Genomic DNA, 115,343 nt, shown 5'->3' with positions numbered 1-115,343 from the left:
TTGGGCGAGCGGATACCACCGCTCTTCCAGTAGCCGCGGCCAGTGAGCGCACGCGCTGCTCGCCTCGCGCGGCATAATTGCAGGTTCAGACCTGCCGCGTTGTCATTTCGCACGATTCCCACGACGTGCGGCGTAGAAGCATCCCACCGAAAAAGATCCCATGACCGAGCCATTTTCCGAATTCCACTGGCGCTGGAAACCATTCGACGACCTTAGCGCACTCGACGTCTACACCATGCTCGCCGCGCGCAGCGAAGTGTTCGTGGTGGAGCAGCAGTGTGTGTACGGGGACGTCGATGGACAGGATGCCGATGCCTGGCATCTGCTCGTGTATCGGCGTTCGGCGGATGGTCGGCCTGCGCTCGCCGGTTATTTGCGAGTCCTGCTGCCGAACCTGGCCGACGGCACGAAAGAAACAGAAGACACTGATATCCGCATCGGCCGCGTGCTGACCACAGCGGGCTTTCGCGGCATCGGATTAGGTCAGGCGATGCTCGAACGTACGCTGGGTTTCATCCGCGAACAATGGCCCGGCCAGCCGATACGCCTCCACGCACAAGCGCGATTACAGCGCTTTTATGCGGGATTTGGCTTCGAGCCAATCTCCGATGTCCACGTGGAAGACGACATTCCGCACATCTGGATGCGCCGCATATAGAAGGACCGTGTGGCTAAACCGTCACCAGTTCCGCTTGCGCACGCTGCTGGACCAGCCGTTGCCGAGTCGACAACCGGAGCCAGTGGCGCATCGCGATCAACGCGCCGATCACGCTCATCATCGAACCGGGAATCCACAGCAGCAAACCGCCGATCTGCTGATCGCGCATCGGGCTGATCCACGTGAATGCGCGCCCGCAGATGGAGTAGATGGGATAAAGCTCGTGCGGCGTGAAGAAAATGTATGCGCCGAGCATGATCTGCGGCGGAATGGCGGCTATCACGATCAGGATGCGGCGCCCGGGCGCGAGCCGCGCGGGGGGAGCCGGGCGCGAATCGAGCACGAGCCACCAGAACAGCAGGCCGTCGATCACCATGCTCCAGTTCATGACTCGGTATAGGCGCCAGTCGAGCATCGCCTTGAAGTGGATCGGCGAAAGCAGCCAGAAGTAGATCAGCCCGACAAACAGCACCACCGCAACGACCGGATTAAAAATCACCTTGAACAGGATGCGCGCCGGGGCCGTATTGAGCGCAGGCCTGAGCCAGCGCTGCCGCCAGGTGAACGGAATGCCGGCCCGCAGCGCCGCGCCAGGATACGAGAGCGCGATGAAAAACGGCCCGAGATGATGCAGCACCAGATGTTGCAGCCGATGCATGAAGAATTCATGCTCGAAGAAGTAGTCGAGCCGCGTATGCAGCGCGACGTAGAGCGCAGTCAGGCCGAACCAGAACGACACGTGCCGCGCGAGCGACACGTGTGCTTTTTTCGCGCCGCGAGCGAACAACACGGCCGCGATCAGCACGGCGATCACGACAGTGGGCGAAGGCTCCCACGGATCGAGCCAGTAAAGTATCGAGGACATGTTGACCGTAGCGCCCAAGCTTGGTAGTGAATTCAGGAAGCGGTCGAGTCGATCACGCGGCGCAAATCGTGCGTGATCGTGTCGATGGAATCGCTCTCGGTGGCGAGCAGGCGCGCGTGGCCGTGGGTATCGAAGATATAGACGGCCGAACTATGCGTGACGTCGTACGCGCCGGATGGATCGCGTTTCTCCATCTGGTAAGCCACCCGATACCGCTTGGCAATGCTTTCGATCGCCCCGTCCGTGCCGGTCAGTCCAACCGCGTGCTGGGCGTCGAACGCGCGCACGTAGTCATGCAGCGCAGCCGCGGTATCGCGGGCGGGATCGACGGTGATAAACACAATGCGCGTGTTCTTGGCATCGGGGCCAAGTTGCTGCATGACCTGCATCAGCCGTGCCATGGTCTCCGGACACACGTCCGGGCAGTGGGTGTAGCCGAAGTACACCAGCGTTGTCTGGCCCAGGAACGACTGACCGGTGACGGGTTTGCCGGTATCGTCGGTGAGCTTGAAGTCCAGGTCGGGCAGATGGCCGCTGACATCGGTCAGCTTCCAGGGTGTTGTATCAGGACGCGAGCACGCAGCGAGGCCGGCGCTCAGGATCAGGGCGGCGAATAGCGGGGCGAGTACGGCGGCGAACCAGCCCTTGGGTGGAAAACTGAACCAGGAAGACATTTTGCAACTCGGATGAGGGTAGGGTGCATCAAGGCAGCAACGCGGACGGATCATCAAAAAACTGTCCGTGAAGCCATCCGGGTGCCGACTCTATCTCAGAATAGAAGCTTACGCCGGGCGTGCAGCCGCGCCGGCGCGTGGCCGAGGCGTTATGCCGCAGGGCCGCCAGATAAGGATGAAAGTTAGTCGAAGCAGGGTTGAAAGCTTCTTGATATGTGGCTTAGGGCGTTGGCTTGCCGCATGAGCGTCTAACGCCGCTTTCCCAGACGGGGTTACAAAGCGCGGTAACATGCGCACACTTTTCCGGTCCTTCTCCGGCTGAAAGGCAGATATAGATGCAAAACCTCCCAGACCAATTTCCGCTTGCCACGACCGCTTTTTTCTTCGATTTCGACGGCACGCTCGTTGAACTCGCGCCCACGCCGGACGGCGTGAGCGTGCAGCCGGTCGTACCCGCCATCCTCAGTGCATTGCGTCGCGCGACCAACGGCGCGGTGGCGATCGTATCGGGACGAGGGATTGACAGCATCGACTCGTTTCTTTCAATGCCCGATCTGCCCGTCGCGGGCTTGCACGGCGCCGAGCGGCGCGATTCGAATGCGGATGTCCATCGTGTCGGTTTCAACGACGAGCGCCTGCTGCGCATGGAACACGTGCTTGAAGGCGTGGTGACGGCCAACCCCGGCATGCTGCTGGAGATCAAGGGCGCCGCGCTCGCGCTGCATTACCGCAATGCGCCCGAGCGCGGCGTGGCGGCGCGCGAGGCGACCGAGAAGCTGGTTGCCCAGTACGCCGATGCGTACGTGCTGCAGCCCGGCAAGATGGTCTATGAAATCAAGCCGAAGGACGTCGATAAAGGCCGCGCGGTGGTGGCTTTCCTGAATGAGCCGCCGTTCGCGGGGCGCCGGCCGGTGTTTATCGGCGACGACCTGACGGACGAAAAAGGCTTCGCCGTAGTGAATGAGCGCAACGGGCTGTCGATCAAGGTCGGCGCGGGCGACACGCTTGCGCATTCGCGCGTGGAATCGGTCGGCGCGCTGCTCGACTGGCTGCAGCGCATTGCCGGAATTGAAGATATTGAAGGTTCTAAAGGGACGCGTTCGTGAGCAGGCTGATCATTGTTTCGAACCGGGTCGCGCCGATCTCCGAGGGCGGTCCGGCGGCGGGCGGTCTGGCGGTCGGTGTGTACGACGCGCTCAAGGAAACCGGCGGCATGTGGTTCGGCTGGAGTGGCGACGTGGTCGCGGAGCCACCGGAGGGCATCACGCTGGAGGAGCGCGGGCGGGTGACGTTCGCGACCATCGGCCTGGCGCAACGTGACTATGACCAGTATTACCGCGGCTTTTCGAACGCTACGTTGTGGCCGGCGTTTCACTATCGGCCGGATCTGATCCAGTTCGACCGCGATGAATTCGATGGCTATTGCCGCGTCAACCGCTGGCTCGCGAAGCAACTCGCGCCGCTGCTGAAAGCCGACGACGTCATCTGGGTCCACGACTATCACCTGATCCCGTTCGCGCAGGCGTTGCGCGATGAGGGCGTGACGAACCGCATCGGTTTTTTCCTGCACATTCCGTTTCCGGCGACGCAGGTTCTGCTGAGCGTGCCGCGCCATCGCGTGCTGGTCGAGGCGCTGTGTTCCTTCGACCTGCTCGGTTTCCAGACAGCGCCTGATTTGCGCGCGTTTTGCGATTACATCGAGACGGAGGCGAACGGCTCGGTTGTACGCATCGCTGGCGAGCCTAATGCGGTAAGCGCGTTTGGCAAGACCCTGCGGGCGGCGGCGTATCCGATCGGCGTTTATCCCGATGAAATTGCCTCGCTTGCCAAAGACGGCGAAAGCGGCCGCGAAGTGCAGACCGTCAAGACGACGCTGCGTGACCGCAAGCTGATCATGAGCGTCGACCGGCTCGATTATTCGAAGGGCTTGGTCGAGCGTTTTCGTGCGTTCGAAAAGCTGCTGGAACATCAGCCGGAGCAGCGTAACAACGTGTCGTTCGTGCAGATCGCGCCGCCTACACGCGCCGATATGGACACGTATCGCGACATCCGGTTGCAGCTTGAAGCGGAGTCGGGACGCATCAACGGGCGCTACGCGGAACTCGACTGGACGCCGATCCGCTATATCCATCGGCAATATGAGCGGTCTGTGCTTGCTGCGTTGTTTCGCGCGTCGCATGTGGGGTTCGTCACGCCGTTGCGCGACGGTATGAACCTCGTCGCCAAGGAATACGTGGCGGCGCAGGATCCCGACGATCCCGGCGTGCTGGTCCTGTCGCAATTCGCGGGCGCGGCGCAGGAATTGAACGGCGCGCTGATCGTGAATCCGCTCGATATCGCCGGCATGGCGGACGCACTGGCCACGGCTCTCGCGATGCCATTGAAAGAGCGGCAGGCCCGGTACACGGACATGTTCGCCCAGCTTCGCGAGAACAACGTCTCCGTCTGGCGAGACAACTTCATGCGCGATCTGCAGGCGTAAAAAAGCCGCTTCGGTCTGATGAATCCGAAGCGGCTTTTTTATCGCTGGTCTTGTGGCGGAAGCAGGCTCAGGTCGATTCAGCCTTTGCTGCAAGTTGTTGCGAGGGCATGGTCGCCGGCGGCAACTTGCCATGCTGCTTGGACAGCAGTTCCCGATACAACCCCGGCCGATTGCGCAACTGATCCGGCGAACCGTCGTCGATTACCTTGCCGGCGCTCATCACGATAATCCGGTCGAAGCCTTGCAGCGTCGACAACCGGTGCGCAATCGCAATCACGGTACGGCCGACCATCAGCCGGTCGAGCGCCTGCTGGATCGCTTCTTCCGACGAACTATCGAGCGCTGACGTGGCTTCGTCGAGTAGCAGGATTGGCGCGTTTTTGAGGATCGCGCGCGCGATGGCAATGCGCTGACGCTGTCCGCCCGACAACTTAACGCCGCGGTCGCCGACGATTGTGTCGAACCCTTCCGGCATTGCGTCGATGAAGTCCGAGCAGCGCGCCTCGCGGGCGGCGGCGAGCACTTCTTCGCGCGATGCGTCCGGGCGGCCATACGCAATGTTCTCGTACACGGTCCGGTGGAACAGCGAAATGTCCTGGGGAACGAGCGCAATCGACATCCGCAGGCTGTCCTGCGTGATCAGCGAGATATCCTGCCCGTCGACCTTGATGGCGCCGCCCTGCGGTTCGTAGAAGCGTTGTAACAGCGCGAGCACCGTGGATTTCCCGGCGCCCGACTTGCCGATCAGCCCGACGCGCTGACCCGGCTCGATGTGCAGGTTGAATTTATCGAGAATCGGCCGGCGGCGCGGATAAGCGAACGTGACATCCTCGAAGTCCACCCGCCCGCCTTGCGGTACGAGTTCCGTTGCGTCGGACCGATCGGGCATGCCGTGCGGTTCCAGCAGCGTCTGCACAGCTTCCGCCAGCCGCGCGACGTGCTGCGTCACATCCACGAGGGCAACAGCCAGATCGCGAGTTCCGTGGAGAATCGTGAAACCGAGTGAACTGACCAGCACGATATCGCCGGATGTTGCCCGTCCCTTCGACCACAGCCACAACGCCCAGCCGAGCAACCCAGCCGAAAGGATCGCGGTCACGACCGCATGGAACAGCCGCAGCTTCTCGAGATACAGCAAGCTTTGCTGGCGCGCGACCATTTCGGCCTTGACCGTCGAGCCGAAGCGCTTTTGCTCGCGAAACGTCATACCGAATGCACGCACGAGCGCCATGTTGCCGATCACGTCGACCAGCTCGCCGTCAACCGACGCAGCTTTCGTGGCAAACGTGTGATGCCGTGCGGAGCCGCGTCCGGCGAGCCGGTACAGCACCAGCGCGAGAATGGCCGACGCGAGCATCAGGCAGCCGGCCATCAGCGGATTCACCGCGACGATCATCACGATCGCGCCGACCACCGCAATGCACGGCGGCAACACGTTCCACGCCATGGTGTTCTCGGCGGTGTAGATCGCATTCGATGTCGCCGTGATCCGGCTCGCGAGCATACCGGGCTGCTTCTCCGAGAAGTACGTGGGCGAATGGCCGCTGAGGTAGGAGAACAGGTCGCGCCGCAGGTCGCCCGTCACCACGACGAACGCGTGCGCGCCGACCCAGCCGCCGACTCGCCACAGCATGTTGTCGGCGGCGATCAGGCCGACCAGGATCATGAAGGCGGACCAGAGCGGACCGGGATGGCCGCGGCCCTGGCCAAGCACGTCGATCAGATGCTTGATCGCATACTGCGAGGCGAGCGCGCAGCCGACCGCGGCCAGCACGCTGGAAAGCACGATGGCGTGCGCGACAGGATGCCGGCGGATGTAACGGAACAGGAACGCCAGCGGGCGATTTGCATAGCTCGCTAGCTTCGCGTTGTGCACGTTACGCTGAGAGACGGTGAGTTGGTCCAATGGTCGTTTTCGGTCGAGTAGAGCGGTTGAGCGCGATGCTTCGCCGTTGCCGCAAACGCGGCGTGTCTGGCCAGCGAGGCAATGGCGTGCCAATGGCGTGCAGCACCGATTGCTGAATTGTAGCGAGTGTAGCGAGCCAAATCGTCTCGCATAATGCTTTCCGTGGTGCATATTCATCAGCCAGAGCTGATTTTCAGCAAAAGTGCGTCGTCTGAACCGGGCAATCAATGCCCGCTGGGGACGTGTCTCGCACCTCCGACGGTCCGCCCGGTGCTGTGTTCGCGGTACCTCGACGTGAACTGGCGTCAACTGGCCGCCCTGCCCTTGGCTGGGTGAAAGCACGTCGCGGTCCCGCTACCTGCGTGGCGGCGCTAATGGGCAAATCCTGCACTGGCCGATACATCATGCCGTGGCCGGATTTGGAGGATGTCGCAGCGCGCGGGGCTTCTGGAGCGTGGCTGCGAGCGGTTCGGTCCATGTCGATCAGCGTAGAACAGCCTTGATAAACAAGGGCTTGCAAAGTGTATCGACGGTGTAACAACCTAAATAAGTTGAAATGTAAGATTGGAAACCTTGCAAAAACCGCGATACTTCGCTCCGGGTTTCCCCTTAGGCGTTTTGACAGGTTATTGTAGGTTCCGGTCAACGGCTCCGCAGGTTATGCGTTTATGGCTGTGTGCGTTGCATTTCGAGATGGAATCGATCTTGCTGTTTCCGATCACGCTCAGAACAGACGCCCTACACGCATAGCAGCAGCAACACCCAAGCAAACAGCGAAGCATCGCGATTTTTTCTCGTGCTATCGGCCATTACGCTGGAGACACCAGCACCGTGCCGAATCCGGGTAGGGCGATTCGCTTGATTTAACGACCGATGCCAAGCGCATCAATTTTGCCTGACATTATTAGGAGTTTCCGACATGCGAATCGCTCAAATCGCGCCTCTTCACGAAGCCGTCCCCCCCAAGTTCTACGGCGGCACGGAGCGCGTGGTGTCCTATCTGACCGAAGCGCTGGTTGAGGCCGGTCATGACGTCACTTTGTTCGCGAGCGGTGATTCGCAAACGTCGGCGAAGCTCGAAGCCTTCTGGCCGCAGGCCTTGCGCCTCGACCCGACCATCCGCGACACGATGGCGCCCCACATGCTGTTGCTGGAAGAAGTCCGCCGCCGCGCTGATGAATTCGACGTGCTGCATTTTCACATCGACTACTACCCGTTCTCGCTGTTCTCGCGCCAGCCGGTGCCGTTCCTGACGACCATGCACGGACGTCTCGACCTGCCGGAATTGCAGCCGATCTTCAGCACGTTCAACGAAGCGCCGGTCGTGTCGATCTCCGACAACCAGCGTCAGCCGTTGCCGCAAGCCAACTGGCTCGCGACCGTTTATCACGGCCTGCCGGAAAACCTGCTTACGCCGATCCCGAACGTCGAACCGGGCTACCTCGCGTTCCTCGGCCGTATTTCGCCGGAAAAGCGTGTCGATAGGGCAATCCGTATCGCCGGTGCAGCGGGCATGAAGATCAAGATCGCGGCAAAAATCGATAACGCCGATCGCGCATATTATGAAGAGCAGATCAAGCCGCTGTTCGCGTTGCCGCATGTTGAATACATCGGTGAAATCAGTGAATCGCAGAAGACCGAATTTCTTGGCAACGCGCACGCGCTGCTGTTCCCGATCGACTGGCCGGAGCCGTTTGGCCTGGTGATGATCGAAGCCATGGCTTGCGGTACGCCGGTGATCGCGTTCAATCGCGGTTCGGTGCCGGAAGTGATCGAAAACGGCGTGTCGGGTTTTGTCGTGGAAGACGAACTGAGCGCGATCGCCGCAGTGAAGCGCCTCGACACGCTGCCGCGCGCCAAGGTGCGTCAGGCGTTCGAAACGCGCTTTTCGTCGAAGGTCATGGCCGCGCGCTATGTTCATACGTATGAAGAACTGCTGCGTACCAAGCGCCGTACCATTCTGCGTGAAGTCAACGCGGGCTGATTTTTACGGTCGATAGTGATCTTGCGGACGCTGCATGATCGCTGGTTGGCCGAGTGAGCGAAAACCACGCCTCGTGCGCCGTCAGGCGCGCGAGGCGTTGTTGTTTTGACACACTGCGGGGGCAAGCTTCACGGGTTATCGTCGGGTTGAGCATGCCGGGCCGATGCCGTTTTCGACATTCTCCCTATAATGTGCGGGCTTCGTGAAATGCAGTGCAGCATCGGCGTGAACGTGTGGATGGGTGTGGAAGTCTCTTGAAAATCGCATCGCGCGACGGGAGGAACTTACCGCGCTTACCGGGCTAATAAGGACAGTCGTGAACAGGAGCGAAGTTTTGGCGAGAACGAAGCAGAGTAGCGCGAGCCCGGCACCCGGTGCTGGCACCGTGTTCGCGCTGCGGGCGATCGGACTCGTGCTGGCCGCGCGCTGGTTGCTCTCGATGTCGCAGATGGGCTACCTCTCTTCAATGCGCGCGATGACGTCGTCGCCGTGGGCCTGCGTCACGCTTGTGCTCTTGTTCCTGCTGCTTTTTCTTCCCGGTGCCCGGGCCCGTGCGGAACGGCCGTTGCATCCGTTGCCGCAGTGGTTGCGGCAAGCCTTGCGACTGCTTGCGCTGCTGAGTTTCCTGTTTGCGGTGTGGTCGGTCGGGTTCTTTACGTGGACCGCCGGTTGGAAAAACGCCGTGCACGCACTGGGCGAAACCAATGGTTGGCTGCTCGTTGCGCCTGCGCTTTATGGCGTGGTGCTGTGGATTTGCCGGCCGCGTGCGCTGTGGCGCACGAATATTGCCGCGCGCCGGTTTGCTATCGGCCGTTATGCCATTTCCATCGATACCACCACACGCACGGCCGTCGTCTGGGCCGAAAGCCGCAAACTCGGTCAGTACGATGCGCGGGAGTTATCGGTGAAATGGCCTGAGGGGATGGGTGAAGCTACCGTTTCCGATGGTTCTTCGGCTGCGGTTGAAGGCGCCGTTGCCGCCGCTGTCGTGCCGAAGAAGCGCGGTTTGTTCGGCCGGGATGCGCGCGCCAAAATGGAACTGCTGTGGGATTCACCCGCCGCCGCCGGACATAATCGCAAAACTGTCTTCCGCGCCGCGCTGGCAAGCGAGGGCGACCGTAAGACCGCGCGCGCGCTCGACGCGTCGTTGCATCAGAGTTTGAATGTCGGCACTTGAACCCGGACTGGCATTAAGGGCGTCGGGTTCGAGTTGGGTCAAGCAGTCATGCCTGCTTCGGGCAACAACCGGTTGGGATTGTCGAACTTTGCTTGCATAACTGCGATCGCCGCAATAGCAGGGCGTCGCTTGCGGATTGGGCGGAGCAGGCCGCACACGTAGGTACGCGCAATAAAAGCCTTCAGGTAGTTGCCTGAGGGCTTTTTTATGCGTTTCGATCCCACGTTCGGCGGATTCTGCCGCCTGTATCTTCCGTTCGTGTCCCTGTCCTATTTAATTTGTATTCCTGATTATATTCGGCTCCCGCACGGCTAATGGGTATTTACCCTTCGTTGACACGGCCGGCAGCCTCCGTTTATTCTGGTTTTCAGGCAGAGACACTGTCTCTCATAGAGAGACACAAACAAAAGACACGACATGCTAAAGACACTGGATAGCGCGTTGGCGCTGCTGACTCGATTCACGCTCGAAGAACCGACATGGGGCGTGCGCGAACTGGCGAAAGAAACCAACGTTCATCACTCAATCGTTCATCGCGTGCTTGCGACCTTCGCGGCTAATGGTTTTCTGACTCAGGACAGCGCCGGGCGTTATTCGCTTGGCCTGCGGCTTTTTGAGCTTGGGCAGATCGCGCACCGGACGTTCGCGCCATCGGAGATCGTGCAACCCGCGCTGGACGCCCTTGCGCATGACAGCGGCGAAACCGTCTTTTTGTCGTTGCTCGACGGCATGCAAGGCGTGTGTACCGACATAGCCCAGAGCCAGCAGCAATTGCGCTTTTCGATCGAAGTGGGGCAGCGCTTCCGGCTCATCGCCGGCGCCCATGCAAAGGCCATCCTTGCATTCCAGCCAGACGAATTCCGCGCGGGAGTCTACGAGGAAGCCCATCTCGCCGACGGTTCGGCGATCGATGCCCGCCTCGATCAAATCCGCGCCGACGGCTGGAGCCACACCCGCGAGGAAGCGGCCGCCACGGTCGCCGGTCTGGCTGTTCCGCTGTGGTCGCGTGATCGCCGTCGCGTGATCGGATCGTTATCGATTGCAGGGCCGGTCCAGCGACTGGATGGCGAAGCGGTGCCGCGGCTCATCGACGCATTGAAGAAAACCCGCGAAACGATCGAACCCGTTGTCGGCCTCCTCCGCTGAACGCCACGAGCGCCGTCCACTCACAAAAACTAGCCGCGCCTCGCAAAGCCGGCAGAGACCCGACCTCATGAAAGTATCGATCGACGCGCCTGACGCCCAGGCAGTACTTCTGGCTCAGGAAGCCACCCCTCGTCCGCGTGTCTCCTTTTTCGAGCCCGTACTCCTGCTGGTATCCATTTGCCTGTCGGTGCTCGGCGCGATCATTGGCATGCAATTGATCGTGACGCTCGGCATCTCCGCCAATACGTCGATCATCGGTGCGCTGATGGCGATCGTGTTCTCGCGGATTCCGTTGGCCGTGACGCGGCGTTTTCGCGTTCTCGAGCGCCAGAATCTCATGCAGACGGCGATTTCATCGGCAACATTCGGGGCGGCCAACTCGCTCATGATCCCGCTCGGCGTGCCCTTCGCGATGGGCATGCCCGAGCTCGTCACGCCGATGTTGATTGGCGCCATCGCCGCGATGCTGGTCGACGGCGCGATGCTCTACAACCTCTTCGGCAGCCGGATATTCCCGGCTACCGGCTCGTGGCCGGCGGGTGTCGCCACGGCGGAAGCCATTTGGGCAGGCGATCGCGGGGGCCGTAAAGCGGCATTTCTCGGGTTGGGCGTGGCGGCGGGCATTGCCGGCGCGTTGATGGGCGTGCCCATGTCGGCGTTCGGCGCGGCCTTTCTCGGCAACCTGGCGGCGTTGACCATGTTTGGCATCGGCTTGCTGGTCCGCGGTTATTCGATTCCGGTATTGCACGTCGATATTGCCGCCGCCTACATCCCGCATGGGTTGATGATCGGCGCCGGAATCGTCGCGCTGTTCCAGGTTGCGCGCGAGATCCATCGCTCACGGGCCAGCGTCGCCACCGATCCCCGCAATCTCGAGATGACAAGCGCTCGGGCCAGGCGGGTGTTATCGGGCGGCTTCGTCGCCTACATGCTCGTCGCGCTGCTGATCTCGGTGCTGGCCGGCCATATCACCGAACTGTCGCCGGCCATGCTGATCGGTTTTGTCCTCTATGCCGCGTTCGCGGCCTACGCCCACGAGTTGATCGTCGGCATCGCGGCCATGCACTCAGGCTGGTTCCCGGCGTTTGCTGTTGCGCTTATCACCTTGACGATCGGTATCGTGATCGGGTTCCCGCCGTCCGCGCTGGCGGTGCTCGCTGGTTTCTCGGCCGCCACCGGGCCCGCGTTCGCGGACATGGGTTACGACCTGAAGACCGGTTATCTGCTGCGAGGCGAGGGCCGCGACATGGAGGCCGAACTGGCCGGCCGTCGACAGCAACTGTTCGCGGGGATGGCCGGTTTCGTGGTCGCGGCGATCGTCGTCATTATTTTCCACGATCACTTCTTCTCGCGCGGCATGTTGCCGCCGGTGGACCGCGTTTATGCCGCATCGATCAAGGCGGGGTCATCGATGGAAATTACCCGCAACCTCGCGATCTGGGCCATTCCCGGCGCGCTGCTTCAATGGTTCGGCGGGTCGAAACGCCAGCTCGGCATCCTGCTTTCAACCGGCATGCTGATCGCGTCGCCACTCGCTGGGTGGGCCGTGCTTGCGGGACTGGCTATCCGCTTTGTCGTGACAAAGTTGCGCGGGGATCGCCACACCGCCGAAATGAGCGCCTTCGCGGGCGGCGTGATCGCCGGCGACGCGCTGTTCAGCTTCACCCACTCGATCACGCGTCTGCATAAGTGACTGACTTTTGCCGCCTACCCAATTGCCCGCTTACCCGCTTACCCGATTAGAGACGTAACCATGGATATGCAAGCCATCCGCGCAGCTACCCCGCTGACCGCGACAACTGTCTATATGGACACGGCCGCCGCGTCGATTCCGCCTGATGTCGTATTGGAGGAAGCGCGGCGCTATCTTCTCGATACCGGCCATATCGGCATCTATTTGCCGTCGTTCCGCAAGGAGACGTACGCGCGTGTTGAAGGCGTGCGTGCACAGCTCGCCGCCTTCCTCGGCGCCCACACGCACGAGATTGCGTTTACGAAGAACGGCACGGAAGCGATCTCGCTGGTTGCGCGCGGTATCGACTGGAAGGCCGGCGATGAAATCCTCGTCGCCGATACGGAAATGCTCAGCAATTTGTTGCCGTGGCGCAGGCTTGAGCAGACCCATAAGGTCGTCGTGAAAATGATCGCGGCGGACGCAGCCGGTGTTCTTTCTCCCGACGCATTCGCCGCCGCCATCACCGCGCGTACGAGACTCGCGACGTTTTCGCACGTACCCAATTCAACCGGTGCAGTTCAGCCCGCCGCGCAGATCTGCAAGGTGGCGCGCGAGCGCGGGGTCTTGTCCCTGGTTAATGCGGCGCAGAGTGTCGGCATGTTGCGGGTGGACGTGGCGGAACTCGACTGCGATTTTCTGGCCGGGTGTGGCCGCAAGGCGCTGCGGGCGACCGAAGGGTCGGGCTTCCTGTATGTGCGCGAAACGCATATCGATTCACTCGAACCCGTGCTTGCCGGCTGGTGGAACGGGGTGTTCGATCGCGCTACCGGTGCACTGTCGTTCGTTCCTGGCGCGCGCCGCTTCGAAGCAGGTTGCCCTATTGTTCCGGCCATTCTTGCGCTCGGCGCGGCGATTAGTTATGCAGAAGAAATCGGAATCGATGCGATTGCCGAACGGGTAGGTGAGCTAACCCGGTACGCGGTCGAGCAATTTTCTTCGCTGCCCGGGTTCGAGTTGTATGGGCCACGAGACATCACGCAGCGCATCGGTATCGTGCCGTTCAATCTGCGCGGCGTTGATCCCGCCATGCTTGTCTCGGTGCTTGAGGCGCAACAGTGCATTATCGAGGCGGGCAGTTTCATGGCGGATGCCATTCTCGCGCGATACGGCGTGAGCACGATGGCGCGCGTGTCCCTGCATTATTTCAATACTCACGAAGAGATCGATCGCGTCGCGCGCATCATTCGCACGACGGTGGTCTGACTCCAGCCTTATCCGACTACAAAGAGGGTTATGCCATGACACAACGCATTCTTTTGATGAGCAGTTCGCGCAAGGATCAGCTCGGCTATCTGGAACACGCAGGCGAGCAAATTCACGCGCTGTTGAAACACGAGTCACGCAGGGTGTTGTTCGTGCCATTCGCTGCCGTCACGTTCAGCTTCGATAGCTACGAAGATCTGGTCAAACCGGTGTTCGATCGCCTTGGGTATCCGCTCGAATCGATTCATCGAAGCGACAATCCGCTTGCGGCCATCGAGCAGGCGGACGTCATAGCCATTGGCGGCGGCAATACGTTCGCGCTGCTCAAGCGAATGTACGACGCCGGCATTGTTGAAGCAATTCGCGCGAAAGTTTTGGCCGGTACGCCCTATGTGGGATGGAGCGCGGGCAGCAATGTAGCGTGCCCGACGATCCGTACCACTAACGACATGCCTGTTGTCCAGCCGCCGACCCTGCGCGCACTCGGACTCGTTCCGTTCCAGGTCAATCCGCACTTTATCAGCGGTAAACCCGCCGGCCATAACGGCGAAAGCCGGGAAGAGCGGCTTGCGGAGTTTCTCGCAATCAATGCGCCGGAACAGGTCTTCGCGTTGCCCGAAGGCTCCGCGTTGTATTCGGACGGTACGCACGGCACCGTCCTTGGCGAGCGTCACGCATTGCATTTTCTCGGCGATGGCCGGGTTGAAACCTTGCGTGAAAACGAGACCTTCGCGTTGTCCCGCATCACAGGTCCGGCCGATATAAACAATTGGCCCGAATTCATCCGCTAATCCGCTAAGTTCCGTCCGCCACCTCATCACGCCTGCGCGCTCGCGCGCAGGCGTTGGCGGCGCTCGTCCCACGTTTCCTGAGACCCGCTGAATCATGACGTCTTATCGCTGGCTGCCAGCATTGGCACTTACTCTCCCATGCGCCGCGTGGGCACAATCCAGCGTCACGCTGTACGGCATTATCGATGCCGCGCTGACCTATCAGACGCACGCGAATTCCGCGGGGAACAGTGTTGTCGGTCTTCAACAAGGCAATGAAGGTTTCATGTCCGGCAGCCGTTTCGGCCTGCGAAGCAGCGAGGATCTGGGCAGCGGGGCCAAAGCGGGCTTCACGCTTGAAAACGGCTTTCTGGCCAACAGCGGCCGTCTCGACCAGCAAGGCCAGTTGTTCGGCCGCCAGGCGTTTGTGACGATAGGCAACCAGTACGGTGACCTGGCGTTGGGGCGTCAATATACGACGGCGAACACGATGTTGTATTACGTCGATCCGCTCGGCGTTGGCGCCGCGCCGTCGAACTCCTGGATGGTGTTTCTCACCGGCCAGCGATACGACAAGTCGGTCAGCTACACCGGCAACTTCGGGCCCGTCATGGCGATTGCGCAATACGCGCTTGGCGGCACGCCCGGCAGCACTCAGTCGATGTCGTCCACCTCGCTCGGCCTGAAATATTCGAGCGGCCCGATTACGTTGATCGGCGATGCGCAAACCACTCACGACAGCGCCAGCCGCGCGGCCCGTATTTATATCGCGGGCGTGAAGGCGTCCGTGGGTCCGGCCAAGCTGTTCGCGAACTACATCTACAGTCGTCGCGATGCCGGTTTCGATTCCTCGAAGAGCGGCACCGATACCGCCTCGATCACCAGCATGACGACGGCTGCCACGCCGTTGAATTCCGCTGCGATCGGCTCGGTTTTCTCCTCGACTCGCCGCGACGATTTCTTTACCGTCGGCGCCAGTTACCTCGCGACGCCCGCATTTACGCTCACCGCCAGCGCGATGCTCGACCGCACGCGTGCGGACGGGTTCAACGGCACTCGCGCGACCACCTATGGCGTAGCCGATTACGCCTTCAGCAAACGCACCGATGTGTACGTCGCCCTCGCGTACGACTGGGTACATGGCGACTGGTCAGGTCTCTTTGGCAATAGCACGACCAGTTATACGGGTGGGAGCGACAAGCCGCTGAACGGCCGCAACAACCAGACCACGGCAATGCTTGGACTGCGGCACGTGTTTTGATTTTTCATTTCTCTTTTCATGTTCGCTTGGCACTGCAGAGCGAAACTTTATTGTTGTTGTTTTTTGCATCAGGGAGCATTCCAGCATGTCATTGCAGACCACGCTTGTTGCGTATGAAGCGCTCGATAGCGCAACCGTCAATGGGCCGAGCATCGTCAAGATGTTTGCGCCATTTTCCGAGTTTAATGTCACCGTTACGGTGACGACCGTCAATGATGAACCGCCGGAAGACATCACTAAAACCGTGGATTTCGTGTCGATCCTGATTCCGGGGACGGATGGCAAATCCATCGGCGGGACTTCCAGGACGTTGGGCGTGATCGGCCGTAACGGCGCTATTGGCGCCAGGCCGGTGCGGATCGGCATGGTGTCGGACGCGGATGGTCCGATCGGTGCGATCGCGACAGCGCTCAAGCTCGCGCAAATGAAACGCGCGGGCGACGACCTTCCCGGCGACGTGATTATCACCACGCATATTGCGACCGATGTATCGATGAGCTTCAACGATGGCGTCGCCTTCATGGGCATGCCGGTGTCGTCGGAGACAATGAATACCTACGAGGTGTCGAGCGCGATGGACGCGATCCTTTCAATCGATGCGTCCAAGGGAAACAGCATCATCAAGCAGCGCGGCTTCGCGCTCACACCGACGGCCATGCAGGGCTACATCCTGCGGATGTCGCCGGATCTGGTCAAGGTCATGGAATCCACGACGGGCAGGGCGGCTGTCACGCTGCCGATCAGCCAGCAGGACATCACGCCTTACGACAACGGGCTTTATCACTTCAACAGCATCATGCAACCGCATATTGCGACTGAAGCGCCGGTTGTCGGGGTTGCGGTGACCGCGCAGTCGGTGGTGGGCGGTAGCGACTCAAGCGCCAATCATGAAACCGATATTGCGGAGGTCGTGCGCTTTTGTGTTGAAGTGGCCAAGCGGTTCACGGTTGCGTCGACGGATAACCCGTGCGAGTTCTACAACGCGGCGGAGTGGTCAACGATTCGTGGGATGTACCCGGATTTGTCGGTGTTTCAGACATCGGGGAACCCGATCGCGCGTTGATTGAAAGGGTCTCGACGTGCCTCGACACATTCGAGGCGCGGCAAAGTTTTCCGCCGTCCACGAAAGAAAATGCCCTCAAGCAATTGCCCAAGGGAATTTTCAACAAGATGGTTCGTCCTGAAATGAGTGGGCGCTCCCTGAGGGCGATTGCACTAAAAGGTTAAATTGTTGTGCGCCATGACCGCCCGAGAGTTGCGCGAGATAGCGATCGTCAGAGCATACTTTCAGACATCGATTCTTCGGTCATACTTTGTATGTTGTATGGCGTTTCAGCAGGTCGATAACGATGCGCCGGAGGAAAAGCGTTCTGTGCGGCGTTGGCTACGCGTATGATCACCGCGTGCACAAGCACATACCTGCCGCTCCGTGCGTCGATCATCGCGGTCAGTTGTTTTTCGCGCCGTTTGACGAGTAGCAGTGCCAAGCTTCATGTGCGAGTAGCCGCAAATACGTTCGTGCGGGAGCACTTCGGATTTTCTTAGCATAATCCAGCGGCCGCCACACCTGCGGCTCATAGCTGTCCACCGTTTGTGGTTGCATCTTTCGTTCGAGCGAGTTGCAGAAGGGATCGATGATCCGTGCCACGCACCACGAAGCTAATCCAAGCATTACGATGCGCGATACTTCATACACATGCGCTAAACTTGCTGCCTCGATAAGATTCGCTCCGTGACAAGAAATAAAATGAAGATTTGCTTTGCTGTCTCGTCCATCGAATTTGATGTGGGGACACCATTGGTTCAACCTTTAGGGGGAACCGAATCATGCGTTTGCTACTTGGCGCAGGCGCTTGCAATGCGTGGACACTCTGTCCATCTGCTTAGCCACAACAAGAATCCAGGCGTGCGTGCAGGGTGTGTTTGCTTGAATATATTGGATCATCTAAGCAGCGCATTTTTCGCGGCGCAACAGTTCGATGCGGTCATCCTGGTCAACTTACTCGAGCACGTCCCGATCCTTCGCACGAGTATCCTGCCGCCCGAGACCGCGATGTTGTTGTGGTGCCATCATGACTCGGATCAGGCGACTGTGTCTGCTCTAGCCGACGCTGCTGTACGACAGCAGCTTAACGCGACGGTCTTCGTCTCAAACTATCAACGCCAACGCGCCCAGCAAACCTTCGGCATGGTCGGTCGTGAGTCGACGGTAATTCACAATGGCTTGACGCCGGCATTCTCAAATCTGTTCGAGTCGCCCGCGTCGTTACTCGCTGCGAAACGCGACAACGATATAGCCGTTTACACCAGTACGCCATTCAGAGGACTCGATATCCTATTTGAAATCATGTCGAATGCGCCTCCGGGTGTTCGCCTGAGGTCTTTCGCCGGAATGTCGGTCTATCAGGCAAGCGATGCGCCGTACGCGCCGTTGTTCGCGCGCGGCGCACAACTTGATAACGTCGACCTTGTTGGTCCGGTTTCCCAGCCGCGTCTTGCGCAGGAAATGAAAAACTCTTCTCTTTTCATCTATCCAAACTCTTTCGCCGAGACCTTTTGCATTGCGGCTATTGAAGGTCTTGCTTGCGGACTGGATTTGATCGTAACGGATCGGGGCGCGCTTCCTGAAGTTTGCGGTGACTTTGCAACTTATGTTCCGGCGGAAGTGATGGACAAGGATTTGCCTTTGGCAATTCAGTTGTTCCGCGAAGCGCTGGCCGTGCAGACCGCAAGAAAGCGCGCGGATGTCGATCAATGGGCCGAAGCGAAGTTCAAGCAGGCGATGTCCGTGAGCGCACAGTACTCATGGGAAGGGCGAGCGATCGAATGGGAAACGCTGCTGCGCGGCTTCTCTGGCCAGCATCGTCCGCGACTTGCGTAACGTCGCAAACGGCTGATTCCGAGGAGCGACCGCCGCAATCCTTTTCCGTCCAGGCTCAACGCGCTACGTTTTCTAACGGTCTTGTGCCTGCGTCGCGGGACGGTCGATCTGGGTAGCGGACGCGCGTCAAAGTTTGGCAGGAATTGGATAGCATCCCCGCGAAGTTGATCACACAAAGAAAAAGGCCCTCAAGCAAATGCCTGAGGGCCTTTTTCAACGCGACGCAAACTCAACCGCGAAATCCTGGTGGGTGGTACAGGGATTGAACCTGTGACCCCTGCCGTGTGAAGGCAGTGCTCTACCGCTGAGCTAACCACCCGAAGAGCTTTGGATTATGTCAGAGCTTGCTCGTCTCGTAAAGCGAATCTTTGAGCACTTCAATGATCGTTGCCGGAATCAGGAACCCGCCGCTACTTCAACCGCAATCACCGTCTCGATCCGCCACACGCTCGTCCCCTTGACCGCTTTGTCGAGATCATCGAGGACAGCGAGATGCGCGCTCAGTTCTTCCTCCGATGCCACCAGCACCGGCAACTGCAGATCATCGAGCGCAATACGTGGCGCGTGGCCTTCGCCCGTTGACGGCATCTCGCCGAGCATATCGATCACCAGGCTTTCCTGGCCGCGCGTCATCGCCAGATAAACTTCTGCCAGCAATTCCGAGTCGAGCAACGCGCCATGCAACGTCCGATGCGCGTTGCTGATGCCAAACCGGTCGCACAACGCATCAAGTGAATTGCGCTTGCCGGGGAACATCTGCTTCGCCTGCACCAGCGTATCGATCACGCCGCCGCACACTTCCTTCACGCCAGGCATGCCGACCAGGCCGAACTCCACGTCCATGAAACCGACGTCGAACGGCGCGTTGTGAATGATCAGCTCAGCACCCGCCACGAAGTCGCGCAACTCGGCGGCGATATCGGCGAACTTGGGTTTATCGCTGAGAAATTCCGTCGTCAGGCCGTGCACCGCGAGCGCGCCCGGATCGCTGTCGCGTCCTGGATTCACGTAGAAGTGGAGGTTATTGCCGGTGAGCCGTCGATTCACAAGCTCGACGCAGCCGATTTCAATAATACGGTCGCCCGTGCGGGCGTTGAGGCCGGTGGTTTCGGTATCGAGTACGAGTTGGCGCATAGAGATAAGAATTAACCTTCGGCGAGTGAAGTGACGCCGCGATTCGCGAGCGCGTCGGCGCGTTCGTTTTCCGGATGACCTGAATGGCCTTTCACCCAGCGCCATTCAATCTGGTGTTGAACCACCAGCGCATCCAGCCGCTTCCAGAGATCCGCGTTCTTGACGGGCGTTTTCGCCGCAGTCATCCAGTTCTTCTTTTTCCAGCCGTGGATCCATTCGCTGATGCCCTTCTGGACATATTGCGAGTCAGTATGAATGACCACGCGACACGGCCGCTTGAGCGCTTCGAGCGCCGAAATGACGCCCATCAGTTCCATGCGGTTGTTGGTCGTCGGCGTTTCGCCGCCGAACAGTTCCTTTTCCTGATCGCCGAAACGCAGCAGCGCACCCCAGCCGCCAGGGCCAGGATTGCCTTTGCAGGCGCCGTCGGTATAAATGTCGATTACTTTGTCTGTGGTGTCTAAGGTCATCAATGCTCGTTGCGTGTATGCGGCGTGGCGACCGGCGCGAGGCCCGGTGCGAGGGCAGGTTTTTTCAGCTTGCGCGGCCCGATCAGGCGCATGCCGCGCACGCGCTTGATGGCCGTGATCATGTAGGCGGCGCCGAAAATGGGCCACCAGCGGTCGCCGGCGGCTTCCATGAACTGATAGCGCGCCAGCCACTGTTCGGTCAGGAGAGGCGGACGATAGCAGCCGAAGCGTCCGCGTTCAAGGTCGAATCCGAGCAGCTTGATCCAGTCCTTGATCCGCGTGAACGCGATCATTTCGTGTGCGGACGGGACAAACGGCTTGCCGGCAACCTTGCCGAGCGATTGCCGCGCACCCCACAGGCTCAGGGAATTAAAGCCCAGGATGATCAACTGCCCTTCAGGCATCAGCACACGCTCGGCTTCTCTGAGCAACCGATGCGGGTCGCTCGTGAATTCCAGCGTATGGGGCATGACCAGCAGATCGACGCTCTGCGCTTCGAATGGCAAATCGAGCAGGTCGCACCACACGGCGCTGCGTCCTTCCGGCGCGTGCAGGCCGCGGCTCGCCGACGGCAGCGACGTCACGCCCGGTCGCGCGTCGGCCGAAACCGGCGGGGGCAACGTGAAAGGCGCGCTGGCGGCGCTGGCGGTATCGAGTACGAGGCCTCGATACGGCATGCGATTCTCGCGCAACGCGTCGAGCCCGGGTAGGCCGAGTTGCAGCGCGTGATAGCCGAAAATATCCGACACCACGCGGTCGAGCTGTGCCTGCTCCCACTCAAGCACATAGCGGCCGGGCGCGGATAGTGTCCAGGCGGGCCAGTCTATAATTGTTCGCTCTGACATGTTCGGGTGAGTCGCCTTATGAAAACGCTTGAGTACGTGCCGGTTCCGGCGTTCGAAGACAACTACATCTGGCTGGTGTCGGATGGTCACAATGCCGTCGTGGTCGATCCTGGCGACGCCGCGCCCGTCGAAGCCTATTTGACGAAACGCGGTTGGCGGCTAACCGCTATTTTACTCACGCACCACCATCACGACCACGTCGGCGGCGTCGCAAAACTGCTCGTTAGCCAATCGACCGGAAATTCGGCCGATGGAGAAATCCCGGTGATCGGCCCGGCTGGCGAGGCTATCGAGCATCTGACGCGGCGCGTGAAGCAGGGCGATCACGTCAGTATCGCGAGTCCGGCGCTGGAATGCTCGGTTATCGACGTACCCGGACATACTGCCGGACACATCGCGTACTTCCAGCCGGGCGACCCGCAAGGCACGCCGCATCTCTTTTGCGGCGACACCTTGTTCGCAAGCGGTTGCGGCCGTCTGTTCGAAGGCACGCCGCAACAAATGCTGAATTCACTCGACGCGCTCGCCGCGCTCCCCGACGCCACGCTGGTTCACTGCGCCCACGAATATACGCTCTCGAATATCCGTTTCGCCCGCGCGGCCGAGCCGGGCAACGCGGCGCTCGTGCAATGGCAGAAGGAAGCGCAGAGCCTGCGCGAGCGCAACCAGCCGACCATTCCGACCACACTCCTGCACGAACGAAACGTGAATCCGTTCCTGCGTGCCGGAGAAAAAAGCATACAAGCGACGCTTGCCGCCCAGTTCGAGCGCCCGGTGCGGGACCGGCTCGACGCCTTCACATTGATGCGCGGCTGGAAAGACAAATTTCGCTAACCCGTGCCGGCCTGCGGTTATCTTCATCTGAAACGTTGAAAACCATTGCAGGCCCCGGATTTTGCAGTGTTTTTTGCATTTATATTGACGTGATGAGTGCGGTTCCGTACTATCGGGTCCAAATTTCCAAGCACATTTTTTGGAATCCGAGACGTTCATGCGATTGATTTTAAGCGCGCTACTCGTCCTGACATTGGCTGCTTGTGCCAGCCAGGGACCGACAGCGACCAACTCCCTTTCTTCACTTCCTTCCGCCCAGAATCAGCAAGCCGTAGCAGACACCATCCGCAAGACTGCCGCCGCCAAGGAAACGATCAACGTTGACAAGACGTCGCTCGATTCACTTAGCGGACCCGACGGCGATTTGTGGGGCCGTATCCGCCGTGGTTTCCAGATTCCCGATTTGCAAAGCGACCTGGTCGACATGCAGGTCAACTGGTACGCGCAACGACCGGATTACGTCGAACGCATGACGGGCCGCTCGCAAAAATACCTGTATCACATCGTCGAGGAACTCGAGCAGCGGCACATGCCGACCGAACTCGCGTTGCTGCCGTTTATCGAATCGGCTTATAACCCGCAGGCGTTATCGGTCGCGAAGGCTGCGGGCATGTGGCAGTTCGTGCCCGGCACAGGCCGCGATTACAACCTGAAGCAGAACATGTTTCAGGATGAGCGGCGCGACGTGCTGGCGTCGACCAGCGCGGCGCTCGACTATCTTTCTCGCCTCCACGACATGTTCGGCGACTGGGATCTGGCGCTCGCCGCGTACAACTGGGGCGAGGGCAATGTGCAGAAGGCCATCGCTAAAAACGAGGCGATGGGCTTGCCGACGGACTATCAAAGCCTGCGGATGCCGAACGAGACACGCAACTACGTGCCGAAGCTGCAGGCGGTGAAGAACATTGTCACTAATCCGCAAATGTATGGGCTGACGCTTCCGGACATTCCAAATCACCCCTATTTCGTGACGGTTACCACGTCGCGCGACATGGACGTGACGATGGCCGCCAAGTTAGCCGGCATGACCGTGGAGGAGTTTCGCTCGCTGAATCCATCGTTTGCGAAACCGGTGATTCTTGGCGCAACGAGTCCGCAGATTTTGCTGCCCTTCGATAACGCCAGCGCCTTCCAGAAGAACCTGAAGTCGTATTCGGGGCAGTTGTCGTCGTGGACGACTTATACGGTGAGTGAACGGGCAACACCCGCGGTCATCGCGCAGAAAATTGGCGTGGACGCGGACACGCTGATGTCGGTGAACCGCATTCCGGCGGGCATGCGGCTGAAGGCGGGCTCGACCATCGTGGTGCCGCGCAGCGATGACGACGACGAAGACATCAGCGCCGACGTCGCCGAAAGCGCCATGCTGGCCGTTGAACCGGACGTTCCCGATACCCGCAAGATGCTGATCCGCGTTCGCCGCGCACAATCCATGTCGACTTTTGCGGATCGCTACAACGTGTCGATCTCGCAGGTTAAAAGCTGGAACCGTACTCGCCGCGATTCCGTCATGCCCGGCCAGTTGATCGTGCTGCACGTGCCGGTTGGGCGTGCTGTCCCGGCTGAACCCGGTCCGGTGCGCGTGGAAACGGTGGCTGCGTCAAGCCGGAACAGGGGCGGTGTGACACGGATCGGCACGCACGTGCCGGAATCGAAGAGCACGGCGCGTGGCGGCAAAACCAGCGGTCCCGTCAGGGCGACGCGCGTGACTGAACAATTCGGCGCACCGTCCAAAGCAGTCAAATCGGCGGCGGTAAGGCCTGCGGCAGTATCCAAAACCACGAAATCAACCAAGTCGACAGATAAAAAGAAGAAACAATAAACCTGTCTGCGCGGTCAAGAATCCACGCCGTCACCAAGGTGACGGCGTTTTCAATTGAGCGTGCGCGTTAAACTGCCGCTTCATATAAAAACCCCTGCTCTGTGCACATGACGTCTTCCGCTGGGCTTCGCGTCTTTTTTCTGTTTTCCGCCGGATATTTCGTCTCGTACGTGTTCCGCGGGGTGAATCTCGGCTTCGCGCCCTACATCACGCACGACCTGGGTTTGTCGGGGGCGGATCTTGGCTTGCTCACGTCGCTGTATTTTCTTGGTTTTGCAGCGGCGCAAATTCCCGTGGGCATGTTGCTCGATCGCTTCGGCCCGCGCCGCGTCACCGCGGGCATGCTGTTGTTCGCGGCACTTGGCATCGGCGTGTTCGGTGCGGCGCACGGCATCGGCGCCATGATGCTGGGGCGGCTGCTGATTGGTGTGGGCGTGTCCGTCTGCATGAGCGCAGCGTTCAAGGCGCTCGCGCAAATCCTGCCCGTGGCACAACTTCCGATGGTCAACGGCCTTGTGATGGCGGTGGGCGGCCTCGGCGGCGTGGTGGTCGGTTCGCCGCTCGCCCTCCTGCTCGGCGTGACCGACTGGCGCAACGTCTGCTACGGTCTGGTGGTCATGACCCTCGCGGTCGCGGCAGCAATCTTCCTGTTCGCGCCGGAACATCGCGACGGCGTGCATCGCAAAGCCGACATGCTCACGCAGTTCAAGGGCACGTGGCACATTCTTGGCAGCGGCGCGTTCTGGAAGATCGCGTCGTTTTCGGTCGTCACGCAAGGTGTTTTCTACGCCATGCAGTCGCTATGGATAAGGCCTTATCTCCTCGATGTCATGGGCCTGAGCGCTCAATACGCAGCAGTGCTGGTATCGGTGCTTGGCATTGCGATGATGATCGGCTGCGTGGGTTTCGGCGTGGCGGCGCGCAGTTTGCAAAAGCGCGGAGTCACCGTGTACGCCTTCTGCGGCTTCGGCATGGCGTTGTTCGTGCTCGTCCAGGTGTTGATGCTCGTGCGTGCACCCATTGCGCCGGCCTTGCTGATCGCGTGTTATGGCGTGTTCGGCGGAACCGGCATCCTGAGTTACGCGGTGATGGCCGAGTATTTCCCGACGCACATGATCGGCCGCGCGCACAGCACGCTTACGCTTGTCCTGTTTATCCTGATCTTCGGCTTGCAGGTGGGCATAGGCGCGATGCTGTCGCGCTGGCCGGCTCAAAGCGGCCATTACCCAGCCGCGGCACATTTGAGCGTGTGGGGCGTGCTGATCGCTCTGCAGATCGCCAGCGCCATCTGGTATGTCCTGCCGAGCAGCGTTCTCGAAAAGCGCGGCGGCGTGCCGTCATGATCGCCGCATGCCCGCTGGATAAGGCCCCCAGCGCCTGACCTGGAACGCGTCTTGCATATGATGCGTCTCAAATTTGGAGGGAAGGGCGTTTTCGGGCTATAATTCGAAGGTTTGAGCAAATCAACCTACACCCTAGCGCCTACCTCCCACTCACCGTTCATCCGCCGCGCCTTGCAACACGCGCGCATCCCGCCAAACGCCTGATTCGCGCCTCCCGTCATTGGAGCCCGATCAGGGAAACCGGTGGGTCTTGCGCCCGACGCAATCGAACGCGATGCGGGTCTGCGCGCGCCACTTCACGGCCGCGCGCGACCCCACGGTCGGATGACAGGTCGGCAAACAGGGTGTTCCAAAGGAGCTTCCCGTGTTGCCGTCATTCTCTCCCGCAATCCTCGCACTCGCCGACGGCACGGTTTTTCGTGGTCATTCGATCGGCGCGTCCGGTCACACGATCGGCGAAGTGGTGTTCAACACCGCGATCACCGGTTATCAGGAAATCCTGACGGACCCGAGCTACGCCCAGCAAATCGTCACCCTGACGTATCCGCACATCGGCAATGTCGGTGTGAACGCTGAAGACGTCGAATCCACCAAAGTCCATGCCGCCGGCCTGATCATTCGAGATCTGCCGGTGCTCGCCTCGAATTTCCGCTCCGAACAATCCCTCGCCGACTATCTGAAAGCGGAAAACGTCGTCGCTATTTCGAACATCGATACTCGCAAACTCACGCGTATCCTGCGTGACAAGGGCGCGCAGAACGGCTGCATTCTCGCTGGAGACGACGAAGCCAAGGCTCTGGAACTCGCGCGTTCGTTCCCGGGTTTGTCGGGGATGGATCTCGCGAAGGTCGTTTCTACCAAAGAAAAGTACGAATGGACGCAGTCCGAATGGCGTCTGGAAAGCGGCTACGGCGAGCAGAAGGCGCCGCAGTACCGCGTGGTCGCGTTCGATTACGGCGTGAAGTACAACATCCTGCGCATGCTGGCCGAGCGCGGTTGCCACGTCACCGTGCTGCCGGCTGAGTCCACCGCCGCCGACGCCCTCGCGCTGAACCCCGACGGTATCTTCCTCTCGAACGGCCCTGGCGACCCGGAACCGTGCGACTACGCAATCCGCGCGACGCGCGAATTCATCGAACGCGGCATTCCTACGTTTGGTATTTGCCTCGGTCACCAGATCATGGGCCTGGCCGTAGGAGCCAAGACCATGAAGATGAAAACGGGCCATCACGGCGCGAATCATCCGGTGAAGGATCTTGAGAACGGCCGCGTGGTGATCACGTCGCAGAATCACGGTTTCGCCGTCGATGCCGCCACGCTGCCGGCCAACGCAAAGGTCACGCATACGTCGCTGTTCGACGGCACGCTGCAAGGCTTCGCGCTTACCGATAAACCCGCGTTCTGCTTCCAGGGTCATCCGGAAGCGTCGCCGGGACCGAACGATATTGCGTACTTGTTCGATCGCTTTGTCGGGCTGATGGCAGCGCAAAAAGTCGCAGCGTAAATAGACACGCAGTAAATAGACACGCAAAGACAGAACACAGCACCACAATCATTGAGAGCAGTTATGCCGAAGCGGACAGACATCAAGAGCATCCTCATCATCGGCGCGGGACCGATCATCATCGGTCAGGCGTGCGAGTTCGATTATTCGGGCGCGCAGGCGTGCAAGGCGCTGCGCGAGGAAGGCTACAAGGTCATTCTCGTCAACAGCAATCCCGCGACGATCATGACCGACCCGAACACGGCCGACGTCACGTACATCGAGCCGATCACGTGGGAAGTCGTTGAGCGGATCATCGATAAAGAACGCCCCGATGCGATCCTCCCGACCATGGGCGGACAAACCGCGCTGAATTGCGCGCTGGATTTGTTCCATCACGGCGTGCTGGAAAAGTACAAGGTCGAGTTGATCGGCGCGTCGCCGGAAGCTATCGATAAAGCCGAGGACCGCCAGAAGTTCAAGGAAGCGATGACGAAGATTGGCCTCGGGTCGGCCAAGTCGGGCATCGCGCATTCCATGGAAGAAGCGCTGCAAGTGCAGGCGGAAATTGCCGCGCTGACGGGCAGCGGCGGTTATCCGACCGTGATTCGTCCGTCGTTCACGCTGGGCGGATCGGGCGGCGGGATTGCGTACAACAAGGAAGAATTCGAAGAAATTTGCCGTCGCGGACTGGATTTATCGCCAACGCGTGAGTTGCTGATCGAAGAGTCGCTGCTGGGCTGGAAAGAGTTCGAGATGGAAGTGGTCCGCGATACCAAGGACAACTGCATTATCGTGTGCTCGATCGAAAACCTGGACCCGATGGGCGTGCATACCGGCGACTCCATCACGGTCGCGCCGGCCCAGACGCTGACCGACAAGGAATACCAGATCCTGCGTAACGCATCGCTCGCCGTGCTGCGCGAGATTGGCGTGGATACGGGCGGCTCGAACGTGCAGTTCGCGATCAACCCGAAAGACGGTCGCATGGTCGTCATCGAGATGAATCCGCGTGTGTCGCGGTCGTCGGCGCTGGCATCGAAGGCGACGGGTTTCCCGATTGCCAAGGTCGCGGCGAAGCTGGCCGTGGGCTACACGCTCGATGAGCTGAAGAACGAGATCACGGGCGGTCAGACGCCGGCGTCGTTCGAACCGACCATCGACTATGTGGTCACGAAGATTCCGCGTTTTGCGTTCGAAAAGTTCCGCGAAGCCGATGCGCGCCTGACAACGCAGATGAAGTCGGTTGGCGAAGTGATGGCGATTGGCCGCACGTTCCAGGAATCGTTCCAGAAGGCGCTGCGCGGACTGGAAGTAGGAGTGGATGGACTCGATGAAAAGACCACCAGCCGTGACGAAGTGATTCGCGAAATTGGCGAGCCGGGTCCGGACCGAATCTGGTTCCTGGGCGACGCGTTCCGTCTTGGCCTGAGCGCCGAAGAAATCTTTGAAGAAACGGCTATCGACCCGTGGTTCCTCGCGCAGATCGAACAGATCGTCTCGAAGGAAAAGGCGCTGAGCGGCCGCACGATCGAGAGCCTGACCAAAGACGAAATGCTGTACCTGAAACAGAGCGGTTTCTCGGATCGTCGCCTCGCCAAGTTGCTCGGCTCGGATCAAACGGCTGTGCGCAAACATCGGCACGCATTGAAGGTGCGTCCGGTCTACAAGCGCGTGGACACGTGCGCGGCCGAATTCGCGACGAAAACCGCCTACATGTACTCGACCTACGAGGAAGAGTGCGAAGCGAATCCGACCGATAAAAAGAAGATCATGGTGCTGGGCGGTGGCCCGAACCGGATCGGGCAGGGCATCGAGTTCGACTATTGCTGCGTGCACGCAGCGTTGGCGATGCGCGAAGACGGCTATGAAACCATCATGGTCAACTGCAATCCCGAGACCGTTTCCACCGACTACGACACGTCCGACCGTCTGTACTTCGAATCGCTGACGCTGGAAGACGTGCTTGAAATTGTCGATCTGGAAAAGCCGGTTGGCGTGATCGTGCAGTACGGCGGTCAGACGCCGTTGAAGCTTGCGCTGGACCTGGAAGCGAACGGCGTGCCTATCATCGGAACGTCGCCGGACATGATCGATGCCGCTGAAGACCGCGAGCGTTTCCAGAAGCTGCTGCAAGACCTGAACCTGCGTCAACCGCCGAATCGCACGGCACGTGCCGAAGACGAAGCGCTGCGCCTGGCCGAAGAAATCGGGTATCCGCTGGTCGTGCGTCCGTCGTACGTGCTCGGCGGCCGCGCAATGGAAATCGTCCACGAGCCGCGCGACCTCGAACGCTACATGCGCGAAGCCGTGAAGGTGTCGCACGATTCGCCGGTGCTGCTCGACCGCTTCCTGAACGATGCAATCGAATGCGACGTGGACTGCATTTCAGACGGCGAAGCGGTGTTTATCGGCGGCGTGATGGAGCACATCGAACAGGCGGGCGTCCATTCCGGCGACTCCGCGTGTTCATTGCCGCCGTACTCGCTGTCGCAGGAAACCATCGACGAACTCAAGCGCCAGACCGGCGCGATGGCGCGCGCGCTGAACGTGATCGGCCTGATGAACGTGCAGTTCGCGATCCAGCAAGCGGTGCAGGAAGACGGCTCGAAGCAGGACGTGATCTATGTGCTCGAAGTGAATCCGCGTGCTTCGCGGACGGTGCCGTATGTATCGAAGGCGACCGGTTTGCCTTTGGCGAAGATTGCTGCCCGCGCGATGGTCGGTCAGAAGCTCGTCGATCAGGGCGTCACGAAGGAAGTGATTCCGCCGTATTTCAGCGTCAAGGAAGCGGTGTTTCCGTTCGTGAAATTCCCGGCTGTCGATCCCGTGCTTGGACCGGAAATGCGCTCGACGGGCGAAGTCATGGGCGTAGGCCGCACGTTCGGCGAAGCGCTGTTCAAGTCGCAACTTGCGGCCGGCTCGCGCTTGCCGGAAAGCGGCACAGTTCTCCTGACCGTGATGGACGCGGACAAGCAGAAGGCCGTGGAGGTCGCGACCATGCTGCATGAGCTTGGCTACCCGATCGTGGCGACCAAGGGCACGGCATCGGCCATCCAGGCTGCGGGCGTGCCGGTGAAGGTGGTCAACAAGGTGAAGGACGGCCGGCCGCACATCGTGGACATGATCAAGAACGGCGAAATTGCGCTGGTCTTCACCACCGTCGACGAAACCCGTGCCGCCATTGCGGATTCCCGCTCGATCCGGATGAGCGCACAAGCCAACAAGGTCACGTATTACACGACCATGTCGGGCGCCCGCGCGGCCGTCGAAGGACTGCGATATCTGAAGGACCTGGAAGTCTATGATTTACAAGGACTCCATGCTCGCCTAAACTAAGGCTTCTGATTCGAGTCTCAGCAGTATCAGCAGTCTCCAAGTGAAGTCTAAGTTTCAAGGGCCGCGGTTAAGCGGCGTCTCCCTTTTTTACCGGGAGATGCACTTAACCGCGGTAATTTTTTTACGTCTGCATTTTTGCGTAATGAGTTGTTTATGAGCACAGTTCCTTTGACTAAACGCGGCGCAGCGTTGCTGCGCGACGAATTGCAACGCCTCAAATCCGTGGAGCGTCCGGCTGTCGTGAATTCGATCGCCGAAGCCCGCGCGCAGGGCGATCTGTCGGAAAACTCCGAATACGACGCGGCCAAGGAGAAGCAGGGCTTTATCGAAGGCCGTATCGCGGAGATCGAGTCCAAGCTGGCCGGGGCGCAAGTCATTGACCCGACTACCGTGGAAGCCGACGGCCGCGTGATCTTCGGTGCGACGGTCGAGCTGGAAGAGACGGCCACGGGCCATACGGTGACGTACCAGATCGTCGGCGACGACGAAGCGGATATCGACCATGGGCTGGTCTCCATCAGCTCGCCCATCGCGCGTGCGCTGATCGGCAAGACGGAGGGCGACGTGGCGTCGGTGCAGGCGCCGAGCGGCGCGCGCGAGTACGAAATCATCGCGGTCAAGTACGTCTGATGGCTCATCGATTCTTTCGGATCATCGCCATGATCTGGGTCGGCAGCGCGCTGACGCTCGGGTTCGTGGCGGCACCGGTGTTGTTCAGCATGCTTGACCGGACATCGGCGGGATCGGTTGCGGCGCAACTGTTTCGCATCGAGGGATTCCTCGGCGTGATCTGCGCGCTGCTGCTGCTGGTTTTGACTAACCGCCTCGTTCGAACGGGTTTCGCCGAATACAAGCGGACCCGCTGGGTCATCGCGGGCATGCTGCTGTGCGTGCTGATCGGTTATTTCGCGCTGCAGCCGTTCATGAATGCGCTGCGGGTAGCGGCTCAGGAAGGCGGCATGGAACTCGCGCAATCGCCGTATGCAAGCCGCTTTGGCATGCTGCACGGGGTGTCGAGCGCGTTCTACCTTTTGGAGAGCGTACTGGGACTGGTGCTGTTCTGGCGTCTGCCGCCCGGAAAGTTTCCGGCGCAAACGGTCGTTCCGAAGGGAAAGACAGCCAGCGTCGCGGCACGTCGCGCGCGCGGTTAAAAAAGCCGGCCATGCCCGAGGGTATCGGGTGTGGCCGGCTTTCTGCTTTCCCGATCAGCGCGGAAAGGCTTATTTCGACGATTGATGGTGACGCTTGGCGCTGGGCAGACGCTTCTTTGCGCGTTTGACGTTGCCGCCAGCTGTCACACGTTCGTTGCCGCGAACCAACAGCTTTTGCTTCTTTGGCTTGCGGACGACGGGTGCGTCACGCGTGATCTTGACGACCTTGACCACGCGCGGTGCACGTCCCTTCGAGGAGCTTTCGGCAGCGGCTTCGCCGGCGCTCGGAGGCGCTATGCGATTGGCGCCGCGGACACCGGCAGCGCGCGAAGGCTTGGCGGCAGCTTCGTCGCTTTCCGGCCGCCACACGACAAGCAACTTGCCGATTTGCTGGATTGGCGCGGCGTTCAGCCTGTCGCAGATTTCAGCGTAGGCTGCGACGCGGGCATCGCGGTCATCGCCGAACACGCGGATCTTGATGAGCTGGTGTGCCGCAAGGTGCACCTCGATCTCGGCCAGCACGGCCTCGGTCAGCCCTTCGCCGCCAACAAGTACAACGGGCTTGAGCGCGTGAGCCAGGGAGCGCAGGTCGGCGCGTTGGGCGGGAGAAAGTTTGAGAGCTGGCATGAGAAGTAACGGACTCGACTAAAATGAGAGGCGCCGTAGCGTAAAAGCGGCTAAACGGTCGCAATTTGCAAAACAAAGACGGGCAGGGCGGGACGCCTTGCTCAAGAAAATGACGGACGGCGCGAGGCGGTGCGGCGAGCAACGGACTTGATTTTAACGAAACTTTAATCGCCGGAGCTCGGACGCCGCCCCTTGCCAGATAAGCCCGAAGCACATTATCAGCCGCGGGCCTCCGGCAAGCGTCGCTAACAAACACAGGGCGCAACGGCGCCGGAATCGGCTAGCCACATCGACGAAGGCTGCTTCGTAAGTTGGCCAATAAGTTGCCCAGCAAATGAGCAGCAGCCCGAATTAGACGCGTATTATCCGCTAAAAGCACAGCTTCACGCAGCAAGAGTTCATTCTTAATGGCAAAAAACCGCTTCAATTACTCGTGGCTGCACGACCACATCAACGACCCGTACGTGAAACTCGCGCAGCGCGAGGGGTATCGGGCGCGCGCGGCATACAAGCTGAAGGAGATCGACGAGCAGGATAAGTTGATCAAACCGGGCCAGATCATTGTCGACCTCGGCTCGACCCCGGGGAGTTGGAGCCAGTACGCGCGCAACCAATTGGCAAAAGGGTCCAAGCGCGGTGAAACGCGCGAAGGCGGGATCGATGGCAAGATCATCGCGCTCGACCTGCTGCCCATGGAGCCGATTGCCGACGTGATTTTCATTCAAGGTGATTTCCGCGAAGACTCGGTACTGGACCAATTGAAGGAAATCGTCGGAGACCATCAGGTTGATCTTGTAATTTCCGACATGGCCCCCAACCTCTCAGGGGTTGCCAGCGCGGATGCAGCGCGAATGGAACATCTGTGCGATCTGGCGCTGGACTTCTCGCAGAACCATCTGAAGCCGGAAGGCGCCTTATTGGTCAAATGTTTTCATGGCAGCGGCTATAGTCAGATAGTGGAGAAGTTCAAGCATCAATTCAAAATCGTCGCGCCGCGCAAGCCGAAGGCGTCGCGCGATAAATCGTCCGAAACGTTTATTTTGGGCAGGCAACTCAAGCGTCGGGATTGAGAGTTGCGGGTGGAAACGCCGCCGGGGACCGGGTGTCCCGTAGGCGTTTTGCCGGATATGTCCAAACATCGGGTCCCGGCCGCTATCTTTGCGCTAGTTAAAGGCTATAGCAGGGGTTTGCGGTCTGGATTAGAATGCTTTGGTGGTGCCGCAAGGCGAATGTAGGCGCCCGTCTATGAGTGAAGGAGTGGTGCTTTGAACAACAATATGTTCTCTAAGGCAGCGGTGTGGCTGGTTATCGCACTGGTGCTGTTCACGGTGTTCAAGCAGTTCGACAAGCCCCGCGTCCAGGAAGGCGTTTCGTATTCGCAATTCATGGACGACGCGAAGACCGGTAAGGTCAAGACCGTTACCGTTCAGGGCCGTAATCTCACCGTTACTCCCGCAGACGGTCAGAAATATCAAATCGTGTCGCCTGGCGATATCTGGATGGTCGGCGACTTGATGAAGTACGGCGTTCAGGTCAGCGGCAAGGCCGACGACGAACCGAACGCGCTCGTTTCCGCGCTGTATTACCTCGGACCGACGATCCTGATCATCGGTTTCTGGTTCTTCATGATGCGGCAGATGCAGGGCGGCGGGAAAGGCGGAGCGTTTTCGTTCGGCAAGTCGCGAGCGCGGCTGATCGACGAGAACAACAACGCGATCAATTTTACCGATGTCGCAGGCTGTGACGAAGCGAAGGAGGAGGTCTCCGAGCTGGTCGACTTCCTGCGTGATCCGCAGAAATTCCAGAAGCTGGGTGGACGTATTCCTCGCGGCGTGTTGCTGGTCGGGCCTCCGGGTACGGGTAAGACGTTGCTGGCGCGCGCCATTGCCGGCGAAGCGAAAGTACCGTTCTTCAGCATCTCGGGTTCGGACTTCGTTGAAATGTTCGTGGGTGTGGGTGCGGCTCGGGTGCGCGACATGTTCGAGCAGGCCAAGAAGCACGCGCCGTGTATCGTGTTTATCGACGAAATCGATGCTGTGGGCCGTCATCGCGGCGCCGGCATGGGCGGCGGTAACGACGAACGCGAACAGACGCTGAATCAGATGCTCGTGGAAATGGACGGTTTCGAAGCGAATTCCGGCGTGATCGTGATCGCCGCGACCAACCGCTCCGACGTACTGGACAAAGCGCTGCTGCGTCCGGGCCGTTTTGACCGTCAGGTGTATGTTGGCCTGCCGGATATCCGCGGTCGCGAACACATCATGAAGGTCCATCTGCGCAAGGTGCCTATTTCGAACGACGTCGACGCTTCGGTGATCGCACGTGGTACGCCGGGTTTCTCGGGCGCTGATCTGGCGAACCTCGTGAACGAAGCAGCGCTGTTCGCGGCCCGTCGCGGCAAGCGGATCGTCGAAATGGCGGACTTCGAAGACGCGAAAGACAAGATCTTCATGGGTCCGGAACGTAAGTCAGCCGTGATGCGTGAAGAAGAGCGTCGCAATACGGCTTATCACGAGTCAGGTCACGCGGTAGTGGCCAAGTTGCTGCCTCATGCAGATCCGGTTCACAAGGTCTCCATCATGCCGCGTGGCTGGGCGCTGGGCATCACGTGGCAGTTGCCGGAGCATGATCGCGTGAATCTGTATCGCGACAAGATGCTTGAGGAAATCGCCATCCTGTTCGGCGGCCGTGCAGCGGAGGAAGTGTTCCTGAACTCCATGTCAACGGGTGCTTCGAACGACTTCGAGCGTGCGACAAAGATGGCACGTGACATGGTGACGCGTTACGGTATGTCGGATGTGCTCGGCACGATGGTGTATGTCGATACCGAGCAGGACGGCATGTTTGGCAAGATGGCGTCAAAAACGGTATCTGAAGCCACGCAGCAAAAGGTCGATGCTGAAATTCGCCGGATTCTCGACGATCAATATGGCCTCGCCCGCAAGCTGCTGGAAGACAACCGCGACAAGGTCGAAGCCATGACGAAGGCGTTGCTGGAGTGGGAAACCATCGACGCAGAGCAGATCAGCGACATCATGGGCGGTCGTCCGCCGCGTCCGCCGAAGAATCTGCCGCCGCCGTCAAGCGACCCGTCGTCGGGTGGTGGAAACGCTGGCGCGGAAGTCAAACCGGGTAACGCCACGGCTCCTGCTTCAGCCTGACGCGATCCTGAGGCAATACAGAAGGGGCTGGTGTGTTTTCACACCAGCCCTTTTCCGTTGCGGCTCGTTTTTTGAGACCGCACGGACAGATTCATCGGTTGGGCTGGCGATCGCTTGAGTTCCGCCGCTTAAGCTCCGCGGTATGCACTTCCTTCGAATGGCGGACCAACGGGTTCTTCAAATCGACAAACGCAGCATCATTCATCATCGTCTGGCTGGACCACTATGCTGTCTTCACCTCCCCCAAACAGGCTTCACACAGTTGCTCAACCGCTTCAATGCGGCCGGTTCACGCTGACCTTCGAGCGCCCGCTGATCATGGGCATTCTCAATGTCACCCCGGATTCATTTTCCGATGGCGGTCGTTTCGTCGCGCGTGAAGCGGCGCTCGCGCAGGCTGAAGCAATGATTCGCGACGGCGCAGACATGATCGATATTGGCGGTGAGTCGACCCGCCCCGGCGCGCCGCCCGTGCCGCTCGACGAAGAGCTTGAGCGCGTGATCCCGGTAATCGAAGCATTGAGGGCGGCGGGCGTGCCGCTTTCCATCGATACTTACAAACCTGCGGTCATGCGCGCTGCGCTGAACGCCGGCGCGGATATGGTCAACGACATCTGGGGTTTTCGCCGCGAAGGCGCGCTCGATGCGGTCAGGGACAGCGCGTGCGGCCTCTGCGTGATGCACATGCTCGGCGAGCCCCAAACCATGCAACTGCATGAGCCTGTGTATCTCAACGTGGTGGAGGCGGTGCGCGAATTCTTCGAGGAGCGCGTGCGAACGCTGACTGGCGCCGGCCTTGCGGTAGAACGTATCTGCCTCGATCCCGGATTTGGCTTCGGTAAATCCGTGACGGGTCATAATTATGACTTGTTGGCGCGTTTAGCCGACACACGTCCTTCGACGCTGCGCGTGCCCTTGCTGGCTGGAATGTCCCGCAAGTCGATGCTCGGCGCGGTGACCGGCCGGACGCGACCGGCCGACCGGGTGCCGGCGAGCGTAGCGGCGGCAGTGTGCGCGGTGGAGCGCGGTGCATCGATAGTGCGCGTGCATGACGTCGCGGCGACTTCCGACGCATTGAAGGTATGGCAAGCGGTGCGTAATGCTGGCAACTCTGCACCCAATGAACATGTCTGACGGTTTAGACTTTGCAAACGCATTACGGTTATTGAACACATATAGAGCGCTTTAATACTGCGCGCAGGGATACAAGCAACAATGGCACGTCGATATTTTGGAACAGATGGTATTCGCGGCAAGGTTGGTGAGGCTCCAATCACGCCTGATTTCGTGTTGCGGCTGGGTTATGCAGCAGGGAAAGTACTGGCGGGAGCGGACCGTTGGGCGCAGCGCGGCGGCCGCCCGACGGTACTGATCGGCAAGGACACCCGGGTATCGGGATACATGCTGGAAGCGGCGCTGGAGTCGGGTTTTTCGGCGGCGGGCGTTGACGTCATGCTGGCAGGCCCGATCCCGACGCCGGGTGTCGCCTACCTGACGCGTGCGCTGCGCCTGGCTGCGGGCGTGGTGATCAGCGCATCGCATAACCCGTACTACGACAACGGCATCAAGTTTTTCTCCGCCGATGGCAACAAGCTTCCCGATGAGGTCGAGTTGCAAATCGAGGCGCAACTGGACGAACCGATGTCCTGCGCGCCGTCAGAATTGCTGGGCAAGGCCCGCCGGCTGGACGATGCGCGCGGCCGCTACATCGAATTCTGCAAAAGTACGTTTCCCGCCAGTTTCGATCTGCACGGCCTGAAGCTGGTGGTGGACTGCGCGCATGGCGCTGCGTATGACGTGGCGCCCCAGGTGTTCCACGAGCTGGGCGCGGAAGTGGTGAGCATCGGGGTATCGCCGAATGGCTTCAATATCAACGACGGCGTGGGCGCCACGGCTCCCGACGCGCTGGTCAAGGCGGTAAAAGAGCATCAGGCACACATCGGGATTGCGCTCGACGGCGATGCTGATCGTCTCCAGGTCGTCGATGCCTCCGGCCGGCTCTACAACGGTGACGAGCTGCTTTACGTGCTTGTGAAAGACCGCATTGCGACAGATGGAAAGATCGATGGCGCCGTCGGCACATTGATGACGAACATGGCGGTGGAAGTGGCGTTGAAGCAGGCGGGCGTGCAGTTCGTGCGCGCGGCCGTGGGTGACCGATATGTCCTCGAGAAGCTTCGTGAGAACAACTGGATGCTGGGCGCGGAAGGCTCCGGCCATATTCTGTCGCTCGACCGCCATTCGACGGGCGATGGCATTGTCTCCGCGCTGCTCGTGCTGGCGGCGATAAAGCGCAGCGGCAAGGCGCTTGCCGACCTGCTCGAGGGCGTCACGCTGTTTCCGCAGAAGCTGATCAATGTGCGAATGAGCCCGAACGCTGACTGGAAGAGCAGCGACGCTATCAGGCAATCGATTGCGCAGGCTGAGCGTGCGCTGGAGTCGCATGGCCGGGTGCTGATTCGCGCGTCGGGAACGGAGCCGGTGCTGCGCGTGATGGTGGAGGCGGCATCGGAGGCGGACGCAGTCGCGCACGCCGAAAGTATTGCGAAGGTCGTGAAGGAAGCGACGGCCTGAACGTAGCGAAGGGCCCGATACAAAAAAAGAAACGCCACGGTTAGCACCGTGGCGTTTTTTTTTGCAGTTTGCCCAGTTTCGCACGCTCACCTATTCCCCGATGGCCTCAATAAAGCGTTTCGTTTTCTGTAACGTTTTGTAGGACTGCGCCTATCAGAATCCTCGCCTCATCCTAATAAAGTAGGTTCTGACGCGAGCGATGAGCAACCCCCTCATTTCGAATCATCCATTCATCGTTCGCCGCCGCCCGATAACTCTCTGAAAGTCTCCGCGCCTGGGGACTGTGTATCGATGGCGAACCAATCGTATTGAACCGCTGATTCGGGCGATGCCTCGAATCGATCGCTAGTGTGAAGACACAGCCTTAACTTAGGAATACATATTAATCATGAATAAGTCATTCAAGTCAGTATTGAACCGCTCTACAGGTACCTATGTGGCCGCTAGCGAAAACGTGAAGTCCAGCGGCAAGTCGGCTAAGAACAAGCTTGCCATGAAGGTGGCATCGGCTTCGCTGGCGTTGGGCGCTTCGATCGCAATGTTGTCGTCGGGTGATGTGTTGGCGGATGACAGCACGCCGACAAATACTTATCAGGTGGGAACGCCAGATCCGGCGCTTAGCGGCTCGGATGAAAGTGGTGTTGTACAGGCGAACGACGTGCAGGATTCGTCGGGCCCGGTGCAAGGCGCGCAGCAAATGCCGGTGGGAGGCCAGATGTTAGGAGCGCAGCAAATGCCGGTGGGAGGCCAGATGTTAGGGGCGCAGCAACAATTGCTCGGCGCTTCTCCAACTATCGATCCCACTCCATACGTGACTATGGCTTCGCTTGACCATGTCCTTTGGAGCAGGTCTGGTACGTATGGCGATGCAGCACCGGCTTTTGCTGCCGGCTTTGCCACCACCGACAGCATTGCTATCGGCGGAGGGACTCTGGTGACCGGTACCGGAAACACCATCGTTGGGGTGCAGGCATCAAGCAACGGCACGAATCAAAATTTAACAAATGCCACGGCGATAGGGTTCCGGGCTACGGCGGGTAATGCCAGTGCAGCGCTTGGCTACCAAAGTTTCGCTGATTATAATGCTGTGGCCCTTGGGATGAACGCAACCGCGTCCGGTCTGATGTCGGTCTCGGTTGGCGGCAATGCGGGGGCGACTGGCTCGGGCTTCAAGTCTGTTGCGATCGGCAACAGCGCGAATGCTACGGCAGCGTCTGCTGTGGCGCTGGGCGCTGCTTCGCTGGCTGACCGCGACAACACAGTCTCCGTTGGCGCTTCCGGCTCTGAGCGGCAGATCGTCAACGTAGCGGCCGGTACACAAGCTACCGACGTCGTGAACTTTGCCCAGCTGCAGGCGACGGGACTGAAGGTCGACACAAACGGTAACGCGACGAACTCTTTCGTGGCCTACGACGACACTACAGCGAGCACCGTCACCCTTGGTGGAACAACCGGCACGAAGATCACGAACGTGGCAGCGGGCGATGTTTCATCGGCGACCAGCACGGACGCGGTGAACGGTTCGCAACTGTATGCGACGAATCAGAACGTAGCGGCAAACACGACGGCTATCGCCGCGAACACGGCTGACATTGCGACAAACGCAGCGGCTATCTCGACGAATACGACCGACATCAGCACGCTGAACACGCAAGCCGCCAATGCCGTGAAATACGCTAGCGCAGCGCACAACTCGATCACTCTCGATGGCACAGCCGGCACGAAGATCACGAATGTGGCAGCGGGAACTCTCAGTGCGACCAGCACCGACGCGGTCAACGGCGCGCAGTTGTTTCATGTGACCGATGGAACGTCAGTCATCAACTCCGCTTATGTTAAGGTTGGCGGCGCGAATAACGGTACCGATAATGCCGTCCTCAGCGGTTCAGGCGTGGCTATCGGCGCGAGCGCGAAAGCCGATACGGACACGGTCGCCGTCGGTGGCAATGCGGTAGCGACGTCCAACGGAATGTATGGATCGATGGCGATCGGTACGTCCGCCAATGGAGGTGCGGGCGGAACAGCCATCGGATATCACACTCTCTCGACGGGCATATCATCTGTTGCGTTAGGCAAAGGGGCGACCGCAGGGGGGGGGTATTCAACAGCTTTGGGCGCCGGGGCCACGGCAAGCGGATACAACTCGGTGGCGATCGGGCAGGCTTCGGTTGCCACAGGGAATAACACCGTAGCAGTGGGCTCTGCCGCTGCCCCTCGAAAGATTGTGAATCTCATGGCCGGATCGTCAACGACCGATGCCGTGAACTACGGCCAACTTCAAGCAGCAGGCTTGAAGGTCGACACGGCCGGAATCGCCACAAACGCATTCGTCGCTTATGACAACACGGCGCTAGGCTCGATCACCCTCGGGGGCACCACTGGCACGACGATCACGAACGTAGCGGCAGGCAATGTTACATCGGCGACCAGCACGGACGCGGTGAACGGCTCGCAACTGTATGCGACGAATCAGAGCGTAGTTGCGAATACAACGGCTATTGCTGCCAATGCCGCTGACATCGCGACAAACACAGCGGCCATCGCAACAAACGTAGGCGACATCGCGCAAAACACGAGCGATATCAGCACGATCAATACGCAAGTCGGCACGCTGAATACACAGATCGCCGATGCCGTGAAATACGACGGCGCAGCGCATGATTCGATCACCCTCGACGGCACAGCCGGCACGAAGATCACGAACGTGGCGGAGGGCGATGTTTCATCGGCAACCAGCACGGACGCGGTGAATGGCTCGCAACTGTATGCGACAAACCAGAACGTAGCGGCAAACACGACGGCTATCGCTGCCAACACGGCTGACATTGCGACAAACGCGACGGCTATCGCTGCCAACACAACTGACATTGCGACAAACGCGACGGCTATCGCTGCCAACACAACTGACATTGCGACAAACGCGACGGCTATCGCTGCCAACACAAGCGACATCGCGACGAACACGAGCGATATCAGCACGATCAATACCCAAGTCGGCACGCTGAACACACAGATCGCCGATGCTGTGAAATACGATAGCGCAGCGCATGACTCGATTACCCTCGATGGCACAACCGGCACGAAGATCACGAACGTGGCAGCCGGCGATGTTTCATCGGCGACCAGTACGGACGCGGTGAACGGTTCGCAACTGTATGCGACGAATCAGAACGTAGCGGCAAACACGACGGCTATCGCTGCCAACACAAGCGACATCGCACAAAACACGAGCGATATCAGCACGATCAATACGCAAGTCGGCACGCTGAACACACAGATCGCCGATGCCGTGAAATACGATAGCGCAGCGCATGATTCGATCACTCTGGACGGTACAACCGGCACGAAGATCACGAACGTAGCAGCCGGCGATGTTTCATCGGCGACCAGCACGGACGCTGTGAACGGTTCGCAACTGTATGCGACAAACCAGAACGTGGCTCAGAATACGACGGCTATCGTCGCCAACACGGCTGACATTGCGACGAACACAAGCGACATCGCACAAAACACGAGCGATATCAGCACGATGAATACGCAAGTCGGCACGCTGAACACACAGATCGCCGATGCTGTGAAATACGACGGCGCAGCGCATGATTCGATCACTCTGGACGGTACAACCGGCACGAAGATCACGAACGTGGCAGCCGGCGATGTGTCATCGGCGAGCAGCACGGACGCGGTGAACGGTTCGCAACTGTATGCGACGAATCAGAACGTAGTGGCAAACACGACGGCGATCGCCGCGAACACGGCTGACATTGCGACGAACGCAACGGCTACCGCGACGAACACAAGCGACATCGCGACGAACGCAACGGCGATCGCTGCCAACACAAGCGACATCGCGCAAAACACGAGCGATATCAGCACGATCAATACGCAAGTCGGCACGCTGAACACACAGATCGCCGATGCTGTGAAATACGACGGCGCAGCGCACGACTCGATCACTCTGGACGGTACAACCGGCACGAAGATCACGAACGTAGCGGCGGGCGATGTTTCATCGGCAACCAGCACGGACGCGGTGAACGGCTCGCAACTGTATGCGACAAACCAGAACGTAGTGGCAAACACGACGGCGATCGCTGCCAACACGGTTGACATCGCGACGAACGCGACGGCTATCGCTGCCAACACAAGCGACATCGCGCAAAACACGAGCGATATCAGCACGATCAATACGCAAGTCGGCACGCTGAACACACAGATCGCCGATGCCGTGAAATACGACAGCGCAGCGCACGATTCGATTACCCTCGACGGCACAGCCGGCACGAAGATCACGAACGTAGCGGCGGGCGATGTGTCATCGGCAACCAGCACGGACGCGGTGAACGGCTCCCAACTGTATGCGACGAATCAGAACGTAGTGGCAAACACGACGGCGATCGCCGCCAACACGGCTGACATCGCGACGAACGCAACGGCTACCGCGACGAACACAAGCGACATCGCGACAAACACGACGGCTATCGCTGCTAACACAAGTGACATCGCGCAAAACACGAGCGATATCAGCACGATCAATACGCAAGTCGGCACGCTGAACACACAGATCGCCGATACCGTGAAATACGATAGCGCAGCGCATGATTCGATTACCCTCGACGGCACAGCCGGCACGAAGATCACGAACGTAGCGGCGGGCGATGTGTCATCGGCAACCAGCACGGACGCGGTGAACGGTTCGCAACTGTATGCGACAAACCAGAACGTAGTGGCAAACACGACGGCGATCGCTGCCAACACGGCTGACATCGCGACGAACGAGACGGCTATCGCTGCCAACACAAGCGACATCGCGCAAAACACGAGCGATATCGGCACGATCAATACGCAAGTCGGCACGCTGAACACACAGATCGCCGATGCTGTGAAATACGACAGCGCAGCGCACGACTCGATCACTCTGGACGGCACAGCCGGCACGAAGATCACGAACGTAGCGGCGGGCGATGTGTCATCGGCAACCAGCACGGACGCGGTGAACGGTTCGCAACTGTATGCGACGAATCAGAACGTAGTGGCAAACACGACGGCGATCGCCGCCAACACGGCTGACATCGCAACGAACACAACCGACATCGCGCAAAACACGAGCGATATCAGCACGCTGAATACGCAAGTCGCCGATGCTGTGAAATACGACAGCGCAGCACACGACTCGATCACCTTGGACGGCCCAGCCGGCACGAAGATCACAAACGTAGCCGCAGGCGATATTTCATCGGCCACGAGCATGGACGCCGTGAACGGCTCGCAGCTCTACGCGACGAACCAAAACGTGGCGCAAAACGCGACGGCTATCGCAGCCAATACCAGCGATATCAGCACGCTGAACACGCAAATGGCCGACACCGTCAAATATGACGATGCCGGACATGGCTCGATGACGCTGGGCGGCTCGGCAGGCACGGTAATCAAGAACGTGGCCGCGGGACAAATGACGGCAGACAGCACCGAGGCCGTGAACGGTTCGCAATTGTTCTCCGTGCAGCAAAGTGTCAGCGATCAAGGCGCCGCTCTGGCGGACTCGGTTCGCTACGATTCGAGCAGCCACGACACGATCACTCTCGGCAACCCGGGCACGCCCGTGGCGCTGACGAATGTCAAGGCAGGCGATGTATCGGCGAGCAGCCTTGACGCCGTGAACGGTTCGCAGTTGTACACGGTCACGCAGAACGTCACGCAAAACACGACGGATATTGCGAGCCTGAATGTATCGATGAACAACTTGAACGACGGAACGGCCGGACTGGTGCGCCAGGACGCCACGACGCTGGCGCTTAGCGTCGGCGCCAATACGGGCGGTGGCGTCATCAGCTTCGCAGGTCTGAACGGCGCACGCGTGCTTACCGGCGTAGCAAACGGCGCGGTCAGCAGCGCCAGTTCGGAAGCGATCAACGGCTCGCAGCTGTTCAATGCATCGACGAGCGTTGCTACGGCGTTGGGCGGCGGAGCAAGTGTGGACGCGAACGGCGGCGTGACGGCGCCTTCATACTCGGTGGGCGGCAAACAGGTAAGCGATGTCGGTTCAGCCGTCAGCAACCTTGATGGCCGGGTCACGCAAAACAGCGCGGACATAGCTGGAATCAAGGGCGATCTCGCTGATGTATCGAAGACCGCTGCGAACGCCGTGGCCTACGATTCCGCCGATCACAGCAAGGTCACGCTGGGCGGCACGGATTCAAGCGCGACCGTGCAGTTGACCAACGTGGCTGCGGGCGATCTTTCGGACTCGAGCACGGATGCCGTCAATGGCAGCCAACTCGGCGCGACCAACGCCCGAGTCTCTGCCACGGAATCCGCCATCGCCAACCTTGAGGCATCGGGCGGCGGATCAACGGCGACGGGCCAAGACGCAGCGGCGATGGGCACGAATGCCGATGCTTCCGGCGACAATTCCACTGCAGCAGGTGCGAATGCCACAGCGTCGGGCAGTGACTCGACCGCAATGGGTTCTAACTCCACGGCTTCCGGCGACAATTCCACTGCAGCAGGCGCGAATGCCGCAGCGTCGGGCAACGACTCGACCGCAACGGGTTCTAACTCCACGGCTTCCGGCGACAATTCGACAGCTGCAGGCGCTCATTCGATGGCCTCGGGCGATTCGTCGGTGGCCTTTGGTGGCAATGCTGCCGCAACGGCTGATAATGCCGTGGCTATCGGCGGGAACTCGCAAGCCTCGGGAAGCAATTCCATGGCAATGGGCGCCAACAGCATCGCTTCGGGCGACAACTCCGTGGCGATTGGCGCGAACTCGGTCGCCAACGAAGCCAACACGGTGTCGATGGGATCGGCAGGTAACGAACGCCGCGTGACTAATGTGGCCCCGGGTGTCAATGGAACCGACGCGACTAACGTGAACCAGTTGAATGCATTGCGCAACGACGTAAGCAGCAGCTTGTCGTCGATCGAACGATCGGCAATGAGTGGCGTAGCGGCGGCCATGGCCATGCCGAACCTGATGCCTAGCGCGCCAGGCAAGACGGTCGTGGGTGCGGGCGTGGCGAATTACAAGGGCTACAGCGCCTTTGCAGCAGGCGCGACGTATCGTTCGGAGAACAGCAAGTGGTTGATGAACGCGGCGGTTTCCGTCACGCCGAATGGTGACACGGGCGTGCGCGCGCAGGCAGGTTACGAGTTCTAAACTGCTTGAAGTTACATTGAGGTAAAAAGGGCGATCCGGATTTCCGGATCGCCCTTTTTTCATGGTGCGCCCGGCATTCATAGCTAAGAATGCGCTTCCTTAATACGCAGCCGCCGAATTTCCGCCATGCTCCGAACTTTCGTCACCGTAAGCCCGTTGTCACGTTTCCTTCATCAATCGTCATCGGACTGTCACATTGACGCCCTATCCTTCGCGGTGTCGAGCCACTTGCTCACAACCCTGGAGATCACATGAAATTGATGCACACCGCGCTCGCAGGCATCGTCGGCGCAATGTTCGCGATGTCGGCACAAGCAGCCGACATCACCGGCGCGGGCAGTACCTTCGCTGCACCGATTTACACGAAATGGGCTGATACGTACCAGAAGTCGGGCGGCGGCAAGGTCAACTACCAAGGCATCGGTTCCTCGGGCGGTATCAAGCAAATCATCGCAAAGACGGTGGATTTCGCTGGCTCGGACGCACCGCTGAAAGATGACGAACTGGCAAAGCAGGGGCTTTTCCAGTTTCCGACGGTAGTGGGCGGCGTAGTACCGACCATCAACGTGCCGGGCATCAAAGCAGGCGAGATGACGCTGTCGGGTGAAGTTCTCGGCGACATCTACCTCGGCAAGATCAAGAAATGGAACGACCCGGCTATCGTCGCGCTGAATCCGAAGCTGAAGCTGCCGGATGACGACATTGCTGTCGTGCGCCGCGCCGACGGTTCGGGCACGAGCTTCATCTGGACGAACTATCTGTCCAAGGTGAACGCCGAGTGGAAAGCCAAGGTGGGTGAAGGTTCGACGGTCAACTGGCCGACCGGCACGGGCGGCAAGGGCAACGACGGCGTCGCCGCGTTCGTTCAGCGTCTGCCGGGTGCTATCGGTTACGTGGAATGGGCGTACGCTAAGCAAAACAAGATGACGTACGTTGGCCTGAAGAATTCGTCGGGCGCAGTGGTCGAGCCGAAAACGGAAACGTTCAAGGCAGCGGCAGCGGGCGCGGACTGGTCGAAGTCGTTCTACCAGATCCTGACGGACGAGCCGGGCAAGGACGCATGGCCGATCGTGGGCGCAACCTTCGTGCTGCTGCACACGACGCAGGACAAGGAAGCGCAAGGCGCGGAAACGCTGAAGTTCTTCGGCTGGGCGTTCAAGAACGGCACGCAAGCAGCAAACGATCTCGACTACATCTCGTTGCCTGATTCGGTTGTCGCCGAAATCGAAACGCAGTGGAAATCGAAGGTCAAGGACGCGTCGGGCAAGGCAGTCGCGCAGTAAGCCGCATTTTTGAGCGTTAAGCAACAAGCATCCGGCTTCTTGGTCCGTATTGCCGCGCGGCATCCGCCGCGCGGCCCTTCCGAAGGTTCCCATGTCGGACATCAACCTCGCATCGACTCCGCCGGCCAGCCGCGCTCAACGCGCTCCGAGCCGACTCGGTGATATCGTTTTCGGTGGGCTGACGCGGCTTTCCGCCGTCGTCACGCTGCTGCTGCTGGGCGGCATTATCGTCTCGCTGGTCGTAGCCTCGCTGCCTACACTTGAAAAATTTGGTCTCAGTTTCCTCTGGCGCGCCGAGTGGGATCCGCAGACCGATAGTTTTGGCGCGCTCGTGCCTATCTACGGCACCATCGCCACCTCCATCATCGCGTTGATCATCGCTGTGCCTGTGAGCTTCGGCATTGCGCTGTTCCTGACCGAGCTTGCGCCCGCATGGCTGCGCCGGCCGCTCGGCGTGGCAATTGAACTGCTCGCCGCGATCCCGTCGATTGTCTATGGCATGTGGGGCCTGCTCGTTTTCGCCCCCATTTTTGCGACGTATTTCGAAAAACCGCTGGGCAAACTGCTCGGCGATGTCTGGCTTATCGGCCGCTTCTTTCAGGGGCCACCCATTGGCATCGGCATCCTGTGTGCCGGCGTCATTCTCGCGATCATGATCATTCCGTACATCGCGGCCGTGATGCGCGATGTGTTCGAAGTCACGCCGGTCCTGCTGAAGGAATCGGCATATGGCATCGGCTGCACGACGTGGGAAGTGATGTGGAAAATCGTGCTGCCTTTCACGCGGACCGGTGTGATCGGCGGCGTGATGCTTGGCCTCGGCCGCGCGCTCGGCGAGACGATGGCAGTGACGTTCGTGATCGGCAACACCAATCTGCTCGATAACGTCTCGTTGTTTTCGCCAGGCAACAGCATTACCTCGGCACTCGCCAACGAGTTTGCCGAAGCGAGTCCCGGCTTGCATACATCGGCGTTGATGGAGCTCGGGTTGATCCTCTTCCTGATCACGTTCATTGTGTTGTCGCTGTCCAAACTCATGCTGCTTCGGCTTGAAAAAGGGGAGGGCGCCAAGTGAGCCAGTCCACCATTCAATTCCCCGGCTCCGGCAATCCGGAACGGGAAGAAGCGACGCGCAACAAGTTGCAGCGCCGCCGCCGCGGCAAGAATGTCGTCGCGCTGGTGTTGTCGCTCGCGGCCATGGCGTTCGGCCTCTTCTGGCTCATCTGGATTCTCTATACGACGCTGAAGCTGGGTATTGGCGGTTTATCGATCGAGTTGTTCACACAGAATACGCCGCCGCCTAATACCGATGGCGGTGGGTTGCTGAACGCCATTGTCGGCAGCTTGATGCTGGTGGTTCTCGCGACTTGCGTCGGCACGCCGCTCGGTATTCTCGCGGGCGTTTATCTCGCCGAATACGGCGACAAGCGCTGGCTGGCGAGCCTGACGCGGTTTATCAACGACATCCTCTTGTCGGCGCCGTCTATTGTGATCGGCTTGTTCGTCTATGCGCTGGTGGTTGCGCAAATGGGCCGCTTCAGCGGCTGGGCCGGCGTGATCGCGCTGGCGTTGCTGCAGATCCCGATCGTGATCCGTACGACCGAGAACATGCTGAGGCTCGTGCCGAACGCGTTGCGTGAAGCCGCCTTCGCACTCGGCACGCCGAAGTGGAAGATGATTGTCTCGATCACGCTGAAGGCGTCGGTCAGCGGCATCGTGACGGGCGTCCTGCTGGCTGTTGCACGCATCACCGGCGAAACCGCGCCGCTGCTCTTCACGGCGCTGTCCAACCAGTTCTTCTCGTGGGACATGAATCAACCGGTGGCCAACCTGCCCGTCACGATCTACAAGTTCGCGATGAGCCCGTTCCCCCAATGGCAAGCGCTCGCGTGGGCCGGCGTGTTCCTGATCACGCTCGGCGTGCTCGGTCTGAACATCCTGGCACGCACGATCTTCTCGAAAAAATAAGGCGGAATCATTCCATGAACACAGTCGCAAGCGATGTGAGCGCCCGGAGCGCTAATCCCGCCGCCAGCGGTGACCATTCCAGCACGGTTGAGCGCGGTGCCGCGCCCGGCGGCTTCAAGCCGGCCCATCAGGCGCCGCCGGTCGGATCGATGAAACCGAAGATCGAGGTGAACAACCTCAACTTCTTCTACAACAAGTTTCATGCGCTGAAGAACATTAACCTGCGGATTCCTGAACATAAGGTGACGGCGTTCATCGGTCCGTCGGGGTGCGGCAAGTCCACGTTGCTGCGCACGTTCAACAAGATGTACGCGCTGTATCCGGAGCAGCGCGCGGAAGGCGAGATCCTGATGGACGGCAACAACCTGCTCGATACCAGCCGCGATATCTCGCTGCTGCGTGCACGCGTGGGCATGGTGTTCCAGAAGCCAACGCCGTTTCCGATGTCGATCTACGACAACATTGCGTTCGGCGTAAAGATGTTCGAGCAACTGTCGCGCTCGGAGATGGACGACCGCGTGGAATGGGCGCTGACGAAAGCGGCGCTCTGGAACGAAGTGAAGGACAAGCTGCCGCAAAGCGGCTATGGCCTGTCGGGCGGACAACAGCAGCGCCTGTGCATTGCACGCGGCATTGCCATTCGCCCGGAAGTGCTGTTACTCGACGAACCGTGCTCCGCGCTCGACCCGATTTCGACGGGCCGCATTGAAGAATTGATTGCCGAACTGAAGGATGATTACACGGTGGTGATTGTCACGCACAACATGCAGCAGGCGGCGCGTTGTTCGGACTACACTGCTTATATGTATCTGGGCGAATTGATTGAATTCGGAGATACGGAAAAGATCTTCATCAAACCGTCCCGAAAGGAAACGGAAGACTACATCACCGGCCGGTTTGGTTGAATCGCGCGGCGGAGTTTGCCGCCAGGTCACACGGGCTAAAAAAGGACTTCAGGAGCAAATATGTCCGATAAACATTTGTCGAGCCAGTTCGACGCCGATCTGAATGCGGTGTCATCGAAGGTGCTGGAAATGGGTGGTCTGGTCGAGTCCCAGATCATCAAGGCCATGCAGGCGCTCAATACGTTCGACATGAATATTGTCGAAGAGGTAGTGCTCGCCGAGACGCGCCTGAACACCATGGAAGTCGAGATCGACGAGGAGTGCAGCAACATCATCGCGCGCCGTCAGCCGGCTGCGCGTGACTTGCGTTTGTTGATGGCAATTTCGAAAACGATTACGAATCTCGAGCGTGCGGGCGACGAAGCCGAAAAGATCGCCAAGCGCGTGAGACGCATCAATGAAGATGGCATGGGGCGTAACGTCAACATCGCGGAAATCAAGTTGTCCGGCGAAATGGCGGTCTCCATCCTGCGCCGTGCGCTAGATGCATTCGCGCGCCTGGATACGGTCGCCGCCGCTCAAATCGTTCGCGACGACAAAGCCATCGACGAAGAATTCCGTGCGTTCGTGCGCAAGCTGGTGACGTACATGATGGAAGATCCGCGCATGATTTCGGCGGGTCTCGACTATCTGTTCATTGCTAAAGCGGTCGAACGAATTGGCGATCATGCAAAGAACATTGCGGAGTTCATTATTTACATTGTGAAGGGAACGGATGTCCGCCATGTGTCGCGCGATCAACTCGAACGCGAAGCACTGAGCTGATTCTTTTGTGATTCAGATGTCAGTTGTTCAACTTACGCGAAGAAGGTTACAGAGGTGCCGATGCCCAGCAGCATTCTCGTTATAGAAGACGAACCCGCGATTTCCGAATTGATTTCGGTGAATCTGCAACACGCGGGCCACTGCCCCATTCGTGCTTATAACGCGGAACAGGCGCAAAACCTGATCAGCGACGTCTTGCCGGACTTAGTACTTCTCGACTGGATGCTGCCGGGTAAATCCGGCATCGCCTTTGCGCGGGAATTACGCGGCAACGAACGCACGAAACATATTCCGATCATCATGCTCACTGCCCGTGGCGATGAGCAGGACAAGGTGCTCGGACTTGAAATTGGTGCCGACGATTATGTGACGAAGCCGTTTTCGCCGAAAGAATTGATGGCGCGGATCAAGGCGGTATTGCGCCGGCGTGCGCCGCAATTGACGGAAGATGTGGTCGCGATCAACGGCCTGCGTCTCGATCCGGCTACGCATAGGGTGGCCGCGCATTCGAACGGTCAGGGCAGCGACGATATCAAGCTCGATCTTGGGCCGACCGAGTTCCGCTTGCTGCACTTCTTCATGACGCATCCTGAGCGCGTGCATAGCCGCACGCAATTGCTGGATCAGGTATGGGGCGACCATGTATTCGTGGAAGAGCGGACAGTGGACGTGCATATCAAGCGTCTGCGGGCAGCCTTAAAGCCGGCTGGTTGCGATGCTATGATTGAAACGGTTCGCGGCAGTGGTTACAGGCTGGCCAAGAGTGCTTGATGGAGTAAATGAGAAGAGTGCTTGAGAAGAGTGAATGAAGCCCGCGGCCAATTGTGGTCGCGTGGCAATAATCTCGATCCCGCTAATTCATGAATATCATCTGGACGCGTTCCCTCGTGTCCCTCGCGTTGCTCGCGGTATTGAGCGGGATTGTTGGCGTGCTGTTCGGAGTGCGCGCCGCGCTCTGTTTTGCGCTCGTCATGCTGGTTCTGCAAACCCTCTTCACCACCTTTCATACGCAGCGCTTGTGGCGTTTGCTCGACGCGCCCGTGTACGGCGAAGTGCCGAGCGCGCCTGGCGTGTGGGGCGAGATTTATTATCGGCTGCATAAGCTTGCGAAGCGCTGGCACGCGCAGGTGCGTCAGGTCGAGCAGCAGCATTCACGGTTTATCCAGGGCATTCAGGCGTCGCCGAATGGCGTGGCCATGCTCGACGACAGCGACCAGATAGAGTGGTGCAACGCCATCGCGGAAACGCATTTCGGGCTCGACGCCAAACGCGATCTGCGCCAGCACATTACTCATCTCGTGCGTCAACCCGACTTCGTTCGTTATCTCGCTTCGCAGCATTATGAGTCGGTGCTGGTGATGCGCGGGATGGGGCTGAACCGGCAGCATGTGTTGTCGGTGCAAATATTTCCCTATGGTGAAAACCGGAAGCTGATTCTGACTCAGGACATAACGGAACTGGAAAGAACGGATTCCATGCGCCGGGATTTTGTCGCGAATGTTTCGCACGAGTTGAAGACGCCGCTGACCGTGCTGTCCGGCTTTCTTGAAACCATGCGCGAGTTGCCCCTGGATGAATCCGACCGGGCGCGTTATCTGGAGATGATGGAGCAACAGTCGTCACGCATGCAGAACATCGTGCGCGATCTGCTTGTGCTCGCGAATCTGGAAGGTGATGTCAAACCACCCAGCGACGACGTTCTCGATATGCGCGCGGTTCTGCGTCATCTTGAAGAAGATGCCGATAATCTTTCGAATGGCCGACATCGAATTACATTTAATGTTGATGAAGCGTTGACGGTGTCCGGTTCGGAAACGGAGATTGTCAGTGCGCTCGCGAATCTCGTGACGAATGCGATTCGCTATACGCCGGATGGCGGAACCATTGATGTCTCGTGGCAGCGCGTTCGCGATCGGGCGGTGTTTTCAGTACGCGATAGCGGGCTCGGTATTCCGGCCGAACATATTCCGCGTCTGACCGAGCGGTTTTATCGTGTCGATAGAAGCCGCTCGCGCGATACCGGCGGCACGGGCCTTGGACTTGCGATCGTGAAGCATGTATTGCAACGCCATCTGGCCGACCTCGAAGTCAAGAGCGAGGAAGGGCGGGGAAGCACCTTCTCGGTCAAGTTTTCGGCCGCCCGCACGGCGATGAGAAAGTCGATCGCGGCTTGAATGAGCTTGCAGGGGTTTGCAACGGCTTGACGTGCCTGGAAGGCAGCGCACACCCAAGCCGCGGCAACATCAAGACATCAAAGCATCAAGGGCAGAACTTCGCGAGCAGGCCGAGTTGCGCATTACGCATCGACTTGCCCGGGCGGCGGCGCTTGTAATGGCCGTCACTTTGCATGAGCCATGCCGACTGGTTATCGCCGAGAAAGACTGAGAGTCCTTCTGCAATCACGCGCCGTTTCAGGCGCCGGTCATTCACGGGAAATGCCACTTCCACGCGCCGGAAGAAGTTGCGGTCCATCCAGTCCGCGCTCGACAAATACACCTTCTCTTCTCCGCCCGCATAAAAATAAAAGATGCGGTGATGCTCGAGAAAACGTCCGACGATGGAGCGCACCGTGATGTTCTCGGACAGGTCTTCCACGCCGGGTTTCAACGCGCAGACACCGCGCACGATCAGGTCGATTTTCACGCCTGCCTGAGACGCCTCATACAACGCGATGATCACGGTCGGTTCGAGCAGCGCATTCATCTTCGCGACAATCCGCGCTTTCTTTCCCGCGCGCGCGTTGTCGGCTTCAGCACGAATGGCTTCCATCAGATTCGGATGCAACGTAAAAGGCGCTTGCCAGAGCTGATGCAAGCGCAATTCGCCGCCGATACCGGTGAGTTGCTGGAACACGTGATGCACGTCTTCGCAGACTTCCTGATCCGAAGTCATCACGCCGAAATCGGTATAAAGACGCGCAGTACGCGGGTGATAGTTCCCCGTGCCGAGATGCACATAACGCCTGAGCATCATCTTGCCGTTGTGCGACACGCGCCGCACGATCAGCATCATTTTCGCGTGGCATTTGTGGCCGACCACGCCGTACACCACATGCGCGCCCACGGCTTCGAGCTGCGACGCCCAGTTGATATTCGTCTCTTCGTCGAAGCGCGCGAGCAGTTCCACCACTACGGTGACTTCCTTGCCGTTGCGCGCGGCTTGCATCAGCGCGTCCATCAGTGGCGAGTCCGTACCGGTCCGATAGATTGTTTGCTTGATCGCCACCACCTGCGGATCCTTGGCCGCCTGCAGCAGCAACTCGAGCACGGGCTGAAAACTCTCGTACGGATGGTGCAGGAGGATATCGGCCTGATCGATGGCATCGAACATGTTCGATGCGGCCGCAATAGCCTTCGGCACGGCCGGAATATGCGGCACGAACTTCAGGTCCGGCCGGTCGACCATCTCGGGCAACTGCATCAGGCGCACGAGATTGACCGGCCCGTTCACGCGATAACAATCACGGTCGTTCAGTTCGCTCTCGTCAAGCAGGCGCCGGATCATGTGCGGCGGCGTCTCCGCCGACACTTCCAGACGTACCGCATTGCCCAGATGCCGCGCGGGCAGTTCGCCCTGCAGCGCCACGCGCAGGTTGGTGATTTCGTCTTCATCGACGAACAATTCGCTGTTGCGCGTGATACGGAACTGGTTGCAACTGCGCACGACCAGATGCGGAAACAGCGCGTCGACAAAACGCTGCAGCAGCGAGCTCAGCAGCACAAAGCCGTGCGGATACCCCGACAGCGCCTCGGGCATGCGCACGAGCCGCGGCAGTGCGCGGGGCGCCTGCACGATGCCCATCATCGCCTGGCGACCGAACGCGTCGCGGCCCTCCAGTTCGACCACGAAGTTCAGGCTCTTGTTCAGCACGCGCGGAAACGGATGCGCGGGGTCCAGTCCGATTGGCGTCAGCACCGGCAGCAACTCGTTCTGGAAATAATCGCGCGCCCAGTCGGTCTGCGCTTCGGTCCACGATTCCACGCCGTGAAAGTAGATCCCTTCGCTTTCCAGCGCGGGAAACACGGTGTCCTGGAGCATGACGTATTGCTGATGGACCAGGCGATGCGCGCGTTCGACCACAAGGTCGTACACATGCTGCAGCGACATGCCGTCGGGCGAGAGCGAGCCCGGGTTGTCGCGCATCTGTTCCTGCATGCCGGCCATGCGGACTTCGAAAAACTCGTCGAGGTTGCTGCTGGTAATACAGATGAAGCGGAGCCGTTCGAGCAGCGGGACGCCGGTGTCGGCGGCCTGCGACAATACTCGTTCGTTAAAACCCAGAATGCCCAGTTCGCGATTAAGAAGGGGATAGCGTAAGGACATCGATAGTATTGGCAGTCAAAAAATCAGAATGTGCAAGGATCGCTCGGAATGGGCCACAGTATGATGACGTTTTTGTGAAAACATGGTGTCATAAATCTAACGCACGTCTCGGATATGGTTGATCCTGGCGAGATTCGCCCAATTTCGGCTAACAATTGAAATCGATTCATTGACGCAGTTTGCTGCATTGGATTATTTGCGAGACCAGCACAGTCGTCCGCTTGGACTTAAAATTGGCGCGCTGCTGCGGCTCGGCGTGTTCAAATGCTGCCCGCACCGCGTCGAGTTGCAAAGAGATCGCGGGCACAACCCTACGGAACCTGGAAAATCGATGGTCAACCCCCCTCATCTTTTGGCAGCCGTAGATCTCGGATCGAACAGCTTCAGGCTGATCGTCGGTCGCGTCGAGGAGACGCCTTCCGGCAGCCCGATCTATCAGGTAGACGCGCTGCGTGAACCCGTGCGGCTCGCGGCGGGATTGTCGCGGGACAAGTTCCTCGACCGGGCCTCGCAACTGCGCGGCTGGGACGCGCTGAAGCGGTTCGGCGAACGGCTGCGGGACTTTCATCCCGACCACGTGCGCGCGGTCGCGACCAACACGCTGCGCGTGGCTAAAAACGCTGACGAATTCCTGGCCGAAGCACAGAACGCACTTGGCTTTCCCATTGAAGTGATTGCCGGACGGGAAGAAGCGCGTCTTATTTATGCGGGTGCTGCGCATTCGGTGCCGGCGAGCGCGGGCAAGCGGCTGGTGGTGGATATCGGCGGGGGATCGACGGAATTTATTATCGGCTCGCACTATACGCCCATTCATATGGAGAGCCTGTATATAGGCTGCGTGAGTCACAGCCGGCAGTTTTTCGCAGCCGGCAATGTCGATGAATATTCAATGCGGCAAGCCGAACTCGCCGCCAAGCGAGAAATCGAGATTATCTCGAGCGAATACAAACAGACGGGCTGGGATCAGGCAATTGGGTCGTCGGGTACGGCGCGGGCGCTGGCCGAGTTGATCGAAGCAAACGGTTTCAACGATCCCGGCATTACCCACGGCATTTCACGCGGCGGGCTGGAGCGGCTGAAGAAGGCGCTGATCAAGGCTGAGAATGTGAACCGGCTGAAGTTGATCGCGTTGAAATCTGACCGGATTCCCGTGCTGGCGGGCGGCTTGTCGATCATGCTCGGCGTGTTCGAGGAACTAGGGATTGAATACGTCGATACCACCGATGGCGCGCTGCGTCTCGGCGTGCTCTATGACCTCCTGGGGCGCACGCAGCACCAGGACATGCGTACGGTGACGGTGGAAGGCTTCAAGCGGCGCTATGCGGTGGATGGCGAGCAATCGGACCGTATTGCCGAACTGGCAATCGGTTTCTACGAGCAGATCGAAGCCATCGATATCGATGCCGACCGGCGGATCGAAAATCAGATGTTCCTGGGATGGGCGGCGGCATTGCACGAGATCGGGCTTTCTATCTCGCATAGTGCTTATCACAAGCATTCTGCGTATATCGCGAGTCATGCGGATATGCCGGGGTTCTCGCGGACTGATCAGGCCCGGTTAGCCGGCCTGGTGCTTGGGCATGTGGGCAAGTTGGGGAAGCTTTCGCAGGCTCGGGATGTCGACTGGACCTTGCTGTTTTGTCTGCGGCTTGCGGCGCTGCTTTGCCGGCGGCGGGCGGATGTCGGGTTTCCGGCCATCCAGGTTTCGCTGGCCAACGGCGGCTTCGATGTGCGTTTGCCCAACGACTGGGTCTCGCTCAATCCGCTTACCGACTACAGCCTTGTTCAGGAAGCGGCTGAGTGGGAGAAGATCGGCAAGCCGTATCGGGTGGTTTATACGGGCGTTTGAGGGGTCCGGCGGAGGAGGGCGACGGCTTCTCCTGGGCCACGTTGATCCCTCGACTATTTCGCGGTGAAAAAGTAGTACGGACTTCGAACCTATTCTTGCGCTTGAACGGAATACCCGTCACGCACAGTTATTGCGGCATCGTAGTACGTACCGCCAGCGGTGTTGGTCTGATCGTTATCGCTGGCGCGCTTCGTCTCTTCTGCTTTTCTTGTCGCTCGTTGGCGTTGTCAGTCGGCCATGAAGTGACGCGCGTAGCGGTCCCCTATCTCCGATATGCGCAACAAGGTCAAAAAGTCCGCCGTATTGAAATCGGGGTCCCACGCCGGCGCGCCGCAGATTTTCGCGCCCAGACGCAAATAGCCCTTCAGCAAAGGCGGCGGCGCTACCTTGGCGCCCGTCCGCAGTTCCTGCACCGGCAACGGTGTATGCGCAAACGCCCGGTATTCCGGCGACGTCAGCGCTTCCTTCTCCAACGCCTCGTACAGGTCGGCGGCGTAGTGGCCACCGTCCGCCATTGCGACGCTCGCGCAACCCAGCATGGTCTCGTAGCCGTTCTGCTTCATGTACGCGGCCAGGCCGCCCCACAACGACATGATCACTCCACCGCTGCGGTAATCCGCATGAACGCACGAGCGGCCGAGTTCCACCAGCTTCGGGCGTAGATGCGCGAGACGGGACACATCGAATTCGCTCTCGGCATAGAGACGTCCAGCGCGCGCCGCCTGATGCGGGGGCAGCACGCGATACGTTCCCACCACCTTCAGCGTGTTCAGGTCGCGGACCAGCAAGTGGTCGCAAAAGGCATCGAACGCGTCTACGTCCAGGCCCGCCGGACCCTTCAGTTGTGCCCCCATCTCATCGGCGAACACGCGATACCGCAGGCGCTGCGCTTCGCGCAATTCAGCTTCGGAATGCGCCCACGATACCCGCAGCCGATGTTGCCCCGCCACGGTCTCCGCCGCACTCGGCAAACGCCGGCGGAGTTCAGCAACGTTCGAGCCACCAGACCCGCTCAGTCCATTCGATGTGCTCAATAAAGCGAGCGTCGTCGATTTCTGCATTGGCAACCCCCAAGTGGATTTGGCTGACGTATTACCGTTTAGCCGCCAATGTAAGTATTCCGAATGACGCTCGCATGGCGTGACTATGACGATTCAATGAAGCGTCACCGCGAAGCCACGGTTTTGCCGCCTTGGGAGGCTGTTTGGGCTGCTGCTACAGTCTTTTGCTACAGTAAATCAGGACTTGTTACCGCACGCAGCACGACTTGGTCGTCGCCTGCGCGGGAGCGTTGCTGGAACCACCAGATACCGCCTTTCTTCAGCGTCCATTCGGCTTCGTGGCCGGTCATCAGCGAAGCCGCGACGCGCCCGAGCGTTGGTTGATGTCCGACTACGACGACAGTCTCCGCGACGCCGCGCGGCCATTGCGCGGCATCCAGCACAGCCTGGGCGCTGGCCCCCGGCGCGAGTTCCTTCACGACGCGATACCGGTCGCCAAACGCTTCCATTGTCTGGATCGTGCGCGTGGCCGGACTGACGAGAAACACCGCATCGTCGTCTAACCGGCTCTTCAGCCACTTCGCCGCGCCCTGTGCCTGTTTTACACCACGCGGCGTCAGCTGGCGCACGAGATCGCTCGCAGCCTGGTCTTCTGCTTCGGCGTGGCGCCAGAGAATGAGGTTCATCGGATGTCTCCTGTGGGTTTTTCAATTTGGACCGGCGAAGGCCGCGCAAGTGCTATGGCTTCGGACTCAACGCGGCGTCCAATAGTTTCGATTGCGCGGGTGTCGGTAAAACGCTATCATCTCGTCCTTGTCGGAGCGTAGCGCAGCCTGGTAGCGCATCTGATTTGGGATCAGAGGGTCGAAGGTTCGAATCCTTTCGCTCCGACCACGTTTTAAATGAAGGGGTCACGAGTTTAACTCGTGACCCCTTCGCCATTTCTGGCGCCGTGACCACAGCGCCCACGTTTCCGTTCTCTCGCCAATCTCCGATATCGTTTAATCTTCTGCGTTCACTCTTCGTATTCGTATCTAAAACCTCCTGAACTTCATTTCCGGGCCGTCCATGCCGCGTTTCGCTGCTTTGTTTATCTGCTCCCTGCTCCTGTCGGCCTGTGGCGACGCCACCGTGCCTCACCACACGCCGCCGCAAGATCCGCCCGACTACAAGGGCGTGCCCACCGACACCACGCCGCCGGTCATGATCATCGCGCCGGCCAAGCCCGAGCAGCCGCAATAAAGCCGTGACGCCGCACGCCCGGAACTTGGCCCTTATGTCGCAGCGTATAATCCGCCTATGAACACGCCCGCCAACGACGCCCACTCTCACGCCCACTCGTCCGCCGACGCGCTCCAGGCGGCGGTCACGATGGCCGACGATTATTGTCGCGAGCGTGGTCAGAAACTCACGCCCATTCGCCGCACCGTGCTCGAGTTGCTGCTGGCTTCAGGCCGGGCGACCAAAGCCTATACGTTGCTCGACGAAATGCGGGCGATGCATCCGAACGCGTCACCTCCCACGGTGTATCGGGCGCTGGATTTCCTGCTGTCGGCGGGGCTGATTCATCGGATTGAGTCCATCAATGCGTTCACCGTCTGCCACGATCTCACGCATTGCCAGCACGGCGTGCTGATCGTGTGTCAGCAATGTGGCCGCGTGACCGAGTTGCAGCAGCAACAACAGTTGCGCCAGACCCTGATGTCGCAGGTCGAGGCGAGCGGGTATCGGCTGGCCGGCGACGACATCGAGTTAAAGGGTATTTGTCCGGCATGTCAGGCCGCTGAAGACCCCAGCGCGCATCAGCACGATCACGCGTCGCATTGATCTCCCCGCGCAACGCATAAAGTGCAGCGCCCGCAAAAAAGGCCGTTTCCGACGTCAGTCGGCAACGGCCTTTTGTATTCCATGGATGGCTTCGAACGCCGCTATGTGAGCCCCGAGCCTCAGGGCAGGACGCTGACGCCCAAACCGACAGCCTGAATGAAGCGAAGCCCCGATGCGGGCACACCGGGGCTTCTGACCCGCGAGGACTGTTCGCGCAGAGAATCGCGGGCTGACCGTATTCTAAAGTGCATCAATCGGGTTGATTGTGATCACTTGTATCAACGCGTAACCCAATGTGCACGGGCTTTCCGGAGGTTTAAGTCTGTCTGGTCAACGAAGGCCGCGACACGTAATTCCTACGATCGACACGCAGCTTCGACGGCGGATTATGCGAATTTCTTGCCGCAAAGGTATGATCGCATTTCCTGAAATCGATTCCCGACCATGACCTCGTTGTGGATTTTCCTCGCCATTTGTCCGATCGCGCTGGGTTCGCTGCTCGTGTTCGCCTCGCATATCGACCCGTTGTCCGGTCGGTGGCGCGGCGCGCAACTGCTGGGTCCGCGAGCAAACCTGGCGTTGGGCGAAAACGTTGCGCGCCTCGGCCGCTCGATCAAGAAACAGGCGAGCGCTATTGCTTGCAGCGAATCACCATCGACCGGTTCTTGACGTTCGCGCCGAAAATCCCGGCCACCGTTCCGCCGGACGTCGCCCCGTTGTCAACGTCCTTCGACACCACGTCGTAGCCGTACGACCCGCACATCTCGCCCGCCTTCTTGTAGCATTCCGCCCAGCTTGTACTTGCGTCGCCGCCGCTGCAGTTGATCGCAAAACCGGTGTCACCGGACGGTAGATAGGTCATCTTCGCCGAGTCGGCGCAGCCCGCGAGCGTCAGCGCAGCCACCATTACCGCAGCCGTCGCGGCCACCTTTCCAAGCGTCGTGGCGCAAACTTGTAATTTCATCGATTCTTCCCTGTGTTTGATTAGGCACGCGCGCCTTCATGAGCGTGCCTTGCGCGTTACCGTGCCGGCAGATAACGCGATGGATCGATCGAACTACCCTTGTAGCGCAATTCGAAATGCAGCATCACGCGATTCGTGTCGGTGTCGCCCATTTCCGCGATGGGTTGACCCTGCGTGATGCTCTGGCCCTCCTTCACGAGCAGCGCGCGGTTATGCGCGTAGGCGGTCAGGTAGTCGGCGTTGTGCTTCACGATCAGCAGGTTGCCGTAACCGCGCAGCCCATTCCCCGCATAGACCACCGTCCCCGCGGCTGCCGCCACGATCTGCGTCCCGGACGCGCCGGCAATGTCGATACCCTTCGAACTCTTGCCGTCGAAACCGCGAATCACACTGCCTTGCGTCGGCCAGATAAGCGAAATGCTGGTGGCCGGCGTGACCAATGCGGATGACGATGGCGCCGAGTCCGATGTGCCCGCGCTGCTCGTGCGGGCCGGCGGTGCCGATGACCCGGCCGAAGTCACGCTGCCTGCGGGCGGCGCCACGCGCAGCACCTGGCCGACCTCAATAGCATTCGGGTCGGTGAGGTTGTTCCAGCGCGCGATGTTCTGGACCGACGTCCGGTTCGCCCGCGCGACCTTCGACACCGTGTCGCCCCGTTCAACTCGATAAAACCCTGGTCCGACCGGCGCGGAGCCGCACGCGGCGAGCACTGCGACCAACGACACGCAGGTCAGCCGTCGAATTATTTTTACCAAACCCAAAACCTCGCAAAGCGCCGCACAAACCGAAAACGCTGCGGCAAACAAACCAGTACGCGCATCGGCGAAATGTCCGATTTTACCGTCCCGGCGTCGCTGCCCTCAGAAGCGGCCCAGATGGCCGGCTAGTTGCCCGCTTCCGGTCCCTCTCAGGCAGCCGGCGAAATGGTCAGCCGCAGTGCTGCCGTTTCGGTTTTTCCCGGCGCGAGCCAGCGCAGTCCGCGGCCATTGTGAATGGCATCGGGGAGTCCGACCCACGGCTCGACGCAGTAGAAATCCGATGTGGGCTCCAGGGTCCAGGTCGTCACCGCGTACCAGGGCACCGAGTCGGGGCGTTGCAGGTCGAAATTCACCGCACGTTTCAAACCCGGCGTGACGAGGCGGACCGGGTGGTCGGAGGGGCCAGTAAAACAATGGAAACGATCCAGGATGTTGGCGTCGTCCAGCGCGTAGCGCGCGGCTCCCGGTTGCGGGTCAGTGATAGCGCCATCGTCGAGTTGCCGACGGGTTTCAGTGCGCGGCAATTCCAGGCTGCTCATGCCGCGCTGGTCGTGCGGCAGGGCGAAATAGAAATGATGGCCCGCGTAGTAGGGCAGCGGCACTTCTCCCGGATTCGACGTGGTGAGTTCGACATCGAGCGTCACGGCGTCGACCAGCCTGTATGCCGCCTCGAAACGAAACGCGAACGGATACCCTTGGCGCGTGAAATCGTTGTCCACGAGCGTCATTCGCACGCCATGGCCGTCCGGGTCTTTCCGGTGCTCGAACGGCAGATTGCGCGCAAAACCGTGCATGGGGAGTTCGTGCACGACGCCTTCCTGATCGCGCCATTTGCCGATTTCGCCATCGACGAAATGGCGGCCGAGAAACGGGAACAATAACGGGTTGCCGCCGCGAATCTTGACGAAGTTGGACCAGTCCGGCGCGGCCGGCCAGAAAATAACCGGCTCGCCGCCGACGCGCCACGTCATCAGCCGTCCGCCCGCGCGCGGCGCGAGTTCTAGAACGGCGTCATCGAACGTGATTTCCAGGATGTCTTCAGGCTGGGATGACATGTCGGTGGTCTCCTTGAGGAAGTGGTCAAACAGCGTGATCAAACAAGTGTTCGAACGTGCAACGAACAGACGGTGTGGCGCAATGGGCGGCTCAATTCTACGGGGAAACCCTTTTGGGGAAATTGCGACTGACACAGCCGCTTTCATTGCCCCGATAATGCAAGCACGATGTAACGCGCATGAAACATTTTTCGACCTTGACGATCTCACGCAGATCGATGGGTCCTGCCGAACGACGAGGACGATATGGATCTGGCGATGATGTTTGGAGTGTTCATTTTTGGAACGTTCGGCGCCGGCACGCTACTGTTCTTATACAAGCTGCGACCGTGACGCAGATGTGACGCAGTCAAACAAAAAGCCCGTTCTTACAACGGGCTTTTTTATTTTTTACAAAAATATTCGTTTAACCAAACGATTTGCTTTCGATGGCGAAAGGTCTACGCAAAGGCTTGGCGCTGCTTTTGGTGACCGGCATAATCGGCCCGGTTTGCTTGGCCATTTGCTGCACCGTCGCGGCTATGCGCCTGTCGTCAATAACGAAAGAGGATCGACGCGTGACTTTGTGGTTTCTGATTTTTCTGAGCGTACTCCAGGGTGTGACTGAATTGTTCCCGGTCAGCAGTCTTGGACATACGCTTCTGGTGCCCGGCCTGATCGGGATGCACATCGATAAACACGCGCCGCAGTTGTTGCCGTTCCTGGTCGCGTTGCACCTGGGTACGGCGCTCGCGCTGCTGTGGTATTTCCGCAAGCGCTGGATTGCGCTGATCAAGGGGTTTATCGGATCGCTGCGTGGCCGCAAAAACGCTGACGGCCACATGATGTGGGCGCTGATCATTGGCACGATTCCGACGGGTATCGTCGGGCTGGTGCTTGAAAAGCGGCTTGAGGCACTGTTCCACGATCTGCGGATCGTCGCGGCGGCGTTGATGGTGAACGGCGTGCTGTTGTGGGTTGGCGACCGGCTGACGCGTGCGCGCGCCGAGCGTTCGCCTGAAGACCTCACGTTCAAGCAGGCCTTCCTGGTTGGTCTTGCGCAAATCGGTGCGCTGATTCCGGGGTTTTCGCGCAGCGGACTGACGATTATCGCGGGCGTCGGCGCCGGAATGAGTTCCGAGAAAGCGGCGGAGTTCTCGTTCCTGCTTGGCACACCGATCATCTTCGCCGCCGGCGTACTCGAATTGCCGAAGCTGTTCCACGCACCGGATCAACTCTTCGATGCCGTCCTCGGTGGCGTGCTGACGGGAATCGCGGCGTACTTGAGCGTGCGTTTCCTGATGCGTTACTTCGAAGGCCGCGGCCGGCTGGCGGCTTTCGGCTTGTATTGCGTCGTCGCGGGCGCGTTCTGTCTTGGCTGGTTCATGCTGCATCCGCAACCGGTTTAAAGCAGGTTTACAGCAGGCTTAAACCGCATTGAAGCGGGCGAGGTTTCGGAATGAGGCCTCGCATCCTTTCGATGAGGTAAAATCCCGGATCACCTGCAACGCGGCAGTAGCTCAGCTGGATAGAGCATCGGCCTTCTAAGCCGAGGGGCGGGGGTTCGAGTCCCTCCTGCCGTACCAAAACCATCAATAAAATCAAGCAGTTACGAAAAAGCACGTCTGCGCGGTTTTGAGGTTGAGCACAGTTCAGTGTGCTCAAAGTGTGCTCAGATTCTACTGCGTATTGTCGAGTATGCGAACACGCTAGCAGCGTGAGCATTGATGAAGCCGGACGACCACCCGCGAGGGCACATGGACCTTGTCAGCGCCATGCAGGATGGCCACCGCCTGCTGTATCACTATCAATCCTTCAACGACAGAACTGCCGAGCGCCTTGAGCAGACGCTGCGACATCGGACAGTCCACATGTCGAGGCCTTCGGCGTTCAATGATCCGTGGGACTGTCAGCCGTGGTTTGATGTGGACATTCTTGCTGACCCTGACGAACGCGAGCGGCACCTACAGTGGCTGATCCGCACCGCGAACGTACAGCCCGAGCACGAGGCCGAACTGCGCGCCAATGATGTGCTAATGGATGCCACTATCACAATGATCCGCGATGGGCTGATAAGGCAGCTTGACAATCAGTACCGAGTGTATTGCCTTCTACCTGACCCGCAGAACCCGCTCATGTGGGCGCACTACGGCGACAGTCACCGAGGCATCGCGCTGGAATTCGATACTAGAGCCGATCAAATTCTGTGGGCGTATCGCGTCCACTACCGCGAGACGTACCCGAGCATCCGAATGTACGAAGACGGCAATAACGCGAACCTTGTGCCGGTCCTGACGAAGTCCGACGTGTGGGGTTACGAGAAAGAGTACAGGCTGATCGCTGAGGAACGGAATCTGCCACGCGCGAACATGCTGACGACGCGGGATTCAACGCTGCGTCTGGCGCGTGGCTCGCTGGTCGGCGTGGTGCTCGGATGCCAGTGCGATGAAGACCGCGCTGTGGAGGTGATTGGCAGGTACGGGCCTGACCTTCGAGTACAGCGGGCGAGGCGCGTTAAGGACAGGTATGCACTTTCTCTGGAGACGATCCGATAGTGGGGAGAGGCGCTGGGGCGCTCTAGAAATCCCGTCCAATCAAATCTGCCATCGCCGCTTCAAGCCCAATGCAATCATTGCACAGCAAGGCTTTGCGGGCGATGAAAGCAGTGATTCTGAACCCGCGCAGTCACAGGACCGGTACAGACGATCGCATTCGGTTGCTCAGCTTTCCTCGATTGGCGGGAGCACCTGGTACCAAACCTCAACTCTCCCGTCGTATCCAGAGTGTTTGTGCCACTTCTTGCTCGAAACGATTTGGGCGGCGATTAATAACATGTCCGCGACGTGTTCGTTCTTAAGTTCGAGCGCAAAGTGCGGACCATTCGCGGTCCTTGTAGCGTCCACCCGCCACTCGATTTTGTACTCTGCCGGATCAAAGCTCGCATCTGCTTCAACCTCGAATGAGATGGTATCGCCTGGGCGTAAGGGTGGGGCCGGGGTGAAGCCAAACGACTCCCGTGAAGATGAAATCTCTCGCCTGTGGCCCAGACTATCGGTGAACGTCAGCAATCGTGGAACGTTGTACTCTTGCGCCATGTTTCTGAGGACGTAGTATTGCTTGATCGACGCTAGCACGTCGTCAGCGTAACAGACAGCTTGCTCAGCTTGATGAGCGGTGATTGAATTTGCGTGAGCCAATCTGTTGCGGATGGGAATCAGTCGCTTAAGGAACGTGCGCGCTTCGGTGCAGCCTTCCGGAAAAGCCTCTCGAAGGGGAGCCTTAAAGTGTCTTTCATAAAGGGATGCCTTGCAAACAATGTCTACCAAATGATCGAGGATTAAGGCATCGACATTCCTAGGAAACCTGTCCGGTTCTTGTACCAATCTATCACGGACGGCGCGCCTTATTTCCCCGTTGATAACATTCTGTCCTCCAGATTCGGTTGCGGAAAAATAATCCTCTCCGAACTCAGCTGTCAATTCGTCGTGAACCAGACGCCTTAGCCATAACTCAAGTGTCTCAATTCGGTGCCGGGCGATGGACTGAGTTTGTTCGTTGCTTAGAAACCGAAACGGCATTTCGCGCTCCAGAGACGTGGGTCTCCGCCTTGTGTCCGATGCTAACTGGTCCCCGTCGAATGCTCGTCCGGGCTGTTGCACGTTGTGCTTGTCGTTTCTACCTGTCAAGTGAGTACAGTGCTTCCTCGGGACGTGCGGCGGTTCGTCAGCGGCGCACTGACACAAGCGCCGCGTCGTAATTGTGACAGGCATTTTATGCGGACTTCTTCAGCCGAGCCTCGTCGGCTTTGACCGGAAACGTTGGAGCACTCCGGGAGCATGTTTTGCATCAGCGTGCCATCAGTCGGGAGTCAGCAGGCCCGTCCAGCGCAACTCTGGCAGCGCGTTGTACCAAACGCGGTATCGAGTACCTGCCGAGCTAGTTGCTCTGCCTCACAGATCCACTTTCAGAAGTTCTCATCGAGCCAGCCCTGCAACCATTCCAGCGCCCACTTCTCTACGCCCAGCGACGTGTCCGAGACACCCAGGTTTTTGAACGTGTACCGAGCACCGTAAACATCGCCCTTGGCGGGGCTCCGCTCTACGGTTCCCTTGGCCGTGTACCGGGCCGAGTTTAGCCCTGATACATTGGGTTCGCCTGTGATGAGGCCACGCTTCCGCTCGACGCTCCCCTTGGCCGTGTACATCCCGCTGTCCGGGATGGATTCCACGCTGATCTTCCATTCACCGTGCTCAACAGTCTTCATGGCGTGCGCCTCGAAAATGCACGGCCCCAATTTTGCCATGCTATTGCGCTGCGCCGTCTGTCGGCTCCTGCTGAGCTTGAGCCTCGTGTGCCAACTCTCCCACTGCTAGTGCGAGCGAGGCGCAACAGCCCCACGTTGCGAGGTGCAGCATTTCCTTTAGAGACATTCCCTTGAGTTCCTCCCCCTGCTCAATCGATTGCAGGTAATGGAGAAACGGCAGCATGTCGTCCTCAGACGGGGTGTAATCGAGTCTATGACCGAACCGGTTGCGTAGGCTGTTCAGATGCTTGATGACCGGAACGGGATCATGAGGGTAAGCTGAATTCGCACCCCATTTAGTCAGCAACGCGGCTCGCTGGCCGAACGTCATTTTCGCCTCTTTACTTTCCCAATCAAGTTCCGGGAAGTGCGCCCGCAAGAACACAGTCATGTAGTGCTCGACCACCAGATGACAGGACAGGAAATACCCCATCAATTCGAAGTCGAGTCCGTCGAGATACTTCCACTCCTTTTTGCCGTCCGTGGTTGGTTTGAGCATGGGCGGAAGACCCAAACCAAGGTCGTCGGATTCGAACTTCGCAAAGAAGGATGAGAGGTGGGCGTTGCCCATGCTTTTCTCCTGTCGTGGTGGACCCAATTTCAGTCTAGATTTCTGCGGGGCACTACGTCTCGCGCTCACTAGGCTTCCCGTCCCGCCTCTCGATCCCGTCCCGCACACCCTCGGGCAGCGTCTCGAACAGTTCGGCGATCTTCTTCGGCTGCGTAATCAACTGCTCAACAATTATGGTGACCAGCCCGAACAGCGCATGCACCGTAGCTTCGACATCCGCCTGATCCATCTTTCCGGCATGGACCGCGTTGTTCCCAATCACTCGCACGGTATCGAGCGCCTGCTGCACTTGAAGGGGAAGACCCTTCTTAACGAGATCGCCGATCTGGTCGTTAATGGTTCCGCCCTTAGCTCCCAGTTCGGTGACCAGCTTCTCGATCACCAGACGCAACAACGCCGCAGCGCCGCGCGGAGAGTTCGCAGCAATCAGCCTTGCCTCCTCCACGTCGGCCAGCAAGTCAGGCGGAAGGTCCGGATGAGGCAGGGGCGCAGTCACAATCTGCGGGTAGATCATGTGTCCGGTGGCTGAGAAGATTCCTTTGTTGTTGGGCAGCTCTCTCCAGTAACTCGCCTGCCGACAAGCCGCACAAGTCGCTAGAGACACTGGAAAGGTTGTGGAGTCCAGCGCGAGTCTCTCCCACTTCATGCCAGCGTAAGCACCACAGAACGGACAAGTGAATGCCAGGGCTTTATGCAAAGGCTCAAGGTGTTTGGTCACAACATCTCCAGTCTGGTTATGCCCGCAGTTTACCGGACCTACTTTGTCGGACCTAAAAATGGTTCAGTTATCCGTCGGGACAACCGTGAGTGTCCCCTGCCTCGCACTGTCACCTACCTAGGCATAGATCAATGTAAGCAACGTGGGAAAGAAGTTGGGCAGAAAACGCAACTATCTACCAGACCTAATTTCGATTTGGCTGGTCTATAATGCAAAAAGCCGGAGCGCAAGCCCCGGCCACCCGTCACGTATGACGGCTATGCGACTATTATGTTTCTGCGGGTGCTGGTCACCATCGTACGTACCTCCTTGCCATGCTCAACGTTGCTTGGCTTACGGTGTCCCTCGCGAGGACGGGTTGCTTTAACAAAGGTCATGGCCGCTCTCAGTGTCGTCAGCACTGGGAGTGGCGACCTTCAATCGATACGCATTTCCTTCCGCCTTCTCAAGAATCCCCTCAGACGTCAGTTTGGAAAGGGTTGTCGCAACCGTCCCCTCGTTGACACCCGGGTCTTTTGCCTTGACTCGCTCAACGACTTCGTTTTTGGTCAGATGCTCACCCGCTACGAACTCTGCAACGATCAATTGCCGCGTCGATGGATTGAGTAATTCCGCCACGTGCCCCACGCCTACCACACCCTTCATAAACGCCAAATCCCTCAGCTTTACCCACGGCGCGGGTAGCGTTGTTGACACGCCGTCGAACGTCACAGCAACAGTGTCTTCACCTAGGTTCTCCAGCACTTCCAGCGTAGTCGTCAATTTCTTAGCCTCGGCTTCGAGGCGATCGAGGCGCGCCTTCGCCCGAGTGATCTCATCTTGGATCAGCCCCAGCTTTTGTCGCACTTTAGTGATTGCGAGTTCTTCGTCCATAGCCTGCACGATACCCTGGATTTATCTCCAGTGCAAATCAATAAAAGATGTGTGATTACCAACGTTTGACGAATCATTGGCGAACGTGTGACCAATGGTTGACGAACGTTTGACGAACCTAATTTTGGTCTAGTTATCCGTGGGGACCACTGCGCCGCGCACCCGCCCGCATGCCCCCGTACGCCCTCGCGTATGACGCACATTAGATAACGCACGCGCATGAAACGCGATACGCACGCTTGCACACGCTTGAGATTGCTCCCAATCTGACTGTCTGCGTGAGATGTGCCACCGGGCGAGCATCGCCAGCCGCGCAAGACCAAGTACGAGGACACGTAGCACAGCACGAACGCCCGGTAAGCAATCGTCCGGTTGATTGCCACGCACCGAGCCACCGAATGTTGGCAAATAAGTCCTTGTATACCCATTGATTTCCACGTACGATGATTTCCACGTTAATTTTCCACTGGAAACACATGGCCCGCACGTTCCTTTACGCCCGCGTCTCGACGGCAGATCAGAGCACAGACAACCAAGTCTTATTAGCCGAGAGGGCGGGTTACGCAGTCGAGTCGCGCCGGGTTCACGCGGAGACGATTAGCGGCACTGTCCCCGCGATGGAACGCCCGCAGTTCGCCAAGGTAGTGTCGAAACTTGAACAAGGCGACGTGCTCGTAGTGGCGAAGTTAGACCGCCTTGGGCGCAATGCCTCGGACATAGACCGCACCGTTGAAATGCTGCGCACGATGGGCGTCCGGGTTGTGGTGCTTGACTTGCCGGTGATGGAGGTGACGAGCGCGGCTGGTGATCTCGTTCGCCGGATGTTCGCGGCCTTCGCCCAGTTCGAGCGGGATCAGTTGGTCGAGCGTACGCACGCGGGGTTGGCGCGGGCAAAGGCAGAGGGGAAGGTACTGGGGCGTAGAGATGCATTGGCGGCGCTGGCGGCGAAGCGCGGGATCGGCTTAGAAGAGTTCCACGCCGAGATAAGGGCGAAGCTTGCGGCCTGTAGGACGGCGCGAGGCGTAGCCAAGGAGTACGGCGTCACGCATCCGACCATCATGAAGGTGATGCAGGAAGCGACGTAAGACACGAGGTGCGGCAGGGCAAGTAGGGCCAGTCAGGAGCGATCCGGCTGGCCCTTTTCGATTTCGGTTGCCTATGCGACACAACTACGTAGGATTTTTCGACCCTCCTTGCACCACAGCAGTCGCACGATTCCGATAGGGCCGCACGTATTTCAGTTACCTGTTCGACACACAGAACGCGTGTCCAACGGACCCACTTCGAGGAGATCACATGCAGCACTCATTGGAGCACAACGAGACTGAGCGCACCCACTTCCACGGCACGTTGGAGCGAACAGGCCCCGGCGCGGTTGCAGCGTACCGGCGAGCAGTAGAGGTGCTAACAGGGCACTTGCCTACATGGGCGAATCGAGCCAAACCGGGCCGCAAGCCGAAGACACAGGAGGCAGTAAGACGGGCGTCACGCTGACCGACGTGAGACTCACCCTACCAATCACGGAGAGTGCGTCGCGACCGTACCCTACGGCTCGCAGTGCGGGTCAAGACCACCCGCGCCAAACACTGTAGGCCGACCACGAGCCTCCTGCGAAGCCCTATCTATACGCGCTCAGCGGTAATTGCCGCGCACACATTCGTGCATCCACCTGCGTCGCGTCGTTCACCGCGTCGCTCCTTCGCAGTACCCCCCACCTCAAAATAGCCGATCGACGCCTTTTCCAAGGCGATGCATTCGCTCGGGATAATAAATTAGGACTATGAAATTATGAAGAGAGAAGAACTCATGGCCCACACACGTCCCGACGGGGCGTGCCGGGTATGGACGTTAGGCAGGGACTCGGACGGATACGGCAGAAAAACAGTACTCGGCAAGCGATGCCGGGCGCATCGGCTGTCGTATGAACTGCACTTCGGCCCAATTCCCAATGGGCTGATCGTCCGCCACGCGTGTGACAACCCGGCCTGTATCAATCCGACGCACCTGTTGCTCGGTACACACGCGGACAACATGCGTGACAAGAGGGACCGGGACCGCGCATCGAAGGGAGAGTCTCACGTAAACGCGAAGCTGAATGACGATGTGGTGGACATGATCCGGTCGCTTTACGTTTCGCGTCACCCTGAATACGGAGGAGCGGCCCTCGGGCGGCGATTCGGAGTGACGGGTCAGCAAGTCGGACGGATTGCAGGCGGACGGCAGCGCGGCGGTGTCCCTTGCGCGCACTGACACAGCACGCAGCCTGCGTTGCATCGCGCCCTGTGACTAAACGTACCTTGCCGCGCTATGCCGTTCGCTTCCCTGTTCCCGTCCGGTGGGTACGCGGGGCGAAATAGCAATCGCACGGTATCCCCGCAGGTGGCCGGTGCCCGACGCCCCAATCTGCATCCAATCGCGATGCATCTGAATCATTCGGTTCCCTGAGGCAACTTTACCCAAATCCATTGGCTAGTCATGGCTATTGGCTAGTCATGGCTATTCGCACTCATGTGCCTATTGTCCTGAGTTAAAAATTCATTGAATGATGCCGACCACGTACTAAAGTGTTCTGTGTAGCACTTGATACGCGGAGGCAACGATGAGTGGACGGTCCAAAGGGGAACTCGTACTGAGCGATTCGGAGCGCGACGAGCTGCAAGCGCTGACGATGCGACGCAAGACCGCGCAGGCCCTGGCATTGCGGGCGCGCATCGTGTTGGCCTGTGCCGATGGCATGGACAACAAGACAGTTGCGGCGAAACAGCGGGTCACACAGCAAACGGTTTCGAAGTGGCGTGCGCGGTTCGTGATCCATCGTGTGGATGGCCTGCTCGATGCACCGCGGCCCGGCGCGCCGCGGACGATTGATGACGCGCGCGTCGATGCGCTCATCGCGAAGACGCTCGAGTCCGTGCCTGTCGGAGCGACTCACTGGAGCACGCGCACGATGGCTCGCGAAATGAAATTGTCACAGACGGCGGTCACACGAATCTGGCGTGCTTTTGGCTTGCAACCGCATCGGCAGGAAACGTTCAAGCTCTCCAGCGATCCGATGTTCGTCGACAAGGTGCGAGATATTGTCGGGCTTTACCTTGACCCACCGCTCAAGGCCATGGTGCGGTGCGTGGACGAGAAGAGCCAAATCCAGGCGCTCGATCGCACGCAACCCATGTTGCCGCTGGCACCCGGCATCCCTGAGCGACGTACCCACGATTACATGCGCCACGGCACGACAACCCTGTTCGCGGCGCTGGACATCGCTACTGGTGAAGTAATCGGCGAGGTACATCGGCGTCATCGCAGCAGCGAATTTGTGCGCTTTCTGCGCACCATCGAAGCCAGCGTGCCGTCTAATCTGGAAGTGCATCTGGTCATGGACAACTATGGCACGCACAAGACACCCTCGATCAAAGCCTGGTTCGCTCGTCATCCTCGCTTCCATGTTCACTTCACACCCACCTCGGCGTCGTGGCTTAACCAGGTCGAACGATGGTTTGCCACGCTCACTGAAAAATACCTTCGACGCGGTACGCATCGGTCGACACGTCAACTCGAAGACGCAATCCGTTATTACCTGGATGTCTATAACTCGAACCCCAAACCGTTTGTCTGGAGCAAGTCGGCCGATGAGATCCTAGCCAGCCTCGAACGGTTTTGTGTGCGGGTCCGTAAGGCCGCGGCAGGAGCATCATGAATATCAATACCGACGCAATTGATGAAGTTTCCCTCGCGCTTCTCTACCTGACCCTGCATGACCGATACCGTGCATGGAAGGGCTTCGACTGGGATGTGCTAAATCGACTTCATGAACAAGGCTTCATCGAAGACCCTGTCAACAAGACGAAGTCCGTGATCTTTACGGAAGAAGGACTGCGCGAGTCCGAGCGACTTTTTAATCAGCACTTTGTGATTCCCGAATGAACAGGGAATTGATTCAACGAACTTCTAACTCACGACACTAGGTACAAATGTGCCTCGCCCGATGTCCGCCTCAATGGAGCGGCCCCAATGTTCCGCCGCCGCCTTCGTGCTGAAAGTCTTGGTTTGTGTCGGGTAGCCCTTTTTGCGTACTTGGCATTTCCATGCGTCCCGATACTTGCTTACTGTTGCCACACGGCCACCTGTCGGTAGTCGCAGTGTGCTCAAACTGTGCTCAATTTCATCGAAGCTGGATACAAGTCAATACCCGCAAGGGTTTGACGCCAATGAGCATCGGCCTTCTAAGCCGAGGGGCGGGGGTTCGAGTCCCTCCTGCCGTACCAGAACCTCGGGTTCGTCTCAACGCCTCGGGCGGGCGAAACCGCAGCATCGCATGATGTTTAGCAGGGCGCGCTCACGCGCCCCTCCACGCTTCAAAAGGCGTTCCGCCTACTGCGCGGTCAGCGCGCTCTGGTCCCGCCACACGTTGTCCTTCACCGTCACCGCTTTCGGAATCAGCTTCGCGCGATAGAACGTATCTGCCACGCCCTGCTGGGTCGCGACAATTTTCTCATCGATCGGCGTAGCGGCATACGGCACCCGGCGTATCCACGTCTCCACCAGTCCCGCATCAAGCCCGATTTTCGGCGCGAGCAACGCCGCCGTGTCCGCCGGATGCTGTGTGACCCATGCGCCGGTCGTGCGCAACTGATCGATCACGGCACGCACCGCCTGTGGATTTTGGGTGGCGAAGCTGCGCGTGGCCTCGTAGAAATTGAACGGTTTCGGCAACCCGGTGTAGTCCGCGAGCGTGCGCACGGTCAACGCCTTTTGCGCGGCGGCGTAATACGGGTCCCAGACGATCCATGCATCGACATCGCCGTTTTCGAAGGCCGCGCGGGCGTCCGCGGGCGCGAGATACACCGGCTGGATATCGTCGAGTTTCAAGCCCGCTTTCTGCAGTATGGCAAGCAGCAGGAAGTTCGAGCTTGATCCCTTTTGCAACGCGATGCGCCGGCCTTTCAGCTCGGCCAGCGAATGGATCGGTGAATTGGGTTTGACGAACAGCGCTTCGTTGGTTTCTCCGCCTGGCTCTGCGCCGACATAAACGAAATTCACGCCCGCAGCCTGCGCAAAAATGGGCGGCGGCGCGCCGGTGTAGCCGAAATCGATGTTGCTTGTATTGAGCGCCTCGAGCAATTGCGGCCCGGCGGGAAACTCATACCAACTGACGGTATAGCCGAGCGGCTTGAGTTTTTGTTCGAGCGAACCCTGGGCCTTGAGCACGGCAAGCAGGCCGGCCTTCTGAAATCCGATCCGCAATTGCTTCGCGGGCGCACTCGCCGCGTTTTGTGCCGACGCGGACAGCGGCAACAACGTGAACGCAGCAGCGACCCATAACGCTGATAAAGACAACGACAAACCCAGCCTTTTCATGGAAATTTCCGTGGGAGAAGAGATAGCGACGATATCGTCGACCATAGCGGCGATGGGTTTGCGCGTCGAATAAGCGATGCTTCGAAGCTAATGACGGAATCCGAAAAACGGAAATGTAAAAGCGTTCGATGACAAAAAAGGGCAGCCGAAGCTGCCCTTGATTCATGTCGGGTTGCGAGAAATCTATGGCGTGAGTTGCCGGCACAAAAACACCAGCGTGAGCAATGCCCCGATCCAGAACACGCCGCCTATGGCGGTCATCACGCGCGGCCAGATTGACGGCTGCGTGGCGCCGCGCGGATCGGGAACATAGGAGCACCCTGACCACTCGGACCGTTCAGGCCGTCTGGCCAGCATCCGGTCCATCGCTATGAGCCCTTTGGGCATCGTGATTGCACACGCGATAATGGCGATGCACAGCCACTCGTAGAGCGTGGGTGTCTGGGCGGTAGCGAGAAGGGTCGGCATGATCGGATTTGAAGCGTAGTCGACAAGCTGTCGATCCTAGTTTTCCGTCTCCAGTGAGACTATCAGACGCTTCTGAGATAGTTCCTGGTCGCTCTGAAAAACAGAGCACATGGCCATTCGGAGGGCGTTCGCCGCTTGCAAAGTCCTTGTGCCCTCATGCTATCCTCGACGCCAGATGATCGTGATTTATCAGTCGATCCTGAGCGTTTCTGACTTTTTTGAAACGTGGTTATGGCAATCGTCGCCAATCATGCAGTCATATCGATCCTGCGGCGATCTTGGTGATGTCGCTGATGTCGCTGATCTTGCCGAAATTCAATATCAATACCAACGACGGAGAATGTTTCATGTCATACCCATCTCGCGCGCTCAAACGCGTCTCCGTGCAATTCGCCGTGAAACTGATCGCAAGCTGTGTCGTGCTTGCCAGCGGCGCGGCGCACGCGGCCAACCTCGGGTTTCTCAACAACACGCCGATTACCTACATGAAGCAGCGCGACTTGCAGGTGCTCAACAACGCGGCGCACTCGGCGCTCGACACCAAGCAGGACGGAGAGTCGCTCGACTGGAACAACGAAGGCGCGGGTAATCCGGTTGCGGTCAACGGCACGATCACGCCGTCGGATACGAAGAAAGACGGCGACCGTACGTGCCGCAAGCTCACCATGGTGGCTCACGCCAAGGGCCAGACGCAGACCTGGGCTCCCACCGTCTGCAAGCCGGACGGCGGTAAATGGGCATTGTTGAAACAGTGACCTGTTTTAACCAGCCCGAAGTTTCCCGTCACGCGGTATCTCGAATCCGGAAGGCTGCTTAAATGGCGGACCGGACGGTTTCGTGCGGCGTCGTGATTCTTAACACGCAAGGGGACGTGTTGCTGTGCCACGCGACCGAGACGTCGCACTGGGATATTCCGAAAGGCCAGGGTGAGGCGGACGAACAACCCGTGGAAGCGGCGTTGCGGGAACTCGTGGAAGAGACGGGGATCGTGCTGAATGCGGAGCGGTTGAAGGATCTGGGGCGGTTTGTTTATCGCCGCGACAAGGACCTGCATCTGTTTGCGGTGCGAGTGACCGACGACGAAGTGAAGCTTGAAGAGTGCGTCTGCGAATCGTATTTTCCGCGTCGCCGGGACGGCGCGATGATCCCCGAAATGGACGCGTACAGATGGGTCACGCCGGTTGATGTCGATCAGTACGCAAGCCGCAGCCTCGCGCGCCTGTTCCAGACCACGTTGTCGCTGACCGAGCTGCACCAGACGCTCGCCTGAGCCGGAAGGCTTGGGCGTGCGTCGTGTCGCGGGTCGCCATTGATCGGCGCTGGCTGCTTGGTCAGTGCTAGTTTTCGGAGGCGTGGTCGTTCGGGTTGGCGAACAACGCTCTCATTTCTGGCGACAGAGGGAACCGCAAGTTGATGTTATCGGGGGGAATGGCTTGCATGAACCACTGGTCGTAGAGTTTTTCGGCTTCGCCTGAGCGCTCCATGTCGGCAATCACGTCATCGGCCAGTTTCTTGAAGACCGGGTCGCCCTTGTGCATCATGCATGCGTAGGATTCGTGCGCGAGCGAGTCGCCCGTGACCATGTACTCGTTTTGGGCCGGACCTTCCTGGGCTATTTTTCCGTACAGCAACGGATCATCCATCACGAACGCCACGGCGCGGCCGGTTTTCAATGCATCGAAACCTTCTGCGTGGTCTTTCGCGCTGAAGATTCGCAGATCGAGTTTCCGGTTCAGCGACAGTTCCCGCAGTAGCTGTTCGTCGGATGTGCCTGCTGTGGTCGATACAGTCTTGCCGGCAAGATCGGCGTAGTTGGAAATGCCGGATTTTTGCTTTACCGCCATCCGGATGCCGTAGCTGAAGAAGCTGTTAGAGAACGCGACCAATTGCTCCCGGTCACGAATGTGGGCGGTAGATCCGCACTCCAGGTCGATCTGGTGATTTACCACATACGACAATCGGTTCGCCGACGTGATGACGACCGTGCTCACGGCAAGCCGCGGTGTTTGCAAGCGGCGCCTGACTTCGTCGACTATTTTGAGCGCAATGACCTGTGAATAGCCGATAGGCTGCCCGTTCGCGTCGAGATAGGAGAAGGGGACCGACGACTCGCGCACGCCGAGAACAATGCTGTTGTTCTCGGCGATCTTGCGTAACGTAGGCGAGGACAGGTCGACTGTGCCCGCGAAAGCCGTTTGCGCCGCGACCAGCAGCGCGAACGCGCACGACATGCGAGACGTGCGTGACACGTGCCACGCGCGGACGAACGACCTTGGCAAGGTGCGTTGCAAAGGATCCCCCAACAACAATGAGCGTGCGTACGTTCGGCGGAATGCGCCGATGGCTTTAAGCCGGCTTGGTCCAGCTATCGCGCAGGCTGACGATACGATTGAACACCGGCATGCCGGGTTTCGAATCGATACGGTCGGCGACGAAATAGCCGTGGCGTTCGAACTGGTAGCGATCTTCGGCGTTTGCCTGGCGTGCGCCCGGTTCGAGATAAGCACGCACGATGCGCTTCGAGTCCGGGTTCAGCGCATCAAGAAACTCCGCGCCGCCTGCGCCGGGTTGCGGTTCTTTGAAGAGGCGGTCATAGATCCGCACTTCGGCTTCGTACGCGCCTTCTGCGCTGACCCAGTGAATGGTGCCCTTGACCTTATAGCCGTTTGCGCCTTCCGTGCCGGACTTGCTATCGGGGAAATACGTGCAATGCACGGCCGTGATGTTGCCGTGCTCGTCCTTATCCGCTCCGGTGCATTCCACGACGAAGCCGTACTTCAGCCGTACCTTGTTGCCCGGGAACAAACGGAAATAGCCTTTCTTCGGTGCTTCCTGGAAGTCCTCGCGCTCGATCCACAATTCCCTTGAAAACGGAAATTCGCGGGTGCCGCGCTCAGGATGATGCGGGTGAACCGGCGCGCTGCATGTTTCGCTCGTGCCTTCCGGATAGTTGTCGATGATCAGTTTCAGCGGGTCCAGCACCGCGATTGCACGGGGCGCCTTTTCGTCGAGATCGTCGCGCAACGCGCCTTCCAGCACGCTCATGTCGATCCACGAATCCACCTTCGTCACCGCCACGCGGTCGCACATGAGCCGGATGCTTTCCGGCGTGAAACCCCGACGCCGTACTCCAACGATAGTTGGCATGCGCGGGTCGTCCCAGCCGTCGACGTGATTTTCCGTCACCAGTTGCAGCAGCTTGCGTTTGCTGGTGATCGCGTAGGTCAGGTTCAGGCGGGAGAATTCGATTTGCTGCGGCAGCGGACGGGTGAACTTGCCGTCGTCGGCGAGTTGATTCAGGAACCAGTCGTACAGCGGACGGTGATCTTCAAACTCGAGCGTGCACAGTGAATGCGTGATGTTTTCGAGCGCGTCCGATACACAATGCGTGTAGTCGTACATGGGGTAGATGCACCATGTGTCACCGGTCCGGTAATGATGCGCAAAACGAATCCGGTAGATCACGGGATCGCGCATGTTGAAATTCGGCGATGCCATGTCGATTTTCGCGCGCAGCACGTGCTCGCCTTCCTTGAACTCGCCTGCTTTCATGCGGCGGAACAGGTCGAGGTTCTCTTCCGGCGTGCGGTCGCGGAATGGCGAATTCTTGCCGGGCTCCTGGGCCGAGCCGCGTGTGAGGCGCATCTCTTCGGCCGACTGGCTGTCTACATAAGCCTGGCCGCGTTCGATCAGCAGCTCGGCGAATTCGTAGAGTTTGTCGTAGTAGTCGCTGGCGAAGTACAGGTGTTCGGTGCCGTCTTTGTTCCAGTCGAAGCCGAGCCATTTGACGGCGTCGATGATGGAATCGACGTATTCGACGCTTTCCTTTTCCGGGTTCGTGTCGTCGAAACGGAGGTGGCAGACGCCGCCGTAATCACGCGCGATGCCGAAATTGACGCAAATGCTCTTCGCATGGCCAATGTGCAGATAGCCATTTGGCTCGGGCGGAAAACGTGTTTCGACCCGCTGCGACCATTTGCCGTTGCGATTGTCTTCGTCAATGATATTGCGGATGAAATTGTTTACCGCCGGGGCGTCGTTGCGATCGGTGTTCATGCGAGAAAAAGGAGAGCGGACGAGGGCGCTAGCGTTGAAGACCTGCGGCTTGCGTTCGGTAAGACTTATCTGGTCTTTCGATTCTACCTTAGCGAGAGGGTCAGGGCAGCGCAGGCCGGGATTTTGCCGCGATGTGCGGCGTGGCTGCGACATCCCGGAGCCTCGCGGGTTGATGTTTGGTTGATGTTTGGTTGATGTTTGGTTGTTGTTTGGTTGCGGTGCGGTTGTAACCAGGCCACGGCGTTTTCAACACTGGTTGTATCCAGCGTAACGGGACGTAAATCGAATTGTCGGCGTTGAGGGGAGGATTTTAAGATAGCCACGCGTTCCGAAATAATGAAATTGAAAGGTTTCGGATGCAGATGGTATCGACGATAAAAGGGCAATTTCATCATGGACAAGATCACGCGGGTTTCTTTTCAGGTTGCGCGGGTCGCGGCGATTGGGGTGTTTATCGCTTCGCTGTCGGCCTGTGCGGTGAGCCGTACGCAGGCGCACGCGGGTATTGGGGCGGTTGCCGGCGGGGCATTGGGTTATGTGCTGACGGGTGGTCCGATTGGGACGGTCGCGGGCGCGGCGGCGGGTGGGTTGATCGGGGCTGGAGTGAGATGAGATTTTCGTTCGCACCGGTGGACGGTTTGGGGGTTTTCAGGGTTCGTGGGTGGGGTTGATGTCCGGGTTTTGGGGTGGGGGCGGTCGGAGTCAGTGCCAGGTTGGGCGGTTCTGGGGTTAGTGGTCGGGGTCAGTGCCGGGTTGGTGCTTTCGGCGTTAGCGGTCTGCGAGAGTCGGATTTTCTCTTTATCACTATTAGCCACTGTGCGTGGCGGCACGTCATTTCTTTGTCCAAAGCGACAAAGAAACGAAGCAAAGAAAGCGCTTTAACCGCTCTACCCTAAGTGTCCACAGCGTGCAGTTTTGATTCATGGGTGCCCCAAAAGCACGGTGCTCGCCAGAGCGAAGGATGTTTGAACCCCTCCTTCTCGCGAATCCTGACACGAACACGCTTCGCCCCGTACGCTCTCGGGCAAGCACGTGCGGCCCAGGAACCGGTACGGCCTCACGCGTCTTTGGGGGTGGCTGCTCGGTCGGCTCGCTTTTCTCGTGGGTCACAGCTTGATCCACCGCAGCTCGACGCGCCCCGTATTTACTGCCTCAGTCTTTGGTGAGCTGATCGCGTGCTTACGCGGTTATTTTCGTCGGTTACGGCCTTACATACTTTGGGGCTTTATTACTTGGTAGGTTGGCGGCGTGATTCGAGGTGCGTACACATTTGGAGGGCGGTTGTCCGCGGATAGCGCGGGGTGCCCCTTGGGCAGGTTCAATCACTGGTGGCGAAGCGTGTGGGTATCCGTGTTCGGAGAAAGAGGGGTTCACACATCCTTCGCTCTGGCGAGCACCGTGCTTTTGGGGCACCTATGAATAGAAACTGCACGCTGTGGACACTTAGGGTAGCGTGTTTGAAAGCGTTTTCTTTGCTTCGTTTCTTTGTCGCTTTGGACAAAGAAATGACGTGCCGCCACGCACAGTGGCTAACAGTGATAAAGAGAAAATCCGACTCTCGCAGACCGCTAACACTGAAAGCACCAACCCGGCATTGACTCCGACCGCTAACCCCAGAACCGACCAACCCGGCACTGACCCCAACCGCCAACCCCAAAAAACCTGGCAACTGGACATCACCCCCCCCGCAAGCCCTGAAAACCCCCAAAACCGTCCACCGGTGCGAACGAAAAGCCCCGTCCACCAGTGCGAACAAAATCCCCCTCCAAACCCCGTATAATCGACAATCCCATTTTGGCACCCGGCACCGGCCCGCGCGCGAGCGACTAAACACAAAAGTCAGAAGCTCCGCCCCCAGCGCCGCCGCCGTACAAAACAGCAGACCCGCACGCCATGAAAGCCGCCGACATCCGCGAGAAATTCCTCAAGTTCTTTGAATCGAAGGGCCACACGATCGTCCGCTCGTCGAGCCTCGTGCCCGGCAACGATCCGACGCTCCTGTTCGTCAACTCCGGCATGGTCCAGTTCAAGGACGTCTTCCTCGGCACGGAGAGCCGGCCGTATTCGCGCGCCACGACCTCGCAGCGCAGCGTGCGCGCCGGCGGCAAGCACAACGACCTCGAAAACGTCGGCTACACGGCCCGCCATCACACGTTCTTCGAAATGCTGGGCAACTTCTCGTTCGGCGACTATTTCAAGCGCGACGCCATCCACTATTGCTGGGAACTGCTGACCAAGGTCTACGGCCTCCCGCCGGAAAAGCTCACGGTCACGGTCTACCAGGAAGACGACGAAGCGTTCGCCATCTGGGAAAACGAAATCGGCGTGCCGAAGGAACGGATCATCCGGATCGGCGACAACAAAGGCGCGCGCTACGCATCGGATAACTTCTGGACCATGGGCGACACCGGCCCGTGCGGCCCGTGCTCGGAAGTGTTCTACGACCACGGCCCGGAAATCTGGGGCGGCCCGCCGGGATCCCCGGAAGAGGACGGCGACCGCTTCATCGAGATCTGGAATCTCGTGTTCATGCAGTTCAACCGCGACGTCCAGGGCAACATGACGAAGCTGCCCAAGCAGAGCGTCGATACCGGCATGGGCCTCGAACGCCTCGCCGCCGTGCTCCAGCATGTGCACAGCAACTACGAGATCGACCTGTTCCAGACGCTGATCAAGGCCGCCGCCCGCGAAACCGACACGCCGGATCTCACCAACAACTCGCTGAAGGTGATCGCGGACCATATTCGCGCATGCTCGTTCCTGATCGTCGACGGCGTGATTCCCGGCAACGAAGGCCGCGGTTATGTGCTGCGCCGGATCGTACGCCGCGCCATCCGCCACGGCTACAAACTCGGCCGCAAGGGCGCGTTTTTCCATAAGCTCGTGGCCGATCTGGTCGAGGAAATGGGCGCGGCCTACCCGGAACTCAAGGACGCGCAAACCCGCGTCACGGACGTTCTGCGGCAGGAAGAAGAACGTTTCTTCGAGACAATCGAACACGGCATGTCGATGCTCGAAACCGAACTCGCCACGCTCGACGCCAAGGGCTCGAAGCAACTGGACGGCGAACTCGCGTTCAAACTCCACGACACATTCGGCTTCCCGCTGGATCTGACCGCAGACGTTTGCCGCGAGCGCGGCATCACGGTCGACGAAGCCGCGTTCGACGAAGCCATGGCGCGTCAACGGGAGCAAGCTCGCTCGGCCGGCAAGTTCAAGTCGGCGCAAGGCCTGGACTACGCGGGCACGAAAACCACGTTCCACGGCTACGAAAACGAAATCTTCGACGACGCCAAAGTGGTCGCGCTTTACGTGGACGGTGGTTCGGTGAAGGAAGCGCAGGCCGGTCAGCAGGCGGTCGTCGTGCTCGATCACACGCCGTTCTACGCCGAATCGGGCGGTCAGGCGGGCGATCAGGGCGTGCTCGCGAACGCGGTGGTGCGCTTCGCCGTCGTCGATACCCTCAAGGTCCAGTCCGACGTCGTTGGCCATCACGGCACGGTCGAGCAGGGCACGCTGAAAGTAGGCGACGTGGTGAAGGCGGAAATCGATACGGTTCGCCGTCTGCGCACCGCTCGCAATCACTCGGCCACGCACTTGATGCACAAGGCGCTGCGCGAAGTGCTCGGCGCTCACGTGCAGCAAAAGGGTTCGCTTGTCGATCCGGACAAGACCCGCTTCGACTTCGCGCACAACGCGCCCATGACCGACGAGCAGATTCGTCGCGTGGAAGAAATCGTCAACGCCGAAGTGCTGGCGAACGCGCCGGGTATCGTGCGCGTGATGCCGTATGACGAGGCCGTGAAGGGCGGCGCGATGGCGCTGTTCGGCGAAAAATACGGCGACGAAGTGCGCGTGCTCGACCTCGGTTTTTCGCGCGAACTTTGCGGCGGCACGCACGTGCATCGGACGGGCGACATCGGCTTGTTCAAGATCGTGATGGAAGGTGGCGTGGCGGCCGGGATTCGCCGCGTGGAAGCGATCACCGGCGACAACGCCGTGCGCTTCGTGCAGGAACTCGATGCGCGGATCAACGCGGCATCGGCGCTGCTGAAGGCGCAGCCGTCCGAACTCACGCAGCGCATCACGCAGGTTCAGGAGCACGTGAAGGCGCTGGAAAAGGAACTCGGCGCGCTGAAGTCGAAGCTTGCATCCAGCCAGGGCGACGAACTCGTGTCGCAGGCGGTTGAGATCGGTGGCATCCATGTGCTGGCGGCGCAGTTGCCGGGCGCGGATAGCAAGACGCTGCGCGAAACCGTCGATAAATTGAAGGACAAGCTGAAGAACGCAGCCATCGTTCTGGCAGCCGTCGATGGCAACAAGGTCAGCCTGATTGCAGGCGTGACAGCGGAGGCATCGAAGAAGGTTAAAGCGGGGGATCTGGTGAACTTCGTCGCGCAGCAAGTTGGCGGCAAGGGCGGCGGACGGCCGGATATGGCGCAAGCGGGCGGCACCGAGCCGGAGAACCTGGAAGCGGCACTGGCCGGCGTGAATGACTGGGTGAAGGGAAAGCTCTAAGCGTCTAGCTGCGTCTAGCTGCGTCTAGCTGCGTCTAGCCGCGTTTAACTTGCTACGCGCTTCAATGTTTTGAAAAAGCCCGTTCTGCTGCGATCGAGAACGGGCTTTTTTTCGTCCACGAAAAAGGGGTCGCTACGCGGCCTTGAAAGGCGAATGCCGCAGCAAGCATCCGCGAAAACCGCAAGCAAAACGACAGGTACGCGACTTGCCATGCTTTGGTCAGCGCAGGCACGAAGCCTTGTGCATCGACTACGAAAGGAACCTGTCTCATGAATCGAAAACTCGTCACACTCGTCGCTGCTTCTTCGATGTTTTTCGCCACGGGTGCCGTCTACGCCAAAGGATGTCTGGAAGGTGCGGCAGTAGGCGGCGTGGCGGGCCACGTTGCGGGCAAGCACGGCGCGGTGGGCGCAGCCGGCGGTTGCGCGATCGGTCATCACGAAGCAAACAAGAAGGACAAGAAGGCGCAGCAGGCTGCGGGATCTGATCAACCCGCCGGAAAATAAATCGCAAAGCGGTCAGCGAACAGGGGACAAACAGACACGGGCTTGGCGGTTATTGACGTCTCCGCGTGTTCACGCTCGAAACGTTAAAATGACGGCCACACTCACCTTCGCCTTGGCCACCCTGACCGCATGCAACATTTCGCCTCCGACAACTACGCCGGCATCTGCCCCGAAGCGCTCGCCGCGCTGATCGAAGCCAATAACAGCGGCCACGAGCCGGCCTACGGCGACGATTCCTGGACTCAAGGCGTGTGCGACCGCATCCGCGACCTGTTTCAGACCGACTGCGAAGTCTTCTTCGTCTTCAACGGCACGGCGGCCAATTCACTGGCGCTCGCATCGCTCTGCCAGTCGTATCACTCAGTGATTTGCCACGAGCTCGCGCACATCGAAACCGATGAATGCGGCGGCCCCGAATTCTTCTCGGGCGGTTCGAAATTGCTGACGGCGCCGGGTATCGACGGAAAGCTTACGCCGGATGCTATTGAAGCCATTGTCACGCGTCGCGCTGACATTCACTATCCGAAGCCCAAGGTCGTCACGCTGACGCAGTCCACCGAAGTGGGCACCGTCTACAGCGTGGAAGAAGTCCGCGCGATCGCAGCGATCGCGAAACGCCGTCATTTGAAGGTCCACATGGACGGCGCGCGGTTTGCGAACGCGGTTGCGTCGCTGAATGTGCATCCGTCGGAAATCACGTGGCGCGCGGGTGTCGACGTGCTGTGTTTCGGCGGCACGAAGAACGGCCTGCCGGTCGGCGAGGCAGTGATTTTCTTCGATAAGGCGCTGGCCGTCGACTTTGCGTATCGGCTGAAACAGGCGGGGCAACTGGCGTCGAAGATGCGGTTTATCTCGGCGCCGTGGCTCGGCTTGCTCAATAACGATGTCTGGCTGCGCAACGCACGCCATGCAAACGCCATGGCGCAATTGATGGCCGCGCGGCTGGAAGGCATAGAAGGCGTGAAGGTGATGTTCAAGCCGCAAGGGAACGCGGTGTTCGCCGAGCTGCCGCCGGCTGTTGCGCAAGCGCTGCGCAACAAGGGCTGGAAGTTTTATCAGTTCATCGGCTCGGGCGGCTGCCGGCTGATGTGTGCGTGGGACACGCTGCCGGAAACGGTGGAGCAGTTCGCCGCCGAAATCCGCGCGCTTTGCTCGGTCCACTGACTTTTCGAGTCTCCGGAATCACACCATGATCGAATACCAATTCTGTCCACGCGATGCCAACCAGCTGGTCGAACGCACCGACGAAAGCCACGAAGGCGGGCGCGTGCGACTCGCGTGTCCGGACCCGGAATGCGGCTTCGTGCACTGGAATAATCCGCTGCCGGTGGTCGCGGCGATCGTGGAGTACGAGGGCAAGATCCTGCTCGCGCGCAATGCAGCGTGGGTCGAGGGCATGTTCGCGCTGATCACGGGTTTTCTGGAGAACGGCGAGACGCCCGAGGAAGGCATCGCGCGGGAAGTGCTTGAAGAAACGTCGCTGGTCGCGCAGTCGGTGGAACTGGTCGGCGTGTACGAATTCATCCGCAAGAACGAGTTGATCATTGCGTATCACGTGAAGGCGAACGGGACCATCAGCCTGTCGCCGGAATTGCTTGAATATCGTCTGGTCGAGCCGGCGAAGCTCAGGCCGTGGCGCGCGGGAACCGGCCATGCCGTGGCCGAATGGATGCGCCGCCGCGGCCTGGCCGTGGAATATGTGGACCGGCCGGGGCAGTAGCATCAGTCAAGCCCGCACGAACCATGCGTCCGCGCGGATTGACGGACTCCCGCCGGACTCCTAACATGCCTGACGCCTCACTCAACCGCGGACACTCGTCATGGCCTTCATTTTCTACGTTACCCACATCCACCTCGGTTACGACGCACTCGCTATGCTCGACAGCGAATGTACGCGCGTCGGCATCAAGCGGCCGCTGATCATCACGGACAAAGGCGTCCTGGCCGCGGGGCTGGTGTCGCAAACCGTGCAGGCGCTGAACCTGGATGCGGGCGCTGTTCCCATCTTCGACGAAACCCCGTCGAACCCGACCGAAGCGATGGTGATGAAAGCCGCCGCGCTTTACAAAAGCGAAGGCTGCGATGGCCTGATCGCCGTGGGCGGCGGTTCGTCCATCGATCTGGCGAAGGGTGTCGCGATCATGGCGACCCATCCGGGAACGCTGACGGAGTACGCGACCATCGAAGGCGGCAGCAACAAGATCACCGCTGAGGCCGCCCCGCTGATCGCCGTGCCGACCACCTCGGGCACCGGCAGCGAAGTGGCGCGCGGGGCAATCATCATTCTCGCCGATGGCCGCAAGCTCGGCTTTCACTCATGGCATCTGTTGCCCAAGTCCGCCGTCTGCGATCCGTCGCTGACGCTGGGCTTGCCGCCCATGCTCACCGCTGCAACCGGCATGGACGCGATCGCGCATTGCATCGAAACGTTTCTCGCACCAGCGTTCAATCCGCCCGCTGACGGCATCGCGCTGGATGGGCTTGAGCGCGCGTGGGCGTCTATCGAGCGGGCGACGCACGATGGCCAGGACCGCGATGCGCGCCTGAACATGATGAGTGCGTCGATGCAGGGCGCCATGGCGTTCCAGAAGGGTCTGGGCTGCGTGCATTCGCTCTCGCATCCGCTGGGAGGTTTGGTCGTGAACGGGCGCACCGGGCTGCATCACGGCACGCTGAACGCGGTCGTTCTGCCGGCCGTGCTGCGCTTCAACGAAAGCGCGCCGAGCGTGGTGGCCGACAAGCGTTTTGCACGGATGCGCCGCGTGATGAATCTCGCCGCCGATGCTGACATCGCTCAAGCCGTTCACGATATGACCGAGCGTCTCGGCCTGCCGACCCGTCTGTCGCAAATGGGTGTCGAGCAGGACATGTTCGACAAGGTGATCAAGGGTGCGCTTGCCGATCATTGTCACAAGACCAATCCGCGCGAGGCGAGTGCGGACGATTATCGGCGGATGCTGCAGGAGTCGTTCTGATTCATGAGCCGCCCTGTCCCGACGACGCGCGCGGATTATCCGCATTTCCTGTCGATCAATACGCGCTGGTCCGATAACGATCTCTACGGCCACGTGAACAACGTGGTGTATTACAGCTACTTTGATACCGTGGTGAACGAGTATCTGATCCGGCACGGCGCGCTCGATCTGGAGGTGGGCAAGACGATCGGGCTCGTGGTGGAAACGCATTGCAGCTACTTCGCTTCGCTGGCGTTTCCAGAACGTATCGATGCCGGTCTGCGCGTGGCCCAGATCGGGGCCACGAGCGTGCGCTACGAAGTGGGTATCTTCAGCGCGGGTTCCGAGCGACCCGCGGCGCAAGGGTATTTTGTGCACGTTTATGTCGATCGCGATACGCGCCGTCCGGTTGCCTTGCCCGAGACGCTCGTCGCGGCGCTCAAGCCGCTCGTTAGCGTTGTCACCGTTGTTACCGGGTAGGTTCGCGTAACGTGACCTCGTTCGTTCAGTGGTTCGCGATCAACCTTCTGAATGGAGTGAGCGTCGGGTTGCTGCTGTTCATGCTGTCGGCGGGATTGACGCTGATCTTCAGCATGATGGGCGTGCTCAACTTCGCTCACGCGAGCTTTTATATGCTCGGCGCATATGTGGGTTACGCGCTCGCGGCGCATGGGGGCTTCTGGTTTGCGCTGGTCGTTTCACCGCTGCTCGTTGGCGCGCTAGGCGGGTTGTTCGAGCGGCTTTTATTGCGCCGGATTGAAACGCGCGGTGCGCTTGCCGAGCTTTTGCTGACGTTCGGTGCAGCGTATCTGATCGCTGAAATCGTGAAGCTTGTATGGGGTCTTGCGGCCATTAGCGCCGTTGTTCCTTCAGGCCTCGATGGCCCGTTGTTCACGCTCTACGGTGCTGCATTCCCGCGTTATCGCGCGTTCATGATGGGTGTATCGCTGGTCATGCTGCTGGCTTTGTATGCCGTGCTGCGGGTCTCGCGGATCGGGCTCGTGGTGAGAGCTGCGCTCACGCATGCGGCGACTGTCGAGACGCTTGGGCACAACGTTCCTCGTGTGTTTACGCTGGTGTTCGCGAGCGGCACCGCGCTCGCGGCGTTGGCCGGTGTGATCGGTGCGCCGTTGTTTGTCATCGAATCTTCGATGGCCGAGAACATCGGACCTATCGTGTTTGTTGTCGTGGTAGTCGGGGGGCTGGGGTCGGTGGGCGGCGCGCTCGTGGCATCGCTTTTGATCGGCTGCGTGCAGACGTTTGCCGTCGGGACGACGTTGTCGCTTGGTGGTATCGCCCAGCTTGCCGGCGCGGTGTTGCCGCCTGCGTGGGCGTCGTTGAGCGTCGCGCAGATCGCGCCCGTGCTGCCGTATGTGCTGCTTGTCACGATGCTCGCGCTGCGTCCTCGCGGGCTGTTTGGCCAGCGTGGCGACGACGATGCTTAACGCACGCATCTCTTCACGTCAGGCGCTTCCATGGCTGCTGCTCGTGGCCGGTCTCGCGTTGCCGCCGGTCTTCACATCGCAGAGCTGGCTGCTCGCCTATCTCGCGCAAACCGCGACCATGATCGTGTTTGCGCTCTCGTTCAATCTGCTGCTTGGCGAGACAGGGTTGCTGTCTTTTGGTCACGCTGTGTATGCGGGTCTTGGTGCGTTTGCCGCTGCTCAATTCTTCAATCGATTCGCGGTGCCGCTGCCTTTGTTGCCGTTGGTCGGTGGCGTGTCGGCGGCGCTTGTGGGTGTTGTGTTCGGCTTTTTTTCAACGCGTCGCGCCGGCACGACTTTCGCGATGATCACGCTCGGAATTGGCGAACTGGTTGCGGCGGGTGTATCGCTCGTGCCCGGTTGGTTCGGCGGAGAAGGTGGCATTTCCATCGATCGGGCGAGCGGTCCGGCCATTTTGGGCTTGAACTTCGGGCCTTCGATCCAGGCTTATGCGCTGATCGCCGGATGGTGCGTGCTGGCGTGTATCGCGATGTTCGTGTTCTCGCGCACGCCGTTCGTGCGGGTGGCGAACGCAGTCCGCGATAACCCCGTGCGTGCTGCGGCCATCGGTTTCGATCCGCAGCGCGTGCGCTTCGCAATGGTGATCGTCGCGGCTTTTTTTGCGGGCGTGGCGGGCGGGATCGGGCTAATTAACGTGGAGCTGGCATCGGCAGAAGGAGTCGGGCTCGCGCGCTCGGGAAGCGTGCTGATTGCAACGGTGATCGGTGGGACTGCAGAATTTTTTGGGCCGGTGTTGGGAGCCGTGGTGATGACGTTTTTCAGCTTGGTGGTGGGGAGTGTATCGCTTGCGTGGGTGGCCTATCTTGGGCTGTTTTTTGTGTGGGTCGTGGTGGTGGCGCCCAAGGGCCTGATGGGGTTTATCGCCGAACGTTCACGCGAGGGTTACGTGTCTATCGCGTTCGCGTTGTGCGCTTTTGCCGCGTGGCTGTTGGCGATCGTCATTGCCGTAGAACTCGCCTACGCGCTGCAATTCGATAGTCATGGCGACGGGTTGGCACACATCGCCGGTTTCCTTCTCGATGGCCGGCACGCCGTTCCCTGGTGCTGTGCGTTCTTCAGCGCTGTACTTGCCGTTGTATTCACACGGCAAGCCCGGAGCACACGATGACCACCGCGCTTGAACTAAAGCGCATCACGAAGCGGTTCGATGCAACCCAGATCCTTCGCGGCGTCGATCTGAGCATTCGCCAAGGCGAGCGTCATGCGTTGATCGGTCCCAATGGCGCTGGCAAGTCCACGTTGTTCGACCTGATCGCTGGGCGCACGCAACCGACGAGCGGCCACATCGCGTTGAACGGGCTCGATGTGACGAGGATGCCGGCTCATCGGCTGGGACGCCAGGGTCTTGCGCGCAGCTTCCAGACAACAAGCGTGTTCACGGGTCTAACCGTCCGCGACAATGTTCGTTGCGCGGTCCTCGGTTCCCGTACGGCGACGTGGAAAAACCGATGGTTCCATTCGAGCGTGATTGACGAGGAGACACATCGGGTGATAGCTGCTATCGGCTTGCTTGATCGTAGCGATGCACTCGCCACCCGCCTCAGCTATGCGGAGTTGCGCGCGCTCGATCTGGGCCTTGCGCTTGCAACAGGCGCGTCCGTGCTGTTGCTCGATGAACCCACCGCAGGCATGAATCGCGCGGAAGCTGCTCGTGCACTCGCATTGATTCGCGAGACAACGCAGGGCAAAACGTTGCTGATCGTGGAGCACGATATGGACGCGGTGTTTGCACTCGCCGACCGCATTTCAGTGCTTGTGCAAGGCCAGATTATCGCAACGGGAACGCCCGCTGACATCGCTGCGGACCCGATGGTTCGCGCCGCGTATCTCGGCGAAACACCATGACAACACTGCTTGAAATCGACGGTCTGAACGCATGGTATGGCGCAAGTCACGTGCTGCACGGCGTGAGTTTGCGTATCGGCGAAGGCGAGATCGTGGCCTTGGCAGGACGCAACGGTTCGGGACGTTCGACGCTCGCCAAAGCACTGATGGGACTGGTGCACGCGCAAGGAGTGGCGAACTTTCGCGGGGTATCGGTGCTGGGGAAACGTCCTTATGCAATCGCCCGCATGGGCATGGGCTACGTGCCCGAACAGCGCGATGTCTTCCCGACGTTGAGCGTGAGAGAAAACCTTCAGCTCGGCATGAAGCGAGGTGGATCACGTTTCACCATCGGCGACGCGGAGCAACTTTTTCCCGTGTTGCAAGAGCGTGAGGCGGTGAAGGCGGGGATGTTGTCGGGAGGCGAGCAGCAAATGCTGGCGCTTGCCCGGACGTTAATGGGGGATCCATCGTTCGTGATCGTCGATGAACCGACGGAAGGACTTGCGCCACAAGTCGCGGCGCAAGTCTCTTCCTGCTTGAAAAAGCTGCGGGAGCGAGGCGTGGCGATTCTATTGATCGAACAACGCATGAGCATTGCGCGTGAGCTGGCTACGCGCGTCGCCGTCATGGGGCACGGTGCGATTGTCTTCGACGACACGCCCGACGCGCTTGCCGCGAACGGGCGCGTGATCAACGAATGGCTCTCGGTCGGCGGTTAAGCTACGAGGCCTTGCTATCCCTCTCCACGATCCATTCGTGCTTCGGGTCGTTCTTGAAGTGCCAGGTCCGTTTGTCGCCGGCCATCACGTTCAGGTAGTAGTTGTCGTAACCATACGGCACCACGACAGGGTGATAACCGCGCGGCACCATGACGACGTCGTGATCTTCAACGGCCATGGTTTCATCGAGATCGCGTTCGTCGGTATAAACGCGCTGGAAGGCAAACCCTTGCGGCGGATTCAACCGATGATAATAAGTCTCCTCAAGCGAACTCTCGACCGGCACATTGTCCGTGTCGTGCTTGTGCGGAGGGTAGCTTGAAGCGTGACCACCGGGCGTCCTTACCTCGACTACAAGCAAGCCCTCTGCAGGTTCGGTTTGCGGAAGAATATCGCAGACGTAGCGAGTATTCGCACCTTTGCCGCGGGTTGAGCGTGTCATTTGTGATGGCTCGATCAACCGTGCCGGATACTTGCCCGTAGCGGGCGCACTCGCCACACCGACCTCCGCATCGCGATCCGCCCGTATAGTCGCGGCGAGCTTGGGCGGCAGATAAACCGCGTAGGGCGCGGTATCCTCGAACACGCTGTTGCGCGAGCCGAGTTTCTCCCATTTATGCTCACCGGCTTCTATGCTCACCGTCCCCGACAGCACGACGATGCACACTTCACGTTGCGCCTCATGCACATGCACGATGTCGCCGGTTTCCAGCCGATAGGCGGCGAAGCCCACGTGTTTCCATAGAGCAGTTTCGGGCGTGACGCGCGCGATGGTCTGGCCTTCGCGCGATGCCTTGACGAGCAGGCTCATGCTGCCTCCTGAAGTGTTTGATCGACGAGCGCCCGCAGCGTCTTGTAGCCTTTCTCGGCATACGCATAGCTGGTGGCAATGACGGGATCCTGCTCCGCTTCGACCACGAGCCAACCGCGATAACCCTGCTGTTTCAATCGGGCGATGATCGATGGAAAGTCCACCGTGCCGTCGCCGGGAACGGTGAACGCGCCATTGATCACCGCTTCCAGGAAGCTCCAGTTCCGGTTCCGGGCAAGCTTGATGATTTCTGGCCGGACATCCTTGCAATGCACATGGCACACGCGCGCAATGTGCTTGTTGAGCACCGTCAACGGATCGCCGCCGGCGAACGTAATGTGACCGGCGTCGAAGAGCAGGCCCACGGCTTCGTTGGTGAGGCTCATCAGGCGATCGACGTCCGCAGGCGTTTCCACATACGCGCCCATGTGATGGTGATAGGCCACCCGGACGCCGCGCGAAAGCGTGTACTCGGCGAACGTGTTGAGGCGGTTTGCGTACTCGTTCCAACGATCATCGGAGAAAAAACGCGGGCGCTGATACAGCGGTCGCGGTGCCCCCTGGATAGAGTCCGAGACTTCACCGTAGACCATGACTGTCGCGCCGTTTTTTGCAAGCAGGTCGAGATGCGGACCCACGGCCGCGATCTCGTCCTCCGCGCTGCGTTCGGCGAGCCGCCCGGAATACCAGCCGGAGACGAGTGCGAGGTCATATCCGCCAAGCAGCGTTTTCAACGCTTCCGGTTCGCGCGGGAATTTGTTGCCGAGTTCAAACCCTTCGTAGCCGATTTGCTTGCCTTCGGTCAGGGCCGCGCTTAGTGGTGTTTCACCTCCGAGCGAGGGCAGGTCGTCGTTCATCCATGACAGCGGATTGATGCCGATCCGTACATCGAACGTGCTCATCGCTTATTCCTTCGTGCGCTTCGAACGCGCCGTGATTTCATGTTCATAGTTTGCGCGTGCCGAGCGCACCGCTTCACGCGATGACACTTCCGGCACCGCCACTTCCCACCACCAGCCGCCTTCTTCTGTGGGACGCGCCGGATCGGTGTCGATGCTGATCAAGTACGAGCGGGTGGAGGCACGTGCGCGTTGCATCGCGGCTTCGAGCTCATCGATATTCGCAACATGTTCAGCGCTCGCGCCGAGCGAGCGTGCGTGCATCGCGAAGTCGATAGAGGGCGCGCCTTCGGGGCCCTGGCGGCAATCGTCGATCAAGTTGTTAAACGGAGCGCCGCCGCACGCTTGTTGCAAGCGGTTGATGCAACCGTATCCGCGATTGTCGAGCAGTACCACGATCAGTTTGGCCCCAAGCATCACCGACGTAGCCAACTCGCTGTTCATCATCAGATAGCTGCCGTCGCCGACAATCACGATCACTTCACTTGCCGGCCGCGCGAGTTTCGCACCGAGACCGCCGGCGATCTCGTAGCCCATGCACGAGTAGCCGTATTCGACGTGATAACCGCCCGGTGTGCTCGTGCGCCAGAGCTTTTGCAGATCGGCGGGTAACGTTCCTGCCGCACACACCACCACGTCATGCGCCGCCGATTGCGCGCTAGAGCGCTGCACCGCACCGATCACGTCGGCTTCGCGCGGCAACGTGTTGTCGTCTTGATGCGCGTTCGTTACCTGGTCGACGGTGGCACGCCAGCTATCGGCAAGTTCATGCGCACGCGCGGTCCACGGCGGCGACGCGCGCCAGTCACCGAGTGCTGCGCTCAACGCACCGAGGGCGAGACGCGCATCGGCTTCGACCGATAAAGCGCCTTGTTTCAGGGCGTCGAATGCATTTGCGTTAATGCCAACCAGCTTGGCCTGCGTGAACAGCGTGTTCGATCCGGTCGTGAAATCCTGTAGCCGGGTGCCCACCGCGAGCACGCAATCCGCGTCGTGCGCGAGTGCGTTGGCCGCGTCCGATCCCGTCACGCCGATACCGCCAAGATTCAGCGGATGGTCCCATGCGAGCGCACTTTTTCCGGCTTGCGTTTCGGCAACGGGGATGCCGTGGCGCTCGGAGAAAGAACGCAATGCATCGGTTGCGAGGCCGTAAAGCACGCCACCGCCCGACACGAGCAAGGGTTTTTTAGCCGCGCGCAATGCAGCGGCGGCCTGCGCGATTTCTTCATCGACCGGGGAGGGCGCGTGGAACGGAACCACACGCGGTTCGAAGAACGACGCGGGGTAGTCATAGGCCATCGCCTGCACGTCCTGCGGCAGCGCGAGGGTCACCGGTCCGCACAATGCGGCGTCTGTGAGCACCCGCATGGCGCGCGGCAACGCAGTCAGCAATTGCGCCGGATGCACGATGCGGTCAAAGTAACGCGAGACGGGTTTCAATGCATCGTTCGCGGAAATACCGCCATCGGCGAAATCTTCTACTTGCTGCAAGACCGGATCGGGGGCGCGCGATACGAACACATCGCCGGGTAGCAACAACACTGGCAACCGGTTCACGTGCGCAAGCGCCGCGGCCGTCACCAGGTTGGTCGCGCCCGGACCAATGGACGTGGTCACCGCCATCATGCGGCGTCGAAAATGTGCCTTTGCATAGGCGATAGCCGCGTGCGCCATCGCCTGCTCGTTATGCGCGCGGTAGGTCGGCAACGTCTCGCGATGCGCGTACAACGCCTCGCCAATACCCGCCACGTTGCCATGCCCGAAGATCGCGAAGACGCCGCCGAACAGCGGCTCGCCGTCCGGCGTTTGCTGCGCGGCGAGATAGCGGACCAGCGCTTGCGCGGTGGTTAAACGAAGCGTGCTGTTCATGCTGCCTGCTCCTGCGTAAGCGCTTGCGTGGCGTTCTTTGTCCGTGCCGCGCGCCATGCATCGATCAGCGTTTCAAATGTCCGTCGAACCCGCGCGATGAGTTCAGCGTCGTCGATGGAACCCGCCAGCCACGCGTGGCTCGGCTCGTGAAAGATCGTCCTGCCGACGGTGAATCCACGGCACGTCTTCGATAAAGCCGCCGGCTTGAAGCCCTCGCACAGTTGATCGACAGCGGCAGACAAGCCCAGCAGCACGACTCCGCGGCACGCCGGATCGCGCTCGGCAATCAGTGCATCGACAGCTTGCCACTGCGCCGCGCTCATGGGTTCGAGCTTCCACCACTCGGGATAGATGCCAAGGTTATAAAGCCGTTTCAACGATCGCAACGCTGTATCTTCATCGATCGGCGGACCGTTCTTCGGTACGATGATTTCGAGCAATAACTCGTGCCCGCTGGCCTGAACCGCGTCGTATAGCGCGCGAATCTGCGCTTCCTGTTCTAGGCGGAGATCGTGCGGATGATCGGGATGATAGTGAACCAGGCACTTCGCCACATGCTCGCGTGGCCACTCGATCAGCGTCGTGCCTATTGATCGGCCATGATCGAAGACAAGCGGCATGGAGCCCGGCAATTCCACGGGCCGTCCGATCCACCATCCACGACCCGTCGCCGCGTTCAACGCATCCTGGCCGTAGCGGTCGTCGATCAGTACACCGATGCGTCCTTCCAGGCCGCGTTCTTTTTCCGTTTGCGCCACGGCCTCCACGAACAAGGCTTTGAGCGCAGCAATGCGCGATTCATCTGCGCCGGTTTGCTGCGCGAGATCGAAGAACTGGTTGCGATGATCGAAGGCAAAACCGAGCACTTCATCCCAAGTTTTGCGAGCTGGCGTTACGCGATGCAGACGCGCGAGCGTTGCGTCGCGATCGGGCCTGCGCATGCGGATAGGGTCGGCCTGCGCGGCATCGAGGAAGTAGGTGAGTTCGGCGGGCGTCGGCATGGCGGGCGCGCAACCATGACGCGATACGACAAGCCCACCGCATGCATTCGCCGTGCGCGCGCAGACTTCGAGCGATTCGTCTCTTAACCATCCGGCGAGGAAGCCGGACGCGAACGCATCGCCCGCGCCGAGCACGTTCAGCACCTCCACTTCAACGCCGCGATAAACCGGCGCATCGTCGATGGAAACCGGCACGTCGCCGTCGATGATCGAGCAGCCCATCGGCCCGCGCTTGACCACGAGCATCGCATCCGTTACGGCGCGAACCGCCGCGAGTGCGTCGATCAAATTGTCCTTGCCGCCTGCAATCCGAAACTCTTCTTCCGTGCCGATCACAAGATCGATCAACGGCAAGATGCTTTGCAGATGCGCGGTCACGCCCTCGTTCGCGATGAACCGCGTCTCGCCATCTGCCTTGCCGGTGAGTCCCCAGAGTACCGGCCGATAATCGATATCGAGCACCGTGCGAACCTGGTTGCGGCGCGCGTAACCGAGCGCGCGGCGGCTCGTGCGGTTGACCTGGTCGGTGGAGAAATGCGTTCCCGTAATCAGCAGCGCTTTCGATGAAGCGATGAACGCCTCGTCGAAGTCGTTTTCATCGACGGCCATGTCCGCGCAATCATCGCGGTAAAACACGAGCGGGAACGTATCGCGGTCCTCAATGCCGAGCAGCACTAGCCCGGTCAGCCGGTCATGATCGATTCGTACGTGGCTGGTATCGCAGCCCTCGCGCTCCAGTGTCTCGGTGAGAAAGCGGCCCATGTGGTCGTTGCCGACGCGCGAGAGCATCGCGGATCTGAGGCCGAGCCGAGCGCATCCGAACGCAATATTCGCCGACGAGCCGCCGAGATATTTTGCGAAGCTCGACACGTCTTCGAGCCGCGCGCCGACTTGCTGCGCGTAGAGATCGACCGCGAGCCGCCCGAGGCACACGATGTCGCGAGTTCGCCCGGTTGCGAAGCGCGATCCGGTTGATGATTGCAATGCCATGTTCGATCCTGTTCTGTAGATGACGAAAACCGCCGCGGCGGCGCGTGCCGGCTCAAGCCGGCGCGCCCTCGAGTTCGTTCATCATTTCCTGCATTTCGGCGCCGCCCGCCATCATGTCGAGTACTTCGTTCTTGGTGATCGTGTCTTTCGTGAACGTACCCATCGACTTGCCGCGATTGAGCAGCGTGAACGAATCACCGATGGGATACGCGTGGTGTACGTTGTGCGTGATGAAGATCACGGAGATGCCTTTCGCGCGCGCCGTGTGAATCAGCTTCAGCACGTTAAAGCTTTGCTTCACGCCGAGCGCTGCAGTGGGTTCATCGAGGATCAGGACGCGCGCGCCGAAGTGGATCGCCCGTGCGATAGCGAGACATTGTTTTTCGCCGCCCGACATCGTGCCTATGGGCTGATGTGCATCCCGCACGTTGATGCCCATTTCGGAGAGCCGCGCACGCGATGTTTCCGCGGCGAGATCCAGGTCCATCACGTTGATAAAGCCGAAGCGCTTTTTCTGCGGCTCGCGTCCCATGAAGAAGTTACGCGCTACCGACAGCAACGGTACCAGCGCGAGATCCTGATAGACCGTTGCAATGCCCAGATCGAGCGCTTCTTTCGGCGAGCCGAAGCGGACCGGTTTGCCATCGACGAGATACTCGCCGGAAGAGGGCGTATGGACGCCCGCCAGCGTCTTGATCAGGGTCGATTTGCCGGCACCGTTGTCGCCGAGCAGGCAATGCACTTCGCCGCGTTTGAGACGTAGCGTGACGCCGTTCAGCGCGATCACCTTGCCGAAAAACTTGCTGACGTTTTCCAGCGCGAGGATGGTGTCTTCGGGCGCGGGCGGTGCACTCTGGATGGGTTCGGACATGACTTTTCCTCCTTGCTTATTGAGCCTGTCTATTGAGCTTGTGAGACGCGGCGGCGCACGTAGTGATTGAACAGTACGGCGATCAGCAGCATCATGCCGAGGAACACGCGGAACCAGTCAGAGGGCACGCTGGTGTAGCCAATGCCGATCTGGACCACGCCGAAGATGAGCGCGCCGAAACACGCGCCGATTACCGAGCCATAGCCGCCGGTGAGCAAGGTCCCGCCAATCACCGCGGCGATGATCGCTTCGAATTCCTTTTCGAGGCCCCGGTCTGCCGCAGCCGAACCGATATCGCACACCTGCAGCACAGCAAACAGGCACGCACAGAATGCGGTCAGCACAAAGAGCGAGATCTTCACGCGCCGCACCGGCACGCCGACGTTCTTGGCCGCCACGGCGTCACCGCCGGCCGCAAAAATCCAGTTGCCGAAACGGGTCTTCGCGAGGACGAACGCGCCAATGGCGGCGAGCACGACCCACCAGATGATCACTTTCGGAATACCCGGTACGAGCGGCTGGCCGTTGTCGAGCATCTTCAGGATTCCTACGTGCCCGAGCCACACGAATAAATCGCGGAGGGCGACGCCATGGAAAAGGGTATTGGCAAGCCAGTCTTTCGCGGCAATGTCGCCTACGCCGGAAACGATCGTCCGGTCGGCGAACATGATCGACAGCGCGAGCGTCAGGCCGCGCAGGATAAACAGGAAGGCCAGCGTGACGATGAACGACGGCAGCCGCGTACGCATCACGATATAGCCGTTCAACGCGCCGAGCAGCATGCAGCCCGCGAAGGCGAAAATGATCGCAAGCCAGATCGGCCAGTGGAAATAGACGGTGGGAATGGCGACCATCATCCCGGCAAAGCCGATCATGGAGCCGATCGAGAGGTCGAACTCGCCGGCAATCATCAGCAGGCAGGCGCCGACGGCGAGGATGCCCAGGTAAGCGGACACCTGCGACCAGTTCATGATGCCGTCAAGATTGAACATGCCCGAGCCGCCAGCGGCGATCCCGAACACGACGAAGACCAGTACGGCCCCCGAGATCGCGGCGAATTCCGGACGATTCAGGATGTGCCCGAAACGGGATTCGCGGCGGATACGCTCGTCGGCTGAAACCGCGGCGGTGACAGTGGATGAGCTCGATGTCGCAACGCCGTCAGACGGCTTGCGATGTCCCGAGAGAATAGGTTTTCCGGCTACGCCCATGATGTCTCCTTCGTCTTTCATTCGCGATGCGGCGTTGGTTCACGGGGCGAACATGCTGATGCGCGAGCGATACGGTTCAATAATGCGGATGACGTGATGAATGCTTGAAAGTGTTTTCAAGGATGGCGGCGCGGCGCTCTGGTTCATGCCTCAGATCATGCTGGCCGCGCCGCCATCGGGTTCATCTGTACTGACCTGCGTACTTCAGCACCTTGTCGACATTTTCCTTGCTGATAAAGCCCGGCCCTGAGCCGATATTGCGTGGCCCATAGGACGGCGCGAGCCCGTAGGTGCTAAGCCGCGCCTGGAACTTCGGATTCGCTTCAAGGATCTGGCGAATCTTGACCGGGTCGGTCGTGTGTTCCTTCTTCACGATAGCCAGCACCGCAACCGGGATATAACCCTGCAAGTAGGGTTGCTGGTCGATAGCGAACTGGATCGTGCCATCCTGGATGGCCTTCGCAATATCGCTATCGAAGTCGAAGGTTGCGAACCAGAGCTTGCCCGCCACACCCATCTGCTTGAGCGCCTTGATGGTCGGGTCCGCCGACAGCGGGCCGAGTGCGAGCACGGCCTGGGTATCCGGGTGATTACGCAAATACGCACTCACCTTGGATTGCACCGTGGTCGGGTCCTGGCCTGCGTCCAGCGTGGAGGACTTGAAGTCGACGCCAATCGCATCGGCGAAACCCCGGCAGCGTTCGAACGAAGCCGGATTGGTCGCGTAGTGGTTCACGCATAGGAACGACTTGATGCCCGCCGCCTTCGCCTTCTCGCCCGCTGCTTTACCGGCTACGTATTCAGGCTGACCCACGTGCATGATCGCGCCGAGCTGGGCACTTTGCTCCTCGGTACCGGAATTGATCGTGATGAGCGGGATGTGCTTTGCCGTGACCTTGGCGATCGAACCCTTCAGCACGTCGAAGTCGGCAATGCTGACGATCACCCCGTCATAGTTGCGTGCCGCAGCTTGCTCGATCAGCCGCGCCATGTCGGCAATATCGCCGTTCGGCGGGTTGCGGTAATCCGTCTGGACATTGAAGTCCTCGTCCGCCTGTTTGATGGCGTTCTTGATCGTGTTCCACCACGAATCCGAATCCGGCGCGTGGCTGATCAAAACGAAATGGGCGTCGGGAGCGGCGTGCGCTGCCTGACTGCTCAGTGCTGCTGCGCCGCACAACGCAGCGGCAGCCGCGAGCACGCGCAGCGCGGCTCGGCCATTGCAAAGTCTCATTGTCTCCACCTATCTCGGTTGTTGTTCTGAACGAGCACCCGGCGTCTGGGATACGGCGCTTATCGCCCTGTGCTCACGACCAAGGTTAGGATAAGTTTCGTCGCTCTGCAATAGGAAGTTTAACTATGCATCGTTTGGAAAATAAATTCCATTTGTTCGATCAGGTATCTATAATCGGTTGCATCGAATACAGAACACACCACGAGCGCGGCATGCAGGAAGACACGCAAGATCCCCAAGAGACGACCGAGACGCTCACAGTCGACGAACTGATGCTGCGGATCACCGAGGCGTACGACGCGTTGCCGCGCCAGCTAAAAAGCGTGGCAACGTATATTGAACAGCATCGCAGCAACGTGATGATGGATCGCACCGGCGACATCGCCAGCGCGTGCGGCGTGCATCCATCGGCTGTCGTGCGCTTCGCGCAGCGCTTCGGCTTCTCGGGCTTCTCCGACCTCCAGGCCATCTTCAAGCAGGCCTACACGGGCCAGAACGGTTCCGCGCAGAGCTATCAGCAGCGCATCAGGAAACTCATCGATGAAAAGCCGGGCAAGTTGTCGGGCGGATCGGTGGCGCGCGAATTTATCGCGGCGAGCCGCAGCGGGCTGGAGGAACTCGAAGCGGGTCTCGACGACGTCCAGTTCGAAGCCGCGGTGAAGATGCTGGAACAGGCCGAGAACATTTACGTGGTCGGCGTGCGGCGCTCGTTTCCGGTGGCGAGTTATATCGTCTACGCGCTGCAGCACACGGCCAAACGCGTGCACTTGGTATCCGGTTTCGGCGGCATGTATCGCGAGCAGATTCGCAGCGTGAAGAAGGGCGACGTGGTGGTCGCAATCAGCTTCGCGCCTTATGGCAAGGAGACGCAGTACTGCGTGCGCGCGGCGCAGCATCACGGCGCCAAGACGCTCGTGATTACCGATGGCCAGCTTTCGCCGCTCGCGCGTCACGCGAGCGCGCATTTGTTCGTGAAGGAAGGCAGCGCGTTCGCGTTCCGTTCGCTCACGAGCACGATCTGCCTGTGCCAGGCGCTGTTTATCGCGCTTGCGTACCGGCTTGAACTGAACGTAGAAGAATCAAGGGAGACAGGCGGCTATGACGATTGATGTGGCGGTGTTCGGAGCAGGGCGGATCGGCAAGATCCACGCGGCGAACCTGGCGAAGCAGCCGGGTGTGCGCCTGAAGTACGTGGTGGACGTAAATAAGGAAGCCGCTGCCGCATTGGCCGCGCTTCACGGCGCGCAAGTGGCCGATGTGGAGGGCGCGCTTGGGGACGCATCGATAGGCGCGACCGTCGTGTGTTCGAGCACGGACACGCACGCCGACCTGATCTTGAAATCGGCGGCGCAGAAGAAGCATGTGTTCTGCGAAAAGCCGGTGGACTTGACGCTCGAACGCGCACGCGCTTGTGCCGATGCCGTCGCGAAAGCCGGCGTGGTGTGCATGGTCGGTTTCCAGCGCCGCTTCGATCCGACCTTTTCCGCGTTGAAGGCGCGCGTGGAGGCGGGTGAAATCGGGGATCCGGAAATGCTGGTGATCACGAGCCGCGATCCGGGGGCGCCGCCGGTGGAATACATCAAGCATTCGGGCGGCATTTTCAAAGACATGCTGATCCATGACTTCGATATCTTCCGCTGGATGCTCGACGACGAAGCCGACACGTTGCACGCAACCGGAAGCTGTCTGACGGATTCGGCGATTGCGGAGGCGGGTGATATCGATTCGACGGCTGTCACGATCCGCACCAAACGTGGCCGCTTGTGCCAGATCAATACGACGCGGCGCGCGGCCTACGGATACGACCAGCGTTTCGAACTGCTCGGCAGCCAGGGCATGTTGCAAGCCGGCAATGTGCGCCCGACTGAAGTCACGGCATATTCAAAGACGGCGGTTTCGAGCGATGTGCCGGAAGCGTTTTTCCTGGAGCGTTATCGCGCGGCGTACGCGCTGGAAATCGCCCATTTCTTCGATGCCGTGCAGGAAGGCAAGCCGGTTCGCACGACGGTCGCGGACGGTCTGAAAGCGTTGGAACTTGCAGAAGCCGCCACGCGGTCCTGGCGTGAAGGCACGATCATCAAGCTGGGGGCGGCATGAAAACGCCGGTGCGGATAGGGATTGTCGGCTTAGGGCGGCTAGGCCAGCGCCACGCACGTAACCTTGCGTGGCACGTGCCGGGCGCAACGCTCGCGGCGGCGTGCAGTCCGGTCGCGGCGGAACGCGAATGGGCGGCGGCCAACCTGCCTGAACTCACGCTCTACGACGACTACGGATCGATGCTGAAAGACGCATCGCTTGACGCCGTCTGGCTGGTCACGCCGACTTCGCTGCACGCTGACCAGATCATCGCTGCGTTGCGCGCGGGCAAGCATGTGTTCTGCGAAAAACCGTTGTCGCTGGACCTGGCGCAATGTGATCGCGTGATTGAAGAAAGCGCGCGCGTTCCGCATCTTCAGGTGATGATCGGTTTCGTGCGCCGTTTCGATGCCAGTTATCGCGACGCTTTCAACAAGATCAGCCAAGGCGCGATCGGCCGGCCGTTCATGGTCCGTTCGCAGACCGTCGACAAGAACGATCCCGATGGTTTTTTCGTCCGTTTCGCGCCGACATCGGGCGGTTTGTTCCTCGATTGCAGTGTCCATGACATCGACCTCGCGCGCTGGATGCTGGGTAACCCGCGCGTTACACGCGTGTTCGCCAGCGGCACGATCGCGATCCACGAAGGGCTGGCCGAATGCGGCGATATCGACAACGGTGTCTCCATCTGCGAATTCGAGGGCGGCCGGCTGGCAGTGTTCCAGGCATCGCGGACCAGCGCCCACGGTCACGATACCCAGACGGAAGTGATCGGAACGGGCGGGGCGCTGTCGGTGGGACACAATCCGCGGGCGAATCGCGTGGAAATTTACGATGCCGGCGGCATCCGCAACGAATGCACGCCGACCTTCTTCGAGCGCTTCGAGCAAGCATTCCTGCACGAAGCGGAGGTGTTCGTGGCGTCGTTGAGCGGAGGCCCCGCGACGGGCCTGACGCTTGACGACGCGCGCGAGGCCACGCGTATCGGGATTGCGATGCGGGAGTCTCTGGCTAAAGGCCAGGCGGTGAATTTTTAGGCAGTGGGGTAAAATCGAACTCTCATTAGCGGGATCAATAAGCGGGATCACTAAGCGGGTTCGAACAAGGCTCAATTCGATGGAAGTGCACAAGGAAGTCGATGCGCGCGGGCTTACGTGCCCGTTGCCCATCCTGCGGGCGAAGAAGGCGCTGGCCGATATGCAGAGCGGTCAGATATTGAAAGTGCTGGCGACCGATCCGGGTTCGCAACGCGACTTTGCCGCGTTTTCGAAGCAGACGGGTAATGAACTGGTGGAATCGACGTCGCACGACAAGGTGTTCACCTTCCTCATGCGACGCCGCTGATCGACTGAAGGCCAATAAAAAATGCCCATGATTTTAGTCATGGGCATTTTTTTACGACCGCAAACCGCGTGCTGGCGACTTACGGCTTAGGCGTTAGCACTTAGCCGACCAAATGCGGCGAACGCGTGTTCAGGTATTCCTGAAAGTCCTTGGCCACTTCTGGATGGCGCAGCGCGAATTCCACCGTTGCTTTCAAATAACCGAGCTTGCTGCCGCAATCGAAACGGGTGCCGTGATACTTGTACGCCAGCACTTGTTCGTCAGCGAGCAATGACTGGATTGCGTCCGTCAGTTGCAGCTCGCCGCCGGCGCCCGGCTTCAATGCACGGATGTGATCGAAGATGCGCGGCTTGAGCACATACCGCCCGACCACGCCCAGATTCGAAGGCGCAACTTCAGGTTCCGGCTTTTCCACAATGCCCGACAGCTTGAAGATATTGTCTTCCCATTCTTTCCCGTCGATCACACCATACGACTTGGAATCCTGAGCGGGGATCTCCTCCACGCCGATCACGGAGCTGTGATAGTGATCGAACACTTCGATCATCTGCGTCATCACCGGCGGCGTGCCGTACAACAAGTCGTCCGCGAGAATCACGGCAAACGGGTTGTCGCCCACCAGCTTTTCGGCGCACAGCACGGCGTGGCCCAGACCGAGCGCTTCGGCCTGACGCACATAGAAACAATCCACGTGGCTCGGTTTGATGCTGCGCACGAGATCGAGCAGCTTCTGCTTGCCGCGCGCTTCCAGTTCGGCTTCGATCTCATACGACTTGTCGAAGTGATCCTCGATCGCGCGCTTGCTGCGGCCCGTCACGAAGATCATTTCCGTGATGCCGGCCGCCATGGCCTCTTCGACCGCGTACTGGATCAGCGGTTTGTCGACAACGGGCAGCATTTCCTTCGGGCTGGCCTTGGTCGCGGGGAGGAATCGGGTACCGAGACCCGCAACCGGGAAAACCGCTTTCGTAACTTTTAGCATTTGATGACCCTGATCCTCGTATCGTGTTTAAACGTCAAGCCTGAAACGTTGGGCATGGAAGCAGATGCCATGATGCAGGTTGATGCGTTGATAAAAAAGTGCGGCGAGATTAATTCTTCAAGCATGAATACGCACTTTGCTATAAGGCGGAACAAGCAATCGGTTGTTTTCAGCGCTTAGCCGGCCGCGCTTGACCGGCTAAGGCCGCCGAGGCCCCTACCTACGCCGGAAGCCGTGACAATTGCGCTTTCAACTTGTCAGAAGTCGATTCGAATTCCGCCAGCCGCTTGCGCTCCTGCTCGACCACCGCGGCCGGCGCGCGCGCCACGAAACTTTCGTTTTCCAGCTTCACACGGGCCTTCGCGATTTCCTGCGTCAGCCGATCCACTTCCTTCGTGAGCCGTTCGCGTTCCGCCGCAACGTCGATTTCGACCTTCAACACCAGCTTGTTCGTTCCTACGATAGCAACTGGCGCGCCACTTGCCTCTGCGTCGAGCGCGGATTCGTCGGCAATGATCTTTACCTCCGATAAACGCGCCAGCGCCTGCACATAAGGGGCAAACGACTTGAGCCGCGCTTCGTCACCTGTTGCCAGCAGTGGCACCTTGACCGCCGGCGACAGGTTCATCTCGCCGCGCAGATTACGACATGAATCGATAATGGCCTTCAGTTCGGCTGCCCACTGTTCAGAAGACTCATCAATTTTAGACGGCTGCGCGACCGGGTAAGGCTGAACCATGATAGACGCGGTTTCCCCGCCTTGTGCGGCTTGCGGATACAGGTCCGTCAGCGGTGCAACCTTCTGCCACAAGGCTTCCGTGATGAACGGGATCACCGGATGTGCCAGGCGCAGCACCGTTTCCAGCACGCGAAGGAGGGTGCGACGGGTCGCGCGCTGCTGTTCGGGCGCACCGGTCTGGATCTGCACCTTGGCCAGTTCCAGGTACCAGTCGCAATACTCGTCCCAGACGAATTTGTAGATTGCGCTCGCCACGTTGTCGAAACGGTAATCGGCGAAACCCTTTTCCACTTCGGCTTCCACGCGCTGCAAAAGCGACACGATCCAGAAGTCCGCCTGGGAGAAGTGGAGGTATCCACCCGGTCCGCAATCGACTGCCTCGCATTCCTCGGGCTTGCCGAAACCACAGTCGTGGCCTTCGGTATTCATCAGCACAAAGCGAGTCGCATTCCACAATTTATTGCAAAAATTGCGATATCCCTCGCACCTTGCCAGATCAAAATTCACATTGCGACCGAGCGTCGCCATGGACGCCATGGTGAAACGCAGCGCGTCCGTGCCGAACGGCTGGATCCCGTCCGGGAATTCCTTGCGGGTCTTTTTCTCGATTTTCTCGGCTTGTTTCGGGTTCATCAGGCCGGTAATTCGCTTGGCGACGAGCGTTTCCAGGTCGATGCCATCGACGATATCGATCGGGTCGAGCGTATTGCCCTTGCTCTTCGACATCTTCTGGCCTTCCGCGTCGCGCACGAGACCGTGGACGTAGACGGTGTCGAACGGGACTTTGCCGGTGAAATGCGTGGTCATCATCACCATCCGGGCGACCCAGAAGAAAATGATGTCGAAACCCGTCACGAGCACGGAGGAAGGCAGGAAGTGCTTGAGTTCCGGCGTTTCGTTGGGCCAGCCGAGCGAAGAAAACGGTACGAGCGCCGATGAAAACCATGTGTCGAGCACATCGTCGTCGCGTTTGAGGGCGCCGGTGTAGCCTTTTTCCGTGGCTTCCGCGCGCGCTTCTTCTTCGGTCTTCGCGACGAAGATTTCGCCGTTGTCGCCGTACCAGGCCGGGATTTGGTGGCCCCACCAGAGTTGGCGCGAGATGCACCAGTCCTGAATGTTTTCGAGCCACTGGTAATAGGTTGTCGACCAGTTTTCCGGGACGAACTTGATTTCACCGTTTCGCACGACGTCGAGCGCCGTTTCAGCGATCGATTTGCCCGGATGGAACGTGCCTTCCGGCGCCGGCTTGCTCATGGCGACGAACCATTGGTCAGTGAGCATGGGCTCGATCACGACGCCCGTGCGGTCGCCGCGCGGCACCATCAGCGCGTGAGGTTTGACGGATTCCAGCAGGCCGAGCGCTTCCAGGTCGGCCACGACCTGTTTGCGTGCGACGAAGCGGTCCATGCCGCGATACTTTTCCGGCGCGTTGTCGTTGATTTTTGCATCGAGCGTGAGGATCTCGATCATTGGCAACTTGTGGCGCAGGCCGACTTGATAGTCGTTGAAGTCGTGCGCGGGCGTGACCTTGACCACGCCGGTGCCGAACTCGCGATCCACGTAATCGTCTGCGATCACCGGAATTTCCCGATTCGATAACGGCAGCATGACCGTCTTGCCGATCAGGTGCGCGTAACGCTCGTCTTCCGGGTGGACCATCACGGCGGTGTCGCCGAGCATGGTTTCCGGGCGCGTGGTGGCGACCGTCACGTGGCCGGAGCCATCGGGCAGCGGATACTGGATATGCCAGAGGCTGCCGGCTTCTTCTTCGCTGGCGACTTCCAGGTCCGAGACGGCGGTACCCAGCACCGGGTCCCAGTTCACGAGCCGTTTGCCGCGATAAATGAGGCCTTGTTTGAACAGCGTGACGAACACATCGATGACAACGGGCGACATTTTGTCGTCCATTGTGAAATATTCGCGCGACCAGTCGATGGACGCGCCCAGGCGGCGCACCTGGCCCGTGATGGTCGAGCCGGATTTCTGCTTCCATTCCCAGACGCGTTTCAGGAATTCTTCGCGACCGAGATCATGGCGCGATACGCCTTGTGCATCGAGTTGCCGTTCCACGACGATTTGCGTGGCGATTCCCGCGTGATCCGTTCCGGGCAGCCACAGCGTGTTTTCGCCGAGCATGCGGTGGTAGCGGGTGAGGCTGTCCATGATGGTCTGGTTGAACGCGTGACCCATGTGCAGCGTGCCGGTGACGTTTGGCGGCGGGAGTTGGATCGAAAAATCTTTTTTACCTTCGATCAGGGTCGGCGCAGCGTAGCCGCGCTTTTCCCATTCCGGGCCCCAATGGGACTCGATGTTCTGGGGCTCGAAACTCTTCGCAAGCGTGTTGTCACTCGTGTTGTCACTCATGGGGTGGAATCTGCCGAAAAATGCGTAAAAGAAGCGGGGGTCGGGGAATTATAAGGCGTCGGAGGGGTGGCGTTGGCACTTGGGTTTGGGAGGAGGTCAGGGGTGGGGGTGGGCGGGGGGGGCGAGTGCCCGGTTGCCAGGTTTTGGGGGGGCGGTCGGGGTGGTCGGTTCTGGGGTTAGCGGTCGGGGTCTATGCCGGGTTGGTCGGTTCTGGGGTTAGTGGTCGGGGTCAATGCCGGGTTGGTGCTTTCGGCCGTGGTGGTCTGCGAGAGTCGGATATTCTCTTTATCACTATTAGCCACTGTGCGTGGCGGCACTTCATTTCTTTGTCCAAAGCGACAAAGAAACGAAGCAAAGAAAGCGCTTTAACCGCTCTACCCTAAGTGTCCACAGCGTGCAGTTTCTATTCATAGGTGCCCCAAAAGCACGGTGCTCGCCAGCGCCACGGATGGTTGAACCCCTCCTTCTCGCGAATCCTGACACGAACACGCTTCGCCCCGTACGCTCTCGGGCAAGCACAAGTTGCCAAGGGACCAGCACGGCCTCACGCGTTCTGCCGGCCGTGTTTTTTTGATGGGTTCGCGGCCTGGTTCGTGCGGCCATATTCGTGGCTCACAACTTGGTGCCTAGCAGCTCGATGCGTGTTTAGTGCTTCAGTTTTTGGTGAGCTGACCGCGTGCTTACGCGGTTATTTTCGTCGGTTGCGGCTTTACATATTTTGGGGCTTTATTACTTGGCGGGTTGGCGGCGTGGTCCGTCGTGCGTACAAATTGGTGGTTGGTCGTCCGCGGATAGCGCGGGGTGCCCCTTGGGCAGGTTCAATCACTGGTGGCGAAGCGTGTGGGTATCCGTGTTCGGAGAAAGAGGGGTTCAAACATCCTCCGCTCTGGCGAGCACCGTGCTTTTGGGGCACCTATGAATCAAAACTGCACGCTGTGGACACTTAGGGTAGCGTGGTTGAAAGCGTTTTCTTTGCTTCGTTTCTTTGTCGCTTTGGACAAAGAAATGACGTGCCGCCACGCACAGTGGCTAATAGTGATAAAGAGAAAATCCGACTCCTGCAGACCACTAACACTGAAAGCAGCAACCCGGCATAGACCCCGACCGCTAACCCCAGAACCGACCACCCGGCATTGACCCCGACCGCTAACCCCAGAACCGACCACCCGGCATTGACCCCGACCGCCAACCCCAGAACCGACCACCCCGGCATCAACCCCGACCGCCCCCACCCCCCGAGTGCCAACGACCCCCGCCTGCTAACGATTTATAATACCCGTCCCACCGGAAAACTCCCCCCATGCCCGATCTGCTCGCCAATCTGAACCCCGAACAACTCGCCGCCGTCACGCTGCCGAACGAGCCGGCGCTTATCCTCGCGGGCGCGGGCAGCGGCAAGACGCGCGTACTCATCACCCGTATCGCCTGGCTGATCCAGCAGGGATTCGCGTCGCCCACAACAATTCTCGCCGTCACCTTCACGAACAAGGCCGCCAAGGAAATGATGGCGCGCCTGACCGCGATGATGCCTATCGACACCCGCGGCATGTGGATCGGCACCTTTCACGGCCTCTGCAACCGCATGCTGCGCGCCCATTTTCGCGACGCCGGCCTGCCGCAGACCTTCCAGATCCTCGATACCGCCGACCAGTTGTCGGCCATCAAACGCCTGATGAAGGGCCTGAATATCGACGACGAGAAATATCCGGCTAAAAATCTCCAGTACTTCATCAACAACGCCAAGGAACAAGGCCTGCGCCCGAAAGACGTCGACGCAACCGATTCCTTCAACATGAAGTTCGTCGAGTTGTACGCGGCCTACGAGCAGCAATGCCAGCGCGAGGGCGTCGTCGATTTCCCCGAGCTGCTCCTGCGCTGCTACGAACTGCTCGCGCACAATCCGCCGCTGCGCGCGCACTATCAGGCGCGCTTTCGCAACATCCTGGTCGATGAGTTCCAGGACACGAACAAGCTGCAATACGCGTGGCTGAAAATGCTGGCCGGCGAGCACAACGCCATCTTCGCAGTCGGCGACGACGATCAGTCCATCTACGCGTTCCGCGGCGCGAACGTCGGCAACATGCACGACTTCGAGCGCGAGTACCACGTGCGCAACATGATCAAGCTCGAGCAGAACTATCGCTCGCATGGTCATATTCTCGATACCGCCAACTTCCTGATCGCGAAGAATTCGCGGCGGCTCGGCAAGAATCTTCGTACCGATGCCGGTCATGGTGAACCCGTGCGCGTGTACGAGGCAGCGACCGACACGCAGGAGGCGGCGTGGATCGTCGAGGAGATCAAGTCGATGATCCATGCCGGCGCGGCTCGCAGCGAAATCGCCATCCTGTATAGAAGTAATGCGCAGTCGCGGACCATTGAGCACACGCTGGTGAACGCGGGTATTGCGTATCGCGTGTATGGCGGCTTGCGGTTCTTCGAACGCCAGGAAGTGAAGCACGCGCTGGCGTATCTGCGCCTGATCGACAACCCGAACGACGACACCGCGTTCGCCCGCGTCGTGAATTTTCCGACGCGCGGGATCGGTGCAAGGTCGATCGAGCAACTCGCCGACGCCGCGCGCCTCTACAACTGTTCGATGGCCGCCGCCGTTCCCTACGTGATGGGCAAGGCGGGTTCGAGCATCGGCGCGTTTGCGCAACTGATCGCCAGGATGCGCGCCGAAACGCAGCAGATGAGCCTTCCTGAAACCGTGGAATACGTGGTTCGCGCAAGCGGTCTCGCCACGCATTACGAGAACGAGCGCGAAGGTCAGGACCGGCTGGAGAACTTGCAGGAAGTGGTGAATGCCGCAGCGGCGTTCGTGCAGGAGGAGGGCTACGGGCTCGATACCCCCGCGCGCTCGATTCCGCTTCGTCCGGGCGCGACGAACGCGCCGGAAATCGGCTTGACGACCGATGATCCATCCGTCGATGTGCTCGACGCGGCAAGCCCCGCCGATCCCGCGCAAAACCCCGACACCATGACGCCGTTGGCCGGGTTCCTGTCGCACGCATCGCTCGAAGCCGGCGATAACCAGGCCCAGGCCGGCCAGGACGCCGTGCAACTGATGACGGTCCACGCAGCCAAGGGCCTTGAATTCATGGCGGTGTTCATCACGGGCCTGGAGGAAGGCCTGTTCCCGCACGAGAACAGCGCGCAGGAAAGTGACGGGCTCGAAGAGGAACGCCGGCTTGCGTACGTGGCGATCACGCGGGCGAAGGAGCGGCTGTATCTGTCGTTTGCACAGAGCCGGATGTTGCATGGCCAGACGCGCTACAACATCCGTTCCCGTTTCTTCGATGAACTCCCCGAAGGCTCGCTCAAGTGGCTGACACCGAAAGTGGAGGCGGGCGCGCGCTGGGGCGGCCGGCCGGACAACGCCGGCTGGGGCCGCGACTGGTTCGCACGGCCCGACAAGGAGCGCGCCGCGTACGCCGATCCCGATGCCGGCAAGCCATTGCCCGCGTTCGCCAACAATCAGCGCGCCACCGACACCGGTTTCAAGGTCGGTCAGCCGGTGTTTCACAACAAGTTTGGCGAAGGCACGGTGATCGGGCTAGAAGGGGCCGGCGCCGATGCCCGTGCTCAAGTCCGCTTCAAGCGCCACGGCGAGAAGTGGCTTGCGTTGGCAGTTGCGAAGTTGCAGGCGGTGGAATGACTGCGGGCATGAACTATCTCGGCATCATGGCCGCGTTGCCGCAGGAATTGGGCGACCTGATCGAATCGATGCACGCGGGCGGTGAGGTGCGTACCGAAACCATCGGCCGGCGCGAGTATCACGTCGGCATCGCGCACGGGGTGCCGTGCGTGGTCACGCTCGCGCGCGTCGGAAAGGTGGCTGCGGCGGCGACCGCGAGCGCGTTGATTCACGTGTTCGGCGTGAACGCCATTGTGTTCACCGGCGTGGCCGGCGGCGTGCGCGCCGACGTGCGTGTAGGCGATATCGTGATTGGTGAAACGCTGATGCAGCACGATCTCGACGCATCGCCGTTATTTCCGCGCTTTGAAGTGCCGTTGCTGGGCATGGCGCACTTTCCCGGCGATGCGACGCTGAATGCCGCGCTGGCAGAAGCATGCAGGGCATTTCTCGCCGATGAACATGCTGCGTTGGAGGCGCGTTTTGGTGTGCATCCGCCGCGATTGCATCGTGGACTGATCGTGAGCGGCGACCGGTTTGTATCCAGTCACAACGAAGTGAATGCGCTGCGAGCAGCGTTGCCCGACGCACTGGCGGTCGAGATGGAAGGCGCGGCGCTCGCGCAAGTATGTTTCGAGCACGGTGTCCGGTGCGCTGTCGTGCGCACGGTTTCCGATACCGCCGACGCCGACGCGCCCGAATCCTTCCTCGATTTCCTGCATGCGCTGGGCGGTGCGTATTCGTCAGGAATTCTGCGACGGTTTCTGGCGGCTTGGGCTCGCGGCGACGACGTGCGCCTTCCTTCCTGAACGTTGCTTTCGTCATCGCTTAGCTGCTCACCGCAGGTCCCAACGCCCCTTCTGTACCGCGCGGAAATACGCGGCTAAAGCGCTGCGTCCTTATACGCGTCCTATCGCCGCAGCAGGGCGACCCGCCCGTGCCATCTTCGCGATGCCGCCTTCAGCGCCGCGACATACCCCGCATCTCCTTCGGTTCTCCTCCCGACTCGCTTCCCAAAATTCTCTCTTGTAAGTGAGAATGATTCGCAATTACAATGCTCGGGACGACAGGAGGTCCACATGACCGAAACGACGCCCGATTCCAGCCGGGCACAGCGCGCAATGTCCGCGAACGCCGCACGGGTGATCGAGACCACGCGCCGAGCATGGCTCGCCACAGCGGCGCAACCCATCAGCGATATCAGCGACATCGCGAAGCAGTCCCGGCCACCCCGGTTTTCACGTCGTCCGATAGTCGCAAACCTTGCATTAGCCATGAATTTCTGGAGTACGAGACCGCTGTGATTGCTACCCCATCTCCCTTGGCCAAGTCCGTCAGCCCCGCCGCCGTTATTGATGCATCCGACGCGTTCGATATTCCCGATCAGCGCATGCACGACGCCAGCCGCTTTCCGCTCGTGCGCTTGCGCCGGCGCGCAGTGCAGCCGGGCTATGCGTTTGGCTGGGGCGCCGAGATGCAGCGGTTGTTATTGTTGAAGACGCCGTTCGTGATCGTGTCGGAACATGACGCCGATGAAACCGCCGATGACACGCGCCTGCGCAGCGCCTGGCTACGTTCCCATCGGGAAACACTCGCCCTTTTTTGCCGCGGATTCATAGTGATCGAGCCGAGGATAGAAGCGCGGGCGTCGACGCGGGAAGCCGTGCGCGCCGCGACCGAGGGCAGTGGCGTGCGAATGGTCGTGGTGTCCAGCATGCGAGTGGCCGGCGAACTCGCGCCCGTGCTGCTCAAACATTCGGCAAGCGATCTGGAGAAATCCCGATCAACCGATAAGCCGCGCTTGCAGATGCCGTAGCGTCGCAGCCTGTGTTGAAACGAAGGCTGGCGACGTGGCGGAGCCGCTCATCGCGCGGTCGACTCAGGGCCGTCCCCCTCTAGCAGCGTCCCACGGCCTGAACTATGCTCAGGAGCAATTCGTCCGCGCCTGAGGATGATTCAGGCGCGGCGTTCCGCTACCAGACAGGGGTTCAGACAGGGGTTCGAATGCCGACTTATCGTGAAGCTCACCGCCGTTCGATCGAAGATCCGGAATCGTTCTGGGGCGAACAGGCGCGGCGCATCCATTGGGAAACGCCGTTCGAGCAGGTGCTTGATCGCAGCAATCCGCCGTTCGCGCGCTGGTTTGTCGGCGGCAAGACCAATCTCTGCTACAACGCCGTCGATCGGCATCTCGCCGCCCGCGCGCAGCAAAACGCGCTGGTGTATGTATCGACGGAAACGGGCATCGAGCGGCGCTACACCTATGCCGAGCTGCACGCCGAAGTGAACCGCATGGCTGCTGTCATGCGCTCGCTCGGCGTGAAACGGGGCGAGCGTGTCCTGATCTATCTGCCAATGATTCCCGAAGCCCTGTTCGCGATGCTCGCCTGCGCGCGGCTCGGCGCAATTCATTCGGTCGTGTTCGGCGGCTTTGCAGCCCCGAGCCTGGCGGCGCGTATTGATGACGCCACGCCGGTGCTGATCGTTACCGCCGACGCCGGTGCGCGGGCAGGCAAGGTGATCGATTACACGCCGCTCGTGGACGAAGCGCTGGCACGCGCCACGCATAAGGTGCCGAAGGTGTTGTTGATCGACCGCCAGCTCGCGCCGGAAAGGCTACAGGCGCCGTATCTGGTTTCCTACGAGCCGTTGCGTGAACAGTTCTTCGACGCCCTTGTTCCATGCGTATGGCTCGAATCGAACGAGCCTTCGTACGTGCTCTACACGTCGGGGACGACCGGCAAGCCGAAGGGTGTGCAACGCGACGTGGGCGGATACGCGGTGGCGCTGGCGGCATCGATGGAACATATCTTCCAGGGCAAGCCTGGCGACACCATGTGGACCGCGTCGGACGTGGGCTGGGTGGTCGGGCACAGCTACATTATTTATGCACCGCTGATTGCCGGCCTGACGACCGTCATGTACGAAGGCACACCGATCCGCCCCGATGGCGGCATCTGGTGGCGGATCATCGAGCAGCACAAGATCAACCTGATGTTTACCGCGCCGACAGCGTTGCGCGTGCTCAAGAAGCAGGACCCGAAGCTGATGGAGCAGGCGGATTTATCGAGTTTGCGCACGCTCTTCCTGGCCGGTGAACCGCTGGATGAACCCACGGCGCAGTGGATTCAGGGCGCGCTGAAAAAGCCCGTCGTCGATAACTACTGGCAGACCGAAACCGGCTGGCCGATGATCGCGATTCCACGAGGGATTGAAGCGTTGCCGCCGAAGCTCGGATCGCCGGGCGTACCGTCGATGGGCTTTGCATTGACCGTGCGAAACGAGGCGACGGGTGAAATCTGTGCGCCGGGCGAGAAGGGCGTGATCACGCTCGATTATCCGCTGCCGCCGGGCTGCATGCAGACGGTATGGGGCGACGATTCGCGCTTCATCAAGACGTACTGGGAAAGCGTGCCGGGGCAGCAACTGTATTCGACCTTCGACTGGGGCGTGACCGATGAAGACGGCTACGTGTCCATCCTCGGACGCACCGACGACGTGATCAACGTGGCGGGGCATCGACTGGGCACGCGCGAGATAGAAGAGGCGTTAAGCAGTCACCGGGCCGTGGCTGAAGTGGCGGTGGTGGGCGTGGCCGATTCGGTGAAAGGGCAAGTCGCACTGGCCTTCGTCGTTTTACGCGATGCCCAGGCCTTGGAGGCAGAGGGCGCGCGTGAAACGCTTGAGGCTGAACTTTGTCGAAGCGTGGATGCGCATTTGGGTGCGATCGCCCGTCCGGCCAGAGTCCATTTCCTGGCGATGCTGCCGAAGACCCGGTCGGGCAAGTTGCTGCGGCGGGCGATTGCTGCGTTGGCCGAAGGGCGCGACCCCGGCGATCTGCCGATGATCGAGGATGCCGGGGCGCTGGTGCAGGTGAAGGAGGCTTTGTCGCGGTAGCGGCGCGTCCTTTTATTTCACCAAAGCCCTCAACTCACGCTCCGCCCGGGGCGTGAGCCGCTGCGCTTCTTTCGTGAGATTGACCTGCATGGTTGTCTCCGCAATTTCGTGAACCGCTTGCTCAAGCTGGTACGTGCCTTTTGCCTTGAGCCAGTCCATGACTTCCGCCAGATGCCATATTGCGGTGCCGCCCTCGTGCACCGGCGATGGAAAGGTATCCGCGTTCGTGAGCATCAACTTGCGCATGTTCTGCCGCGTGACGCCGATTGCGTCGGCGACGTCGGTCAGGCCGACAAAATCCGGTGAAGCTTCCACCAGAGTGGCGGACGGAATGGCCGACTTGACATCCTTCAAGGCGCTCATGAGCGCCGCTTGTGCGCTCTCTGCTTCCCGCGTGAACGCCAGCGCAATTCGCCCCGGCTGACCAACACCGATCAATGCGTCGTCGCATCCTGCGGCACCGAGACGTCCGATCAACGCTTCGTGATCGCAGTCGCTTTCCGATAACCGGTACTTCAATGTGAACGTGTATTCCATGGCGTTGCCTTAATTGAGACCGTTGATTGTCCGGAAACCTTGTCTGACTGAAATGTGCAGTTGTCGACCACGCGCTTGATGGCTCGCGCATGATTCACCGCATTCTTCGGCGTGCTCCACACACTGGTGATACAAAACTCGCCGCAGCGGCATTCGGCCGCGTTGTAGGGGCAATAAATTCGTCCCCACGCATGGCTTCCTCCTTGTTCGACGCGCCAGCCATGCGTTTCCGCGTGCCGCAATGCTTCTTCAATTTCCTTCTTCTGATGCTGTGATCGAGTCATCGTTAGCCCCATGATAGAAGCGCCGCCCAAGGTTGTCAAGTGACAACCTTGGGCGGCGCCTGGAACGTCGAAACGAAAACCCGTTTTGGAGTTGTGCGTTCGTCGGTCGACTGTGTGTCCTGCTCACATGACCGTGATCATTACGCTTTTGCCGTTACCATTTTTTCCTTCGCATCCCGGGTATTCGGCAGCAGGATCGTCAGGACTCCGATCAGCGGCAGGAACGAACAAACCTTATAGACATAGTCGATGCTCGTCGCGTCAGCCAGATGGCCAAGGACCGCGGCGCCTATGCCGCCCATGCCGAACGCGAAGCCAAAGAACAGCCCCGCCACCATGCCGACCTTGCCCGGAATCAGTTCGGTGGCATAAACCAGGATGGCGGAGAACGCGGACGCCAAAATCAGCCCGATCACCACTGACAACACGCCGGTCCAGAACAGGTTCGCAAACGGCAGCATGAGCGTGAACGGCGCGACGCCCAGGATGGACACCCAGATCACGACCTTGCGGCCGATCCTGTCGCCCACGGGACCGCCCACGATCGTGCCTACCGCCACGGCCGCAAGGAACCAGAACAAATGCACCTGTGCGGTTTCCACCGGCAAATGAAACTTGCTGATCAGATAAAACGTGAAGTAACTGCTGATGCTCGCCAGATAAAAGTACTTCGAGAATACGAGCAGCATCAGGACCGTCATGGCGAGCACGACTTTATTGCGCGGCAATGCCGACACCGCGACCGAAGCACGGGCTTTCTTCACTGCCGGGTGGCGTTGGTACCAGCGGCCAATGTTGGCCAGCACGAAAATCGCGAGCAGCGCCGCGGCCGAGAACCACGCAATGCTGCGTTGCCCATG

At 59.8% G+C, this 115,343-nt stretch carries 99 protein-coding genes, 3 tRNA genes and 2 pseudogenes (1 of these 104 cut by a window edge); 68 read left to right on the top strand and 36 right to left on the bottom strand.

What is annotated here, in order from left to right; genetic code table 11:
- The first annotated feature begins 160 nt into the window (after positions 1-160).
- Positions 161-658 (top strand): GNAT family N-acetyltransferase, encoded by a 498-nt coding sequence (locus ACSQ8V_RS13235; RefSeq protein ID WP_436205979.1) that lies wholly within the window; start codon positions 161-163, stop codon positions 656-658.
- A gap of 13 nt (positions 659-671) precedes the next feature.
- On the opposite strand, the gene ACSQ8V_RS13230 is transcribed toward ACSQ8V_RS13235, so the two are convergent.
- Together ACSQ8V_RS13230 and ACSQ8V_RS13225 are read right to left on the bottom strand one after the other, a co-directional pair.
- Positions 672-1,523, bottom strand: a complete 852-nt coding sequence (locus ACSQ8V_RS13230) for a cytochrome c oxidase assembly protein (RefSeq protein ID WP_436205978.1) — start codon at positions 1,521-1,523, stop codon at positions 672-674.
- Between the two features lie 32 nt (positions 1,524-1,555).
- Positions 1,556-2,197: an SCO family protein gene (locus ACSQ8V_RS13225; protein ID WP_436205977.1), complete on the bottom strand. Its 642-nt coding sequence runs from the start codon at positions 2,195-2,197 to the stop codon at positions 1,556-1,558.
- Positions 2,198-2,532: 335 nt separating this feature from the next.
- Here ACSQ8V_RS13225 and otsB point away from each other — a divergent pair, with 335 nt between their 5' ends.
- On the top strand, positions 2,533-3,303 hold the full coding sequence (otsB, locus tag ACSQ8V_RS13220) for a trehalose-phosphatase (RefSeq protein WP_213766723.1): 771 nt from the start codon (positions 2,533-2,535) through the stop codon (positions 3,301-3,303).
- Positions 3,300-4,679 carry an alpha,alpha-trehalose-phosphate synthase (UDP-forming) gene (gene otsA, locus ACSQ8V_RS13215; RefSeq protein ID WP_436205976.1) on the top strand — a complete coding sequence of 460 codons (1,380 nt, stop codon included), beginning with the start codon at positions 3,300-3,302 and terminating at the stop codon, positions 4,677-4,679. The genes otsB and otsA overlap by 4 nt, the downstream gene beginning before the upstream one ends.
- Before the next feature lie 67 nt (positions 4,680-4,746).
- Here the strand turns inward: otsA and ACSQ8V_RS13210 are convergent, their stop codons facing one another.
- Entirely contained in the window at positions 4,747-6,585 is a 1,839-nt protein-coding gene (locus tag ACSQ8V_RS13210; protein WP_436205975.1) for an ABC transporter ATP-binding protein, read from the bottom strand.
- Positions 6,586-7,504: 919 nt separating this feature from the next.
- Here ACSQ8V_RS13210 and ACSQ8V_RS13205 point away from each other — a divergent pair.
- The 9 genes from ACSQ8V_RS13205 (at position 7,505) to ACSQ8V_RS13165 (ending at position 18,742) form a co-directional block, all read left to right on the top strand.
- Positions 7,505-8,569, top strand: a complete 1,065-nt coding sequence (locus tag ACSQ8V_RS13205; protein ID WP_213766720.1) for a glycosyltransferase family 4 protein — start codon at positions 7,505-7,507, stop codon at positions 8,567-8,569.
- Between the two features lie 334 nt (positions 8,570-8,903).
- Positions 8,904-9,746, top strand: coding sequence for a hypothetical protein (locus tag ACSQ8V_RS13200; RefSeq protein ID WP_436205974.1), 843 nt, complete (start codon positions 8,904-8,906; stop codon positions 9,744-9,746).
- A gap of 417 nt (positions 9,747-10,163) precedes the next feature.
- Positions 10,164-10,892, top strand: a complete 729-nt coding sequence (locus tag ACSQ8V_RS13195; protein WP_436205973.1) for an IclR family transcriptional regulator — start codon at positions 10,164-10,166, stop codon at positions 10,890-10,892.
- Positions 10,893-10,959: 67 nt separating this feature from the next.
- The gene (locus tag ACSQ8V_RS13190; RefSeq protein WP_213766717.1) at positions 10,960-12,585 is read left to right on the top strand and encodes an OPT/YSL family transporter; all 1,626 of its coding nucleotides are present in this window, start codon (positions 10,960-10,962) and stop codon (positions 12,583-12,585) included.
- A gap of 60 nt (positions 12,586-12,645) precedes the next feature.
- The gene (locus tag ACSQ8V_RS13185; protein WP_436205972.1) at positions 12,646-13,830 is read left to right on the top strand and encodes an aminotransferase class V-fold PLP-dependent enzyme; all 1,185 of its coding nucleotides are present in this window, start codon (positions 12,646-12,648) and stop codon (positions 13,828-13,830) included.
- 35 nt (positions 13,831-13,865) lie between these two features.
- Positions 13,866-14,621 carry a dipeptidase PepE gene (gene pepE, locus ACSQ8V_RS13180; protein ID WP_436205971.1) on the top strand — a complete coding sequence of 252 codons (756 nt, stop codon included), beginning with the start codon at positions 13,866-13,868 and terminating at the stop codon, positions 14,619-14,621.
- A 94-nt stretch (positions 14,622-14,715) separates the two neighbouring features.
- Positions 14,716-15,861, top strand: coding sequence for a porin (locus ACSQ8V_RS13175; protein WP_436205970.1), 1,146 nt, complete (start codon positions 14,716-14,718; stop codon positions 15,859-15,861).
- Between the two features lie 85 nt (positions 15,862-15,946).
- Entirely contained in the window at positions 15,947-16,924 is a 978-nt protein-coding gene (locus ACSQ8V_RS13170) for a DUF1177 domain-containing protein (protein WP_436205969.1), read from the top strand.
- 684 nt (positions 16,925-17,608) lie between these two features.
- Complete coding sequence (locus ACSQ8V_RS13165) at positions 17,609-18,742, top strand: glycosyltransferase family 4 protein (RefSeq protein ID WP_436205968.1); 1,134 nt, start codon at positions 17,609-17,611, stop codon at positions 18,740-18,742.
- Positions 18,743-18,986: 244 nt separating this feature from the next.
- Here the strand turns inward: ACSQ8V_RS13165 and ACSQ8V_RS13160 are convergent.
- The 4 genes from ACSQ8V_RS13160 to ACSQ8V_RS13145 all read right to left on the bottom strand — a co-directional run bounded on the left by ACSQ8V_RS13160 (position 18,987) and on the right by ACSQ8V_RS13145 (position 21,191).
- A tRNA-Val gene (locus ACSQ8V_RS13160) sits at positions 18,987-19,061 on the bottom strand.
- 77 nt (positions 19,062-19,138) lie between these two features.
- Positions 19,139-19,876, bottom strand: coding sequence for a DNA polymerase III subunit epsilon (gene dnaQ / locus ACSQ8V_RS13155; protein ID WP_436205967.1), 738 nt, complete (start codon positions 19,874-19,876; stop codon positions 19,139-19,141).
- Positions 19,877-19,887: 11 nt separating this feature from the next.
- Positions 19,888-20,346, bottom strand: coding sequence for a ribonuclease HI (rnhA, locus tag ACSQ8V_RS13150; RefSeq protein WP_089159174.1), 459 nt, complete (start codon positions 20,344-20,346; stop codon positions 19,888-19,890).
- Positions 20,346-21,191 carry a class I SAM-dependent methyltransferase gene (locus ACSQ8V_RS13145; protein ID WP_436205966.1) on the bottom strand — a complete coding sequence of 282 codons (846 nt, stop codon included), beginning with the start codon at positions 21,189-21,191 and terminating at the stop codon, positions 20,346-20,348. The genes rnhA and ACSQ8V_RS13145 overlap by 1 nt, the downstream gene beginning before the upstream one ends.
- Before the next feature lie 18 nt (positions 21,192-21,209).
- Between ACSQ8V_RS13145 and gloB the strand changes: the two genes are divergently transcribed.
- The 7 genes from gloB to ACSQ8V_RS13110 all read left to right on the top strand — a co-directional run bounded on the left by gloB (position 21,210) and on the right by ACSQ8V_RS13110 (position 31,163).
- Positions 21,210-22,025, top strand: a complete 816-nt coding sequence (gene gloB, locus ACSQ8V_RS13140) for a hydroxyacylglutathione hydrolase (RefSeq protein WP_436205965.1) — start codon at positions 21,210-21,212, stop codon at positions 22,023-22,025.
- Positions 22,026-22,182: 157 nt separating this feature from the next.
- Entirely contained in the window at positions 22,183-23,847 is a 1,665-nt protein-coding gene (locus tag ACSQ8V_RS13135; protein WP_436205964.1) for a transglycosylase SLT domain-containing protein, read from the top strand.
- A 107-nt stretch (positions 23,848-23,954) separates the two neighbouring features.
- The gene (locus ACSQ8V_RS13130) at positions 23,955-25,190 is read left to right on the top strand and encodes an MFS transporter (RefSeq protein WP_436205963.1); all 1,236 of its coding nucleotides are present in this window, start codon (positions 23,955-23,957) and stop codon (positions 25,188-25,190) included.
- Positions 25,191-25,554: 364 nt separating this feature from the next.
- The gene (gene carA, locus ACSQ8V_RS13125; protein ID WP_436205962.1) at positions 25,555-26,694 is read left to right on the top strand and encodes a glutamine-hydrolyzing carbamoyl-phosphate synthase small subunit; all 1,140 of its coding nucleotides are present in this window, start codon (positions 25,555-25,557) and stop codon (positions 26,692-26,694) included.
- A 63-nt stretch (positions 26,695-26,757) separates the two neighbouring features.
- The gene (carB, locus tag ACSQ8V_RS13120) at positions 26,758-30,012 is read left to right on the top strand and encodes a carbamoyl-phosphate synthase large subunit (protein ID WP_213767750.1); all 3,255 of its coding nucleotides are present in this window, start codon (positions 26,758-26,760) and stop codon (positions 30,010-30,012) included.
- A 153-nt stretch (positions 30,013-30,165) separates the two neighbouring features.
- On the top strand, positions 30,166-30,642 hold the full coding sequence (gene greA / locus ACSQ8V_RS13115) for a transcription elongation factor GreA (protein WP_436182189.1): 477 nt from the start codon (positions 30,166-30,168) through the stop codon (positions 30,640-30,642).
- On the top strand, positions 30,642-31,163 hold the full coding sequence (locus tag ACSQ8V_RS13110) for a DUF4149 domain-containing protein (RefSeq protein WP_436205961.1): 522 nt from the start codon (positions 30,642-30,644) through the stop codon (positions 31,161-31,163). The genes greA and ACSQ8V_RS13110 overlap by 1 nt, the downstream gene beginning before the upstream one ends.
- Before the next feature lie 69 nt (positions 31,164-31,232).
- On the opposite strand, the gene ACSQ8V_RS13105 is transcribed toward ACSQ8V_RS13110, so the two are convergent.
- Positions 31,233-31,790, bottom strand: coding sequence for a YhbY family RNA-binding protein (locus tag ACSQ8V_RS13105; protein ID WP_213767747.1), 558 nt, complete (start codon positions 31,788-31,790; stop codon positions 31,233-31,235).
- Between the two features lie 407 nt (positions 31,791-32,197).
- Between ACSQ8V_RS13105 and ACSQ8V_RS13100 the strand changes: the two genes are divergently transcribed.
- The 14 genes and pseudogenes from ACSQ8V_RS13100 (at position 32,198) to phoR (ending at position 51,779) form a co-directional block, all read left to right on the top strand.
- Positions 32,198-32,860, top strand: a complete 663-nt coding sequence (locus tag ACSQ8V_RS13100) for an RlmE family RNA methyltransferase (RefSeq protein ID WP_089159164.1) — start codon at positions 32,198-32,200, stop codon at positions 32,858-32,860.
- Positions 32,861-33,055: 195 nt separating this feature from the next.
- The gene (gene ftsH / locus ACSQ8V_RS13095) at positions 33,056-34,951 is read left to right on the top strand and encodes an ATP-dependent zinc metalloprotease FtsH (RefSeq protein WP_031363393.1); all 1,896 of its coding nucleotides are present in this window, start codon (positions 33,056-33,058) and stop codon (positions 34,949-34,951) included.
- Positions 34,952-35,176: 225 nt separating this feature from the next.
- Positions 35,177-36,085 (top strand): dihydropteroate synthase, encoded by a 909-nt coding sequence (gene folP / locus ACSQ8V_RS13090; protein ID WP_436205960.1) that lies wholly within the window; start codon positions 35,177-35,179, stop codon positions 36,083-36,085.
- A gap of 81 nt (positions 36,086-36,166) precedes the next feature.
- Positions 36,167-37,525 (top strand): phosphoglucosamine mutase, encoded by a 1,359-nt coding sequence (gene glmM, locus ACSQ8V_RS13085; protein ID WP_436205959.1) that lies wholly within the window; start codon positions 36,167-36,169, stop codon positions 37,523-37,525.
- A 388-nt stretch (positions 37,526-37,913) separates the two neighbouring features.
- Positions 37,914-38,045: pseudogene (locus ACSQ8V_RS13080) on the top strand (ESPR-type extended signal peptide-containing protein); the annotation flags it as partial.
- Between the two features lie 627 nt (positions 38,046-38,672).
- Positions 38,673-42,821 (top strand): annotated as a pseudogene (locus tag ACSQ8V_RS13075) (beta strand repeat-containing protein); the annotation flags it as partial.
- 60 nt (positions 42,822-42,881) lie between these two features.
- Positions 42,882-44,684, top strand: coding sequence for a YadA family autotransporter adhesin (locus tag ACSQ8V_RS13070; protein WP_436206648.1), 1,803 nt, complete (start codon positions 42,882-42,884; stop codon positions 44,682-44,684).
- A gap of 251 nt (positions 44,685-44,935) precedes the next feature.
- Positions 44,936-45,967 carry a phosphate ABC transporter substrate-binding protein PstS gene (gene pstS, locus ACSQ8V_RS13065; protein ID WP_213767743.1) on the top strand — a complete coding sequence of 344 codons (1,032 nt, stop codon included), beginning with the start codon at positions 44,936-44,938 and terminating at the stop codon, positions 45,965-45,967.
- A gap of 91 nt (positions 45,968-46,058) precedes the next feature.
- Complete coding sequence (gene pstC / locus ACSQ8V_RS13060) at positions 46,059-47,042, top strand: phosphate ABC transporter permease PstC (protein ID WP_213767742.1); 984 nt, start codon at positions 46,059-46,061, stop codon at positions 47,040-47,042.
- Entirely contained in the window at positions 47,039-47,935 is an 897-nt protein-coding gene (gene pstA, locus ACSQ8V_RS13055; RefSeq protein WP_436205958.1) for a phosphate ABC transporter permease PstA, read from the top strand. The genes pstC and pstA overlap by 4 nt, the downstream gene beginning before the upstream one ends.
- A 149-nt stretch (positions 47,936-48,084) precedes the next feature.
- Positions 48,085-48,840: a phosphate ABC transporter ATP-binding protein PstB gene (gene pstB, locus ACSQ8V_RS13050; RefSeq protein ID WP_213767762.1), complete on the top strand. Its 756-nt coding sequence runs from the start codon at positions 48,085-48,087 to the stop codon at positions 48,838-48,840.
- 60 nt (positions 48,841-48,900) lie between these two features.
- On the top strand, positions 48,901-49,605 hold the full coding sequence (phoU, locus tag ACSQ8V_RS13045; protein WP_213767740.1) for a phosphate signaling complex protein PhoU: 705 nt from the start codon (positions 48,901-48,903) through the stop codon (positions 49,603-49,605).
- Between the two features lie 60 nt (positions 49,606-49,665).
- Positions 49,666-50,376 carry a phosphate regulon transcriptional regulator PhoB gene (gene phoB / locus ACSQ8V_RS13040; protein WP_089159157.1) on the top strand — a complete coding sequence of 237 codons (711 nt, stop codon included), beginning with the start codon at positions 49,666-49,668 and terminating at the stop codon, positions 50,374-50,376.
- An 89-nt stretch (positions 50,377-50,465) separates the two neighbouring features.
- Entirely contained in the window at positions 50,466-51,779 is a 1,314-nt protein-coding gene (gene phoR, locus ACSQ8V_RS13035; protein WP_436182181.1) for a phosphate regulon sensor histidine kinase PhoR, read from the top strand.
- A gap of 85 nt (positions 51,780-51,864) precedes the next feature.
- On the opposite strand, the gene ppk1 is transcribed toward phoR, so the two are convergent.
- Positions 51,865-53,928: a polyphosphate kinase 1 gene (gene ppk1, locus ACSQ8V_RS13030; protein ID WP_436205957.1), complete on the bottom strand. Its 2,064-nt coding sequence runs from the start codon at positions 53,926-53,928 to the stop codon at positions 51,865-51,867.
- A gap of 331 nt (positions 53,929-54,259) precedes the next feature.
- On the opposite strand from ppk1, the gene ppx reads away from it, so the two are divergent.
- The gene (gene ppx, locus ACSQ8V_RS13025; protein ID WP_213767737.1) at positions 54,260-55,777 is read left to right on the top strand and encodes an exopolyphosphatase; all 1,518 of its coding nucleotides are present in this window, start codon (positions 54,260-54,262) and stop codon (positions 55,775-55,777) included.
- A 227-nt stretch (positions 55,778-56,004) separates the two neighbouring features.
- On the opposite strand, the gene ACSQ8V_RS13020 is transcribed toward ppx, so the two are convergent.
- Both ACSQ8V_RS13020 and sixA read right to left on the bottom strand, forming a co-directional pair.
- Positions 56,005-56,838, bottom strand: a complete 834-nt coding sequence (locus ACSQ8V_RS13020; protein WP_436205956.1) for a GNAT family N-acetyltransferase — start codon at positions 56,836-56,838, stop codon at positions 56,005-56,007.
- Positions 56,839-57,005: 167 nt separating this feature from the next.
- The gene (sixA, locus tag ACSQ8V_RS13015) at positions 57,006-57,464 is read right to left on the bottom strand and encodes a phosphohistidine phosphatase SixA (protein WP_436205955.1); all 459 of its coding nucleotides are present in this window, start codon (positions 57,462-57,464) and stop codon (positions 57,006-57,008) included.
- Between the two features lie 131 nt (positions 57,465-57,595).
- Here sixA and ACSQ8V_RS13010 point away from each other — a divergent pair.
- From ACSQ8V_RS13010 to ACSQ8V_RS12995, 4 genes are all read left to right on the top strand, one after another.
- Positions 57,596-57,672 (top strand) — tRNA-Pro (locus tag ACSQ8V_RS13010).
- Positions 57,673-57,846: 174 nt separating this feature from the next.
- On the top strand, positions 57,847-58,020 hold the full coding sequence (locus ACSQ8V_RS13005; protein ID WP_436205954.1) for a hypothetical protein: 174 nt from the start codon (positions 57,847-57,849) through the stop codon (positions 58,018-58,020).
- Between the two features lie 57 nt (positions 58,021-58,077).
- Positions 58,078-58,605 (top strand): Fur family transcriptional regulator, encoded by a 528-nt coding sequence (locus ACSQ8V_RS13000; RefSeq protein WP_436205953.1) that lies wholly within the window; start codon positions 58,078-58,080, stop codon positions 58,603-58,605.
- A 444-nt stretch (positions 58,606-59,049) separates the two neighbouring features.
- A complete protein-coding gene (locus tag ACSQ8V_RS12995) occupies positions 59,050-59,274 on the top strand; it encodes a hypothetical protein (protein ID WP_213767733.1) in 225 nt (74 codons plus the stop codon).
- Here ACSQ8V_RS12995 and ACSQ8V_RS12990 read toward each other — a convergent pair.
- The 3 genes from ACSQ8V_RS12990 to ACSQ8V_RS12980 all read right to left on the bottom strand — a co-directional run bounded on the left by ACSQ8V_RS12990 (position 59,237) and on the right by ACSQ8V_RS12980 (position 61,382).
- Complete coding sequence (locus ACSQ8V_RS12990) at positions 59,237-59,569, bottom strand: hypothetical protein (protein ID WP_213767732.1); 333 nt, start codon at positions 59,567-59,569, stop codon at positions 59,237-59,239. The genes ACSQ8V_RS12995 and ACSQ8V_RS12990 overlap by 38 nt on opposite strands.
- Before the next feature lie 56 nt (positions 59,570-59,625).
- Positions 59,626-60,324, bottom strand: coding sequence for a peptidoglycan DD-metalloendopeptidase family protein (locus ACSQ8V_RS12985; RefSeq protein ID WP_436205952.1), 699 nt, complete (start codon positions 60,322-60,324; stop codon positions 59,626-59,628).
- Between the two features lie 152 nt (positions 60,325-60,476).
- On the bottom strand, positions 60,477-61,382 hold the full coding sequence (locus ACSQ8V_RS12980) for an aldose epimerase (RefSeq protein WP_213767731.1): 906 nt from the start codon (positions 61,380-61,382) through the stop codon (positions 60,477-60,479).
- 280 nt (positions 61,383-61,662) lie between these two features.
- On the opposite strand from ACSQ8V_RS12980, the gene ACSQ8V_RS12975 reads away from it, so the two are divergent.
- From ACSQ8V_RS12975 to ACSQ8V_RS12960, 4 genes are all read left to right on the top strand, one after another.
- Positions 61,663-61,989: a hypothetical protein gene (locus ACSQ8V_RS12975; RefSeq protein WP_436205951.1), complete on the top strand. Its 327-nt coding sequence runs from the start codon at positions 61,663-61,665 to the stop codon at positions 61,987-61,989.
- The gene (locus ACSQ8V_RS12970) at positions 61,940-62,770 is read left to right on the top strand and encodes an undecaprenyl-diphosphate phosphatase (RefSeq protein WP_213767729.1); all 831 of its coding nucleotides are present in this window, start codon (positions 61,940-61,942) and stop codon (positions 62,768-62,770) included. The genes ACSQ8V_RS12975 and ACSQ8V_RS12970 overlap by 50 nt, the downstream gene beginning before the upstream one ends.
- 100 nt (positions 62,771-62,870) lie before the next feature.
- Positions 62,871-62,947: transfer RNA gene (locus tag ACSQ8V_RS12965), tRNA-Arg, on the top strand.
- Positions 62,948-63,118: 171 nt separating this feature from the next.
- Positions 63,119-63,916, top strand: coding sequence for a DUF2971 domain-containing protein (locus ACSQ8V_RS12960; protein WP_436205950.1), 798 nt, complete (start codon positions 63,119-63,121; stop codon positions 63,914-63,916).
- A gap of 165 nt (positions 63,917-64,081) precedes the next feature.
- Here ACSQ8V_RS12960 and ACSQ8V_RS12955 read toward each other — a convergent pair whose 3' ends face one another.
- From ACSQ8V_RS12955 to ACSQ8V_RS12935, 5 genes are all read right to left on the bottom strand, one after another.
- Positions 64,082-64,939, bottom strand: a complete 858-nt coding sequence (locus tag ACSQ8V_RS12955; RefSeq protein ID WP_436205949.1) for a hypothetical protein — start codon at positions 64,937-64,939, stop codon at positions 64,082-64,084.
- A 386-nt stretch (positions 64,940-65,325) separates the two neighbouring features.
- On the bottom strand, positions 65,326-65,625 hold the full coding sequence (locus tag ACSQ8V_RS12950; protein WP_436205948.1) for a hypothetical protein: 300 nt from the start codon (positions 65,623-65,625) through the stop codon (positions 65,326-65,328).
- Positions 65,626-65,665: 40 nt separating this feature from the next.
- Positions 65,666-66,235: a hypothetical protein gene (locus ACSQ8V_RS12945; RefSeq protein WP_436205947.1), complete on the bottom strand. Its 570-nt coding sequence runs from the start codon at positions 66,233-66,235 to the stop codon at positions 65,666-65,668.
- Between the two features lie 52 nt (positions 66,236-66,287).
- Positions 66,288-66,749 carry a DUF4145 domain-containing protein gene (locus ACSQ8V_RS12940; protein WP_436205946.1) on the bottom strand — a complete coding sequence of 154 codons (462 nt, stop codon included), beginning with the start codon at positions 66,747-66,749 and terminating at the stop codon, positions 66,288-66,290.
- A gap of 567 nt (positions 66,750-67,316) precedes the next feature.
- Entirely contained in the window at positions 67,317-67,826 is a 510-nt protein-coding gene (locus ACSQ8V_RS12935) for a hypothetical protein (protein WP_436205945.1), read from the bottom strand.
- Between the two features lie 476 nt (positions 67,827-68,302).
- On the opposite strand from ACSQ8V_RS12935, the gene ACSQ8V_RS12930 reads away from it, so the two are divergent.
- The 4 genes from ACSQ8V_RS12930 to ACSQ8V_RS12915 all read left to right on the top strand — a co-directional run bounded on the left by ACSQ8V_RS12930 (position 68,303) and on the right by ACSQ8V_RS12915 (position 71,747).
- Positions 68,303-68,911 (top strand): recombinase family protein, encoded by a 609-nt coding sequence (locus tag ACSQ8V_RS12930; protein WP_436205944.1) that lies wholly within the window; start codon positions 68,303-68,305, stop codon positions 68,909-68,911.
- Between the two features lie 721 nt (positions 68,912-69,632).
- Complete coding sequence (locus tag ACSQ8V_RS12925) at positions 69,633-70,076, top strand: HNH endonuclease signature motif containing protein (protein WP_436205943.1); 444 nt, start codon at positions 69,633-69,635, stop codon at positions 70,074-70,076.
- 349 nt (positions 70,077-70,425) lie between these two features.
- Positions 70,426-71,520, top strand: a complete 1,095-nt coding sequence (locus ACSQ8V_RS12920) for an IS630 family transposase (protein WP_436205942.1) — start codon at positions 70,426-70,428, stop codon at positions 71,518-71,520.
- Complete coding sequence (locus ACSQ8V_RS12915) at positions 71,517-71,747, top strand: DUF6429 family protein (RefSeq protein ID WP_062092668.1); 231 nt, start codon at positions 71,517-71,519, stop codon at positions 71,745-71,747. The genes ACSQ8V_RS12920 and ACSQ8V_RS12915 overlap by 4 nt, the downstream gene beginning before the upstream one ends.
- A gap of 447 nt (positions 71,748-72,194) precedes the next feature.
- Here ACSQ8V_RS12915 and ACSQ8V_RS12910 read toward each other — a convergent pair whose 3' ends face one another.
- Positions 72,195-73,181, bottom strand: coding sequence for a sulfonate ABC transporter substrate-binding protein (locus ACSQ8V_RS12910; RefSeq protein WP_436205941.1), 987 nt, complete (start codon positions 73,179-73,181; stop codon positions 72,195-72,197).
- Positions 73,182-73,364: 183 nt separating this feature from the next.
- The gene (locus tag ACSQ8V_RS12905; RefSeq protein ID WP_436205940.1) at positions 73,365-73,649 is read right to left on the bottom strand and encodes a hypothetical protein; all 285 of its coding nucleotides are present in this window, start codon (positions 73,647-73,649) and stop codon (positions 73,365-73,367) included.
- A 347-nt stretch (positions 73,650-73,996) separates the two neighbouring features.
- Between ACSQ8V_RS12905 and ACSQ8V_RS12900 the strand changes: the two genes are divergently transcribed.
- Entirely contained in the window at positions 73,997-74,404 is a 408-nt protein-coding gene (locus ACSQ8V_RS12900) for an RT0821/Lpp0805 family surface protein (RefSeq protein WP_213767726.1), read from the top strand.
- 62 nt (positions 74,405-74,466) lie between these two features.
- Positions 74,467-74,919: an NUDIX domain-containing protein gene (locus ACSQ8V_RS12895; protein WP_436205939.1), complete on the top strand. Its 453-nt coding sequence runs from the start codon at positions 74,467-74,469 to the stop codon at positions 74,917-74,919.
- Between the two features lie 67 nt (positions 74,920-74,986).
- On the opposite strand, the gene ACSQ8V_RS12890 is transcribed toward ACSQ8V_RS12895, so the two are convergent.
- The 3 genes from ACSQ8V_RS12890 to ACSQ8V_RS12880 form a co-directional block, all read right to left on the bottom strand.
- Positions 74,987-75,880 (bottom strand): transporter substrate-binding domain-containing protein, encoded by an 894-nt coding sequence (locus ACSQ8V_RS12890; RefSeq protein WP_436206647.1) that lies wholly within the window; start codon positions 75,878-75,880, stop codon positions 74,987-74,989.
- A gap of 115 nt (positions 75,881-75,995) precedes the next feature.
- Positions 75,996-77,705 carry a glutamine--tRNA ligase/YqeY domain fusion protein gene (locus ACSQ8V_RS12885; RefSeq protein ID WP_436182170.1) on the bottom strand — a complete coding sequence of 570 codons (1,710 nt, stop codon included), beginning with the start codon at positions 77,703-77,705 and terminating at the stop codon, positions 75,996-75,998.
- A gap of 83 nt (positions 77,706-77,788) precedes the next feature.
- Positions 77,789-78,100, bottom strand: coding sequence for a hypothetical protein (locus tag ACSQ8V_RS12880; RefSeq protein ID WP_436205938.1), 312 nt, complete (start codon positions 78,098-78,100; stop codon positions 77,789-77,791).
- Between ACSQ8V_RS12880 and ACSQ8V_RS12875 the strand changes: the two genes are divergently transcribed.
- From ACSQ8V_RS12875 to ACSQ8V_RS12825, 11 genes are all read left to right on the top strand, one after another.
- Complete coding sequence (locus ACSQ8V_RS12875) at positions 78,099-78,317, top strand: ornithine acetyltransferase (RefSeq protein WP_436205937.1); 219 nt, start codon at positions 78,099-78,101, stop codon at positions 78,315-78,317. The genes ACSQ8V_RS12880 and ACSQ8V_RS12875 overlap by 2 nt on opposite strands.
- A 1,281-nt stretch (positions 78,318-79,598) precedes the next feature.
- On the top strand, positions 79,599-82,223 hold the full coding sequence (gene alaS / locus ACSQ8V_RS12870) for an alanine--tRNA ligase (RefSeq protein WP_436182167.1): 2,625 nt from the start codon (positions 79,599-79,601) through the stop codon (positions 82,221-82,223).
- Positions 82,224-82,531: 308 nt separating this feature from the next.
- The gene (locus ACSQ8V_RS12865) at positions 82,532-82,729 is read left to right on the top strand and encodes a hypothetical protein (protein ID WP_436183166.1); all 198 of its coding nucleotides are present in this window, start codon (positions 82,532-82,534) and stop codon (positions 82,727-82,729) included.
- Between the two features lie 129 nt (positions 82,730-82,858).
- Complete coding sequence (locus ACSQ8V_RS12860) at positions 82,859-83,893, top strand: threonine aldolase family protein (protein ID WP_213767720.1); 1,035 nt, start codon at positions 82,859-82,861, stop codon at positions 83,891-83,893.
- A 25-nt stretch (positions 83,894-83,918) separates the two neighbouring features.
- The gene (locus ACSQ8V_RS12855; RefSeq protein ID WP_436182165.1) at positions 83,919-84,449 is read left to right on the top strand and encodes an NUDIX domain-containing protein; all 531 of its coding nucleotides are present in this window, start codon (positions 83,919-83,921) and stop codon (positions 84,447-84,449) included.
- 100 nt (positions 84,450-84,549) lie between these two features.
- Entirely contained in the window at positions 84,550-85,704 is a 1,155-nt protein-coding gene (locus ACSQ8V_RS12850; protein WP_436182164.1) for an iron-containing alcohol dehydrogenase, read from the top strand.
- 3 nt (positions 85,705-85,707) lie between these two features.
- Entirely contained in the window at positions 85,708-86,163 is a 456-nt protein-coding gene (locus ACSQ8V_RS12845) for an acyl-CoA thioesterase (protein WP_436205936.1), read from the top strand.
- 11 nt (positions 86,164-86,174) lie between these two features.
- Positions 86,175-87,128 carry a branched-chain amino acid ABC transporter permease gene (locus ACSQ8V_RS12840; protein WP_436205935.1) on the top strand — a complete coding sequence of 318 codons (954 nt, stop codon included), beginning with the start codon at positions 86,175-86,177 and terminating at the stop codon, positions 87,126-87,128.
- Positions 87,121-88,296 (top strand): branched-chain amino acid ABC transporter permease, encoded by a 1,176-nt coding sequence (locus ACSQ8V_RS12835; protein WP_436205934.1) that lies wholly within the window; start codon positions 87,121-87,123, stop codon positions 88,294-88,296. The genes ACSQ8V_RS12840 and ACSQ8V_RS12835 overlap by 8 nt, the downstream gene beginning before the upstream one ends.
- Positions 88,293-89,033, top strand: coding sequence for an ABC transporter ATP-binding protein (locus tag ACSQ8V_RS12830; protein ID WP_436205933.1), 741 nt, complete (start codon positions 88,293-88,295; stop codon positions 89,031-89,033). Before ACSQ8V_RS12835 ends, ACSQ8V_RS12830 begins: the two co-directional genes overlap by 4 nt.
- Positions 89,030-89,734 (top strand): ABC transporter ATP-binding protein, encoded by a 705-nt coding sequence (locus tag ACSQ8V_RS12825; protein WP_436205932.1) that lies wholly within the window; start codon positions 89,030-89,032, stop codon positions 89,732-89,734. The genes ACSQ8V_RS12830 and ACSQ8V_RS12825 overlap by 4 nt, the downstream gene beginning before the upstream one ends.
- Position 89,735: 1 nt before the next feature.
- Here ACSQ8V_RS12825 and iolB read toward each other — a convergent pair whose 3' ends face one another.
- The 7 genes from iolB to ACSQ8V_RS12790 form a co-directional block, all read right to left on the bottom strand.
- The gene (iolB, locus tag ACSQ8V_RS12820; RefSeq protein ID WP_436205931.1) at positions 89,736-90,545 is read right to left on the bottom strand and encodes a 5-deoxy-glucuronate isomerase; all 810 of its coding nucleotides are present in this window, start codon (positions 90,543-90,545) and stop codon (positions 89,736-89,738) included.
- Entirely contained in the window at positions 90,542-91,447 is a 906-nt protein-coding gene (gene iolE, locus ACSQ8V_RS12815) for a myo-inosose-2 dehydratase (RefSeq protein WP_436205930.1), read from the bottom strand. Before iolE ends, iolB begins: the two co-directional genes overlap by 4 nt.
- A 3-nt stretch (positions 91,448-91,450) precedes the next feature.
- Positions 91,451-93,313, bottom strand: a complete 1,863-nt coding sequence (gene iolD / locus ACSQ8V_RS12810) for a 3D-(3,5/4)-trihydroxycyclohexane-1,2-dione acylhydrolase (decyclizing) (protein WP_436205929.1) — start codon at positions 93,311-93,313, stop codon at positions 91,451-91,453.
- Entirely contained in the window at positions 93,310-95,304 is a 1,995-nt protein-coding gene (locus ACSQ8V_RS12805) for a bifunctional 5-dehydro-2-deoxygluconokinase/5-dehydro-2-deoxyphosphogluconate aldolase (protein WP_436205928.1), read from the bottom strand. Before ACSQ8V_RS12805 ends, iolD begins: the two co-directional genes overlap by 4 nt.
- A 52-nt stretch (positions 95,305-95,356) precedes the next feature.
- On the bottom strand, positions 95,357-96,175 hold the full coding sequence (locus tag ACSQ8V_RS12800; protein WP_436205927.1) for an ATP-binding cassette domain-containing protein: 819 nt from the start codon (positions 96,173-96,175) through the stop codon (positions 95,357-95,359).
- Positions 96,176-96,204: 29 nt separating this feature from the next.
- Complete coding sequence (locus ACSQ8V_RS12795) at positions 96,205-97,407, bottom strand: ABC transporter permease (protein WP_436205926.1); 1,203 nt, start codon at positions 97,405-97,407, stop codon at positions 96,205-96,207.
- Between the two features lie 160 nt (positions 97,408-97,567).
- Positions 97,568-98,620, bottom strand: coding sequence for a sugar ABC transporter substrate-binding protein (locus ACSQ8V_RS12790; RefSeq protein ID WP_213767708.1), 1,053 nt, complete (start codon positions 98,618-98,620; stop codon positions 97,568-97,570).
- Between the two features lie 212 nt (positions 98,621-98,832).
- Between ACSQ8V_RS12790 and ACSQ8V_RS12785 the strand changes: the two genes are divergently transcribed.
- The 4 genes from ACSQ8V_RS12785 to ACSQ8V_RS12770 all read left to right on the top strand — a co-directional run bounded on the left by ACSQ8V_RS12785 (position 98,833) and on the right by ACSQ8V_RS12770 (position 102,040).
- On the top strand, positions 98,833-99,729 hold the full coding sequence (locus tag ACSQ8V_RS12785; protein WP_213767707.1) for a MurR/RpiR family transcriptional regulator: 897 nt from the start codon (positions 98,833-98,835) through the stop codon (positions 99,727-99,729).
- Positions 99,719-100,717, top strand: coding sequence for an inositol 2-dehydrogenase (gene iolG / locus ACSQ8V_RS12780; protein ID WP_213767706.1), 999 nt, complete (start codon positions 99,719-99,721; stop codon positions 100,715-100,717). Before ACSQ8V_RS12785 ends, iolG begins: the two co-directional genes overlap by 11 nt.
- The gene (locus tag ACSQ8V_RS12775) at positions 100,714-101,733 is read left to right on the top strand and encodes a Gfo/Idh/MocA family oxidoreductase (RefSeq protein ID WP_436205925.1); all 1,020 of its coding nucleotides are present in this window, start codon (positions 100,714-100,716) and stop codon (positions 101,731-101,733) included. The genes iolG and ACSQ8V_RS12775 overlap by 4 nt, the downstream gene beginning before the upstream one ends.
- A gap of 79 nt (positions 101,734-101,812) precedes the next feature.
- The gene (locus ACSQ8V_RS12770) at positions 101,813-102,040 is read left to right on the top strand and encodes a sulfurtransferase TusA family protein (RefSeq protein WP_062084604.1); all 228 of its coding nucleotides are present in this window, start codon (positions 101,813-101,815) and stop codon (positions 102,038-102,040) included.
- Between the two features lie 100 nt (positions 102,041-102,140).
- Here ACSQ8V_RS12770 and galU read toward each other — a convergent pair whose 3' ends face one another.
- Together galU and ACSQ8V_RS12760 are read right to left on the bottom strand one after the other, a co-directional pair.
- The gene (gene galU, locus ACSQ8V_RS12765; protein WP_213767704.1) at positions 102,141-103,022 is read right to left on the bottom strand and encodes a UTP--glucose-1-phosphate uridylyltransferase GalU; all 882 of its coding nucleotides are present in this window, start codon (positions 103,020-103,022) and stop codon (positions 102,141-102,143) included.
- Between the two features lie 220 nt (positions 103,023-103,242).
- On the bottom strand, positions 103,243-106,125 hold the full coding sequence (locus ACSQ8V_RS12760; RefSeq protein ID WP_436205924.1) for a valine--tRNA ligase: 2,883 nt from the start codon (positions 106,123-106,125) through the stop codon (positions 103,243-103,245).
- A gap of 1,300 nt (positions 106,126-107,425) precedes the next feature.
- On the opposite strand from ACSQ8V_RS12760, the gene ACSQ8V_RS12755 reads away from it, so the two are divergent.
- From ACSQ8V_RS12755 to ACSQ8V_RS12735, 5 genes are all read left to right on the top strand, one after another.
- Entirely contained in the window at positions 107,426-109,786 is a 2,361-nt protein-coding gene (locus tag ACSQ8V_RS12755) for a UvrD-helicase domain-containing protein (RefSeq protein WP_436205923.1), read from the top strand.
- Positions 109,783-110,574, top strand: a complete 792-nt coding sequence (locus tag ACSQ8V_RS12750; protein WP_436205922.1) for a 5'-methylthioadenosine/adenosylhomocysteine nucleosidase — start codon at positions 109,783-109,785, stop codon at positions 110,572-110,574. Before ACSQ8V_RS12755 ends, ACSQ8V_RS12750 begins: the two co-directional genes overlap by 4 nt.
- Before the next feature lie 270 nt (positions 110,575-110,844).
- Positions 110,845-111,069 carry a hypothetical protein gene (locus ACSQ8V_RS12745; RefSeq protein ID WP_436205921.1) on the top strand — a complete coding sequence of 75 codons (225 nt, stop codon included), beginning with the start codon at positions 110,845-110,847 and terminating at the stop codon, positions 111,067-111,069.
- Positions 111,066-111,581: a hypothetical protein gene (locus ACSQ8V_RS12740; RefSeq protein WP_436205920.1), complete on the top strand. Its 516-nt coding sequence runs from the start codon at positions 111,066-111,068 to the stop codon at positions 111,579-111,581. The genes ACSQ8V_RS12745 and ACSQ8V_RS12740 overlap by 4 nt, the downstream gene beginning before the upstream one ends.
- A 104-nt stretch (positions 111,582-111,685) precedes the next feature.
- Positions 111,686-113,662 (top strand): propionate--CoA ligase, encoded by a 1,977-nt coding sequence (locus tag ACSQ8V_RS12735; protein WP_436205919.1) that lies wholly within the window; start codon positions 111,686-111,688, stop codon positions 113,660-113,662.
- 12 nt (positions 113,663-113,674) lie between these two features.
- Here the strand turns inward: ACSQ8V_RS12735 and ACSQ8V_RS12730 are convergent, their stop codons facing one another.
- The 3 genes from ACSQ8V_RS12730 to ACSQ8V_RS12720 form a co-directional block, all read right to left on the bottom strand.
- Positions 113,675-114,199 (bottom strand): helix-turn-helix transcriptional regulator, encoded by a 525-nt coding sequence (locus ACSQ8V_RS12730; protein WP_436205918.1) that lies wholly within the window; start codon positions 114,197-114,199, stop codon positions 113,675-113,677.
- Entirely contained in the window at positions 114,178-114,483 is a 306-nt protein-coding gene (locus ACSQ8V_RS12725; protein ID WP_255631641.1) for a hypothetical protein, read from the bottom strand. Before ACSQ8V_RS12725 ends, ACSQ8V_RS12730 begins: the two co-directional genes overlap by 22 nt.
- Before the next feature lie 140 nt (positions 114,484-114,623).
- Positions 114,624-115,343 carry the 3' portion of an MFS transporter gene (locus tag ACSQ8V_RS12720; RefSeq protein ID WP_436205917.1) on the bottom strand. It continues 525 nt past the right edge of the window, so the window shows 720 of its 1,245 coding nt (coding positions 526-1,245); its start codon lies beyond the right edge, outside the window — the gene reads right to left on this strand; it ends in the stop codon at positions 114,624-114,626.

Origin of the sequence: Caballeronia sp. LjRoot31 (genome assembly GCF_964253885.1) — a bacterium.
In the GTDB taxonomy this organism is placed as follows: Bacteria; Pseudomonadota; Gammaproteobacteria; order Burkholderiales; family Burkholderiaceae; genus Caballeronia.
This window is presented reverse-complemented; position numbering and strand designations above follow the sequence as displayed.

Excerpts from the sequence above, each read along its gene's own strand:
- glmM (WP_436205959.1), top strand. The coding sequence starts at position 36,167 with ATGGCACGTCGATATTTTGGAACAGATGGTATTCGCGGCAAGGTTGGT.
- ACSQ8V_RS12795 (WP_436205926.1), bottom strand. The coding sequence starts at position 97,407 with ATGAAAGACGAAGGAGACATCATGGGCGTAGCCGGAAAACCTATTCTC.
- carB (WP_213767750.1), top strand. The coding sequence starts at position 26,758 with ATGCCGAAGCGGACAGACATCAAGAGCATCCTCATCATCGGCGCGGGA.
- ACSQ8V_RS12730 (WP_436205918.1), bottom strand. The coding sequence starts at position 114,199 with ATGGAATACACGTTCACATTGAAGTACCGGTTATCGGAAAGCGACTGC.
- ACSQ8V_RS12790 (WP_213767708.1), bottom strand. The coding sequence starts at position 98,620 with ATGAGACTTTGCAATGGCCGAGCCGCGCTGCGCGTGCTCGCGGCTGCC.
- ACSQ8V_RS12735 (WP_436205919.1), top strand. The coding sequence starts at position 111,686 with ATGCTCAGGAGCAATTCGTCCGCGCCTGAGGATGATTCAGGCGCGGCG.
- ACSQ8V_RS12785 (WP_213767707.1), top strand. The coding sequence starts at position 98,833 with ATGCAGGAAGACACGCAAGATCCCCAAGAGACGACCGAGACGCTCACA.
- ACSQ8V_RS12800 (WP_436205927.1), bottom strand. The coding sequence starts at position 96,175 with ATGTCCGAACCCATCCAGAGTGCACCGCCCGCGCCCGAAGACACCATC.
- ACSQ8V_RS13230 (WP_436205978.1), bottom strand. The coding sequence starts at position 1,523 with ATGTCCTCGATACTTTACTGGCTCGATCCGTGGGAGCCTTCGCCCACT.
- ppk1 (WP_436205957.1), bottom strand. The coding sequence starts at position 53,928 with ATGTCCTTACGCTATCCCCTTCTTAATCGCGAACTGGGCATTCTGGGT.
- ACSQ8V_RS12940 (WP_436205946.1), bottom strand. The coding sequence starts at position 66,749 with ATGATCTACCCGCAGATTGTGACTGCGCCCCTGCCTCATCCGGACCTT.
- ACSQ8V_RS12945 (WP_436205947.1), bottom strand. The coding sequence starts at position 66,235 with ATGGGCAACGCCCACCTCTCATCCTTCTTTGCGAAGTTCGAATCCGAC.
- dnaQ (WP_436205967.1), bottom strand. The coding sequence starts at position 19,876 with ATGCGCCAACTCGTACTCGATACCGAAACCACCGGCCTCAACGCCCGC.
- phoB (WP_089159157.1), top strand. The coding sequence starts at position 49,666 with ATGCCCAGCAGCATTCTCGTTATAGAAGACGAACCCGCGATTTCCGAA.
- ACSQ8V_RS12855 (WP_436182165.1), top strand. The coding sequence starts at position 83,919 with ATGATCGAATACCAATTCTGTCCACGCGATGCCAACCAGCTGGTCGAA.
- pepE (WP_436205971.1), top strand. The coding sequence starts at position 13,866 with ATGACACAACGCATTCTTTTGATGAGCAGTTCGCGCAAGGATCAGCTC.
- ACSQ8V_RS12755 (WP_436205923.1), top strand. The coding sequence starts at position 107,426 with ATGCCCGATCTGCTCGCCAATCTGAACCCCGAACAACTCGCCGCCGTC.
- ACSQ8V_RS12895 (WP_436205939.1), top strand. The coding sequence starts at position 74,467 with ATGGCGGACCGGACGGTTTCGTGCGGCGTCGTGATTCTTAACACGCAA.
- pstC (WP_213767742.1), top strand. The coding sequence starts at position 46,059 with ATGTCGGACATCAACCTCGCATCGACTCCGCCGGCCAGCCGCGCTCAA.
- ACSQ8V_RS12880 (WP_436205938.1), bottom strand. The coding sequence starts at position 78,100 with ATGATGAAATTGCCCTTTTATCGTCGATACCATCTGCATCCGAAACCT.
- ACSQ8V_RS13205 (WP_213766720.1), top strand. The coding sequence starts at position 7,505 with ATGCGAATCGCTCAAATCGCGCCTCTTCACGAAGCCGTCCCCCCCAAG.
- ACSQ8V_RS12905 (WP_436205940.1), bottom strand. The coding sequence starts at position 73,649 with ATGCCGACCCTTCTCGCTACCGCCCAGACACCCACGCTCTACGAGTGG.
- ACSQ8V_RS12930 (WP_436205944.1), top strand. The coding sequence starts at position 68,303 with ATGGCCCGCACGTTCCTTTACGCCCGCGTCTCGACGGCAGATCAGAGC.
- greA (WP_436182189.1), top strand. The coding sequence starts at position 30,166 with ATGAGCACAGTTCCTTTGACTAAACGCGGCGCAGCGTTGCTGCGCGAC.
- ACSQ8V_RS13190 (WP_213766717.1), top strand. The coding sequence starts at position 10,960 with ATGAAAGTATCGATCGACGCGCCTGACGCCCAGGCAGTACTTCTGGCT.
- ACSQ8V_RS12770 (WP_062084604.1), top strand. The coding sequence starts at position 101,813 with ATGGAAGTGCACAAGGAAGTCGATGCGCGCGGGCTTACGTGCCCGTTG.
- ACSQ8V_RS12875 (WP_436205937.1), top strand. The coding sequence starts at position 78,099 with ATGGACAAGATCACGCGGGTTTCTTTTCAGGTTGCGCGGGTCGCGGCG.
- ACSQ8V_RS12955 (WP_436205949.1), bottom strand. The coding sequence starts at position 64,939 with ATGCCGTTTCGGTTTCTAAGCAACGAACAAACTCAGTCCATCGCCCGG.
- ACSQ8V_RS13005 (WP_436205954.1), top strand. The coding sequence starts at position 57,847 with ATGCCGCGTTTCGCTGCTTTGTTTATCTGCTCCCTGCTCCTGTCGGCC.
- ACSQ8V_RS12850 (WP_436182164.1), top strand. The coding sequence starts at position 84,550 with ATGGCCTTCATTTTCTACGTTACCCACATCCACCTCGGTTACGACGCA.
- iolE (WP_436205930.1), bottom strand. The coding sequence starts at position 91,447 with ATGAGCACGTTCGATGTACGGATCGGCATCAATCCGCTGTCATGGATG.
- alaS (WP_436182167.1), top strand. The coding sequence starts at position 79,599 with ATGAAAGCCGCCGACATCCGCGAGAAATTCCTCAAGTTCTTTGAATCG.
- ppx (WP_213767737.1), top strand. The coding sequence starts at position 54,260 with ATGGTCAACCCCCCTCATCTTTTGGCAGCCGTAGATCTCGGATCGAAC.
- ACSQ8V_RS12885 (WP_436182170.1), bottom strand. The coding sequence starts at position 77,705 with ATGAACACCGATCGCAACGACGCCCCGGCGGTAAACAATTTCATCCGC.
- ACSQ8V_RS13135 (WP_436205964.1), top strand. The coding sequence starts at position 22,183 with ATGCGATTGATTTTAAGCGCGCTACTCGTCCTGACATTGGCTGCTTGT.
- ACSQ8V_RS13110 (WP_436205961.1), top strand. The coding sequence starts at position 30,642 with ATGGCTCATCGATTCTTTCGGATCATCGCCATGATCTGGGTCGGCAGC.
- ACSQ8V_RS13100 (WP_089159164.1), top strand. The coding sequence starts at position 32,198 with ATGGCAAAAAACCGCTTCAATTACTCGTGGCTGCACGACCACATCAAC.
- ACSQ8V_RS12950 (WP_436205948.1), bottom strand. The coding sequence starts at position 65,625 with ATGAAGACTGTTGAGCACGGTGAATGGAAGATCAGCGTGGAATCCATC.
- ACSQ8V_RS12915 (WP_062092668.1), top strand. The coding sequence starts at position 71,517 with ATGAATATCAATACCGACGCAATTGATGAAGTTTCCCTCGCGCTTCTC.
- ACSQ8V_RS12835 (WP_436205934.1), top strand. The coding sequence starts at position 87,121 with ATGCTTAACGCACGCATCTCTTCACGTCAGGCGCTTCCATGGCTGCTG.
- ACSQ8V_RS12920 (WP_436205942.1), top strand. The coding sequence starts at position 70,426 with ATGAGTGGACGGTCCAAAGGGGAACTCGTACTGAGCGATTCGGAGCGC.
- ACSQ8V_RS13185 (WP_436205972.1), top strand. The coding sequence starts at position 12,646 with ATGGATATGCAAGCCATCCGCGCAGCTACCCCGCTGACCGCGACAACT.
- gloB (WP_436205965.1), top strand. The coding sequence starts at position 21,210 with ATGAAAACGCTTGAGTACGTGCCGGTTCCGGCGTTCGAAGACAACTAC.
- phoR (WP_436182181.1), top strand. The coding sequence starts at position 50,466 with ATGAATATCATCTGGACGCGTTCCCTCGTGTCCCTCGCGTTGCTCGCG.
- iolB (WP_436205931.1), bottom strand. The coding sequence starts at position 90,545 with ATGAGCCTGCTCGTCAAGGCATCGCGCGAAGGCCAGACCATCGCGCGC.
- ACSQ8V_RS12775 (WP_436205925.1), top strand. The coding sequence starts at position 100,714 with ATGAAAACGCCGGTGCGGATAGGGATTGTCGGCTTAGGGCGGCTAGGC.
- ACSQ8V_RS13195 (WP_436205973.1), top strand. The coding sequence starts at position 10,164 with ATGCTAAAGACACTGGATAGCGCGTTGGCGCTGCTGACTCGATTCACG.
- ACSQ8V_RS12995 (WP_213767733.1), top strand. The coding sequence starts at position 59,050 with ATGACCTCGTTGTGGATTTTCCTCGCCATTTGTCCGATCGCGCTGGGT.
- pstB (WP_213767762.1), top strand. The coding sequence starts at position 48,085 with ATGAAACCGAAGATCGAGGTGAACAACCTCAACTTCTTCTACAACAAG.
- ACSQ8V_RS12865 (WP_436183166.1), top strand. The coding sequence starts at position 82,532 with ATGTTTTTCGCCACGGGTGCCGTCTACGCCAAAGGATGTCTGGAAGGT.
- ACSQ8V_RS12890 (WP_436206647.1), bottom strand. The coding sequence starts at position 75,880 with ATGTCGTGCGCGTTCGCGCTGCTGGTCGCGGCGCAAACGGCTTTCGCG.
- ACSQ8V_RS12980 (WP_213767731.1), bottom strand. The coding sequence starts at position 61,382 with ATGTCATCCCAGCCTGAAGACATCCTGGAAATCACGTTCGATGACGCC.
- ACSQ8V_RS13105 (WP_213767747.1), bottom strand. The coding sequence starts at position 31,790 with ATGCCAGCTCTCAAACTTTCTCCCGCCCAACGCGCCGACCTGCGCTCC.
- pstS (WP_213767743.1), top strand. The coding sequence starts at position 44,936 with ATGAAATTGATGCACACCGCGCTCGCAGGCATCGTCGGCGCAATGTTC.
- ACSQ8V_RS13225 (WP_436205977.1), bottom strand. The coding sequence starts at position 2,197 with ATGTCTTCCTGGTTCAGTTTTCCACCCAAGGGCTGGTTCGCCGCCGTA.
- ACSQ8V_RS13175 (WP_436205970.1), top strand. The coding sequence starts at position 14,716 with ATGACGTCTTATCGCTGGCTGCCAGCATTGGCACTTACTCTCCCATGC.
- ACSQ8V_RS12745 (WP_436205921.1), top strand. The coding sequence starts at position 110,845 with ATGACCGAAACGACGCCCGATTCCAGCCGGGCACAGCGCGCAATGTCC.
- ACSQ8V_RS12830 (WP_436205933.1), top strand. The coding sequence starts at position 88,293 with ATGACCACCGCGCTTGAACTAAAGCGCATCACGAAGCGGTTCGATGCA.
- ACSQ8V_RS12935 (WP_436205945.1), bottom strand. The coding sequence starts at position 67,826 with ATGGACGAAGAACTCGCAATCACTAAAGTGCGACAAAAGCTGGGGCTG.
- ACSQ8V_RS13020 (WP_436205956.1), bottom strand. The coding sequence starts at position 56,838 with ATGCAGAAATCGACGACGCTCGCTTTATTGAGCACATCGAATGGACTG.
- ACSQ8V_RS12960 (WP_436205950.1), top strand. The coding sequence starts at position 63,119 with ATGGACCTTGTCAGCGCCATGCAGGATGGCCACCGCCTGCTGTATCAC.
- sixA (WP_436205955.1), bottom strand. The coding sequence starts at position 57,464 with ATGAACCTCATTCTCTGGCGCCACGCCGAAGCAGAAGACCAGGCTGCG.
- iolD (WP_436205929.1), bottom strand. The coding sequence starts at position 93,313 with ATGAACAGCACGCTTCGTTTAACCACCGCGCAAGCGCTGGTCCGCTAT.
- ACSQ8V_RS13235 (WP_436205979.1), top strand. The coding sequence starts at position 161 with ATGACCGAGCCATTTTCCGAATTCCACTGGCGCTGGAAACCATTCGAC.
- galU (WP_213767704.1), bottom strand. The coding sequence starts at position 103,022 with ATGCTAAAAGTTACGAAAGCGGTTTTCCCGGTTGCGGGTCTCGGTACC.
- otsB (WP_213766723.1), top strand. The coding sequence starts at position 2,533 with ATGCAAAACCTCCCAGACCAATTTCCGCTTGCCACGACCGCTTTTTTC.
- rnhA (WP_089159174.1), bottom strand. The coding sequence starts at position 20,346 with ATGACCTTAGACACCACAGACAAAGTAATCGACATTTATACCGACGGC.
- ACSQ8V_RS13000 (WP_436205953.1), top strand. The coding sequence starts at position 58,078 with ATGAACACGCCCGCCAACGACGCCCACTCTCACGCCCACTCGTCCGCC.
- ACSQ8V_RS12805 (WP_436205928.1), bottom strand. The coding sequence starts at position 95,304 with ATGGCATTGCAATCATCAACCGGATCGCGCTTCGCAACCGGGCGAACT.
- ACSQ8V_RS13170 (WP_436205969.1), top strand. The coding sequence starts at position 15,947 with ATGTCATTGCAGACCACGCTTGTTGCGTATGAAGCGCTCGATAGCGCA.
- ACSQ8V_RS12725 (WP_255631641.1), bottom strand. The coding sequence starts at position 114,483 with ATGACTCGATCACAGCATCAGAAGAAGGAAATTGAAGAAGCATTGCGG.
- ACSQ8V_RS12910 (WP_436205941.1), bottom strand. The coding sequence starts at position 73,181 with ATGAAAAGGCTGGGTTTGTCGTTGTCTTTATCAGCGTTATGGGTCGCT.
- ACSQ8V_RS13070 (WP_436206648.1), top strand. The coding sequence starts at position 42,882 with ATGGCCGACACCGTCAAATATGACGATGCCGGACATGGCTCGATGACG.
- ACSQ8V_RS12925 (WP_436205943.1), top strand. The coding sequence starts at position 69,633 with ATGGCCCACACACGTCCCGACGGGGCGTGCCGGGTATGGACGTTAGGC.
- phoU (WP_213767740.1), top strand. The coding sequence starts at position 48,901 with ATGTCCGATAAACATTTGTCGAGCCAGTTCGACGCCGATCTGAATGCG.
- ACSQ8V_RS12860 (WP_213767720.1), top strand. The coding sequence starts at position 82,859 with ATGCAACATTTCGCCTCCGACAACTACGCCGGCATCTGCCCCGAAGCG.
- ACSQ8V_RS12760 (WP_436205924.1), bottom strand. The coding sequence starts at position 106,125 with ATGAGTGACAACACGAGTGACAACACGCTTGCGAAGAGTTTCGAGCCC.
- folP (WP_436205960.1), top strand. The coding sequence starts at position 35,177 with ATGCTGTCTTCACCTCCCCCAAACAGGCTTCACACAGTTGCTCAACCG.
- ACSQ8V_RS12825 (WP_436205932.1), top strand. The coding sequence starts at position 89,030 with ATGACAACACTGCTTGAAATCGACGGTCTGAACGCATGGTATGGCGCA.
- ACSQ8V_RS12900 (WP_213767726.1), top strand. The coding sequence starts at position 73,997 with ATGTCATACCCATCTCGCGCGCTCAAACGCGTCTCCGTGCAATTCGCC.
- ACSQ8V_RS12750 (WP_436205922.1), top strand. The coding sequence starts at position 109,783 with ATGACTGCGGGCATGAACTATCTCGGCATCATGGCCGCGTTGCCGCAG.
- ACSQ8V_RS12845 (WP_436205936.1), top strand. The coding sequence starts at position 85,708 with ATGAGCCGCCCTGTCCCGACGACGCGCGCGGATTATCCGCATTTCCTG.
- iolG (WP_213767706.1), top strand. The coding sequence starts at position 99,719 with ATGACGATTGATGTGGCGGTGTTCGGAGCAGGGCGGATCGGCAAGATC.
- ACSQ8V_RS13165 (WP_436205968.1), top strand. The coding sequence starts at position 17,609 with ATGAAGATTTGCTTTGCTGTCTCGTCCATCGAATTTGATGTGGGGACA.
- ACSQ8V_RS12990 (WP_213767732.1), bottom strand. The coding sequence starts at position 59,569 with ATGAAATTACAAGTTTGCGCCACGACGCTTGGAAAGGTGGCCGCGACG.
- ACSQ8V_RS13145 (WP_436205966.1), bottom strand. The coding sequence starts at position 21,191 with ATGTCAGAGCGAACAATTATAGACTGGCCCGCCTGGACACTATCCGCG.
- ACSQ8V_RS13130 (WP_436205963.1), top strand. The coding sequence starts at position 23,955 with ATGACGTCTTCCGCTGGGCTTCGCGTCTTTTTTCTGTTTTCCGCCGGA.